The organism is Aestuariirhabdus litorea (genome assembly GCF_003864255.1).
Taxonomy (GTDB): Bacteria; Pseudomonadota; Gammaproteobacteria; order Pseudomonadales; family Aestuariirhabdaceae; genus Aestuariirhabdus; species Aestuariirhabdus litorea.
The window spans coordinates 795,921-907,301 of sequence record NZ_QWEZ01000002.1; the positions used below are offsets into that span (position 1 = coordinate 795,921).

The 111,381-nt window shown below is 61.7% G+C and carries 109 protein-coding genes and 1 other RNA gene (2 of these 110 running past the window's edge); 56 read left to right on the plus strand and 54 right to left on the minus strand.

Annotation, left to right across the window (positions count from 1 at the left end; genetic code table 11):
- From modA to D0544_RS13775, 5 genes are all read left to right on the plus strand, one after another.
- Positions 1–681, plus strand: partial view of a molybdate ABC transporter substrate-binding protein gene (modA, locus tag D0544_RS13755; RefSeq protein WP_125017100.1) — the 3' portion only. Its footprint begins 66 nt before the window's first position; 681 of the gene's 747 nt are visible here — the last part of the coding sequence; its start codon lies off the left edge, out of view; its stop codon occupies positions 679–681.
- A gap of 9 nt (positions 682–690) precedes the next feature.
- Positions 691–1,356, plus strand: a complete 666-nt coding sequence (gene modB / locus D0544_RS13760; RefSeq protein ID WP_125017102.1) for a molybdate ABC transporter permease subunit — start codon at positions 691–693, stop codon at positions 1,354–1,356.
- Positions 1,353–2,432 (plus strand): molybdenum ABC transporter ATP-binding protein, encoded by a 1,080-nt coding sequence (modC, locus tag D0544_RS13765; RefSeq protein WP_243647340.1) that lies wholly within the window; start codon positions 1,353–1,355, stop codon positions 2,430–2,432. Before modB ends, modC begins: the two co-directional genes overlap by 4 nt.
- Before the next feature lie 89 nt (positions 2,433–2,521).
- Positions 2,522–2,758, plus strand: coding sequence for a VF530 family protein (locus D0544_RS13770; RefSeq protein WP_125017104.1), 237 nt, complete (start codon positions 2,522–2,524; stop codon positions 2,756–2,758).
- Positions 2,759–2,838: 80 nt separating this feature from the next.
- Positions 2,839–3,054, plus strand: coding sequence for an RNA-binding S4 domain-containing protein (locus D0544_RS13775; protein ID WP_125017107.1), 216 nt, complete (start codon positions 2,839–2,841; stop codon positions 3,052–3,054).
- Positions 3,055–3,071: 17 nt separating this feature from the next.
- On the opposite strand, the gene D0544_RS13780 is transcribed toward D0544_RS13775, so the two are convergent.
- From D0544_RS13780 to nifE, 6 genes are all read right to left on the minus strand, one after another.
- Entirely contained in the window at positions 3,072–4,442 is a 1,371-nt protein-coding gene (locus tag D0544_RS13780) for a hypothetical protein (protein WP_125017109.1), read from the minus strand.
- Positions 4,443–4,635: 193 nt separating this feature from the next.
- The gene (gene fdxB / locus D0544_RS13785; RefSeq protein ID WP_125017111.1) at positions 4,636–4,938 is read right to left on the minus strand and encodes a ferredoxin III, nif-specific; all 303 of its coding nucleotides are present in this window, start codon (positions 4,936–4,938) and stop codon (positions 4,636–4,638) included.
- Between the two features lie 11 nt (positions 4,939–4,949).
- Positions 4,950–5,420, minus strand: coding sequence for a NifX-associated nitrogen fixation protein (locus tag D0544_RS13790; protein WP_125017113.1), 471 nt, complete (start codon positions 5,418–5,420; stop codon positions 4,950–4,952).
- 41 nt (positions 5,421–5,461) lie between these two features.
- Positions 5,462–5,929, minus strand: a complete 468-nt coding sequence (locus tag D0544_RS13795) for a NifB/NifX family molybdenum-iron cluster-binding protein (RefSeq protein WP_125017115.1) — start codon at positions 5,927–5,929, stop codon at positions 5,462–5,464.
- The gene (gene nifN / locus D0544_RS13800; protein ID WP_125017117.1) at positions 5,926–7,317 is read right to left on the minus strand and encodes a nitrogenase iron-molybdenum cofactor biosynthesis protein NifN; all 1,392 of its coding nucleotides are present in this window, start codon (positions 7,315–7,317) and stop codon (positions 5,926–5,928) included. Before nifN ends, D0544_RS13795 begins: the two co-directional genes overlap by 4 nt.
- A 3-nt stretch (positions 7,318–7,320) precedes the next feature.
- A complete protein-coding gene (gene nifE, locus D0544_RS13805; protein ID WP_125017119.1) occupies positions 7,321–8,727 on the minus strand; it encodes a nitrogenase iron-molybdenum cofactor biosynthesis protein NifE in 1,407 nt (468 codons plus the stop codon).
- Between the two features lie 226 nt (positions 8,728–8,953).
- On the opposite strand from nifE, the gene D0544_RS13810 reads away from it, so the two are divergent.
- From D0544_RS13810 to D0544_RS13820, 3 genes are all read left to right on the plus strand, one after another.
- Positions 8,954–9,703 (plus strand): substrate-binding periplasmic protein, encoded by a 750-nt coding sequence (locus D0544_RS13810; protein WP_164880936.1) that lies wholly within the window; start codon positions 8,954–8,956, stop codon positions 9,701–9,703.
- A gap of 152 nt (positions 9,704–9,855) precedes the next feature.
- Positions 9,856–10,764: a dienelactone hydrolase family protein gene (locus tag D0544_RS13815; protein WP_125017122.1), complete on the plus strand. Its 909-nt coding sequence runs from the start codon at positions 9,856–9,858 to the stop codon at positions 10,762–10,764.
- A 3-nt stretch (positions 10,765–10,767) separates the two neighbouring features.
- A complete protein-coding gene (locus tag D0544_RS13820; protein ID WP_125017124.1) occupies positions 10,768–11,241 on the plus strand; it encodes a GNAT family N-acetyltransferase in 474 nt (157 codons plus the stop codon).
- Positions 11,242–11,618: 377 nt separating this feature from the next.
- Here the strand turns inward: D0544_RS13820 and D0544_RS13825 are convergent, their stop codons facing one another.
- The 6 genes from D0544_RS13825 to nifH all read right to left on the minus strand — a co-directional run bounded on the left by D0544_RS13825 (position 11,619) and on the right by nifH (position 16,687).
- Positions 11,619–12,017 carry a NifB/NifX family molybdenum-iron cluster-binding protein gene (locus D0544_RS13825; protein ID WP_125017126.1) on the minus strand — a complete coding sequence of 133 codons (399 nt, stop codon included), beginning with the start codon at positions 12,015–12,017 and terminating at the stop codon, positions 11,619–11,621.
- Between the two features lie 67 nt (positions 12,018–12,084).
- Positions 12,085–12,279: a 4Fe-4S binding protein gene (locus D0544_RS13830; protein ID WP_125017128.1), complete on the minus strand. Its 195-nt coding sequence runs from the start codon at positions 12,277–12,279 to the stop codon at positions 12,085–12,087.
- A 35-nt stretch (positions 12,280–12,314) separates the two neighbouring features.
- Positions 12,315–12,521 (minus strand): putative nitrogen fixation protein NifT, encoded by a 207-nt coding sequence (gene nifT / locus D0544_RS13835; RefSeq protein WP_125017130.1) that lies wholly within the window; start codon positions 12,519–12,521, stop codon positions 12,315–12,317.
- A 53-nt stretch (positions 12,522–12,574) separates the two neighbouring features.
- Complete coding sequence (nifK, locus tag D0544_RS13840; protein ID WP_125017132.1) at positions 12,575–14,146, minus strand: nitrogenase molybdenum-iron protein subunit beta; 1,572 nt, start codon at positions 14,144–14,146, stop codon at positions 12,575–12,577.
- 104 nt (positions 14,147–14,250) lie between these two features.
- Complete coding sequence (gene nifD, locus D0544_RS13845; protein WP_125017134.1) at positions 14,251–15,690, minus strand: nitrogenase molybdenum-iron protein alpha chain; 1,440 nt, start codon at positions 15,688–15,690, stop codon at positions 14,251–14,253.
- A gap of 112 nt (positions 15,691–15,802) precedes the next feature.
- The gene (gene nifH, locus D0544_RS13850) at positions 15,803–16,687 is read right to left on the minus strand and encodes a nitrogenase iron protein (protein ID WP_125017136.1); all 885 of its coding nucleotides are present in this window, start codon (positions 16,685–16,687) and stop codon (positions 15,803–15,805) included.
- A gap of 242 nt (positions 16,688–16,929) precedes the next feature.
- Here nifH and D0544_RS13855 point away from each other — a divergent pair, with 242 nt between their 5' ends.
- Positions 16,930–17,793 carry an NAD(+)--dinitrogen-reductase ADP-D-ribosyltransferase gene (locus tag D0544_RS13855; protein ID WP_125017138.1) on the plus strand — a complete coding sequence of 288 codons (864 nt, stop codon included), beginning with the start codon at positions 16,930–16,932 and terminating at the stop codon, positions 17,791–17,793.
- A gap of 18 nt (positions 17,794–17,811) precedes the next feature.
- Here the strand turns inward: D0544_RS13855 and D0544_RS13860 are convergent, their stop codons facing one another.
- From D0544_RS13860 to D0544_RS13875, 4 genes are all read right to left on the minus strand, one after another.
- The gene (locus D0544_RS13860; protein WP_243647341.1) at positions 17,812–19,083 is read right to left on the minus strand and encodes a quaternary amine ABC transporter ATP-binding protein; all 1,272 of its coding nucleotides are present in this window, start codon (positions 19,081–19,083) and stop codon (positions 17,812–17,814) included.
- Positions 19,076–19,975 (minus strand): ABC transporter permease, encoded by a 900-nt coding sequence (locus tag D0544_RS13865; RefSeq protein WP_125017142.1) that lies wholly within the window; start codon positions 19,973–19,975, stop codon positions 19,076–19,078. Before D0544_RS13865 ends, D0544_RS13860 begins: the two co-directional genes overlap by 8 nt.
- Positions 19,976–20,053: 78 nt before the next feature.
- A complete protein-coding gene (locus tag D0544_RS13870) occupies positions 20,054–21,058 on the minus strand; it encodes an ABC transporter substrate-binding protein (RefSeq protein ID WP_125017145.1) in 1,005 nt (334 codons plus the stop codon).
- Between the two features lie 119 nt (positions 21,059–21,177).
- On the minus strand, positions 21,178–21,657 hold the full coding sequence (locus tag D0544_RS13875; RefSeq protein ID WP_125017147.1) for a MarR family winged helix-turn-helix transcriptional regulator: 480 nt from the start codon (positions 21,655–21,657) through the stop codon (positions 21,178–21,180).
- A 167-nt stretch (positions 21,658–21,824) separates the two neighbouring features.
- Between D0544_RS13875 and D0544_RS13880 the strand changes: the two genes are divergently transcribed.
- From D0544_RS13880 to D0544_RS13890, 3 genes are read left to right on the plus strand one after another with little or no spacing between them, the layout of a single operon-like run.
- Complete coding sequence (locus tag D0544_RS13880; protein ID WP_125017149.1) at positions 21,825–23,594, plus strand: N-acetylglutaminylglutamine amidotransferase; 1,770 nt, start codon at positions 21,825–21,827, stop codon at positions 23,592–23,594.
- A gap of 12 nt (positions 23,595–23,606) precedes the next feature.
- Positions 23,607–25,349 (plus strand): N-acetylglutaminylglutamine synthetase, encoded by a 1,743-nt coding sequence (ngg, locus tag D0544_RS13885; RefSeq protein ID WP_125017151.1) that lies wholly within the window; start codon positions 23,607–23,609, stop codon positions 25,347–25,349.
- Positions 25,350–25,367: 18 nt separating this feature from the next.
- Positions 25,368–26,510: an osmoprotectant NAGGN system M42 family peptidase gene (locus D0544_RS13890; RefSeq protein ID WP_125017153.1), complete on the plus strand. Its 1,143-nt coding sequence runs from the start codon at positions 25,368–25,370 to the stop codon at positions 26,508–26,510.
- A gap of 37 nt (positions 26,511–26,547) precedes the next feature.
- On the opposite strand, the gene D0544_RS17435 is transcribed toward D0544_RS13890, so the two are convergent.
- Positions 26,548–26,673 (minus strand): hypothetical protein, encoded by a 126-nt coding sequence (locus tag D0544_RS17435; RefSeq protein WP_279387276.1) that lies wholly within the window; start codon positions 26,671–26,673, stop codon positions 26,548–26,550.
- A 225-nt stretch (positions 26,674–26,898) separates the two neighbouring features.
- Between D0544_RS17435 and D0544_RS13895 the strand changes: the two genes are divergently transcribed.
- From D0544_RS13895 to D0544_RS13940, 10 genes are all read left to right on the plus strand, one after another.
- A complete protein-coding gene (locus D0544_RS13895; RefSeq protein ID WP_125017155.1) occupies positions 26,899–27,762 on the plus strand; it encodes an SIR2 family protein in 864 nt (287 codons plus the stop codon).
- A 181-nt stretch (positions 27,763–27,943) separates the two neighbouring features.
- Positions 27,944–28,270 carry a HesB/IscA family protein gene (locus D0544_RS13900; RefSeq protein ID WP_125017157.1) on the plus strand — a complete coding sequence of 109 codons (327 nt, stop codon included), beginning with the start codon at positions 27,944–27,946 and terminating at the stop codon, positions 28,268–28,270.
- Between the two features lie 70 nt (positions 28,271–28,340).
- Positions 28,341–29,225: a Fe-S cluster assembly protein NifU gene (nifU, locus tag D0544_RS13905; RefSeq protein WP_125017159.1), complete on the plus strand. Its 885-nt coding sequence runs from the start codon at positions 28,341–28,343 to the stop codon at positions 29,223–29,225.
- Position 29,226: 1 nt separating this feature from the next.
- Positions 29,227–30,447 (plus strand): cysteine desulfurase NifS, encoded by a 1,221-nt coding sequence (nifS, locus tag D0544_RS13910; protein WP_125017161.1) that lies wholly within the window; start codon positions 29,227–29,229, stop codon positions 30,445–30,447.
- Between the two features lie 46 nt (positions 30,448–30,493).
- Positions 30,494–31,621: a homocitrate synthase gene (nifV, locus tag D0544_RS13915; protein ID WP_125017163.1), complete on the plus strand. Its 1,128-nt coding sequence runs from the start codon at positions 30,494–30,496 to the stop codon at positions 31,619–31,621.
- Between the two features lie 9 nt (positions 31,622–31,630).
- Positions 31,631–31,987, plus strand: coding sequence for a nitrogenase-stabilizing/protective protein NifW (gene nifW / locus D0544_RS13920; protein WP_125017165.1), 357 nt, complete (start codon positions 31,631–31,633; stop codon positions 31,985–31,987).
- On the plus strand, positions 31,987–32,439 hold the full coding sequence (locus tag D0544_RS13925) for a nitrogen fixation protein NifZ (protein ID WP_125017167.1): 453 nt from the start codon (positions 31,987–31,989) through the stop codon (positions 32,437–32,439). Before nifW ends, D0544_RS13925 begins: the two co-directional genes overlap by 1 nt.
- Positions 32,436–33,281 (plus strand): nitrogen fixation protein NifM, encoded by an 846-nt coding sequence (gene nifM / locus D0544_RS13930; RefSeq protein ID WP_125017169.1) that lies wholly within the window; start codon positions 32,436–32,438, stop codon positions 33,279–33,281. Before D0544_RS13925 ends, nifM begins: the two co-directional genes overlap by 4 nt.
- Positions 33,282–33,357: 76 nt before the next feature.
- Positions 33,358–33,789: a secondary thiamine-phosphate synthase enzyme YjbQ gene (locus D0544_RS13935; protein WP_125017171.1), complete on the plus strand. Its 432-nt coding sequence runs from the start codon at positions 33,358–33,360 to the stop codon at positions 33,787–33,789.
- Positions 33,790–33,977: 188 nt separating this feature from the next.
- Positions 33,978–34,274, plus strand: a complete 297-nt coding sequence (locus D0544_RS13940) for a hypothetical protein (protein ID WP_125017173.1) — start codon at positions 33,978–33,980, stop codon at positions 34,272–34,274.
- A gap of 81 nt (positions 34,275–34,355) precedes the next feature.
- Here D0544_RS13940 and D0544_RS13945 read toward each other — a convergent pair whose 3' ends face one another.
- The 6 genes from D0544_RS13945 to lptM are packed head-to-tail and all read right to left on the minus strand — an operon-like array spanning position 34,356 to position 38,890.
- On the minus strand, positions 34,356–35,072 hold the full coding sequence (locus D0544_RS13945) for an HAD family hydrolase (RefSeq protein WP_125017175.1): 717 nt from the start codon (positions 35,070–35,072) through the stop codon (positions 34,356–34,358).
- A complete protein-coding gene (gene xerC / locus D0544_RS13950) occupies positions 35,069–35,977 on the minus strand; it encodes a tyrosine recombinase XerC (RefSeq protein WP_125017177.1) in 909 nt (302 codons plus the stop codon). Before xerC ends, D0544_RS13945 begins: the two co-directional genes overlap by 4 nt.
- Complete coding sequence (locus tag D0544_RS13955; protein ID WP_125017179.1) at positions 35,974–36,663, minus strand: DUF484 family protein; 690 nt, start codon at positions 36,661–36,663, stop codon at positions 35,974–35,976. The genes xerC and D0544_RS13955 overlap by 4 nt, the downstream gene beginning before the upstream one ends.
- A complete protein-coding gene (gene dapF, locus D0544_RS13960; protein WP_125017181.1) occupies positions 36,660–37,490 on the minus strand; it encodes a diaminopimelate epimerase in 831 nt (276 codons plus the stop codon). The genes D0544_RS13955 and dapF overlap by 4 nt, the downstream gene beginning before the upstream one ends.
- 5 nt (positions 37,491–37,495) lie before the next feature.
- A complete protein-coding gene (lysA, locus tag D0544_RS13965) occupies positions 37,496–38,746 on the minus strand; it encodes a diaminopimelate decarboxylase (RefSeq protein ID WP_125017183.1) in 1,251 nt (416 codons plus the stop codon).
- Between the two features lie 21 nt (positions 38,747–38,767).
- A complete protein-coding gene (lptM, locus tag D0544_RS13970) occupies positions 38,768–38,890 on the minus strand; it encodes an LPS translocon maturation chaperone LptM (RefSeq protein ID WP_207905932.1) in 123 nt (40 codons plus the stop codon).
- Positions 38,891–39,027: 137 nt separating this feature from the next.
- Here lptM and cyaY point away from each other — a divergent pair, with 137 nt between their 5' ends.
- On the plus strand, positions 39,028–39,348 hold the full coding sequence (gene cyaY / locus D0544_RS13975) for an iron donor protein CyaY (RefSeq protein WP_125017187.1): 321 nt from the start codon (positions 39,028–39,030) through the stop codon (positions 39,346–39,348).
- Positions 39,349–39,354: 6 nt separating this feature from the next.
- On the opposite strand, the gene D0544_RS13980 is transcribed toward cyaY, so the two are convergent.
- Positions 39,355–42,183 carry a class I adenylate cyclase gene (locus D0544_RS13980; protein ID WP_125017188.1) on the minus strand — a complete coding sequence of 943 codons (2,829 nt, stop codon included), beginning with the start codon at positions 42,181–42,183 and terminating at the stop codon, positions 39,355–39,357.
- Between the two features lie 53 nt (positions 42,184–42,236).
- Positions 42,237–43,640 (minus strand): argininosuccinate lyase, encoded by a 1,404-nt coding sequence (gene argH, locus D0544_RS13985; RefSeq protein WP_125017190.1) that lies wholly within the window; start codon positions 43,638–43,640, stop codon positions 42,237–42,239.
- A 140-nt stretch (positions 43,641–43,780) separates the two neighbouring features.
- Between argH and D0544_RS13990 the strand changes: the two genes are divergently transcribed.
- The 6 genes from D0544_RS13990 to D0544_RS14015 all read left to right on the plus strand — a co-directional run bounded on the left by D0544_RS13990 (position 43,781) and on the right by D0544_RS14015 (position 49,953).
- Complete coding sequence (locus tag D0544_RS13990) at positions 43,781–44,875, plus strand: sensor histidine kinase (protein ID WP_125017192.1); 1,095 nt, start codon at positions 43,781–43,783, stop codon at positions 44,873–44,875.
- Positions 44,872–45,609, plus strand: coding sequence for a LytR/AlgR family response regulator transcription factor (locus tag D0544_RS13995; RefSeq protein WP_125017195.1), 738 nt, complete (start codon positions 44,872–44,874; stop codon positions 45,607–45,609). The genes D0544_RS13990 and D0544_RS13995 overlap by 4 nt, the downstream gene beginning before the upstream one ends.
- A gap of 133 nt (positions 45,610–45,742) precedes the next feature.
- On the plus strand, positions 45,743–46,666 hold the full coding sequence (hemC, locus tag D0544_RS14000; RefSeq protein WP_207905888.1) for a hydroxymethylbilane synthase: 924 nt from the start codon (positions 45,743–45,745) through the stop codon (positions 46,664–46,666).
- Entirely contained in the window at positions 46,644–47,444 is an 801-nt protein-coding gene (locus tag D0544_RS14005; RefSeq protein WP_164880937.1) for a uroporphyrinogen-III synthase, read from the plus strand. The genes hemC and D0544_RS14005 overlap by 23 nt, the downstream gene beginning before the upstream one ends.
- Positions 47,445–47,455: 11 nt before the next feature.
- A complete protein-coding gene (locus tag D0544_RS14010; protein ID WP_125017199.1) occupies positions 47,456–48,745 on the plus strand; it encodes a uroporphyrinogen-III C-methyltransferase in 1,290 nt (429 codons plus the stop codon).
- A complete protein-coding gene (locus D0544_RS14015; protein ID WP_125017202.1) occupies positions 48,742–49,953 on the plus strand; it encodes a heme biosynthesis HemY N-terminal domain-containing protein in 1,212 nt (403 codons plus the stop codon). Before D0544_RS14010 ends, D0544_RS14015 begins: the two co-directional genes overlap by 4 nt.
- 26 nt (positions 49,954–49,979) lie before the next feature.
- Here the strand turns inward: D0544_RS14015 and D0544_RS14020 are convergent, their stop codons facing one another.
- The 4 genes from D0544_RS14020 to trxA all read right to left on the minus strand — a co-directional run bounded on the left by D0544_RS14020 (position 49,980) and on the right by trxA (position 54,332).
- Positions 49,980–51,002, minus strand: a complete 1,023-nt coding sequence (locus D0544_RS14020; RefSeq protein ID WP_125017204.1) for a 2Fe-2S iron-sulfur cluster-binding protein — start codon at positions 51,000–51,002, stop codon at positions 49,980–49,982.
- Positions 50,999–52,468, minus strand: a complete 1,470-nt coding sequence (gene ubiD, locus D0544_RS14025; protein WP_125017206.1) for a 4-hydroxy-3-polyprenylbenzoate decarboxylase — start codon at positions 52,466–52,468, stop codon at positions 50,999–51,001. The genes D0544_RS14020 and ubiD overlap by 4 nt, the downstream gene beginning before the upstream one ends.
- Positions 52,469–52,503: 35 nt before the next feature.
- Positions 52,504–53,763 (minus strand): transcription termination factor Rho, encoded by a 1,260-nt coding sequence (gene rho, locus D0544_RS14030; protein ID WP_125017208.1) that lies wholly within the window; start codon positions 53,761–53,763, stop codon positions 52,504–52,506.
- Positions 53,764–54,005: 242 nt separating this feature from the next.
- Positions 54,006–54,332: a thioredoxin TrxA gene (gene trxA, locus D0544_RS14035; RefSeq protein WP_125017210.1), complete on the minus strand. Its 327-nt coding sequence runs from the start codon at positions 54,330–54,332 to the stop codon at positions 54,006–54,008.
- 191 nt (positions 54,333–54,523) lie between these two features.
- On the opposite strand from trxA, the gene ppx reads away from it, so the two are divergent.
- Positions 54,524–56,056 carry an exopolyphosphatase gene (ppx, locus tag D0544_RS14040; protein ID WP_243647342.1) on the plus strand — a complete coding sequence of 511 codons (1,533 nt, stop codon included), beginning with the start codon at positions 54,524–54,526 and terminating at the stop codon, positions 56,054–56,056.
- A gap of 340 nt (positions 56,057–56,396) precedes the next feature.
- On the opposite strand, the gene D0544_RS17195 is transcribed toward ppx, so the two are convergent.
- The 6 genes from D0544_RS17195 to D0544_RS14065 all read right to left on the minus strand — a co-directional run bounded on the left by D0544_RS17195 (position 56,397) and on the right by D0544_RS14065 (position 62,338).
- Positions 56,397–56,564: a hypothetical protein gene (locus tag D0544_RS17195; RefSeq protein ID WP_164880938.1), complete on the minus strand. Its 168-nt coding sequence runs from the start codon at positions 56,562–56,564 to the stop codon at positions 56,397–56,399.
- Positions 56,565–56,893: 329 nt separating this feature from the next.
- A complete protein-coding gene (locus D0544_RS14045) occupies positions 56,894–58,927 on the minus strand; it encodes an MtrB/PioB family decaheme-associated outer membrane protein (protein ID WP_125017212.1) in 2,034 nt (677 codons plus the stop codon).
- Positions 58,928–58,941: 14 nt separating this feature from the next.
- Positions 58,942–59,883, minus strand: coding sequence for a DmsE family decaheme c-type cytochrome (locus D0544_RS14050; protein WP_125017214.1), 942 nt, complete (start codon positions 59,881–59,883; stop codon positions 58,942–58,944).
- Between the two features lie 312 nt (positions 59,884–60,195).
- Entirely contained in the window at positions 60,196–60,759 is a 564-nt protein-coding gene (locus D0544_RS14055; protein ID WP_125017216.1) for a NapC/NirT family cytochrome c, read from the minus strand.
- Positions 60,760–60,847: 88 nt separating this feature from the next.
- Positions 60,848–61,171, minus strand: coding sequence for a c-type cytochrome (locus tag D0544_RS14060; protein WP_125017218.1), 324 nt, complete (start codon positions 61,169–61,171; stop codon positions 60,848–60,850).
- A gap of 504 nt (positions 61,172–61,675) precedes the next feature.
- The gene (locus D0544_RS14065; RefSeq protein WP_125017220.1) at positions 61,676–62,338 is read right to left on the minus strand and encodes a nitroreductase; all 663 of its coding nucleotides are present in this window, start codon (positions 62,336–62,338) and stop codon (positions 61,676–61,678) included.
- 267 nt (positions 62,339–62,605) lie between these two features.
- Here D0544_RS14065 and D0544_RS14070 point away from each other — a divergent pair, with 267 nt between their 5' ends.
- Positions 62,606–62,998, plus strand: a complete 393-nt coding sequence (locus D0544_RS14070) for an MAPEG family protein (protein ID WP_125017222.1) — start codon at positions 62,606–62,608, stop codon at positions 62,996–62,998.
- Positions 62,999–63,027: 29 nt separating this feature from the next.
- On the opposite strand, the gene D0544_RS14075 is transcribed toward D0544_RS14070, so the two are convergent.
- The gene (locus tag D0544_RS14075) at positions 63,028–63,336 is read right to left on the minus strand and encodes a c-type cytochrome (protein WP_125017224.1); all 309 of its coding nucleotides are present in this window, start codon (positions 63,334–63,336) and stop codon (positions 63,028–63,030) included.
- 171 nt (positions 63,337–63,507) lie between these two features.
- On the opposite strand from D0544_RS14075, the gene hemB reads away from it, so the two are divergent.
- Both hemB and ppk1 read left to right on the plus strand, forming a co-directional pair.
- Complete coding sequence (gene hemB / locus D0544_RS14080; protein WP_125017226.1) at positions 63,508–64,521, plus strand: porphobilinogen synthase; 1,014 nt, start codon at positions 63,508–63,510, stop codon at positions 64,519–64,521.
- A 55-nt stretch (positions 64,522–64,576) separates the two neighbouring features.
- A complete protein-coding gene (gene ppk1 / locus D0544_RS14085) occupies positions 64,577–66,748 on the plus strand; it encodes a polyphosphate kinase 1 (RefSeq protein ID WP_125017228.1) in 2,172 nt (723 codons plus the stop codon).
- Between the two features lie 42 nt (positions 66,749–66,790).
- Here the strand turns inward: ppk1 and hemH are convergent, their stop codons facing one another.
- Positions 66,791–67,795, minus strand: coding sequence for a ferrochelatase (hemH, locus tag D0544_RS14090; protein ID WP_125017230.1), 1,005 nt, complete (start codon positions 67,793–67,795; stop codon positions 66,791–66,793).
- Positions 67,796–68,004: 209 nt separating this feature from the next.
- Between hemH and D0544_RS14095 the strand changes: the two genes are divergently transcribed.
- Positions 68,005–70,128, plus strand: coding sequence for an FAD-dependent oxidoreductase (locus D0544_RS14095; RefSeq protein ID WP_125017232.1), 2,124 nt, complete (start codon positions 68,005–68,007; stop codon positions 70,126–70,128).
- On the opposite strand, the gene hisC is transcribed toward D0544_RS14095, so the two are convergent.
- Both hisC and pdxH read right to left on the minus strand, forming a co-directional pair.
- A complete protein-coding gene (gene hisC / locus D0544_RS14100) occupies positions 70,125–71,189 on the minus strand; it encodes a histidinol-phosphate transaminase (protein ID WP_125017234.1) in 1,065 nt (354 codons plus the stop codon). The genes D0544_RS14095 and hisC overlap by 4 nt on opposite strands.
- A gap of 111 nt (positions 71,190–71,300) precedes the next feature.
- Positions 71,301–71,939, minus strand: coding sequence for a pyridoxamine 5'-phosphate oxidase (gene pdxH, locus D0544_RS14105; RefSeq protein WP_125017236.1), 639 nt, complete (start codon positions 71,937–71,939; stop codon positions 71,301–71,303).
- A 136-nt stretch (positions 71,940–72,075) separates the two neighbouring features.
- On the opposite strand from pdxH, the gene D0544_RS14110 reads away from it, so the two are divergent.
- Positions 72,076–72,987 (plus strand): diguanylate cyclase domain-containing protein, encoded by a 912-nt coding sequence (locus D0544_RS14110; protein WP_125017237.1) that lies wholly within the window; start codon positions 72,076–72,078, stop codon positions 72,985–72,987.
- A 142-nt stretch (positions 72,988–73,129) separates the two neighbouring features.
- Entirely contained in the window at positions 73,130–74,167 is a 1,038-nt protein-coding gene (locus tag D0544_RS14115; protein WP_125017239.1) for a GMP reductase, read from the plus strand.
- A gap of 59 nt (positions 74,168–74,226) precedes the next feature.
- Here the strand turns inward: D0544_RS14115 and D0544_RS14120 are convergent, their stop codons facing one another.
- The 3 genes from D0544_RS14120 to rpiA are packed head-to-tail and all read right to left on the minus strand — an operon-like array spanning position 74,227 to position 77,250.
- Complete coding sequence (locus D0544_RS14120; protein ID WP_125017241.1) at positions 74,227–74,922, minus strand: sensor histidine kinase; 696 nt, start codon at positions 74,920–74,922, stop codon at positions 74,227–74,229.
- A 7-nt stretch (positions 74,923–74,929) separates the two neighbouring features.
- A complete protein-coding gene (locus D0544_RS14125) occupies positions 74,930–76,561 on the minus strand; it encodes a tetratricopeptide repeat-containing response regulator (RefSeq protein ID WP_125017243.1) in 1,632 nt (543 codons plus the stop codon).
- Between the two features lie 17 nt (positions 76,562–76,578).
- Positions 76,579–77,250 (minus strand): ribose-5-phosphate isomerase RpiA, encoded by a 672-nt coding sequence (gene rpiA / locus D0544_RS14130; protein ID WP_125017245.1) that lies wholly within the window; start codon positions 77,248–77,250, stop codon positions 76,579–76,581.
- Positions 77,251–77,427: 177 nt separating this feature from the next.
- On the opposite strand from rpiA, the gene ilvA reads away from it, so the two are divergent.
- The 3 genes from ilvA to D0544_RS17200 all read left to right on the plus strand — a co-directional run bounded on the left by ilvA (position 77,428) and on the right by D0544_RS17200 (position 80,495).
- A complete protein-coding gene (ilvA, locus tag D0544_RS14135) occupies positions 77,428–78,942 on the plus strand; it encodes a threonine ammonia-lyase, biosynthetic (RefSeq protein ID WP_125018327.1) in 1,515 nt (504 codons plus the stop codon).
- A 151-nt stretch (positions 78,943–79,093) separates the two neighbouring features.
- Positions 79,094–80,071 carry a helix-turn-helix transcriptional regulator gene (locus D0544_RS14140; protein WP_125017247.1) on the plus strand — a complete coding sequence of 326 codons (978 nt, stop codon included), beginning with the start codon at positions 79,094–79,096 and terminating at the stop codon, positions 80,069–80,071.
- Positions 80,072–80,339: 268 nt separating this feature from the next.
- Entirely contained in the window at positions 80,340–80,495 is a 156-nt protein-coding gene (locus D0544_RS17200; RefSeq protein WP_164880939.1) for a hypothetical protein, read from the plus strand.
- Here D0544_RS17200 and D0544_RS14145 read toward each other — a convergent pair.
- The 4 genes from D0544_RS14145 to D0544_RS14160 form a co-directional block, all read right to left on the minus strand.
- Positions 80,456–81,076 carry a 5-formyltetrahydrofolate cyclo-ligase gene (locus D0544_RS14145; protein ID WP_125017249.1) on the minus strand — a complete coding sequence of 207 codons (621 nt, stop codon included), beginning with the start codon at positions 81,074–81,076 and terminating at the stop codon, positions 80,456–80,458. The genes D0544_RS17200 and D0544_RS14145 overlap by 40 nt on opposite strands.
- A gap of 11 nt (positions 81,077–81,087) precedes the next feature.
- Positions 81,088–81,267, minus strand: a non-coding RNA gene (gene ssrS, locus D0544_RS14150) — 6S RNA.
- A gap of 112 nt (positions 81,268–81,379) precedes the next feature.
- Positions 81,380–81,694, minus strand: a complete 315-nt coding sequence (locus D0544_RS14155) for a cell division protein ZapA (protein ID WP_125017251.1) — start codon at positions 81,692–81,694, stop codon at positions 81,380–81,382.
- Positions 81,691–81,900, minus strand: coding sequence for a TIGR02449 family protein (locus D0544_RS14160; RefSeq protein ID WP_125017253.1), 210 nt, complete (start codon positions 81,898–81,900; stop codon positions 81,691–81,693). The genes D0544_RS14155 and D0544_RS14160 overlap by 4 nt, the downstream gene beginning before the upstream one ends.
- Before the next feature lie 137 nt (positions 81,901–82,037).
- Here D0544_RS14160 and D0544_RS14165 point away from each other — a divergent pair, with 137 nt between their 5' ends.
- The 9 genes from D0544_RS14165 to arfB all read left to right on the plus strand — a co-directional run bounded on the left by D0544_RS14165 (position 82,038) and on the right by arfB (position 93,268).
- Positions 82,038–82,625 carry a UPF0149 family protein gene (locus D0544_RS14165; protein WP_164880940.1) on the plus strand — a complete coding sequence of 196 codons (588 nt, stop codon included), beginning with the start codon at positions 82,038–82,040 and terminating at the stop codon, positions 82,623–82,625.
- Positions 82,626–82,657: 32 nt separating this feature from the next.
- A complete protein-coding gene (gene pepP, locus D0544_RS14170; RefSeq protein WP_207905933.1) occupies positions 82,658–83,998 on the plus strand; it encodes a Xaa-Pro aminopeptidase in 1,341 nt (446 codons plus the stop codon).
- A complete protein-coding gene (ubiH, locus tag D0544_RS14175; protein ID WP_125017259.1) occupies positions 83,995–85,227 on the plus strand; it encodes a 2-octaprenyl-6-methoxyphenyl hydroxylase in 1,233 nt (410 codons plus the stop codon). The genes pepP and ubiH overlap by 4 nt, the downstream gene beginning before the upstream one ends.
- A gap of 27 nt (positions 85,228–85,254) precedes the next feature.
- Positions 85,255–86,487 (plus strand): FAD-dependent monooxygenase, encoded by a 1,233-nt coding sequence (locus tag D0544_RS14180; RefSeq protein ID WP_125017261.1) that lies wholly within the window; start codon positions 85,255–85,257, stop codon positions 86,485–86,487.
- 41 nt (positions 86,488–86,528) lie between these two features.
- Positions 86,529–88,022 (plus strand): Wadjet anti-phage system protein JetA family protein, encoded by a 1,494-nt coding sequence (locus D0544_RS14185; protein WP_125017263.1) that lies wholly within the window; start codon positions 86,529–86,531, stop codon positions 88,020–88,022.
- A complete protein-coding gene (locus tag D0544_RS14190) occupies positions 88,019–88,819 on the plus strand; it encodes a DUF4194 domain-containing protein (protein ID WP_243647344.1) in 801 nt (266 codons plus the stop codon). Before D0544_RS14185 ends, D0544_RS14190 begins: the two co-directional genes overlap by 4 nt.
- Before the next feature lie 3 nt (positions 88,820–88,822).
- Entirely contained in the window at positions 88,823–92,452 is a 3,630-nt protein-coding gene (locus D0544_RS14195) for an ATP-binding protein (RefSeq protein WP_125017265.1), read from the plus strand.
- Positions 92,453–92,614: 162 nt separating this feature from the next.
- Positions 92,615–92,845 (plus strand): DUF1289 domain-containing protein, encoded by a 231-nt coding sequence (locus D0544_RS14200; RefSeq protein WP_125017267.1) that lies wholly within the window; start codon positions 92,615–92,617, stop codon positions 92,843–92,845.
- A 6-nt stretch (positions 92,846–92,851) separates the two neighbouring features.
- Positions 92,852–93,268 (plus strand): alternative ribosome rescue aminoacyl-tRNA hydrolase ArfB, encoded by a 417-nt coding sequence (gene arfB / locus D0544_RS14205; protein WP_207905889.1) that lies wholly within the window; start codon positions 92,852–92,854, stop codon positions 93,266–93,268.
- A 112-nt stretch (positions 93,269–93,380) separates the two neighbouring features.
- Here arfB and D0544_RS14210 read toward each other — a convergent pair whose 3' ends face one another.
- The gene (locus D0544_RS14210) at positions 93,381–93,590 is read right to left on the minus strand and encodes a hypothetical protein (protein ID WP_125017269.1); all 210 of its coding nucleotides are present in this window, start codon (positions 93,588–93,590) and stop codon (positions 93,381–93,383) included.
- An 818-nt stretch (positions 93,591–94,408) separates the two neighbouring features.
- On the opposite strand from D0544_RS14210, the gene D0544_RS14215 reads away from it, so the two are divergent.
- Positions 94,409–95,644 (plus strand): RidA family protein, encoded by a 1,236-nt coding sequence (locus D0544_RS14215; RefSeq protein ID WP_125017271.1) that lies wholly within the window; start codon positions 94,409–94,411, stop codon positions 95,642–95,644.
- A gap of 235 nt (positions 95,645–95,879) precedes the next feature.
- Here the strand turns inward: D0544_RS14215 and dbpA are convergent, their stop codons facing one another.
- A complete protein-coding gene (gene dbpA / locus D0544_RS14220; RefSeq protein WP_125017273.1) occupies positions 95,880–97,259 on the minus strand; it encodes an ATP-dependent RNA helicase DbpA in 1,380 nt (459 codons plus the stop codon).
- Between the two features lie 117 nt (positions 97,260–97,376).
- Here dbpA and D0544_RS14225 point away from each other — a divergent pair, with 117 nt between their 5' ends.
- Together D0544_RS14225 and D0544_RS14230 are read left to right on the plus strand one after the other, a co-directional pair.
- A complete protein-coding gene (locus D0544_RS14225) occupies positions 97,377–97,787 on the plus strand; it encodes a putative signal transducing protein (RefSeq protein WP_125017275.1) in 411 nt (136 codons plus the stop codon).
- 109 nt (positions 97,788–97,896) lie between these two features.
- Positions 97,897–98,619 (plus strand): polyamine aminopropyltransferase, encoded by a 723-nt coding sequence (locus D0544_RS14230; protein WP_125017277.1) that lies wholly within the window; start codon positions 97,897–97,899, stop codon positions 98,617–98,619.
- Positions 98,620–98,630: 11 nt separating this feature from the next.
- On the opposite strand, the gene D0544_RS14235 is transcribed toward D0544_RS14230, so the two are convergent.
- Positions 98,631–99,284: a helix-turn-helix domain-containing protein gene (locus D0544_RS14235; RefSeq protein WP_125017279.1), complete on the minus strand. Its 654-nt coding sequence runs from the start codon at positions 99,282–99,284 to the stop codon at positions 98,631–98,633.
- A 258-nt stretch (positions 99,285–99,542) separates the two neighbouring features.
- On the opposite strand from D0544_RS14235, the gene D0544_RS14240 reads away from it, so the two are divergent.
- The 3 genes from D0544_RS14240 to gcvP all read left to right on the plus strand — a co-directional run bounded on the left by D0544_RS14240 (position 99,543) and on the right by gcvP (position 104,413).
- Positions 99,543–100,922 (plus strand): L-serine ammonia-lyase, encoded by a 1,380-nt coding sequence (locus tag D0544_RS14240; RefSeq protein ID WP_125018332.1) that lies wholly within the window; start codon positions 99,543–99,545, stop codon positions 100,920–100,922.
- 90 nt (positions 100,923–101,012) lie between these two features.
- Complete coding sequence (gcvH, locus tag D0544_RS14245; protein WP_125017281.1) at positions 101,013–101,405, plus strand: glycine cleavage system protein GcvH; 393 nt, start codon at positions 101,013–101,015, stop codon at positions 101,403–101,405.
- 107 nt (positions 101,406–101,512) lie between these two features.
- Positions 101,513–104,413: an aminomethyl-transferring glycine dehydrogenase gene (gcvP, locus tag D0544_RS14250; protein ID WP_125017283.1), complete on the plus strand. Its 2,901-nt coding sequence runs from the start codon at positions 101,513–101,515 to the stop codon at positions 104,411–104,413.
- A 115-nt stretch (positions 104,414–104,528) separates the two neighbouring features.
- Here the strand turns inward: gcvP and efp are convergent, their stop codons facing one another.
- The 4 genes from efp to D0544_RS14270 all read right to left on the minus strand — a co-directional run bounded on the left by efp (position 104,529) and on the right by D0544_RS14270 (position 108,511).
- Positions 104,529–105,101: an elongation factor P gene (gene efp / locus D0544_RS14255; RefSeq protein ID WP_125017285.1), complete on the minus strand. Its 573-nt coding sequence runs from the start codon at positions 105,099–105,101 to the stop codon at positions 104,529–104,531.
- Between the two features lies 1 nt (position 105,102).
- On the minus strand, positions 105,103–106,278 hold the full coding sequence (gene earP / locus D0544_RS14260) for an elongation factor P maturation arginine rhamnosyltransferase EarP (protein ID WP_125017287.1): 1,176 nt from the start codon (positions 106,276–106,278) through the stop codon (positions 105,103–105,105).
- 125 nt (positions 106,279–106,403) lie between these two features.
- Complete coding sequence (locus D0544_RS14265; protein WP_243647345.1) at positions 106,404–107,057, minus strand: vWA domain-containing protein; 654 nt, start codon at positions 107,055–107,057, stop codon at positions 106,404–106,406.
- Positions 107,054–108,511, minus strand: a complete 1,458-nt coding sequence (locus D0544_RS14270; protein ID WP_125017289.1) for a hypothetical protein — start codon at positions 108,509–108,511, stop codon at positions 107,054–107,056. The genes D0544_RS14265 and D0544_RS14270 overlap by 4 nt, the downstream gene beginning before the upstream one ends.
- A gap of 146 nt (positions 108,512–108,657) precedes the next feature.
- Between D0544_RS14270 and D0544_RS14275 the strand changes: the two genes are divergently transcribed.
- Together D0544_RS14275 and D0544_RS14280 are read left to right on the plus strand one after the other, a co-directional pair.
- Complete coding sequence (locus tag D0544_RS14275; protein WP_125017291.1) at positions 108,658–109,440, plus strand: response regulator; 783 nt, start codon at positions 108,658–108,660, stop codon at positions 109,438–109,440.
- 52 nt (positions 109,441–109,492) lie between these two features.
- Positions 109,493–111,130 (plus strand): ATP-binding protein, encoded by a 1,638-nt coding sequence (locus D0544_RS14280; protein WP_125017292.1) that lies wholly within the window; start codon positions 109,493–109,495, stop codon positions 111,128–111,130.
- 17 nt (positions 111,131–111,147) lie between these two features.
- Here the strand turns inward: D0544_RS14280 and D0544_RS14285 are convergent, their stop codons facing one another.
- Positions 111,148–111,381: the 3' portion of a class I SAM-dependent methyltransferase gene (locus D0544_RS14285; protein WP_125017294.1), read on the minus strand. Its footprint extends 420 nt past the window's final position; only the last 234 of its 654 coding nucleotides appear in the window; its start codon lies off the right edge, out of view — the gene reads right to left on this strand; the stop codon is at positions 111,148–111,150.

Below are 111,381 nucleotides of genomic sequence, written 5' to 3' on the forward strand. Positions count from 1 at the left end.
TCCGCCGCCGAGGTGCGGGTGGCGGTGGCCTCCAACTTTATGGGCACCGCCCAGCGCCTGGCGGAGGATTTTGAGCGCCACAGTGGCCATCGGTTGCTGATCAGCTACGGCTCCACCGGCAAGCTCTACACCCAGATCTACCACGGTGCCCCCTTCGACCTCTTTCTCGCCGCCGATGCCGAGCGCCCGCGCCGTGCTGAGCTGGAGGGGCTGGCGGTCTCCGGGAGTCGCATCACCTATGCCACCGGCCAGCTGGCCCTGTGGAGCCCCCGCGGCAACCCTTTTGAGCGGCTGACCCGGGGCGAGTTCCGGCGCCTGGCGATCGCCAACCCCGACACCGCCCCCTACGGTTTCGCCGCCCGTGAGGTGATCGGCCGGCTTGTTGCCAGCGGTGTACAGCAAAAACTGGTTTATGGTGAGAATATTTCACAAACCCACCAGTTCGTGGCCAGCGGCAACGCAGAGCTGGGGTTTGTCGCGCTCTCCCAGTTACAGCAGGAACGGCCCGAACACCTGTGGCTGGTGCCGGCCAACAGCTATCCACCCATCGAACAACAGGCGGTTTTACTGACCCGGGGACAGGGCTCGGAAGCGGCACGAGATTTTCTCACCTATTTGCAGGGTGAGCGGGCCACAGCCATTATCATTGCCGGGGGCTATCTTGGCCCCGGCGAGCCGTAGTGCTGCGCCATGTGGGATGCGGTTGTCCTCACCCTGCAGCTTGCGCTGGTTACCACCCTGATCCTGCTGCTGATTGGCACCCCCCTGGCCTGGTGGCTGGCGCGCTCGCACCATCTGTTGAGTCAGCTGGTGGCCACCCTGGTGGCACTGCCCCTGGTATTACCGCCGACGGTGCTGGGGTTTTATCTGCTGATTCTGGTGGGCCCCCACAGTCCCCTGGGGCGAACGCTGGATCAGTGGTTTGACCTGCGTCTGGCCTTCAGCTTCGAGGGGTTGGTGCTGGGCTCGGTGATCTACTCGCTGCCCTTTGTGGTGCAGCCGATCCGCAACGCCTTCGAGCTGATGGGTGAGCGTCCGCTGGAGGTGGCCGCCACCCTGCGCGCCTCCCCCTTCGACCGCTTCTGGCACGTCGCACTGCCGTTGGCGCGGCCTGGGTTGCTGTGCGGCGCGGTGCTGGGGTTTGCCCACACCCTCGGCGAATTCGGGGTGGTGCTGATGATCGGCGGCAATATCCCCGGCGAAACCCGGGTCGTGTCGGTGGCGATCTACGACTACGTCGAGACCCTGCAGTGGGGGGCAGCCCATCGCCTGTCGGCAGGGCTGCTGCTGTTCTCCTTTGTCTGCATTCTGGCAATGAACCTGCTGGACAAGCGCCTGCGCCGGGGGCCGCTGTGAGCGGCTGGCTGCGGGGAAGCTTCCACAGCCGCCTCGGCGAGTTTGATCTCGACCTCTCACTGAGCCTGCCGGAGCGGGGGGTGACCGCGCTGTTCGGTCGCTCCGGCAGTGGCAAGACCAGCCTGCTGCGCTGTATTGCCGGTCTGCATCGCGCCGAGCGGGGGGAGTTGTGGGTGGACGGGGAGTGTTGGCAGCAGGGGCGTCGCTTTCTGCCGGTTCACCGCCGCCCCATCGGCTATGTGTTTCAGGAGGCGAGCCTGCTGCCCCACCTGTCGATCGAGGCTAACCTCCGGTTCGGCCTCAGCCGCAGCCGCAGCGAGCCGGGCATCGCCCCGGAGCAGGTGGTTGAGCTGCTGGGGCTGGAGGGGTTGCTGGGGCGGATGCCCGAACGCCTCTCCGGCGGCGAGCGCCAGCGGGTGGCGATCGGCCGCGCGCTGCTCAGCCAGCCGCGCCTGTTGCTGATGGATGAACCCCTGAGTGCGCTCGACAGCGAGGGCAAACAGCAGATCCTGCCCTACCTGCAGAACCTGACCCGCCAGCTGGGGATACCGACCCTCTACGTTAGCCACAGCCTGGAGGAGGTGAGCCGGCTGGCGGACCGCATGCTCTATATCGAGCAGGGGCAGTTGCTGGACCAGGGAGCGCTGGTGGAGGTGGTGCCGCGGCTGCCGGCCGGCAAGCTGGGGGGGGAGGAGTCGGTGGTAGTGGAGGCCCGCCTGCTGGCCCAGGACCCCGGGCATGGGCTCAGTTACCTCGACCTGGAGGGCTACCGTTTAAGCGTGAATCAGGTCGATGCCGAGCTGCGGCAGCGGGTACGGGTGCGTATACCAGCGCGGGATGTGGCCATCTCGCTGCGCCCTATCGAGGGCTCGAGCATGCTTAACGGCCTGCCGGCCACCGTCTGCGGCCTGCGCGACGGCGCCGACGGCATCCGCGTGCTGGTGGAGCTGCGGGTGCGCAACAGCCTGCTGCTGGCCAAGATCACCCGCAAATCCTTTGAGCTGCTGGGGCTGCGCGAGGGGCTGGGGGTGTACGCCCAGATCAAGAGCGTGGCCCTGCTGCAGGAGCTGGGCTAGCGGGCCCCGGTTGCTGGAGCCCTGCGAACCATTAGGGCACAATGGGCTCAGCGTTTTGCCTGTTTCCCTTTCCCTACTAATGGACCACCATGACCGACAGCCAACCCAACAACCCGTTGCACGGGGTGACCCTGGAGCAGATCGTCACCGAGCTGGAGGCGCACTACGGCTGGGAGGAGCTGGGGCGTCGCATCGCCATCCGCTGCTTCACCCACGACCCCTCGGTGAAGTCGAGCCTCAAGTTCCTGCGCAAAACCCCCTGGGCCCGGAGCAAGGTGGAGGCGCTCTACATCGCTACCCAGAACAGTGTTTATAAAAGAGGTTAGCTTCGACCAATGATGGCTTGCCTCGGGGGACGATTGCGCTATGCTGCGCGCTTTCCCCAACCGAGGCTCCAAGGGCTCCCATGAAAACCATTATCATCAACCGCGAACCGGTTGAACTGTTCAAGATTCTCAAGTTTGAAGGCATGGTCGCCAGCGGCGCCGACGCCAAGGGAGCGGTGGCCGAGGGGCAGGTACGGGTCAACGGCGAGGTGGAAACCCGCAAGCGCCGCAAGATGATGGCGGGTGACCTGCTCGAGTTCCACGGCGAGCAGTTTCGCCTTAGCCTCGGCGACTAGCCCTCCTTCTCAGGGGCTCAGGGGGGCGGCGCGATCAACTGCCACAGCAGGACCCCGTGTTCGGGGCGGTAGATGTCGCTGTGGGCACCGCCACCGGAGAGATAGGCGTTCTGGTAGATCAGCTCGCTGGCGTCGATGTAACTGATCGGGCTGCCGTTGACCGCCTGCGACTCCAGCTCCCCCGAAGCCCGCGCCCGCAGGCAGTTGAAGGGGGGCGTGGTCTGCTCACAAAAACGGCGATAGCTCTTGTCGTTGCCCGCATAGACCCCCCAGAAAGCGGTGTCCATCGCCTGGTCGTGGACCGAGGCGGTTAGGAAGATGCGACTGTCGCCCTGACTGGCGTTAGCGCAGCGCCCGGGGAAGATGATCTTGCGGTCCCCGCCACTCCCCAGCAGGCGTTCGATCTGGAAGGCCCCCTGCAGGTTGATCAGGGTCAGGTGCGGGAACGGTTTGGGCGTGATCGCCTCGCCTCCCGGCGGGTGGATGGCGGGACCCACGCAGGTGGCCATGCTGGCGGCACGGCTGCCGAAGCTGTGGCCGATCACCACCACCGGCAGGCGATTGTCGGCCCGTGGCAGGGTATCGTGCAGCAGCACCCCGAGCCAGCTCAGCCCCAGCTCATCGGCATCCCGTGCCTTAACCGGAAAACTCACCAGCTTGTAGAGCGGCCCCAGCCAGTCGCTTTGCCACTGGCTGGGCCAGGTGACGCCGATCACCAGGGGGTTAAACGCCTTTCCCCCGGCCAGGCGGATGTTCTTGATGATCGAGTTGAAATTTCTGAGCGCTTCCTCCTGCACCGTATTCCAGCCCATGGTGAGCACCAGGATATGGCTAAAGGGGGTGCCGTCACGGCGGGCAGCGGCAATGCGGGCGCGCAGGCTGATGGCGAGCCGGTTGAGAGCGGCCCAGCTGGCGTGGTAGGCCCGGTTCGGTGCCACCGGGGCGGGGCTGATGCCGGGGCAGGGGGGCACCAGCTGGCGGGTGTCGGCATCGTCCGGCTGCACATAGGCGTTGTGCAGGCTGCAGTTGCCCTCACCGAAGGGGCGGTTGCGGTTGTCGATGATGTGGGAGAGATAGAGAATCTTGATGTCCATCAGCTCGTTACGGGCGGCCTCGGCACTGAGTCCGGCGGCGGGGTGGTCGCTGGTCTGAAGGTCGCCGTCGAGGGTGATGGTACGTACCGGGCTCTTCTCCACCCCCAGGATATAACCGGGGGCGTTAAGGCTGATCTCGGCGGGGTAGTAGAGCACCGAGTGGAACAGCATGGTGGTGGCGTTGTTGGTCTCCAGTACCCGCTCGGGGGCGTCGAGGGCGCGTTTGGGGGCGGCGCTACAGGCGCTCAGCAGGGCGCACAGCAGCAGGGTGGCACAGCGGTGTGGACGTCCCATGGCGGATCTCCCCGGAGAGCGGTGGGCAGTCACCGAACAGCGGTCGCGGTGGATAGCGGCTGGAAAAGAGCCGCCGATCGCCCGGGTGGCATGCTGCCTGTGGTCTCAAGGGGACCCTCGGTGGGCGATCAGGGCTCTATCAAGGGTAGTCCAGATTGAGTCACCTGGGAGGCGCGTGGCCACAGGCAGGAGCTCAGAGGGCTTTGGGGGCGTGGCTGATGCAGTTTTTGGAGCAGACCCTGGCGCAGGCTTCGCAGCCGATGCAGTCGCCGGGGCTGGCGACCGACATCACCATGCGCTGTTCATCGTCGTCAAAGTCGTTGTAGTCATCATCGTAGTCGTCATCGTTGGTTTCGAATTCAACGAGGTCGAGCACCGTTCGCGAACAGACCTTGTAGCAGCGGCCGCAGCCGATGCACTTGGCGGAGTCGATGGAGCTGATGTACTGGGGGACCCAGTCACTGCCATCCTGGGTGGTTGCGAGGTAATGGGACACGGTGGGGGCTCCTAAATAGCGGCCACGGCGGGATAGCGGCTAACCATCGCCTGGGCCTGGTTGAGTATCTTGTCGCTCTCGGTCTTGAGGGCCTCGAGGCTGCGAAAGCCAAACAGGTGGGCGTCGCGCAGTACCCGGTCCATCACCACCAGCTTGCCAACGGTGATCAGCACCCGTCCGAATCCCTCATGGCTGAGGCTGATGAGCGGGCTGCAGAGGTGGCCGCACTCCCTCTCGATGGTCAGCGCCAGGGCGTTGTAGTAGGCGCGAATATTGGAAAGGGTCACGTCGTCGGGGTCGGCGATCAGCGGCATCTCCTTTTTACGTTCGCGGGTCATGATCAGCGGGTCGAGGATGCGGGCATCGCTCCACTTCTCATAGGCGCCATAACTGTCCAGCGCCCGCAGGTGGCGGACCAGCTCGATAATGAACTCGCTTTCCAGCAGGGGGTCCGTGTCACTAATCACCATCTCGTCGTACATGGGTATTACTCCTGTAGGGCACCGGTCAGGGTGCCGAAAAGTTATTCATCCCAGCCCTCGGCTTCCATGGCATCGAAGCGGCGCTCTCCCTGACCCGGTTGGGTATGCTGGCGCAGCCAATGGGGGGGATTCTCGTACCAGAGGGTTTGCAGTTGCCTGATCTCGCGCGCGATGGGGGTGCCGGGCAGGGCGCGCAGGGGCTGGACACCGAGGCTGAGGAGCTGGCGGACGGCGGCGGCACCGATGGCGTTGCAAAAGACCGCCTGGCACCCCTGCAGCAGTTCCAGTTTGGTGAGCAGCTTGCTGTGGTTCCTGTCCTGCTCGGTTTCGGTGAACTCGGCGACCTCCAGCAGGTCGCAGTTGTCGGGGGTGATGCGGTAGATCATAAAGCTGCAGGCGCTGCCAAAATGCTGGTCGATGCGCTTGCGGTCGCGGGTGGCGAAGGCGACCCGGACCTGCTGCGCGCCGGGCTCGGGGTTGGACAGTTTGAGGTGACGTTCCAGTTTCATGGGCATCCTCCTGTGCACGCGTGGGGCTCGGCGTTGTCCCGCTTCTGGCTTAATGGCGAGTGGTAGACCGATATGCGGTGAGGGTCGGCGTGCAGCCGTGCCGTGGCGATTTCGAACAGGGTCTGGGCGCTGCCGCCGTAGCCGACCCAGCAGCGCCGGTGGGCGCCGTAGATGTCGTGCTGGGGGAAGCCGGCGCGGATCAGGGGCAGCCGGAGCTGGTCGGCGGCGCTGGCCAGGTGGCTGTTGCCGATCAGCAGTTCGGCCCCCTGCTCTTGTGCCATCTCCACCAGGTCGGCCAGGTCACCCTGCTGGATGCGGGTGCAGGGCAGGCGTTCGAGGGCGCGCTGCGCCACCGGGGTGACCGCTGCCACCAGGGTGGCGCCCATCTGGCTGAGCCAGTCGCCAAAGGCCAGCAGCAGGTCGGGATCGCCGGCGATGGCCACCGGGGCCAGGCCCAGCTGGAAATGGGTATCAACCATGGCATCCTGCAGCTGTGCGCGCTGGCGCTCGATAGTATCGGGTACCGGCTGGCCGCTGAGGGTTTGCAGGCAGTGGATAAAACGGTCGCAGGCTTCCAGCCCCATCAGGTGGTCGAAACGGTAGCTGGGCACCGCGGTGCGCTCCTCGAGTCGCTTCGCGGCGCGCGCCAGGGAGCGCCCCACCACCAGGGTGGCGGCGCTGGCGCCGAGCTGGTCGAAGGCGGAGACCGGAGTGCCGCCCAGGGTCAGGGGGCTGAAATCCTGCTCCACCAGGTGGCCGAGGGAGTCGCTGATATCGGGCAGCACCAGCGGCGTGAGGCCGAAGGCTGCTATCCATTCCTTGATCTGCTCGATATCCGCCGGGGTGTGGTTGGCACCCACCAGCAGATTGACCTGGCGGGGCTGGCTGGCGACCCGCCCAGGGCCGTTGGCCGGCACCAGGTGCTGGATCATCGCCTCCAGGGCGAGGGCAAAACCGCTCTCCAGACAGCCTTTGAAGTCGGGGCTATTGAGGGGCACGATACGGGTCGCCTGGTGTTCGGGATGATGCTGGCGAAACTGGCGGATCACCCGCTCGATATCGCTGCCCTGGGCCTCGGTGAGGCCGGTGGTGGCCACCAGGATCAGCGCCGGGCAGCTCTTGCTGCAGAGGGTAAGCAGCGCTTCGGCGAGGTTCTCGTCCCCCCCCATCACGGTGCTGACCTGGTCCATGGCAGTGGTCTGCAGGGGGATCGGTTCGCGGAAGTGCTGGACCAGAAATACCTTGGCGAAGGCGGAGCAGCCCTGGGAGCTGTGCAGCAGGGGGATCGCCTGGCGGATGCCGAGGCAGGCCAGGGTGGCACCCAGTGGCTGGCTGGATTTGATCGGGTTGACCGCCAGTGGCCGCTTACGGGGTTCGATCTGGGGCATGGATTACTCCTTGGGCTCCGGGGTGGGCAGTGATGGCTGGCTGCTCGCCCAGGGAGCGGGTCGGCGCACCTGCGGCCACACCGGATTGCCGAGGCTGATGCAGAGCTGGCGGGCCAGCTCCTTCATACCTCGGTAGCCGGCGTAGCCGAATTCGCGCTCCTGGTTGATGTCGAGGAAGGGCAGTCGTGCCTTGAGAGCGGTGTAGAGGTTGCGTCCTCCCGCGATCAGCATGTCGGCCCGGTATTCGGCGACCCGGTCGAGCAGGGCGCGGGCATTGCCGCTCTCGATCATCACCGCCTCCTCCCCCATCAGCTCGCGGATGCGCGCCTTGTCCTCCTCGGTGGATTTCTTGGTACCGGTGGCGACCACCGTCATTCCCAGGTCCTGCAGAGCTGACACCACCGACCAGGATTTGACCCCGCCGGTGTAGAGCAACACCCGCTTACCCCTGAGCTGCTCGCGCCAGGGCTCAAGTTCGGCGTCGATGCGCGCCTCCTCGCGGGCGATCAGCAGCTCGGTGCGGCGGCTCAGGTCGGGGTCGCCGATCAGGCGGGCGAAATCCCGCAACGCCTGGGAGGTGTCGCGTACTCCGTAGAAACTGCCCTCGAACCAGGGGGTGCCGTAGCTGGCCTTGAGTTTGCGAGCAACGTTCACCATCGCCTTGGAACAGACCATCATATTGACCTCAGCCTGGTGCATGCTCTGCACTTCGTGAAAGCGGGCATCCCCCGACAGGGTGCAGAGCACCCGCAGCCCCAGCTCGTCGAGCAGCGGCAGCACATTCCACAGCTCACCGGCGATGTTGTACTCGCCGATCAGGTTGATGTCGTAGACCGGAATGCCCGCCGGATGGTGGGGCTTGGGGGCTTTGTCGGCGGTGCCGATCACGTGCTTGAGCATGGCTTCACCCGCGATGCGGTTACCAAGGTTTTTGGAGCCGTAAAAGCCGGCACAGTCCACCGGCACCACCGGGGTATGCCAGCGTTCGCTGGCGGCACGGCAGACCGCCTCCAGATCGTCGCCGATCATCGCCGGCAGGCAGGTGTTATAGACCAGAACCGCCGCCGGCTGGTGGCTGTCGATCGCCTGCTTGATACTGTGGAACAGGCGCTTTTCGCTGCGCCCCATGATCACATCCTGTTCGGTCAGGTCGGTTGTCAGGCCGAGACGGTAGAGGTCGGGACCGCTGGAGCGGGTGCCGCGGTTGTCCCAGGAGTTGCCAGCGCAGGCGATAGGGCCGTGGACAATGTGAGCAACGTCGGCGATCGGCAGTAGGGCAATCTGGGCGCCGTCAAAAGCACAGCCGCCGGCGGAGGCGCCAGGGGCGGGACGCGCGCATCCGGATTTGGCCTTATCGTTATGGTCGCAGGCGGGCTCGTCGAGGAGTTCGGCTATGTCGCGGGCTTTCATGGTGGTGTATCCCTTCCGGTCCAGGCCCCAGAGGGGCTTTGCAGATCACAGAGCAACTGTTGTGCCAGCGCTAAGTGGTTGATTTTTAATAGGGTTGGGTTGGGGGTAAGGGCGATTTTGTGGGCTATGCGACAGTGCCGCCGCGTTTTTTGGTGGGATCTCGACAATGGGCGAGCGCGAGAGGCTGTTGTTATACTGCGAGCAGATACGAGCCGGGAGCCAGGTCATGCCATTGAGTCTTCGCTGTTGCCTGCTGTTGCTGGTCGCCTGCCTGAGTGGGCCGGCCTGGGCCGAGAGCAGACTGCTGTTTGCTTACGGCAAGCACGATGGCCCTCCCCATGCCTTTATGAGCGAGCGGGCTCCGCGGGAGTTACAGGGGGGCATTCTCTTCGATATCGGGATGGAGATCGGGCGCCGCCTTGAGGTCAGGGTGGGCTTTGTCGAGGTGCCCCGCCCACGACTGCCGAGCTGGCTGGAGGAGGGCAAGGTACATGCCCATTGCCAGCTGAACCCTGAATGGGTAGATGTCCCCCAGCAGCTGCTCTGGAGCCATGAGCTGTTCAGCACCGCCGACCGCTTCTACCTGGCGGGCAGTCGCAGTGAAAACGTTCACCGTCATGAGGACCTAAAGGGGATGCGACTCGGGGCCATACGAGGCTATACCTACTCCGAGCCCCTGACCCGGCTCGTCAATAGCGGTGCGGTGCAGCGGGAGGATGCTTCGTCTACGCAGCAGCTGGTGCAGATGCTGGTGCGGGGGCGAATCGAAGCCCTGTTAACGGATGAGATCGTCGCCGACTATCTGCTCTCCCTACAGCCCTATGATATAGCGGGCGCGCCCCTGGAAGATGCCCGCCAGGGACGGTTTTGCGCCTACTCGGCCAAGGCCCCGATCCCCTTCGAGCGCTTCAATGAGGTGGTACGGGCGATGATCGATGAGGGACGAGTGCGGGAGATCATCAACCAGTACCGTTGACCCCGCGCAGCTTTGCCGCAGGGGAATATTGGCAGCCTGTATGCGCCTCCTCTATTCTTGATTGAACGATACGTGACCAGCTGTTCGATACCCCTGATCTACGCACGGCTATCTGGCGGAGTCATTTAGTCAACACAAAATGTGAGGTTGTTATGTCTAATGCCCAGGCGCAGAACCTGACCCCCTTGCAACCCATTCCCCAGGAAGCCTTCGACTGGTATGACGAGTACGCCCATGGGGTGATCGACCGGCGAACCTTTATGGCGCGCCTCTCGACCCTGGTCACCGCCACCCTTACCCTCAGTATGTTGTCCTCGGCGCTGCTACCCAACTACGCGCTGGCCGAGCAGGTCTCCTTCAATGATCCGGCGATCCGGGCCGAGTACGTCACCTTCGACTCCCCCCTGGGGCACGGCGAGGGACGCGGCTACCTGGTGCTACCAACCGCACTGGCCGCCAGGGGGCCGGTGGTGTTGGTGGTACATGAAAACCGGGGCCTTAATCCCTATATCGAGGACGTGGCAAGGCGCCTCGCGAAAGCTGGCCTCATCGCCTTTGCCCCGGACGCCCTCTACCCTCTGGGGGGCTACCCCGGTAACGATGACGAGGGTCGCACGCTGCAGAAGTCGATGGACCGGGGCAGGATCGAACAGGATTTCATCGCCGCTGCCCACTTCCTCAAGGGCCATGAGCGCAGCAGTGGCAAGTTGGGCGTGGTGGGGTTTTGCTTCGGCGGTTACATCACCAATATGCTGGCTGCGACCATGGGAGACGATCTTAATGCCGGAGTACCCTTCTATGGCACTCCGGCAGCGGCCGAGTTGCGCAGCAACATCAAGGCCCCCTTGTTGATCCAGCTGGCGGGGTTGGATGAGCGGGTCAACGCCACCTGGCCGGACTATGAAAGCGATCTCAAACGCTACCAGGTGGACTACCAGGTGCATATCTATCCCGATGTGAGTCACGGTTTCCACAACGACTCCACCGGGCGCTACAACGAAGCGGCGGCCGAGCTCGCCTGGGAGCGGACCCTGGCCTTCTTTAACCAGCACCTGGGGTGATCCATGGCGGGTGAAGGGGTTGATTGGCAGTGGAGTCCCTGGACGGGGCTGGAGCGGGAATCGCTCTACGCCATCTTGCGGCTGCGGCAGGCGGTGTTTGTGGTGGAACAGAACTGCCCCTATCAGGATGCCGATGGCCTCGACGCGACAGCCTGGCATCTCGGTGGCTGGCGAGGAGAGGGGGATGCCCGTGAGTTGGTGGCCTATCTGCGGGTGGTTTTTCCTGGCGTTAATTATGAGGAACCCTCAGTTGGGCGAGTGGTGACGGCTGCTTCTGTGCGTGGCCAGGGGGTGGGGCGGGCACTGACCGCCGAAGGAGTTGCCCGCGTTGAGGCCCAGTACCCGGGGGCGGCGATTCGTATCTCGGCCCAGCTCTACCTGAAGGGGTTCTACCGCGGCTTTGGTTTCGAGGTGGTGGGCGAGCCCTACGAGGAGGATGGTATCCCCCACATCGAGATGCTGCGCCCGGGCCGGTAGGCGTATTGACCGGCCAGACGCTTCCGGGGAGTGCCGATTGCGCAGGAGCGCAGCTATCGGCCCGTTCATCCTGCGGCGCTGTTGCCGTCCCTGGCTCTCGCGCAATACCGCCCGTCCCTGGGCATAAGGCGTTGCCGCCATTAAAGGCGAACACCCAGCAGGCTGGGCCAACACCGCTTTTGGCCATCCATGGCCACGCGGCGTACGACCCACAAGGAGGTGGGGAGTGGCGATTGCGCAGGAGCGCAGCTATCGGCCCGATCCTCCTGCGGCGCTGTCGCCATCCCTGGCTCTCGCGCCATACCTCCCGTCCCTGGGCATAAAAAGGGGGCCGGAGGCCCCAAGTGCTTACGCAGAGAACATCCATGAAGGGGTTATCACGCGCAGGCCTCGGCCCGGGGGTGTAGCCCCATCTGTTTGGCCATCCAGGGTGGCGGGTTGGTCGCGACCACGGCCTGCAGGCTCAGTAGCGCCTGGTCGATGGGTGTTTGTTGGCTGTCCCTGAGGGGGTGGATACCCTGGCGGATCACCTTGGCGGCGGCGGGTCCGCCGATGGAGGCGACGTATAACAGCTGGCAGTCGTCCAGCTGATCGGCCCGCACCTTGTTCTTTTCCACACCCCCGACCGATAGCGCCGGGCGGCTCTCAACAAACTCGATCCGCGTGCTGTCGAAGCGGTAGATATCAAACTGTGTGCAGCTACCGAAGTGCCCATCGATCAGGTCGCCACCATTGGTGGCAAAGGCGATGGTGAACTGGAAGGTATCGCGGGTCATCGGTCGTCTCCTCTGGTCCCCGCCATGGTGCCGGAGGGCGGATCCATGGCGGTAGGGTTGGTGTTTCTCAAGCGGCGATGATGCAGTCGTCGATCGGGCAGATAAGCACGCACTTGGGCTTATCCGATTCTCCCTCACATTCTGTGCAGCTGTCGGCCTTGATCTTGAAGGCCACCAGGCTTTCGGTGATGGACTCCGTGGGGCACTCCGGTACGCAGTCGCCACAGGAGATGCATTCGTCTTCAATGATTTTCAGTGCCATGATTTTCTCCTCGTCGGTAGAGTGGATGGCCGGCCCTAGGCCCGGCGCACCCGTACGGTTTTAGGCAGTTTGGGTTTGTCCATCGGATCGAGGTACCAGGCGCTGCCGTCGTCCAGTTCGATCCGTCCTCCCCAGTGGTCACTGCTGTCGTGTTCCAGTGAAACCACCATCGCCTCGAGATCTTTCTTGGCGATATAGAGGGAGAGTTGGCCTTCATTTTCCCTGAGCATTACGCTGGGCATGGGCTTCTCCTTGTGATGCCCCTCTCCCGCGAAGGAGAGAGGGGCACAGACGCCTAGCGGACCAGGTCGAAGTTGTAGTCAGTAACACCGATCTCCATGGTTTCGGCGTCAAGCTTTTCGAGCACCGAATTGACCAGGGTGGTCAATACCTGCATGGCGCCTTCATACCCGAGGGTGGTCTGGCGGTGCAGGTGGTGACGATCAAAGATCGGGAAGCCGAGGCGGATCAGTGGTACTTCGAACTCCTTGCCCTTGGCGAGGGTGTCGCGCTGCAGGAACTTGCCGTAGGAGTTGCCGATAACGAAGTCCGGCTTGTTGGTGAACAGCAGCGAGCGCAGGTGCCACAGGTCTTTGCCAATGTGGATCTCGCACTGGGCGCCAAAGGGGGAGGCGTCTAGTACGCTCTGCAAGGCCTTGGCAAAACGCTTGTTGCCGTTCTGGCAGAGGATGATGGAAGGCTCTGCCCCCAGCTCCAGCAGGAACCTGGCCAGCCCCATCACGAAGTCGGGGTCACCGTAGATCGCGAACTTCTTGCCGTGCAGCCAGGTGTGGGAGTCCTGCATCATGTCCACCAGGCGGCCCCGCTCCAGTGCCAGGCTTTCCGGGATCTCTTTGCCGGTCAGTTCGGAGACGGTCATCAGGAAGCGGTCGGTGGCCGCCAGCCCCATCGGGTAGTCGATGGCGGTAGCGGGCTGCTTCCAGGTGGTCTGCACGAACTTCTTGGTTTTGGTCAGCGCCCAGGGCTGCAGCAACAGGCTGTCGATGGCGTTGGGTGCCTCCTTGATTTCGGCCTGGGTGGTGCCCCCCTCGTACATGCGGTACTTGCCATCGGCCGGGGTGTCGAGCACTTCGCTGGGGTCACTCAGCAGGCTGGCCTCTACCCCCATATCGGCCATCATGCGCTTGAGCACACGGTAGTTGCCGAGGTAGGTTTCGAAACCGGGTACCAGGTTGAGCTTGCCGCTACTGCCGACCTCCTTGCCCTCCATATCGTTGAGGGTAAAGGTGCGGGCGAAGCCTTCAAACATGCCATCCCAGCCATTGGTGTGGCTGCCCACGAAGCTTGGGGTATGGGCGAAAGGGGTGGGCATATCGACGGGGATATGGCCCTCCTTCTTGGCGTTGCCGATGAAAGCGTTAAGGTCGTCGCCGATCACTTCCGCCATGCAGGTGGTGGAGACGGCAATGATCTCCGGCTTGTAGAGCGCGTTGGCGTTTTCGAGACCATCCTTCATGTTTTGCTGGCCGCCGAACACCGCCGAATCCTCGGTCATGGAGTCGGATACGGTCATCACCGGCTCTTTGAAGTGACGGTTGAAGTAGGTGCGGAAGTAGGCCACGCAGCCCTGGGAACCGTGCACGTAGGGCAGGGTCTTTTCAAAGCCCAGGGCGCAGAGGACCGCCCCCAGGGGTTGGCAGGCCTTGGCCGGGTCGATGGTGAGCGCCTTGCGGGCGAAGTTGATCTCCTGGTACTCCTCGCTGGTGGTCCAGTCGAAGATCTCCTTCACCTTAGCATCGGCGGCGGGGTCTTCCATGCTGGCTTTCTTGCGGGCCAGCAGCTCCTGATACTCCGGCTGTTGGAACAGCGGATAGCAGGGTTTTACGTTGTCTGCAGTTTGACTCATGTTAACCTCCCCATCGCGCCACTCTGATGTGGACGGACGACGGTAGTGAAAATGCGGCAGATATTTCTGCCTCCAGGGGCAGTCGCGTTAGTGGTGCTCACCGATCAGGCGCTCTTTTTCCAGGGCGCAGTCAGCTCCTTCCAGCAGGGGTTGTTGAGGGTCATGTCCATATCGCGGGCGAAGATGGCGAAGCCGTCGTAGCCGTGATAGGGGCCGGAATAATCCCAGGAGTGCATCTGGCGGAAGGGGATACCCATCTTCTGGAAGATGTACTTCTCCTTGATACCACCGCCGATCAGGTCGGGCTTGATCGCCTTGACGAACTCCTCGAACTCGAAGCCGGTGACATCGTCGTACAGCAGGGTGGCGTTGCTGAGGTCTTCCAGGGTGCGCTCGTAATCGTCGTTATGACCGAACTCGTAGCCGGTACCCACCACCTCCATCCCCAGGTCCTGGTAAGCACCGATGGTGTGACGGGGACGCAGGCCGCCGACATAGAGCATCACCCGCTTGCCTTCGAGGCGGGGACGGTACTTGTCGATGATGGCCTGGGTCTGGGCCTTGTACTTGGCGATCACCTGCTCGGCGTTGGCCTGGATGGTCTCGTCGAAGAAGCTGGCGATCTTGCGCAGGCTCTCCTCGGTTTTGGTGGGGCCGAAGAAGTTGAACTCCACCCAGGGGATGTCGTACTTCTCCTCCATGTGGCGCGCCAGGTAGTTCATGGAGCGGTAGCAGTGCAGCAGGTTCAGCTTGACGTTGACGTTGTTCTGCACCTCGTTGAGGGTGCCATCCCCGGACCACTGGGTGACCACGTTGAGGCCCATCTCTTCCAGCAGGATACGGGAGGACCAGGCATCCCCGCCGATGTTGTAGTCGGCGATGAGGGCGACATCGTAGGGACCGACTTCGCGCTTGTGATCTTCCGACAGTACCCAGTCACGGACCGCATCGTTGGCGATGTGGTGTCCAAGGGACTGGGAAACACCGCGGAAGCCTTCGCAGCGCACCGGTACCACCGGTTTGCCAAGCTCGGCGGATTTGCTTTTGGCGACCGCCTCGATATCGTCACCGATAAGACCGATCGGGCACTCCGACTGTACCGAGATCCCCTTGTTGAGGGGAAACAGCTGCTCGATTTCGTCGATCAGCGTGGCCAGTTTCTTGTCACCGCCGAAGACGATGTCCTTCTCCTGGAAATCGGAGGTGAAGTTCATGGTGCCGTAGCTGTCCACGCCGGTGGTACCAACGTAGTAGTTACGACGCCCGGCGCGGGAATATTGGCCACAACCCACCGGTCCGTGGGAGATGTGGATCATGTCCTTGATGGGACCCCACACTACCCCCTTGGAGCCGGCGTAGGCACAGCCCCGGTTGGTGAGGACACCGGGCAAAGCCTTGCGGTTGGAGGTGATGCAGCCCTTGGTCTCCTGGCCGGGCTCTGCCACGGCCAGGTGTTTGGCACGGTCCTTCCGCGCCTTTTCAGGGTAGACCTCAAGCACCTCTTCGATCAGCGCTTTGGTCTCTTCAACATGTAAACTCGACATAATAGCGTACCTTCGTTTAAACCTGTGTTCGCAAATAACCCTTGATGTGAGGCATTCTCGTAACCTGTGGATCCGGTTACGAGGTCACACCATCAATAGGCCATGGAGGCGCTTAACCCTCGGCAGCCAGCTCGGCGGCGGTCTTGCCAACGATCGACTCGTCCTCGACTTCCATGATGCCGAACTCCATCAGCAGGTCCTCGAGCTCGTCCATGGTGCAGGGGTTGGGAACCACAAACAGGGTGTTGTCGATCACCTTGCGGGCCAGGGCCCGGTACTCATCCGCCTGGTTACAGTTGGGGTCGTACTCGATCACGGTCATGCGACGGATCTCGGCGTGCTGGACCACGTTGTCGCGGGGCACGAAGTGGATCATCTGGGTGCCGATCTTGGCGGCCAGCGCTTCGATCAGCTCATCCTCGCGGTCGGTGTTACGGGAGTTACAGATCAGGCCCGCCAGGCGCACGCTACCGGAGCTGGCGTACTTGACGATGCCTTTGGAGATGTTGTTGGCGGCGTACATCGCCATCATCTCGCCGGAGCAGACGATGTAGATCTCCTGCGCCTTGTTTTCTCGGATCGGCATGGCAAAACCACCGCAGACCACGTCACCCAGCACGTCGTAGAAGACAAAATCCAGGTCCTCTTCGTAGGCGCCCTCCTCCTCGAGGAAGTTGATCGCGGTAATCACCCCGCGACCCGCGCAGCCAACACCCGGTTCAGGACCGCCGGACTCGACACACTTAACATCGCCGTAGCCAACCGAGAGCACATCTTCAAGCTCCAGGTCTTCCACGGTGCCCAGCTCGGCGGCCTTCTCCATCACGGTGGTTTGGGCCTTGGAGTGGAGGATCAGGCGGGTGGAGTCCGCCTTGGGGTCGCAACCGACGATCATTACTTTCTTGCCCGCCTCCGCCAACGCAGCGACGAGGTTTTGTGTGGTGGTGGATTTACCGATACCACCCTTACCGTAAATTGCACATTGACGCAGTGTCATGTTCAGTCTCCTTTAAGCAACGGGTTTCCTATAAGGTCCGATAGTGCTAGGGCAACGCCTGTGCCAAGTCGCTTAAAATAGTTTTAAGTTGTTGATGTAAAAGTAGAAAAAAAGTTTTTGTAAGGAAGGCTCTGGCCTCTTTTGTTCTGGTGGGTATGCGACAAAGCTGGAAATCCTGTAGGGTTAATGACGACAAAACCGGGGCCGGATCGGGCGATAATCTGCAGCAGGGAGGGGAATAGATGAGTGGGCAGCGGGAGCAACGGTCGCCCGGGGGGGCACCGACGGGCGCGGGACAGAGCCTGTGTCGGTTACCCGCCAATGCCTACCTGCCGATCAACCGTTGTAACCTGCCGGCGGTGATTCTCGGCGGGCTCGGTTTCCAGCAGCAGCCGGCACCGCTCTATCTGGACGGCGTGCAGGCGCTGCACAGGGATCTCTTTGAGCGCTTGCAGCGATTGACTGATCCGCTCCAGCGCCAGCAGCAGTTTATCGATTACCTGGATGTGCATTTCTGCCTCGACGACCCCGAAGCAGCGGGCTATGTGGCGGGGGCGTCCGGACGTCCCAAGGCCACCTGGCGACGGACCCTCCGGGGTTGGCTGTTCGATACCGACAGCCGGGAGGGGGCGGTGATGAAGGCCTGGGTGGAATCCCGCTTTGGCCTGCTGCCGCGTTACCACCGTGGGAGCATCCGCGATTTCAGCGGCGACACTTATCGGGGCTATCTGGAGGCGCGGGCACGGGGCCTCTACAACACCAACGCGCTTGAGGCGCAGCTTGATCTGCTCTACAGCTTTTGCCAGTACGAGTTGGCGCAGTCGGGTGCGGAGCCTCTGTACCTCTATCGAGGCATTAACCGCGCCGAGGCCCTCGAGCAGGTGGGGGTCAACGGGGCGGGGCAGCCGGTGGTGCTGCTGACTAACCTCAACTCCTTTTCCCGCGAGCTGGAGCGGGCCTCGGAGTTTGGTGACCGGGTGATGCGGGTACAGGTACCGCGGCAGAAGCTGGTTTGCCACGATAGCCTGTTTCCCGGTCTGCTGAAGGGGGAGGGGGAGCACCTGGTGATCGGTGGCCTGTACGCCATCGAAGACTGGGTGCTCTAGAGAGGGCGGGACTCTGCCTCAGGCGCTCCTGGCGTCTTCCTGATCCTTGTCCCGGGGCTTGCGCTCCTCCTCCGGATTCTCCTCCACGCTACTGTTGCTGCCGTCGCTCAGCACCTCCACCAGGTCGGAGCGGGAGAGTTCGCCCATCAGCTCTCCCTCCTCGTCCACCACCGGCAATGGGTAGTCGTTGTCGAGGGTGTCGGGAATGACCGCCTCAAGGAGTGAGTCCGGGGAGATGTGCGGTACCTCCTCGTAGTGCTCCTCGTCGATCGGCTGCTGGCTGTTCTCGCGGGCCGCCTGCTCCAGGGTCTCCTGGGTGATGATTCCCTGGTACCCCTCATCGCTGACGTAGTAGCCGAAGTCGTGGGGGAGCTTCTTCATCTGCTTGAGCGCCTCACCAATGGTGTTGGCCGTAATGCGGTAGGCGGGCGGTTGCATGACCGTCTCAACCGTCAGCGCGCGGGCGCGGTTGACATCCTTGACGAAGGCCTCGACGTAGTCGGTTGCGGGGTGCAGCAGGATATCCACCGGCGTCCCCTCCTGCACCAGCTCGCCATCCTTGAGGATGGCAATACGATCCCCCAGGCGCAGGGCTTCATCGAGGTCGTGGGTGATGAAGATGATGGTCTTGTGCAGGCTCTCCTGCAGCTCGATCAACTGGTCCTGCATCTCACTGCGGATCAATGGATCGAGGGCCGAGAAGGCCTCGTCCATCAGCAGGATCTCGGCATCGGTACAGAGCGCGCGCGCCAGGCCTACCCGCTGCTGCTGACCACCGGAAAGCTGCGACGGATATTGCTCCTCGTAGCCTCCCAGCCCTACGGTGTCGAGCCACTGGGCCGCCTTCTGCAGGCGCTCCTTTTTATCGATACCCTGCACTTTGAGGCCGTAGGCCACGTTATCGATCACACTGTTATGGGGCATGAGGCCGAAGCGCTGAAACACCATCGACATCTTGTGACGCCGAAATTGCTCAAGCTCTTTGATGGAGAGGCGCATGACATCAGTGCCCTCCACCAGGATCTGCCCCTCGGTGGGGTCGATCAGGCGGTTGAAATGGCGGATAAGGGTCGACTTGCCGGAGCCGGAAAGGCCCATGATGACAAAGATCTCCCCCTTGTTGATCGACAGGTTGATGTCTCTCAGGCCAACGGTATGGCCGGTTTGCGATAAAATGTCATCTTTGCTGAGCCCTTCACGAACCTTATTCATCACCTCATGGGAGCGTTCGCCGAACACCTTGTAAAGGCCTTTTATCTCGATCAGGGTTTGAGGGTTGGTATCAGACACTGTGGGCCCCTCCCAAATGTTTCTGCGCGCGCTTGGCGTAGGCCTGGGATACGCGATCGAAGATGATCGCCAGGGCGACGATTGCCAGTCCATTAAAGAGACCCAGGGTAAAGTACTGGTTGGTGATGGACTTGAGGACCGGTTGCCCCAACCCCTTGACACCGATCATGGAGGCGATCACTACCATCGCCAGCGCCATCATGATGGTCTGGTTGATGCCGGCCATGATGGTTGGCATGGCCAGCGGCAGCTGTACCCCGAACAGGCGTTGGCGGGGGCTGGCGCCGTAAGCGGTGGCCGCTTCCAGTACCTCCTTGTCCACCAGGCGGATACCGAGGTTGGTGAGGCGGATGACGGGAGGAATGGCGTAGATCACGACCGCGATCACGCCGGGAATTTTACCGATGCCCAACAGCATCACTACCGGAATCAGGTAAACGAAGGCGGGCATGGTTTGCATGATATCGAGGGCCGGAGTGACGGCCGATTGCACCCGGTCCGAGCGCGCCATCGAGATACCGATAGGGATACCCAGCACAATCGCCAGCAGGGTACAGACGGTAATGATGCTGAGGGTACGCATGGTGTTTTCCCACATGCCGAAGTAACCGATCAGCAACAGGGAGACCACTACCCCGAGGCAGAGCTTCCAGGAGCGGCTGGCGGCGTAGCTGAGGCCGACAATAGCGGCAATCACCAGCAGCCAGGGGGCGTCCAGCAGGAGGCGTTCAAACCAGACCAGGAAACTCAGCAGGGGGTCGAAAAAGGATTCGATCAGGTCGCCGTATTCCCGTGAAAAGTCACGGTAGGCGCCGTCGAGGGATTTGCGGATAGCGACCAGGTCGCTCCGCTCCATTTCTGGAAATTTGGAGAGCCAGGAGGTCTCAGCCATAACAATAACCTTTATTGATAGGGTAAAAAGGCCGGAGGGATAGAACGGCGCCCGCCGGGAGGGGCGCCGTGTCAGGTGTTACAGGGCTGCGAGGGCGTCCTGAACACGCTTGGCGGCGTCAGCGGGGAGCCACTGTTGCCACATATCGGGGTAGCTGGTGAGGAAATGCTCCATGGCAATCTCTCCGTCCGCCTGGTTGTCTTCCATCCACGCCAGCAACTGGTTCATGCGCGCGTTGGTGAAGGAGCGCTTGGTCAGGTAGTCGTAACCACCGGAGGCCTTGCTGGCAAACTCCTCGGTGGTCACAGTGTGCACCGGAGAGGGTGGCCACATGGTGACCTGCGGGTTTTCGCAATCGGCCTTGGAGATGCAGTCGAGGAAATGCTGCTCTTTAACGCCAGAGCCGAAATCCACCTTCACCATCTCGTACTTACCAAGGATCGCCGTCGGCGCCCAGTAGTAACCTACCCAGGGTTGCTCACGCTCGTAGGCGCGGGCGATGGCACCGGCCAGACCGGCACCTGAACCCGGATCGATCAGCTCAAAGCCGGCATCGGCCAGCTTCAGCGCCCGGAATTCATTGCCCGAGGTGATCTGGCAGTTCCAGCCCGCGGGGCAGCCGTAGAGGGCGGAGAGACTGGGGTCTTCCGGGTGCTTGAACAGCTTGGCGTTGGCGATGACCCCCTGGATGGTCGCCAGGCTGGGGTCCTTGTCCACCATGTACTTGGGTACCCAGAAGCCCTCTTCTCCCCCATCGGTGAGGGATTTGCCGGCGATCCGCAGGCGTTGCTCCGAGACCCCTTTCTCCAGGGCCGCCTTCATGGAGTTGCTCCAGAGTTCCGGCGCGATATCGGGTTGTCCCTTTTCGATCATGGAGGTGCCGGTGGGCATGGTGTCGCCCGGTACCAGCTCGGCATCACAGCCGAACCCGTGTTCGAGGATGAAACGATCGACGTTGGCGATCAGGGAGGCCGAGTTCCAGTTCATGTCGGCGATGGTAACCCTGCCGCACTCGGCAGCCAGGGCCGAGCTGCTGGCCAGGCTGGCACAGATGATGCCGGCCGCAAGTGAAAATCTCTTCATAGATGCTTCCTGAGTTAATGAATAACGGATTATGGATCGCAAATAGTTTAATGCTGTAAACATTTGAGATCAAATCAATCGACGCTATTACAGTGGTGGCTCAGGAGCCAGGTGGGGTCTCAGAAGGCTTGCGGGGCGATGTCGAGTAGAGGGGCGGCATCGATCGACTCCGCGTCCATCATGGTGGCAACCCGTTGCAACGAGGAGAGGATCTGGGTCTTTTCCCAGGTGTCGAGACCCTCGAAGCGCTCGATAAACTTCTCGTGCAGCAGGGGGGGAGCCTTATGGAGGAGTTCGGCACCTGCCTCGGTGAGGCGTGCATTGACGATTCGCTTGTCGCTCTGGGCACGGATGCGAGCTACCAGTTTGCGGTCCTCAAGGCGGTTGAGGATGGTGGTTACCGTGGCCTGGCTAAGGAACACATCGTCCGAGATGCGCTTGACCGTGACATCGCCCAGGGTGTGGATGGCCCGCAGTACCATCACCTGCGGGATTGTCAGTCCGCACTCTTTGGACATGCGCTTCGATTGCAGGTCGGTTGCACGGATGATGCGGCGCAGAGAGATCAGTACCTCCGGCCAGTATTGGGCTTCGAGCATGGATTGGTCATCCTTGGGAAATGTTGAAAGGGAATTATATCGGGGTTGCATACGCTGAGCCATTGTATAATTAATTTGAGGTCTAATGATTAGAAGTGTAATAATATGCGCCCCACTAGGCAAGGCCATGCCCTGCCAAACAGGATTCATTAGATGGAGGAGTTGTTATGTGTGGTATTGCCGGGATTTTCTCCCCGCACCAGAGTATCGATCTAGCCAGCGTCGAGCGGATGGTTCGCACCCTTGAACCCCGCGGGCCCGATGGGCAGGGGGTGCTGCAACGCAACGGCCTGGCGATGGGGCATAGGCGCCTGAAGGTGATCGACCTCAGTGAGCATGCACAGCAGCCGATGGTGGATGCCGAGTTGGGCCTGGACCTGGTGTTCAACGGCTGCATCTACAACTACCGCGAGTTGCGGGGTGAGCTGGAGGCCCTCGGCTATCGATTCTTCTCCGATGGCGACTCCGAAGTGATTCTAAAGGCCTACCACGCCTGGAATACGGACTGTGTGCAGCGCTTTAACGGTATGTTCGCCTTTGTGATCCATGAGCGCGACAGCGGCCGTCTGGTGATGGCGCGGGATCGTCTGGGTATCAAGCCGCTTTACCTGGCAGAGTCCCCCGGGCGGGTGGCCTTTGCATCGACCCTTCCGGCCCTGCTGGCGGGGGGGGAGGTCGACACCCGCATCGACCCGGTAGCGCTTAACCATTACCTGAGTTTTCACGCCGTGGTGCCGGCCCCCAGGACCCTGATGCAGGGTGTGCGCAAGCTGGAACCGGGAACCCTCAGGGTCTACCAGCCGGACGGTGAATTCGAAACCCACCGCTACTGGTCGCTGCGGGTGGGGGCGCGCGAGGATGATCGGGGCATTGAGGCCGGCGAGTGGCAGGAGCGTGTGCTGACCGCCTTGCGCAAAGCGGTGAAGCGCCGCATGGTGGCTGATGTGCCGGTGGGGGTTCTGCTGTCGGGCGGACTCGACTCCAGCCTGATCGTAGGACTGCTCGCGGAGGCAGGGCAGCAGGGGCTGGCCACCTACTCGGTCGGTTTTGAGAGCGCCGGTGGCGAGAAGGGGGATGAGTTCCAGTACTCCGACCTGATCGCTCAGCACTTCGGTACCGATCACCACCGGATCGAGATCCCCTCCAGCCGTCTGCTGGAAAACCTGCCGGCCACCATCGCTGCCATGTCGGAACCGATGGTCAGCTACGACAACATCGGCTTTTACCTGCTGTCACAGGAGGTCGTGAAGTCCCACAAGGTGGTGCAATCGGGGCAGGGGGCCGACGAGGTATTCGGCGGCTACCACTGGTACCCGCCCCTGTGCGACAGCCAGAACCCAGTGCAGGATTACTGCCGTCTCTTCATGGATCGTGATTACGAAGAGTATTCACAAACAGTGAACCGTGAATTCCTTCGTTCCGACCATGCCACCGATTTTGTTGCCAAGCGCTTTATGCAGCCCGACGGAGAGCGGGCGATCGACAAGGCGTTGCACCTGGATACCACCGTGATGCTGGTTGAGGACCCGGTCAAGCGGGTTGATAACATGACCATGGCCTGGGGGCTGGAGGCTAGGGTCCCCTTCCTTGACCACGAGCTGGTGGAGCTGGCGGCGCGGGTTCCGGCCGACCTCAAGGTGCGTGACGGGGGGAAGTGGGTGTTGAAGGAGGCGGCGCGCCAGGTGATCCCCTCCGCCGTGATCGACCGTCCCAAAGGCTACTTCCCGGTGCCTGCGCTGAAATACATTCAGGGCCCCTACCTCGACTACGTCAAGGATGCCCTCAACTCTCAGCGCTGTCGTGAACGGGGAATCTACCAGCGGGACTATCTGGACACCCTGTTACAGGATCCCAGTCGACATATTACGCCGCTGCGCGGATCCAAGTTATGGCAGGTGGCATTGCTGGAGCTTTGGTTGCAGGCCCAGGGTCTGTAGGAGGAAAGGAAAATGGTGTCTGACAAGCTATTTGAAAAACGAATCGAGCAGATGTCTTCACTCAAAAGCTGGGGAAAGCTTCCCTCCGGCACCGCCGAGGCGTTGCGTCAGGAGTGCGTTGTAAACTGCGGTTGGGGGCGGCTTATCTTCGGCCAAACCTTTGACTCCAACAAGCGCATTGCCAAGGAGCTTAAGAGGGAGACGACAGGCACGCGAGATGTAGCACTCTATGTGAGGGACCCGCATGTAGTGGTGTCAAAAGAGCCGAGAAAACTCTTTATTGACCCCTCCCTGACCTATCGCCTGAACCTCAACCAGAAGGGGTGGAGGGTGACCATGGCTCCGGGCATCAGTATTGAGCCGGTGCGGGCGGAGGAGGAGTTGCAGGCGATCAACCGCATCTATCGTGCCCGCTCGATGGTGCCCCTGTCGGAGGGCTATTTCGATCAGCTTCGTGAGCTGGATGCGGTGCACCTGCTGGTGGCCCGCGACCAGAACAGTGGCCAAATTGTCGGTTGCGTGACCGGGGTTGACCACTACCGGGCGTTTTCGGATCCCGATAATGGGTGCAGCCTCTGGGCCCTGGCGGTTGACCCCCAAACCCCGCTGCCCGGGGTAGGGGCCTCCCTGGTAGTGGCCCTGGCGGACCGCTTCGCACAGGACGGTCGCGCCCTGATGGATCTCTCGGTGATGCACGATAACAGCGAGGCGATCGAGCTTTACAGCAAACTGGGCTTCTATCAGGTGCCGGTCTACTGCATCAAAAACAAGAACGCCATTAACGAGGTGCTCTATGTGGGCCCCCGTCATCCGCGCCCCCTCAACGTCTACGCACAGATCCTGGTGGATGAGGCCTATCGACGGGGTATTGGGGTCGAAATTATCGATGCCGAGGCGGGTATGTTTGACCTCAGCCTGGGAGGCAGGACCATCAGCTGTCGCGAATCCCTGACCGACCTGACCAGCGCAGTCGCCCTCAGCCGCTGCGACGATAAGCAGTTGACTCACCGTTTGCTCAGTCGTGCCGGAATCTCGGTTCCCCCGCAGAGCGAAATCGACAGTGAGGAGGCGGCCCTAACCTTTTTTGAGCAGCATTCGCGCATGGTGATCAAGCCGGCCCGGGGGGAGCAGGGGAGCGGTGTTTTTGTCGATCTCAGGCAGCCCGACGAGGTGCGCCGAGCCTACAGCGCCGCCGCGGCGCTGGGCGAGCGGGTGCTGGCCGAGGGGTTTGTGGAGGGCAAGGATCTGCGGGTGGTAGTGATTGACAATGAGGTGGTGGCCGCCGCGGTGCGCGAGCCGGCGGTGATTCGCGGCGATGGGCAGCATCGGGTGGAGCAGCTGATCGCCAAGCTGAGCCGGCGGCGGCGAGCGGCGACCCAGGGCGAGAGCTTTATCCCCCTCGATGAGGAGACCCTGCGCTGTATCGAGCAGGCGGGCAAAAGCCTCACCTCAATCCTGCCCAAGGGGGAACTCTTGCAGGTGCGCAAGACCGCCAACCTGCATACCGGGGGGACCCTGCACGATGTTACCGAACAGCTCCACCCTGAGCTGCGCCGGGTGGCGGTAGAAGCGGCCCGCCTGTTACAGATGCCGGTGGTGGGGTTTGACCTGCTGGTGCCCCGTATAGATGGCCCGGATTATGTGTTTATCGAGGCCAATGAGCGCCCCGGACTGGCTAACCATGAGCCCCAGCCCACGGCCCAGAAATTTATCGACCTTTTATTTCCGCAAACCAAAGCCTATCCGGAAAGTTAGGCGAGCGAGGAGAGTTAGATGCGCAACCTACCGATTGATCTTGATTACCTGCAGTCGACCCTGCTTGAGCTGCTGAACACGCCAAGCCCGACCGGGATGACCGACGGGGTGGTGCAGCGGGTCTGTCACCACCTGGATGCCCTGGGGGTCGAGTATGAACTTACCCGGCGCGGTGCGATTCGAGCCAACCTGCCGGGTCAGGTGCACACGCCGGACCGGGCGATTGCCGCCCACCTGGATACCCTGGGTGCGATGGTCAAAGGGCTGAAGGCCAATGGCCGCCTTGAAGTGGCGCCGGTGGGGACATGGCCCGCACGCTCGGCCGAAGGGGCGCGGGTGACCCTATATGGTGACGAGGGAACGCCGCGTTTCCGGGGCACCCTGCTGCCACTCAAGGCTTCGGGCCATGTGTTTGGCCGTGAGGTGGATACCCAGGAATCCGTCTGGCAGAAGCTCGAACTGCGACTCGACGAGGCGGTCCATAACCAACAGGATTTGGAGGCGCTGGGGATCCGTTGCGGCGATATGCTGGCGGTGGATCCCGCCCCGGAGTTTATGGATAACGGCTACTGGGTCTCCCGTTTTCTCGACGATAAGGCAGGGGTGGCGGCGGTGCTGGCCGCCGTCAAGGCGGTGGTGGATCACCGGCTGACGTTACCGATGGATTGCCACCTGCTGTTTACCATCTCCGAGGAGACCGGGGCCGGGGCCTCACACATCCTGCACGGAGATGTGGCCGAGCTGGTGGCGGTGGACAACGGCACCCTCGCTCCGGGACAGAACACCAGCGAGTTTGGAGCCACCATCGCCATGCAGGACTCAACCGGCCCCTTTGACTGGTACCTGACCCGCAGCCTGACGGGCCTGTGTGAACATTACGGTGTGGAGCACAGCCGCGATCTGTTTCGCTATTATCGCAGCGATGCCGCCTCGGCGCTGGAGGCCGGTAACGATATTCGTACGGCGCTGGTCTGTTTTGCCCTCGATGCCTCCCATGGCTACGAGCGCACCCACCGGGACTCCGTGGCGGCGGTCGCGAAACTGCTGATGCTCTATATGCAAAGCGGCCCACTGTTCAAACGCGATCGCCATGCCATCGGTCCCCTGGAGGACTTTGCCGAACCCTCGGGAGATCCCTCCAGGGACCCGCTGGAGGAGTGATTTCCGGCCCGGCGTCCAACCGCGACCGGAAGAGGGTCTAGTAGGAGATCTTCACCTCCTCATCCCGCAGGGTCGGCTGGCAGGCAAGCGGTAGGGCCGGGTCGTCCCAGGCCTTTTTCTCGATCTCGAAGCCATTGTTGGCAGTAAATGTGATGGTTGGCATGGAATGCCTCCTTAGTAGGGTGAATGCGGGGCACCTTCGTGCCCACCCCCTGGGTCGGGCACGGGTTGCGACACCCTAACGTATTGATTTCATAAGCCAGAGAGCGGGAAATAATGCCGTGCAGATAACGATGCGGCGGCCATTGTCGGACCGCTGACCGCCGGGTGGCGGACAGTTGGATGGGTTCTTGCATTACCGGGGAAGGTTTTCTCAAGGAGCACGACCATGACCGACTACGATTTCCTGCGCGATGGCCTCACGGCGGGCCGCCTGGTTCCCCTGCTGGGACCCGGAGCCCTGGCGGGGGCCCGCGACCCCCAAACCGGAGACGCCCTGCCCGCCGACAACCGCAGCCTGATTCTGGCGATGAACCAGGGGCGGGAGATGATGCCCCGCCTGATGGTGGAGTTCTCCCGTGCGGCCCAGCACCTGGAGCAACGGCGGGGGCAGGCGGCGGTGACCCGCTTCCTGACGGGACTCTACAGCCGGCCCTGGACCCGGGCGCCCCTGCACGATGTCCTGGCACAGCTGGCCCCGCCCTGGGTGGTGGACCTCAACCGCGACCACCAGCTGTTGGACAGCTATGGGGGACAGGAGCACCTGCTGGTGAAAGGCTGTGCGCGCACCATGGGCAGTGGCCTGCGCTACCGGCTCTACCGCGGCCATTGCGGGCAGTACGAGGAGATCGACGACAGCAGCGCGATCGACCCCGCCTGGCCGGTGCTCTTCAAGCCCCTCGGCTGCTCACTGCCCGAGCCCTCCTTTATTGCATCCGATGCCGATTACGTGGATTACCTGACCGAGTTGATGGGGGGATTCGCCCTTCCTCCCGCCCTCAAAACCTATCGCCAGCAGAAGCAGTACCTGCTGATGGGGGTTCCCCTGGGGCGGGATACCGAGCGTATGCTGGTGACCGAGATCAGTTACGGCGCCGCACAGCCGAGGGGTTGGGTCTTTCTCGAGCAGCCCAGCCCCAAGGAGCGCCGTTACTGCGCGCGGATGTCGCTGGAGATCATCGAACAGCCCCTCAACAGCTTCACCCGTTTCCTGCAGGCAAACCCGGGTTCGGCCAGGGCCTGCTTGTCGTAAAAACGACAGACCGCCCCCCCGAGCGCCCGCCGCTCTGTCGCAAAGCCGACAAGCGGGCGCTGCCTGTCCCGTCTTCTCGATTAAAAACCCTTCAAAAACAACGTGCTGAGCCAGTCTTGAAGTGCTGGCATAGGCCTTGCTCCTGCCTTTATGACATCAATCCAACCCCGAGAGGGTCGTCATGTTGCACTTTACCGAACACGCCCTGAGCACCATCCGCGCCGCCCTGGCGGCCCGACCCAATCCCGCCGCGGGTCTGCGCGTCGGGGTGGTGGGAAGTCCCTGCTCCGGTCTGCGCTACCTGATCCGGCTCGAGGATCAGCCCGCCCAGGATGATCAGGTGGTGGAGAGTCATGGTCTGTCACTCTTTATTGATAACGAGAGTGTTCCACGTTTGCAGGGAGTGCGGGTGGACTTTGTGGAGCAGGATGGCCGCAAAGGGTTCACCTTCGACAATCCCAACCAGGATCCGGCCTGTGCCGGGTGCAATAAATCATCCGCTGCCTGACGCCAGTGTTCGCAGCCAGCTATTAGCCCAGAGGCCCGCCCAGCGGGATTACAGAAAAGGGGAGAACCTTATGTGGGAATACTCCGAGAAAGTGAAAGAGCTGTTTTTTGAACCCAAAAATGCCAAGGCCGTGGTCGATGCCAACGCGGTGGGTGACGTGGGTTCCATCAGCTGTGGTGATGCGTTGCGCTTGACCCTGCGGGTGAACCCCGAGACCGAGGTGATCGAGGACGCGGGCTTCCAGACTTTTGGTTGTGGTTCCGCCATCGCCTCCTCATCGGCACTGACCGAGCTGATCAAGGGCAAGACCCTGGCCGAGGCTCTTAAGGTAAGTAACCAGGATATCGCCGACTACCTCGATGGCCTGCCGCCGGAGAAGATGCACTGTTCGGTGATGGGACAGGAGGCGCTACAGGCGGCGGTGGCCAACTACCGCGGAGAGCAGTGGCAGGATGACCACGAGGAGGGGGCGCTGGTGTGCAAGTGCTACGCCGTCGACGCGGTGCTGATTGAAAACGTGGTACGCCAGCATGACCTCAAGACCGTCGAGCAGGTCACCCATTACACCAAGGCCGGGGGCAGTTGCGCCGCCTGTCACGAAGGCATCGAGGAGATCATCGGTAAGGTGATGCTGGAAAAGGGGGAGACTCCGGTAATGGATTCGACACCCGCCAAACAAGTGAAGGGCTCACAAACCCTGGTGCAGCGGGTACAACAGATCCTCAAGGTGTTAGAGGAAGTGCGACCGCAGCTGAAATCCGATGGGGGTGATATCGAGCTGGTGGAGGTGAAGGACGAAAAGATCTTTGTGCGCATGCAGGGAGCCTGCGGCGGCTGCCAGATGGCGGGGGCCACCCTGGGCTGGGTCCAGCAGCGGCTGGTGGAGAGGCTGGGCGAGTTTGTGCGCCTGATCCCGGTCAACAACCCTGGCCAGCGTGTCAGTGGGGAGGTGTAGCATGAGTACCCCAGTCAAGCCGGTTTATCTGGACAACAATGCCACCACACGGGTTGATCCTCGGGTGGTGGAGACCATGCTGCCCTTTTTCAGCGAGCAGTTTGGAAACCCCTCCTCCATGCACAGCTTTGCCGACGGGGTCGGGCGAGCGGTACAGCGGGCTCGTGAGCAGGTGCAGTCGCTGCTGGGAGCCGCCTACGACACCGAGATCATCTTCACCTCTTGCGGCACCGAGTCCGACAGCACCGCCATTCTATCGGCCCTGCGGGCCCAACCGGACCGCAACGAGATCATCACCACTGTAGTGGAGCACCCGGCGATCCTGGCGTTGTGCGACCAGCTGGAGAAGGAGGGGTATTGTGTCCATCGCCTGGGCGTTGACCGCCTCGGTCGCCTCGACCTGGCCGAGTACGCCCGCCTGCTCTCGCCAAGGGTGGCGATCGTCTCGGTGATGTGGGCCAACAACGAGACCGGCACCCTGTTCCCGGTGGAACAGATGGCGCGCATGGCACGGGAGGCGGGGGTACTGTTCCATACCGACGCCGTGCAGGCAGTGGGTAAGGTTCCGATCGACCTCAAACAGACGGCGATCGATATGCTGTCGCTGTCGGGCCACAAGCTGCACGCTCCCAAGGGGATCGGGGTGCTCTACCTGCGCCGAGGTACCCGTTTCCGGCCGCTGCTGCGCGGTGGTCACCAGGAGCGGGGTCGTCGTGCCGGCACCGAAAACTGCGCCGCCATTGTGGCGCTGGGGGCGGCGGCGGAGCTGGCCCAGCACTGCATGGAGGAGGAGAACACCCGGGTACGGGCGCTGCGAGATCGCCTGGAAGAGGGGATTCTGGCGGCGATACCCCACGCCTTCGTGACCGGACATCCCGATAACCGCTTGCCCAATACCGCCAACATCGCCTTCGAATATGTGGAGGGGGAGGCGATCCTGATGCTGCTCAACCGCGAGGGGATTGCGGCCTCCAGTGGTTCGGCCTGCACCTCCGGCTCGCTGGAGCCCTCCCACGTGATGCGGGCGATGGATATCCCCTACACCGCAGCCCACGGAAGCATCCGCTTCTCGCTGTCGCGGGAGACCAGCACCGAGGAGATCGAACGTGTGATCGCGGTAACCCCCGGCATTATTGCGCGATTGCGGGAGCTCTCTCCCTACTGGAGCGAAGGGGCCCCGGTGACCGATCCCGGCCAGGCCTTCGCGCCGGTGTACGCCTGACCCATTAGCCGTCCGGTGCAGGAACACCGGCAACAGGAGCTCGACTATGTCTGCTTTTGACAAGATTGTGATCGATGACACCACGCTCAGGGATGGCGAGCAATCGGCCGGAGTGGCCTTCCGGGTAGAGGAAAAGCTGGAGATCGCCTGCCGCCTGGATAGCCTGGGGGTGCAGGAGCTGGAGGTGGGGATTCCCGCCATGGGCGAGGCAGAGCGGGCGGCGATCCGTGCCCTCAGTGCGTTGCGCCTTGACGCCCGCCTGCTGGTCTGGAGCCGCATGCGCGAGGATGACCTGGCGCTCTGCGCCAACCTCGGGGTGGAGATGGTGGACCTGTCGATCCCGGTCTCGAACCAGCAGATGAGCCATAAGCTGGGGCTGAGTGGTGAGCAGGTGCTGGCCAGTATCCGTCACCACGTCGAACGGGCCCGGGGAATGGGGCTGGAGGTGTGCATCGGTGCCGAGGACGCCTCCCGCGCCGACCCCGAGTTCCTGCTGCGGGTGGCCGATACCGCCCAGCGTGCGGGAGCCCTGCGGCTGCGCTTCGCCGATACCCTCGGGGTGATGGAACCCTTCGGGGTGCGCCGCAGCTTCCGGCGCCTGCGCCAGCGCTTCGACCTGCAGCTGGAGATGCACGCCCACGACGACCTGGGACTGGCAACGGCCAACTCACTGGCGGCCGTACAGGGGGGGGCGACCCACCTCAATACCACGGTGAACGGCCTCGGTGAACGGGCCGGCAATGCGCCTCTGGAGGAGGTGGTGATGGGGCTCGAGAAGTTGCACGGCCACCAGTTGGGCATCAATCTCAAGAGTTTTGGCGCGCTCAGTGCGTTGGTCAGTGCCGCCTCGGGGCGTCCCGTTGGCTGGCAAAAAAGCCTGGTGGGGGAGGGGGTCTTCACCCACGAGTCGGGCATCCATGTCGATGGTTTGCTGAAAGATCCCCATAACTATCAGTCCATCGACCCCGCAGAGGTAGGACGCGAGCATCGTCTGGTGCTCGGCAAACACTCCGGTGTCAGCGGCCTGATGCTGGCCTATCGTGAGCTGGGGCTGCCCCTTGAGCGTGAACAGGCAGCGCGCATCTTGCCATGGGTGCGCCGCTTCAGCGAGCGTCGCAAGCGTGCCCCGGGCAGCCATCAGCTGCGCAGTTACTACCGTCAATTGAGTGCCTAGGAGGGTGTCATGAGCCGACCCGAAACGGATCTACCCCGGAGTGGGGATAGTGAACAGGCGTTGCAGGAGACGCTGGCGGAGCTGGGCAGTGCGGAGGCGTTTCTTGACTATTTTGGGGTCGAGTATGAACCCCGCTGCGTACAGGTAAACCGCTTGCACATACTGCAGCGCTACCATGACTACCTGGCCTCCAACCCGCTGGCCGAGGGGGCGAGTGCCGCTGAGCATTACGGGTACTGGCTCAAGCGCGCCTACCTTGATTTTGTCAGCTCCAGCGCACGTGAGCAGAAGGCGCTCAGGGTCTATCGTCGGCATGAGCCCGGCTTTGTCAGCCTGGATCAGTTTGAGGCGGGAGGTGAGAACTGATGCGCGCACAGTACGATTATGGCGACCCGGTGCGGGTGATCCGCACCCTGCGTGACGATGGCACCTATCCCGGTAAACACCGAGGCGAGCGGTTGGTCAAGCGTGGCAGCATCGGCCATGTGGTGGATGTGGGTACCTTTTTGCAGGACCAGCTTATCTACCGCGTTCACTTCCTGGACGACAATATCCAGGTGGGCTGCCGGGAGGAGGAGCTGATCGCCGCCAGCGCCCCCTGGGTCGAAAGCCGTTTTGAATTTCTTCAACCGGTGCAGGCCGTTGTGGACCTCGCCGTCGACGGGGCGGTGGTGGTGGAGCGTGGCGACCATGGCCAGGTGCTCAAGGTGCTGCGTAGCGGTGAGGCGGGTGCCGCCCCCACGGCCTGTTACCAGGTGCGTTTTACGGGGCGTACCCTGCAGGTGCCGGAGCGGGTACTGCAGGAGTGTTCGCAATGAGCGAGGCCGGGGAGCTCAACTACTACCGTTTGCGCTCGGCGCAGCACCATTTTGACTGCACGCCGGAGCAGCTCGATGAACCCCGGCGGCGCTGGCTGGAGGGCGCTGTGAGCCGGCAACGGGCCCTGGAGCAGCGCCTGTTGTCGCGTCCCGAGGCGGCCGCGTTGGTGCTGCCCGCCCCGGCAGTGGAGCAGGCTCTGGCGAACCTTAGGGAGCAGTATGGCGATGAGGAGGAATTTCTCGATGACCTCTGCGCACTGGGCCTGACCCTGGCGGGGCTGCAGACACTGCTGGAGCGGCAGATCCGGGTCGAGCAACTGATCGAGCAGGGCACTCCCGCCATCACACCGGCCACCAATGCCGAAGCCCGCGCGTTGTACCAGCAGTACCCCGAACGTTTTACACGGCCGCCCCGACGGCGAGTGGAGCACCTGTTGATCACTCTCAACGGGGAGTACGAAGAGAACCAGCCCGACCGGGTGCGGGCGCGAATGGAGCAGATTCGCGAGACGGTGCTGGTGGAACCCGGCGCTTTTGTCGAATGCATCAAACGCTATTCGGAATGTCCTTCGGTGCTGCAGGAGGGGGATCTGGGCTGGGTGCCGGCCGGGCACCTCTATCCGCAGATTGACCGGGTGCTGTTCGACGAGGATGGGGGGCTACGGGTGGGGCAGTTGAGCCCGCCGATCGAGACCGAAGTCGGCTTGCACCTGATCCGCTGTAACGGGCTCGACGCCGGTGGACCGGTGCCCTTCGAGACCGTATCCGCGCGTATCTGCCAGCGCCTGGATGAACAGTCGCGGGCGCGGGCCCGCCGTGAGTGGCTGGCCTCGCTGGCCTGAACCGACGGCGAGGCGGGCGCTGGTGACCGATGCCATCCGTTGATAGGCTGTTGGCAGTCGTCAACGGGAGACACTTATGTGGCTGCAGCGCGAAATAACCCTTAAGCCCCGGTCGCGGGGCTTTCACCTGGTCACCGCCGAAGTGGTGGCCCAGATACCTGAGCTGGAGACGCTGGAGGTGGGGCTCATGCACCTGCTGCTTCAGCACACCTCCGCCTCCCTGACCCTTAACGAAAATGCCGACCCCAGCGTACGGATCGATTTCGAGGGGCACTTCAACCGCGTGGTGCCGGAGAATGAGCCCTGGTACCGGCACCGGGATGAGGGGCCGGATGACCTGCCGGCCCACATCAAAAGCAGCCTGCTGGGGGCCACTCTGACTCTGCCGGTGGGCGGGGGGAGGTTGCGGCTGGGGACCTGGCAGGGGATCTATTTGTGCGAGCACCGGGACTACGGCGGATCCCGCCGCCTGGTGGTCACCCTGCAGGGCCAGCCAGCCCCAATTTAGTGCGCTGCCCCGCATCCGGGAGCCGCTTTGGACTCGTTATAATTTTTGATTATTGGGGCACCAATTTTCTCGGTTTTTAATAAGAAAATAATATTAAAAAAGGGATGCTCATAATCTGGACTCCGGCAAAAAAATCGCTATAAATTGTCGTTAGCGATTCTTCCGTCAACGTAGATTTGGGGTGCACCATGGCCCAGGATTTTAGCGAGAGCAGTCATATGGAATCGGATAACACAGACGACCAGGATCTGGATATGGACATGGATATGGACAACGATCTTGACCTGGGCATGGAGGCCCTGGGCCGGAATCAACGCAGTGCCGAAAGTCGAACCCTAGAGTCGCAGCGTAAGCTGCACGAGGTGCTCGACCAACAGATTGCCGAGTTTCTCGCCCGGGGTGGCACCATCACCCAGGTGGAATCAACCCTCTCGGCCGATCGTCCAAAAAAAGCCGGCGGGGACTACGGTAGCCGGCCGATCTAGCCCTCTTCATTCGGTGATACCCGCTGCCGTGACGCCTATGCTGGCGTCACGGCAGTTTTTTTGTGGGAAGGGTCCTGCTCCTCAGCGCTCGCGTTGGGCGAGCCAGTCTTCGACGGCCGCCGGGATCTGCTGCAGGCGGTTGACCTCGATATGGGCCTCCGTTTCAGGCGTGGCGGGGGCCGGCTCGGCATCGGGGTTAAACCAGAGGGTGAACAGGCCCGCCTGGCGCGCGGCCCGTACGTCGTTGTCGAGGTCGTCGCCGATATGCAGGGTACGCTCCGGCAGCGTTCCCAGGCGTTGCAACGCCACCCGGTAAAACTCGGGGTCGGGTTTGGCAAGGTCGATCTGTTCGGCGCGCACGCTGTGGTCGAAGTAGCGGCCCAGGGGCAGGCGATGGATGTCGGCGTTGCCGTTGGTAAGGGCGATCAGGCGGTAGCGGCCGGCCAGCTGCTCAAGCAGCGGTTCGCTCTCCTCGAAGGGGGTGACCCTGTGGCGGGCCTCCAGAAAGAGCGCAAACCCCTCCGCTGCCAGCACGCGGCTCTCCTCCTCGGGGTAGCCGCTGTGGCGCAGGGCGCGGTAAAGAATCAGCTCCCGCAGTTCGCTGATGCGGTGGCGCAGTTGGGGGCGATGAGCCAGGATGTCGTGGCGGAACTGCAGCAGGGTCTCCAGCCGGTAGTGGGGCAGGAGTTCAGGCACCCGCTGCGCGACCCAGTCCGCGAGGGCGCTCTCAGCGGCCTTGATCACCGGTGCGTTGTCCCACAGGGTGTCGTCAAGGTCAAAACTGATCGCTTCGATCATCGTCCTTTACGCCGTTGTGCTCGAGGGTGCGCCTTGTCGTAGGTGTCGGCGAGGTGCTGGAAGTCGAGGTGGGTGTAGATCTGGGTGGTGGAGATGTCGCTGTGCCCCAGCAGCTCCTGCACGGCCCGCAGGTCGCCACTCGACTCCAACAGGTGGCTGGCAAAGGAGTGGCGCAGCTTGTGGGGGTGCAGGTTATCGGGCAGCTGCTGTTTAATACCCCACTGCTTGAGGCGGGTCTGTACTTGGCGCTGGCTGATGCGCTGGCCGCGGCTGGAGACAAAGAGCGCGGGGCAATCGGCACTGGCCAGCTGCGGGCGAACTTTGAGCCAGCGCTCAAGGGCGCTGAGCGCGAGGCGCCCGATGGGCAGTTGACGGCTCTTGTTGCCCTTACCGGTGGCCACCAGTTGCCCCGCCTTGAGGTCGATGGCATCGAGGTCGAGGCCGACCAGCTCGCTGAGGCGCAGCCCCGAGGAGTAGAACAGTTCCATGATGCTGTGGTCACGCACTGCGAGGGGATCGTTGTCGTCGATCGCCAGCAACTGGTGCATCTGGTCCACATCCAGGGTGTGGGGCAGGCGTCGCTCGCTCTTGGGGGCACGGATGCCCGCAGCGGGGTTGGTGGTCAAGCGCTGTTCCCGGTTGAGAAAGCGGAAGTAGCTGCGTACCGCCGACAGCCTGCGCTGCAGGCTTTTCCCGCCAAGCCCCTGCTGGTGGCAGGCGGCGACGAAGCGGCGAATGTGGTGACTGTCGAGCTGCTGCCAGTGGTCAAGGCGCTGGCGGGTGCGGAACTGGTCCAGTGCCTCCAGGTCGCGCCGGTAGTTGCTGAGGGTGTGGGGTGAGAGCTGCCGTTCGGCACGCAGGTAGTGCAGAAAATCTTCGATCCAGGGGTCGAGGTTCCCGTTCATCCCTGGGTGTCTATATGGCCGGGCAGGAGGCGGCTCAGCACATCCCCCACGTAGCTCAGGAAGAGGGTGCCGACGCTGCTGCGGTACTGCTGTTCATCGGGGCTGGCAATCGCCAGCACCCCCAGCACCCGACCGGAAAATTGCAGGGGAACCACCGCTGAAGAGCCGATCTCCTTGCGCTGGCCGGGGAAGAGGAAGTTAAGCTCGCTGTCTCGCAGCAGGCCGCTGACGGCCCGGTTGTTACGCAGCAGTTCCGCCAGCTTCTGGCTGGCATCGGCGACCGAAGTTACGCGGCCATGGGTGTTGAGTGCCTTGTCGCTGAACAGGATCAGCTCGCAATAGGGCACCTGGAAATCGTTGCGCAGGCTCTCCTCGGTGGCGCTGACCACGTCATCGAGATGGCGCGCCTCAAGCAGGGCCAGCACCAGGCGCCGGGTCTTGTCGAACAGGCGATCGTTGTCGCGGGCTACATCGAGCAGGTGATTGAGACGCTGGCGCATCTCCAGGTTGCGTTCACGCAATACATTGACCTGGCGCTCGACCAGGGAGATCGCCTCACCGCGCTGGTGCGGGATCTGCATCTTCAGCAACAGGTCATCCCGCTGGTGAAAGAAATCGGGGTGGGTGCGCAGGTAATCCCCCACCTGGTCTTCGCTGATCTCGATGGCGTTGTCGTATTCGCTCATAGCCTGATCTGTCCCTCGTAGACCCGGGTTGCCGGGCCGGTCATGATCACCGGTTGATTGTCGCCCTTCCATGCCAGTTTCAGGGTGCCACCCGGCAGCTGCATTGTCACCTCCTCGTCGAGCAAACCGCGCAAACGACCGGCCACCAGGGCGGCGCAGGCGCCGGTGCCGCAGGCGAGGGTTTCCCCGACGCCGCGCTCGAACACCCGCAGGCGGGCCTCCCGACGGTTGATGATCTGCAGGAATCCGACATTACAGCGCTGGGGGAAGCGGGGGTGGTGCTCAAGCCTGGGCCCCAGCTCCAGTACCGGCGCGCTGTCCACATCCTCGACCAGAAGAACGGCGTGGGGGTTCCCCATGGAGACGGCGCTGAGGGTCAGGGCCTGCCTCTCCAGATCCAGCTCGTAGGTGGCCTGGCGGGCATCGGCCTGAAAGGGGATGGCGGCGGGTTCCAGCATCGGTACCCCCATATTGACGCGGACCTCCTTGTTGCCCACCAGCTGCAGCTCAATCACGCCACTGCTGGTCTCGACACGGATACGGTCCTTGTGGGTGAGCTTCTTGTCCCGCACAAAACGGGCAAAGCAGCGGGCGCCATTCCCGCACTGCTCTACCTCGCTGCCATCGGCATTGAAAATGCGATAGCGGAAATCAACCTCCGGGTTTTGTGGCGGCTCGACGATCAGCATCTGGTCAAAACCGATGCCAAAGTGGCGGTCGGCCAGCCGGCGCACCTGTTCGGCACTGATGCGGGCGTGCTGGGTCACCAGGTCGATCACGGCAAAGTCATTGCCCAGGCCGTGCATCTTGGTAAATCGCAGTAACATGGGCCTCAGTCCGGTAACAGGGATTCGTTGGCGATCTGCTGGGCAAAGGTTTCCCGATGACGCACCAGGTGCAGCTGATCACCGTCCACCATCACTTCGGCGGCGCGATTACGACTGTTGTAGTTGGAGCTCATGGTAAATCCGTAGGCCCCGGCACTGCGTACCGCCAGCAGGTCGCCGGGTGACAGCACCAGCTCGCGCTCCTTGCCGATAAAGTCGCCGGTCTCGCAAATAGGACCCACCAGGTCATAGCTGCGGGGCTCCCCGTCCGAGCGGGGTTTGACCGCAATAATCTCCTGCCAGGCGCGGTAGAGTGCGGGGCGGATAAGGTCGTTCATGGCGGCATCGACGATGGCGAAGTGCTTGCCGCTGTTCTCCTTGAGGTACTCGACCCGGGTCAGCAGGATGCCGGCGTTGGCGGCAATGGAACGGCCCGGTTCGAGAATCAGCTGCAGGTCGCGCTGGCCCAGGCGCGCCAGCACGGCACTGGCGTAATCGGCCGGTTGCGGGGGCTGCTCGCCCTGGTAGCTGACCCCGAGGCCTCCCCCCAGGTCGAGGTGCTTGATCTGGATGCCGTCCTGCTTGAGCTCGTCGATCAATGCCAGCAGGCGATCCAGGGCGTCGAGGAAGGGGTCGAGTTCGGTGAGCTGGGAGCCGATGTGGCAATCGACCCCGCAGATCTCGATATTGGCCAGGGTTGCGGCGTGACGGTAAACCCGGGGGGCGACCTTGAAGTCGATACCGAACTTGTTCTCCTTGAGGCCGGTGGAGATATAGGGGTGGGTATGGGCGTCCACATCGGGGTTAACCCGCAGGGAGATTGGCGCCCGGACTCCCATCTCGGCGGCCACCTGCTGTAGGCGCTCCAGCTCCGCCTCGGACTCGATATTGAAGCAGTGGATGCCCACCTCCAGCGCACGGCGCATCTCGTGAGCCTGCTTGCCGACACCGGAGAAGATGATGCGCGAAGGCTCGCCCCCCGCCGCCAATACCCGCTCCAGCTCGCCGATGGAGACGATATCAAAGCCGGCTCCCAGGCGGGCCAGGACATTGAGCACGCCAAGGTTGCTGTTGGCCTTGACCGCGTAGCAGATCAGGTGAGGATGGTTGGCCAGGGCCTCGTCGTAGGCCTTGTAGTGGCGCTCAAGGGTAGCCCGTGAGTAAACGTAGCAAGGGGTATCGAACTGGGCAGCGATCTCGCTGGCGGCGACCTGTTCGGCGAACAGTTCCCCGTCTCGGTAGGTGAAGTGATCCATTAAGGTGTCAGGCCTTGGCAGTTACTGTTGAACGGAGGGGGCAGGCGTATACGCAGCCGGCGCTTCGGGCAGGTAGAGGGGGCCTTTCTGGCCGCAGCCGGTCAGAAGCCCGATTGCCAGTAGCAGGGGCACAAACGTACGCATCATGGTCGATCTCATCCAACAGTGAATAAAGGGTTTGGTGCCACAGTATACCCGCAGTCGGTTACCTTGCCTACGCTGCCTGGGGGCGTGTTAAACTCGCTCCAGCGCAGGCCAAACCAGGATCGGAGTCCAGGCTAATGAGTGAAAGCAGCACAAACCAATTGCTTGATGAGTTGATGATGGCGATCGAGGATGCGATCGAAGAGGCGGGGCTGGATATCGACTACGAGACCGCCGCCGGTATCCTTACCCTGACCTGCGAGGAGGGTAGTCAGGTGATCCTCAGTCGCCAGGCCGCCAGTGGCCAGTTGTGGATGGCGGCCCGCAGCGGCGGCTTCCACTTCGAGCGTGACGAACAGGGGGAGTGGCGCTGTACCCGCAGCGGGGAACCCTTCAGGGCGATGCTCAACCGCTGCCTCAGTGAGCAGTCGGGAGAGCCGGTCGATCTGAGCTGGTGAGCTTCTTCAGCGACCCTGCTGCTGGGCCTGGTCCAGCAGTGCCTCAATCTCCCACTTGCGCTGCAGGTAGTGGATCGATTGCAGGGGTTGCTCCCCCGCCTGCAGGGGAAGGTCCACGTCGGTGATGTAACAGGGGTAGCGCTCGCGCCCCTGGCGCTGCTGCACAATGTACTCAGCAGCGGCTTCCAGCTGCTGCTCGTCATAGGCAAAGGGGCTGAATTCGCGTTCATCGCAAAAGATGCTCAGCCGTTCCGCCTCCTCGCTATCGAGTTCAATAATCACCTGCACCTCCAGATAGGGGCGGTCACTCTGCTGGGGGGGGGTTACCCGACGTAACTGGCGTGCAACGAAGTCGCTGCGGGCATCAATTTCGTAGAACTCGATCGAGTCGCTGGTCAAGACCCCCTCGGGGTGCTCTGGATGGGCGTTGAGGCGGAAGATGACCCGCTGCAGGAAGCGGTAGATCTGCACCAGTACCGGCTGCAGGTCGTGGTGGTGAATGGTCTGGTGCAGCAGGGAGCCGCGCTCGTCGAGGAGGTAGAGCTGGATCGGGTTGCGGTCGCTGGGAGGCTGGTAGAACAGCTGGATACGGCCTGCCTCGTTACGTCCCAACAGGAGCGAGAGGAGGCTGTCCCTGAGGGCGTAGCGATCCACCAGGATGGGGCTGAACAGCGGTTGCGGCTGTCCCAAAAACTCAATCAGCGCGGCCTCATTCTCGAGGCTGCGGAGGGTGGTCTGCGGAAGCTGCTGCAGCACGTGGAAGTGGTGTTCGACCTGCAGTATATAGCGGGAGGGGGCGCTCTGGTTGCCCAGCAGGTGACGGCCAATGTCGGCAAACAGTTCGTTGACCCGATCCTGGATCTGCTGCGCGCGATTACGGCAGTAGCAGCGGATCACCAGCTCCGGGGGTTCGGTGCTGTCGCACTGGCTGAGGTACTCGCGCAGGCAATGGAGCAGGGCTTCGGGGCCCTCAAAGCGGGTAGTGGTCCACTCATTCCAGCTGTTGACGGACAGCTGGTCGATGGTCAGGACGTGGTTGGCACGCAGGGCACTGAAGCCGAGTGAATCGGTACGGTTGCTGAGCAGGTGGAAATTGCGCCGGCTGCTGTCGGCCATCGGGTCGGTGCCGACATTGACCAGCATCAGCACGCGGCTCGGCCGGCTGGGCTGCAGGTAGGTGTCGTCGTCCATGGGCGCATAGAAGACCGGCAGGTGTTTCTTGAGCGCCTGCAGTAGCAGTTGCAGCTCGTGTTCGGTGAGCGCGCTGTTGCCAGGGAACAGCGACAGGTGGGTGCTGCTGTCGATCACCTTGTTGAAGTGGCACCAGCCCAGCAGGCTGACCAGCGAGGGGGCCTGTTTGAGAGGGGGTTGAAGATCCAGTTCATGGTGCTTGAGGGCACCCCGAAACAGTTGCCACTCCGCAATCTGCCCCTCACGGTAGACCAGGGTGAGGTTGGACTCGGCCATGTCCCCCGAGATGCCCGGGTTGATGCGCGGAAGCTTATTGGCGCGGCGCTCGAAAGCGGCGTATAGGCGTCGCCCCAGCAGCTGCATATCCCGTTGTGAAATCAGGGTGCCACTGTCCGCATCGCGGCTGTACTGGCTGAGAAAGCGGTAGCTGTGCATCAGCTGTGAGACCAGTATGGCGCGCTCGTTGGCAACCCGGTCGACCTTCCACTGGTGATGGCGGTCCAGGTCAGCGAGCGTATCCGGGTCCCATTGCCAGTCCTGAGTGAGCTGCTCCATCACCCCCCGCTGCCAGGAGCGGGAGCGGCGTGGGCGCTGGCTAAGCCGTTTACCAACCTTGAAGTAGAGGGCCTTGCGCACCAGCTCAAGCCGTTGCCACTGCGCCTTGTTGCTGAGGTAGGTTTCCAGCTTCCGGTAGAGCAGGATGTAGGGGTCGAGGGCATCGAGCGACTCCTCGCCCTGATAGACCCGGCGCTTGAAGGTCATGCTGATCAGTTCATCGCTGCGGCTGGCGTAGAGCTCAGTCAGCATCAGTTTGAGCACCGATTTGAAGGGGGACTCAAGTCCTTTGAACATCTGCCAGAGACCGGCGCCGACAAACTCCCCGGCCGGGATTTCGGTAATGCCGCCAAAGTCGACCGTCTCATCAGCGGCGATGTAGCGCTGCTCCCGCAGCCGCCCGGCAAAGTGGTCGTACTGGGCCTCGTCGCCGGGGGGGATCAGCCACCAGATCGGGTAACGCCCCGCCAGTAGCAGGGCGGTACGGTAGAACTCATCGAGGAGCAGGCTATGTTGTGAGCTGCCGCAGTCGTCCCCCGACAGCTCCGATTGGTGCTGGCGGTTGCGGAACTTCTCATCGTCCATCAGGAAGAAGTGGACTTCAAGATTGAAGGGCTGGGCCCACTTCTCAAGCAGCGTGCATTTGTGCTGTAGCTCAACACGTTCACGCTCGCTGAGATCGGGGGCGTGGCAGACCCAGATATCGAGGTCGCTGCGGCCGCTGTGGGCCAGGCTGCCGCAGCTGCCCATCAGGAACAGACTGTAGATGCGGCAGGGGCGTCCGGGCTTGCGACGGTAGCGGAAGCTGCGGGTCAGGCGGTGCGCCTCGTCCAGCACCGACTTGTCGGGCTCGTAACGGGAGATCCCGGCCGGGGTCTGGTAGGAGACAAAACCCGGCAGTAGCGGGTGGTTCTCCATAAACAGCAGCGGCAGAAGGTCGAGGAACAGCTGTTGGCGCGTCGCAAGCGCAGCGCGCGCGCGCAGCAGGCGTCCCTGGTTGATCTCCATAAACCGCTGCTGGATGCGTTTGAGGGTCTTGCGATCGACGCCGCCCTCGAGGCTATGGATCAGCGCTTGGTGTTGGCTCATGGCAACAGTATAGGTGGCACCGCCCCGAGTCTGTGGCGGGGCGGCGCTCAGGCCTAGGCGCGGGCCGCGAGTTGCGCGCGGGCGGTGGCAACCGCGCTGCGAACCTGGGCCGGGGCGGTGCCGCCGATATGGTCGCGGGCGTTGACCGAGCCCTCCAGGGTCAGTACGTCGAACACGTCACTGGTGATGGTGTCGGAGAACTGCTGCAGTTGCGCCAGCTCCATCTCGGCCAGGTCGAGACCGGTTTTGACCCCCAGGGCGACCGCCTTGCCCACCACCTCGTGGGCGTCGCGGAAGGGCATCCCCTTGCGCACCAGGTAGTCGGCCAGGTCGGTGGCGGTAGAGAAACCGCGACGAGCGGCTTCGCGCATCTGCTCGCCCTTGGACTGGATCGCGGGCACCATGTCAGCGTAAGCCCGCAAGCAGCCCTTGAGGGTGTCCACGGTATCGAACAGCGGCTCCTTGTCCTCCTGGTTGTCCTTGTTGTAGGCCAGGGGCTGGGATTTCATCAGAGTGAGCAGGGCGATCAGGTGGCCATTGACGCGTCCGCTTTTGCCCCGAACCAGCTCCGGCACATCGGGGTTCTTCTTCTGCGGCATGATGCTGGAACCGGTGCAGAAACGGTCTGGCAGGTCGATGAAGTCGAACTGGGCGGAGGTCCAGAGCACCAGCTCCTCCGACATGCGCGACAGGTGGGTCATGATGAGGCTGGCGGCGGCGCAGAACTCGATGGCGAAATCACGGTCGCTGACCGAGTCCAGGGAGTTGGCGGTGGGGGCACTGAACTCCAGCAGCTCAGCACTGTAGGCGCGGTCAATCGGGTAGGTGGTGCCGGCCAGGGCCGCCGCTCCCAGTGGAGAGTAGTTGAGGCGAGCACGGCAGTCGCTGAGGCGGCCGTAGTCCCTTGAAAGCATCTCGAACCAGGCCATCAGGTGGTGACCGAAGGTGACCGGCTGGGCGGTCTGCAGGTGGGTGAAGCCGGGCATGATGGTGTCGGCTTCGCGCTCGGCCACCTCCAGCAAACCCTGTTGCAGGCGGGTGATTTCAGCCAGCAGGAGGTCGATCTCGTCGCGCAGGTAGAGGCGGATGTCGGTGGCGACCTGGTCGTTACGGGAGCGACCCGTATGCAGCTTCTTGCCGGTGATGCCGATGCGGTCGGTGAGGCGAGCTTCGATATTCATGTGGATATCTTCCAGCTCGATCGACCAGTCGATCTCGCCGCGTTCGATCTCGCCACGAATCTGGTCGAGGCCCTCGATGATCGCCTTGAGCTCTTCGTCGGAGAGGACACCGACCTTGTTGAGCATGCGGGCGTGGGCCTGGGAGCCCCGGATATCCTGGGCATAGAGGCGCTTGTCGAAGTCGATCGAAGCGGTGAATCGGGCTACAAAGGCGTCGGTGGGTTCGTTAAACCGGCCGCCCCATTGCTGGTTGGTCTTCTGCTCGTCGCTGCTCATGCTGCTTCCTTGGTCTTGAGGGCTCCGCTTGGCCCCGCAGGGTGAAAAAATCCGGACAATTATATCAGTTTTGCGCATTGGGTGATGGGTATTGGTAGGGAGGCTTTGCATTGCACCCCCCGGCCTGTAATCTGCCGGATATGGAAGGGAATAACCGCCATCGCCAAGGAGCCGAACAGCAGGATTTTTTCCTGCCCGATCTCTGTCGCACCCCCGTTGTTCTGGCGCTGATCCTGATCACCGAGCTTCTGGTGCTGGTGGAGGTGCTGGCGGCCTCCTCCAGCCAGGGAATCGACTGGGATTACTTGGCGATCTCGTCGCTTTTCGTGCAGTGGATCATGCTCAGCAGCACGGCCCTGTTGTGTCTGTTGCGGGACTGGCTCAGTCGCCGGCCGCTGTCCCAGGCGGTGATGGTGTGCCTGCTGCTGGTGAGCCTGGTGACCCTCTGTTTTTCCCTCGCTTCGCGCTGGTTGGTGCTGCCCCTGCCGCTGAACGCCTTCTGGTTCAACCTCGAACTCTGGCCGCTGCTGCGTAACCTCCTGATTGCCCTTATCATCACCGGCATGGTGCTGCGCTACCTGTACGTGCAGCACGAGCTGCACCGCCAGCAGAAGGCTGAGTTGCAGGCGCGTTTGCAGTCGTTGCAGTCGCGTATACATCCTCACTTTCTGTTCAATAGCATGAACAGCATCGCCAGCCTGATTGCGGTTGACCCCGATAAGGCGGAGCAGGCGGTGATCGACCTGTCGGAGCTGTTCCGGGCCAGTTTGCAGCAAGGCATTAGCGAGGTGACGCTGGGGCGTGAGCTGGAGTTGTGCCGCCAATATCTCAGAATCGAGCGACTGCGGCTGGGGGAGCGCTTGCGGGTGGAGTGGAAACTGGCTCCGGAGTGCGAAAGGATGCCGGTACCGCCCCTGACCCTGCAGCCGTTGCTGGAGAATGCGATCCTCCACGGGGTGCAACCGCTCACGGAGGGGGGCACGGTCACCGTTGCCGGTGAGTACCGCCGGGGTGTGCTCAACCTGAGGGTGAGCAATCCGATGCCAGCAGGTAGCGCAGCCGGGGGGGCGAGTGGAAACCGGATCGCCCTCGCCAATATTGAGGATCGCCTGCGGGCGCTGTATGGGCAGGGCGCTAAGATGACCCGGATCAAGGAGCATCAGCAGTACACGGTGTGGTTAAGTTATGCCTGCCAGCCCCTGGAGGAGCGGGTCGGTGAAGGAGGAGCCCGGTGAAGGTACTGTTGGTCGACGATGAACACCTGGCCCGTGACCGCCTGCGCCGCATGGTGGAGCAGTGCGATGGTTACGAAGTGCTGGACGAGGCGGCCTGCAACGGTGAGCAGGCGATCACACTGGTGCAGCGTTACCATCCCGATGTGGTGTTGATGGATATTCGTATGCCCGGCATGGATGGCATGGAGGCTGCGCGTCATCTCTGTGCCCTGCAGGCGCCCCCGGCGGTGATCTTCTGTACCGCCTATGGCGAATACGCCATCGAGGCCTTCGAGGTGCAGGCGGTGGGTTATCTGCTCAAGCCGGTGAGGCAGGAGGCGTTGCAGAAGGCGCTTGAAAGCGCCCGCCGTGCCAACCGGGTGCAGCTGGCGGCCCTCTCCCAGCAGCAGGAAGGGACAGGGCAGCGCTGCCATATCAGCGCGCGTACCCACAAGGGGATCGAGCTGATTCCCCTCGCCGATGTGATCTGCTTTGTCGCCGACAACAAGTATGTGACGGTGCGCCACAAAGGGGGAGAGTTGCTGATCGACGACACCCTCAAGGAGCTGGAGTCGGAGTTTGGTGAGCGCTTTGTGCGCATCCATCGCAACGCCCTGGTGGCCTGCGGGGCCATTGACCGGCTGGAGCGGACTCCCCAGGGACACTACCAGCTCTACCTTGAGGGGCAGGAGGAGCCCCTGCAGGTGAGCCGGCGCCATGTGGCGGCGACCCGGCGCCTGATGCAGCGCCTCTAGCGCCGGACGGCCACCTGAAACAGAACCTGGGTCAACGATTGCAGCTTTGCGCCCCCGCCAAGGGTGCGTAATGGCGGACCCTGCCGTATCATAGGGCGCTTCTTGTCAGAGTGATTAATTGTTGGAATCAAACGTGAAAAAGATCCGTATTGCGACCCGAAAGAGTGCACTGGCGTTGTGGCAGGCCGAGCACGTCAAAAGCCGTCTGATGGCCGCCCACCCCGGGCTGGAAGTGGAGCTGGTGGCAATGACCAGCCGTGGTGACCGCATCCTCGATGCTCCCCTGGCCAAGATTGGCGGCAAGGGGTTGTTCGTCAAGGAGCTGGAAACGGCGATGCTGGAGGGGCGTGCGGATATCGCGGTGCACTCCATGAAGGATGTGCCGATGGACTTCCCCGAGGGGCTTGGCCTGGCAGTAATCTGCGAGCGTGAGGACCCCCGTGATGCGTTCGTCTCCAACACCTACGCCTCCCTCGATGAGCTTCCCCAGGGCGCGGTGGTGGGCACCTCCAGCCTGCGCCGCCAGTGCCAGCTGCTGAAGCTGCGTCCCGACCTCACCATTAACTTCCTGCGCGGCAACGTCAACACCCGCCTGGCTAAACTCGATGCGGGTGAATACGACGCCATCATCCTGGCGGCAGCCGGCCTGATCCGCCTGGAGTTCAAGGATCGCATCAGGGACTTTATCGATATCGAGCAGAGCCTGCCCGCCGGAGGCCAGGGGGCCGTCGGTATCGAGTGCCGCATGGACGACAGCGCAACCCTTGAGCTGATCAAGCCCCTCCACCACCAGCTGACTGCCAACTGCGTTTTGGCCGAGCGCGCCATGAACAAGCACCTGCAGGGGGGCTGTCAGGTGCCGATCGCCAGCTTTGCCCTGCAGCAGGGTGAGGAGATCTACCTGCGTGGGCTGGTCGCCCGTCCCGATGCCAGCACCGTGCTGACCAGCGAGCTGCGCGGTCCGGTGGCGGAGTGCGAGCGGGTTGGTGTGGATGTGGCTGAGGACCTGCTCAGCCAGGGGGCCGGTGAGATCCTTGCCGAGCTCTATCACGACTGAGATGGCCGCGCTGCAGGGGCTGCGGGTGCTGGTCACCCGTCCCGCTGAGCAGGCAGAGCGTCTGGGCAAGCGGTTGTGCGCTGCCGGGGCCCGCACTCTTCTGCGTCCCCTGATTGAGCCGCGGGCGCTGGCCGAGAGCGACGCCGTGCGGGGCACAATCCTCGATCTCGACCGCTTCCAGAAACTGATCTTTATCAGTCGCCCTGCTGCCCGCTTTGGGGGTGAGCTGATCGACCGCTACTGGCCGCAACTGCCGATGGCCATTGACTGGTTTGCCATCGGCGGAGGAACCGCCGAGGAGCTGGCTCGATTTGGGGTCGATGCCGGCTTTGCACAGGCGGGAACCGACAGCGAGGCCCTGTTGAGCCTGCCGGAGTTCGCCAACCTGTGGGGGCAGCGTATCCTGCTGGTCAAGGGGGTGGGGGGGCGTGAACACCTGGCCGAGCAGATGAGCGCCCGCGGTGCCGAGGTGATTGAGCTGCCGGTCTATGAGCGTTACCCGATCGACTACGACCCGCAGGTGTTCTCCCACGAGTTGGCGGCACAAGGGATCAATCTGGCGATCGCCACCAGTGGCGGTATCGCCGAACGGCTGCTGGAGCTGGTGGACAGGGAGCGGCGCGCTTCAATCCACTTGCTGGTACCGAGCCTGCGGGTGGCCCAGTTAATGGCGGATCGGGGCTTTGCGTCGGTATCGGTCAGTGACGGAGCGGGAGATTCAGCCATAATGGAATCAGTGCAGCACCTGGCATTACAGGTGAAGGCAGGACAAAGCTAACAGGGGATACCATGAGCAAGAAGCGTGGACAGCAGGATAGCGAGCAGCCCTCGGAGCAGGAGAACACCGAGCGATCGACCGGCGAATCAATCGAATCATCCCGGCCTGCGGTGGGGGCAGGGGATGCGCCGAGTGCCTCCCCCCAAACTACCGCGGCGGTAGCCGAGCCTGAACCGGCCGCGTCCGAGCCCTTATCCGCACAGCCCTCAGCCATGGCCGGGGAAAAGGTTGCGCCTGTCAGTCACCGCCTCTGGCTAGCCCTGCTGGCTCTCCTGCTGGCGCTGGTCGCCTGTGGAGGGGTGGTGGCGCTGGTCTATATGGATCGCAATATCCAGTATTACCTCGAGCACCGTACCTATCCTGCCAGCGGTGAGCAGCTCAATGAGGGGCTGAAAAACCTCCAGTCACGCATTGATGCGGACAGCCGCGCCCTGCGCCAGGAGTTGTCGACCCTGTCGTTGCGTGCCGATGAGCAGGGCCGCTTTGAGCAGCGACTGCAGGCGGCCATCGATGCCTTTGCCCAGGATAGCCAGCGGCTACAGAACCAGCTCAACGAGTTGCAGCGGACCAGCCGCGAGGACTGGCAGTTGGCCGAGGTGGAGTATCTGCTGCGACTGGCGAACCAGCGCCTCTTAACCGAGGGGGATGTCACCGGTGTAGAGGCCCTGCTCAGCAGCGCCGATCGCATTGTGCGCGAGCTGGATAATGTCTCCCTCTTCCCCGTGCGCGAAGCGCTGGCGGCGGACCTGGTGGCGATTCGAGCGGTACCCCGGGTGGATCGCGAGGGGGTCTATCTGCAACTGGCCGCACTGTCTCAACAGTCGATGTCCCTGCCGCTGCTGCCAGTGGGTGGTTACCAGCGTACACAGCCTCCCGCCCCGGAGACGGTCATCGATGGGGATGCCCCCCTGTGGCAGCGTTTGATGGTACGGGCGCAGGCGAGTTTTGAGCGGTTCAGTGGTTATTTCCGCCTTAATACCCAGCGCAGCGAACCCCTGCAGGAGCTGCTGACCCCGGATGAAGAGGTCTACCTGCGACAAAACCTGCGGCTGATGATGGAGCAGGCTCAGCTGGCGCTGCTAAAAGGCCAGCAGCGAGTGTTTGATAGCAGCCTGAGCGCCAGCCTGGAGTGGCTCGAGCGTTATTTCTCCCACAATACCCAGGCCGCCCTCTCCATGGTGCAGCAGATTGAGCAGTTGCAGCGCTTGCAACTGGATCCCGAGCGGCCCGATATCAGCGGTTCGCTTAAGGCGATCAAGGCGTTTAACGAGCAGCTCCATCGTCGCGGGGGTGCCCAATGAAATGGTTCCTGATGCTGCTGCTGGCGCTGTTTGTAACGGCGCTGGTGGCCAACGGTATGGTGCTGGACAACGGCTACATTCTGATCGCTTACGGGGACACTACCTTCGAAACCACCCTCTGGATGGGGTTGGTACTGGTGCTGGTGTTGTTCGCAGCCCTGTGGGTAATCCGTGCGCTACTGTGGGTGGTCCTCGGATCTTTTAACCTGGTGGTGCCGGTAACGGCGGGCAGTCGCCGGCGCCGGGCCCGAATCAACGCCTCCCGTGGCCTGCTTAACCTGATCAAGGGTAACTGGCGCACCGCGCATCGGCAGCTGGGAAAAGCGGCGGCGGAAGGGGAGTCTCCTCTGGTGAACTACCTGGCGGCGGCCCGCGCCGCCCACCTGATGGGGGATGAGCCCCTGACCGGTGAGTATCTGCGCCGTGCCGATGCCGAGGTGCCGGGGGCCACTGTAGCGGTAGGCATTACCCAGGCCCAGCTGCACCTCTCCAGCGGTCAGCTCGAGCAGGCGTTGGCGGCCCTTAACGAGCTGCGGCGCAAGGTGCCGAGACACCCCTATATGCTGAAGCTACTGGTGCGGGTTTACTACCGCCTGCATGAGTGGGAGAGCCTGCAGCGGCTGCTGCCCATCCTGGAGCGCCACCGGGTGCTGCCCGCGGAGGAGATATCGAAGCTGCAGGGGGAGGCGTACGAGCAACTGTTTTCCCAGGCCTGCGAGCGGGGGTTACGGGCCGGCAAGGATGAAAACCGCCTGCAGCCAGTGGATGCACTCTGGGATAGCCTGAGCCGTAAGCAGAAGCAGGATGAACGGCTGGTTGAGCACTGCGCCCACTGCCTGATCCGACTGCAAGCATGGGACCGGGCCGAGCAGCTGCTGTCGAGTGTGCTGCGCCGCCGCTACAGTGATCGCCTGATGGCGCTTTACGGGCGGGTACGTAGCAGCGATGCTGCCGCCCAGTTGATCAAAACCGAGGGGCTGTTGAAGGAGCACCCCGATAACCCGGTGCTGCTGATTGCCCACGGCCGGATCTGTTGCGCCAATGAGCTGTGGGGTAAGGCTCGTGAGAGCTTCGAGCGCAGCCTGAAACTGTCCCGCAGCACCGTTGCCTGCAATGAGCTGGGACAGTTGCTGGCCCAGCTCGGCGAGCACGAAGCCAGTACTCGCTATTTTCGAGAGGGGTTGGAGCTGGCGACGCGCCAGCCCTGACAGCAGAGTACCCTGACCGGGTTTGCCTAACCCTGGCGGGGGGCGTAGTCAAACACATCAGAGTGGATGCGGGAGGGTTCAACGCCCGCCTCCACCAGATCGTCAAAACTGGCGTAGACCATCTGCGGAGATCCACAGATATAGAAATGGGCGTCTCCAAGCTGCTGCAGGTCCTCGACCACCGCATGGTGCAGTGCCCCGCAGCGTCCCTCCCAGTCGGCGTCTACCTCATCGCTGATCACCGGGTGAAAGGTCACCCTGTGCTGCTGGGACTGCTGGGACCAGCGGTAGGGTAGCTCCGCCATATAGAGGTGCTCAACCTTGCGCACACCCCAGTAGAGGTGAAGCGGCAACAGGTGCTGCTGTTCAAGGCAGTGTTCGATCATCCCCTTCATTTGGGCAAATCCGGTGCCGGCGGCGAGGAACACGAGAGGGGTTGGGGGGATCGCCTGCAGGTGGCAGTTACCCTGTGGCAGCAGCACCCGTACGACCGGATTGTGCTGCACCTTTTGCAGGATGCGGTCCGATACCTCGCTGCCCGGCGCGTGCTGGATATGCAGCTCGATCTCCCGCTGGTGGGAGAGGCGCTCGGGGGCGCTGGCGATGGAGAAGGGGCACTGTTGGCCATCCTCCAGCTCCAGCATCAGGTACTGTCCGGCGTGAAAAACGGGAAGGTTTCCCGCTGGCGCCTTCAGCAGTACGCGGTAGACATTGTGGCTCAGTCGGTCGATGGATTGCACCTGGCAGGCCAGTGGGGTCATGCTTGATTCTCCTGGCCGCCTCAATCCTGGGGCGGCTATTTCAAGGTCGCTACGGGGGTAGCTGATACAGCTGTAGATGATCTGTGGACCTTCACTGGCTGAGCTGCGCTGGCCCTGACGGGATTCAACTTCGCCACGCAGCAGTGTGGTCTCACAAATATAGCAGTTGCCGTTACGGCAGCTTGAGGGCAGTTGGTAGCCCTGTTGTCGCAGGTTTTCCAACAGGCTCAAGGCGTCATCGAGGAGGATGCTCTCCGACGAAGGGGCAATGCTCAGGCGATAACTCACGACTCGATGCCAAGCTCATCCCAGATTGCGTCAACCCGATCCTTGATCGCATCGCTCATGCGGATCGGTTCCCCCCACTCGCGCTCGGTTTCCCCCGGCCATTTGTTGGTGGCATCGAAGCCCACCTTGGAGCCGAGGCCCGACACGGGGGACGCGAAGTCGAGGTAGTCAATGGGGGTATTATCGACAAATACGCTGTCGCGGCGAGGGTCCATGCGGGTGGTCATGGCCCAGATCACGTCGTTCCAGTCGCGGGCATTAACGTCCTCATCGCAGACAATAATGAATTTGGTGTACATGAACTGGCGCAGGAAGGACCAGACTCCCAGCATCACCCGTTTGGCGTGCCCCGGGTATTGTTTACGCAGGGTCACCACCGCCAGGCGATAGGAGCATCCCTCCGGAGGCAGGTAGAAGTCGACAATCTCCGGGAACTGCTTCTGCAGGATGGGGACAAAGACCTCGTTCAGAGCTACCCCAAGCACCGCCGGTTCATCGGGTGGACGGCCGGTATAGGTGCTGTGGTAAATCGGGTCGCGACGGTGGGTGATGCGCTCTACGGTAAAGACCGGGAAGCGATCCACCTCGTTGTAGTAGCCGGTGTGGTCGCCAAAGGGGCCTTCATCGGCCATCTCGTCGGGGTAGATATGCCCCTCCAGCACGAACTCGGCGCTGGCAGGTACCTGCAGGTTATTGCCGAGGCACTTCACCAGTTCGGTCTTGCTGCCTCGCAGCAGGCCGGCAAAGGCGTACTCCGACAGGCTGTCGGGAACCGGCGTTACCGCCCCCAGGATGGTGGCTGGGTCGGCACCCAGTGCCACGCTCACCGGGAAGGGTTCGCCCGGGTGCTGCTGTTGCCAGTCACGGAAGTCGAGGGCGCCGCCACGGTGGGAGAGCCAGCGCATGATCAGCTTGTTGCGGCCAATCAGCTGCTGGCGATAGATTCCCAGGTTCTGCCGCTCCTTGAGGGGACCGCGGGTGATCACCAGGGGCCAGGTGACCAGCGGGGCGGCGTCGCCGGGCCAGCAGGTCTGGATCGGCAGCCTGTGCAGGTCAACCGCATCGCCCTCGATCACCACCTCCTGGCAGGCCGCCTTGCGGACCACCTTGGGGCTCATGCTCAGGACTTTCTTGAACAGGGGCATCTTTTCGAGGGCGTCGCGCACCCCTTTGGGGGGCTCCGGCTCCTTGAGGTAGGCCAGTAGCTTGCCGATCTCGCGCAGCGCATCAACCGACTCCGCCCCCATGCCCAGGGCCACCCGCTCGGGGGTGCCAAACAGGTTGGCCAGCACCGGTGTGTCAAACCCCTTGGGGTTTTCAAACAGCAGGGCGGGCCCTTTCTGGCGCAGGGTCCGATCGGCGATTTCGGTCATCTCGAGGTAGGGGTCCACCTCAAGCTGGATCCGCTTGAGTTGGCCCCGCTCCTCGAGCTGGCGCAGGAAGTCACGCAGGTCGCGATAGTTCATCGGTCAGTGCCGTGCCGGAAGGTCTCCTGTCCGCGCTATTTGCGCTTCATGGACAGGAAGAACTCCTCGTTGGTCTTGCTGTCTTTCATGCGGTCCAGCAGGAACTCGATGGCGGCAATCTCATCCATCGGATGCAGGATCTTACGCAGGATCCAGATTCGCTGCAGCTCCTCTTCGGGCACCAGCAGGTCCTCGCGGCGGGTACCGGACTTGTTGATGTTGATGGCCGGGAACACGCGCTTTTCGGCGATGCGGCGGTCGAGGTTAAGCTCCATATTACCGGTGCCCTTGAACTCCTCGAAGATCACGTCGTCCATCTTGGAGCCGGTCTCCACCAGGGCGGTGGCAATGATGGTCAGGCTGCCGCCCTCCTCGATGTTACGGGCCGCACCAAAGAAGCGCTTGGGGCGCTCGAGGGCGTGGGCATCGACACCACCGGTCAGTACCTTGCCGGAGGAGGGAATAACGGTGTTGTAGGCACGGGCGAGACGGGTGATGGAGTCGAGCAGGATCACCACGTCCTTCTTGTGTTCCACCAGGCGCTTGGCTTTCTCGATCACCATGTCGGCCACCTGCACGTGGCGTGCGGGGGGCTCGTCGAAGGTGCTGGCTACCACCTCGCCGCGCACGGAGCGGGACATCTCGGTCACCTCCTCCGGACGCTCGTCGATCAGCAGTACGATCAGGTGGCAATCGGGGTTGTTGCGAACGATATTGGCAGCAATGTTCTGCAGCATCAGGGTCTTACCCGCTTTGGGCGGGGAGACGATCAGGCCGCGCTGGCCCTTGCCGAAGGGTGCGACCAGGTCGATGGTTCGCGCGGTCAGGTCTTCGGTGGAGCCGTTACCGGCCTCCATTACCAGTCGCTCGTTGGGGAACAGGGGCGTCAGGTTTTCGAACAGGATCTTGTTCTTGGCGTTTTCCGGCTTATCGAAATTAATCTCGCTGACCTTCAACAGGGCGAAGTAGCGTTCGCCATCCTTGGGGGGGCGGATCTTGCCAGAGATGGTGTCGCCGGTACGCAGGTTGAAGCGTCGAATCTGGCTGGGAGAAACGTAGATATCGTCGGGACCGGCCAGGTAGGAGCTGTCGGCAGAACGGAGAAAGCCGAAGCCATCCTGCAGGATCTCCAGTACGCCATCCCCATAGATGTCCTCACCGCTGCGCGCGTGGCGCTTCAGAATGGTAAAGATGACATCTTGTTTGCGGGAGCGGGCGAGGTTGTCGAGGCCCATTTCGGTAGCGATATCGAGCAGTGCCTGGACGGGTTTTTTCTTAAGTTCGGTAAGATTCATAGTGGGTACAAAGAGAGTGTTATGGAGCTGTGCGGAGATCCGGCAGCAGCGGAGAGTTCCTGAGGTCAGGTGGAGTCTGCAGGAGTGGTTGGTGTTTTTATGTGTTTCTTATGAAGGTGCCGCAGGAGCGGCGGAAGGTGTAGCGGCAATCTACCACTGAAAAGGGGTGGAGTCCAGTACCGGGCCCTATTTGTGGCCTGCGTGAAGTTGCCCCGAACCCAGAGGGAACGGGGCCTGCGTCCTCAGATATTGCTGTCGAGGAAAGCGGTCAGCTGGGACTTGGAGAGGGCGCCTACTTTGGTGGCCTCAACATTGCCCGCCTTGAACAGCATCAGGGTCGGGATGCCGCGCACGCCGTACTTGGGCGCGGTCGCTTCGTTTTCGTCGATGTTGATTTTGCAAACCTTGAGCTTGCCTTCGTACTCTTTGGCAACCTCGTCGAGTACCGGCGCGATCATTTTGCAGGGGCCACACCACTCGGCCCAGTAGTCGACCAGTACGGGGCCTTCGGCTTTAAGGACTTCATCATCAAAAGACGCATCGCTCACGTTGACGATATGTTCGCTCATCTATTCATCTCCGGTTTGCAGGTTTAAATTTTATCCATGATAGCATCGCTCCTTTGGCGGGCATAGGGCGCCCAGGTTTCTGATGCAAAGAGGTTTTACTCTGTTAAGCTAATATGGCTCCGTTTGTGGCTATTTCAAGTCCGTAGGGGCTGGCGACAGGGTCTGTGTGGTGACGGGAGAGCGGTGTATTGATGGGAAATCAACAAGCGATGGAAACTCAGGCAGTAAGGCAGGATGACAAGACGCCTGGCCTGATCGCTGCCATAGACCTGGGCTCCAATAGCTTTCACCTGATTGTGGCCCGTTATGAGGAGGGTGAGATTCGCCCCATTGAGCGGATCGGTGAAAAGATACAGCTGGCGGCGGGTATCGATGAAGAGGGCAACCTGGACCAGCGCGCCATGCGCCGGGGATGGGCCTGCCTGCGGCGTTTTTCCCAGTACATCGAGGGGATGAAGCCCGACCTGATCCGAATCGTGGGTACCAAGGCGTTGCGGATGGCCAGGAACCGCCGGGTGTTTACCCGTACCGCCGAGTCCATCCTGAAATGCCCGGTCGAGGTGATCAGCGGCCGGGAAGAGGCACGACTGATCTATTTGGGGGCCTCCCATACCCAGTCGGACGACCATGGCCAGCGGTTGGTGGTGGACATTGGCGGGGGGAGCACCGAGCTGATTATCGGTGAGCGCTTTGAGCCCAAGCTGCTGGAAAGCCTGCATATGGGCTGTGTGGTCTACAGCGCGCGCTTTTTCCCTGACGGAGTGATCACGGCGGAGCGTTTCGACCAGGCCTACTATGCGGCGCGTCTGGAGGTGCTCAATGTGCTGAAGAACTACCGTCGCATGGGCTGGGACGAGGTGCTGGGCTCATCCGGCACCATTAAATCCGTCGAGCAGGTGCTGGTGGCGGGCGGTGTGACCCAGCAGGGGATCACCCGCGCCGGCATGGAGACCCTGCGCCAGCGGGTGATCGAGATCGGCCACGTGGACCAGATTCAGCTGGAAGGGCTGAAGCCGGACCGCGCCAATATCTTTCCCGCCGGGCTCGCCATACTGACGGCTGTGTTCGATGCCCTGCGGCTTAAGCGGATGCAGTATTCCGATGGTGCCCTGCGAGAGGGGCTGCTCTACGACATGGTGGGCAGCCAGCAGCACGAGTATGTGCGTGAGCGGACGCTCAACGCCCTGATGCGACGGTACCGGGTGGACAAGAAGCACGCGCGCCGGGTGCGAAAACAGGCGCTGGTCTGTTTTCGGCAGGTGGCGGAAAGCTGGCGCCTGGGGGCCTACGAGCGAGAGATACTGAGTACCGCGGCCTGGTTGCACGAGCTGGGGATGGCGGTCTCCCATACCCGTTATCACAAGCACGGTGACTACCTGGTTCGTCACTCCGATATGCTCGGATTTACCAGCTACGAACAGCGCGCCATTGCACTGCTGATTCGGGGTCACCGGCGCTCGTTGCCGATGCATCTTTATGAAAATATGTCGCCCTACTACCGTGAGCGTGTGGTGCGGCTGACGATCCTGCTGCGGCTGTCGATTGTGCTGAACCATATCCGCAGTGAGGACACGCTACCCGAATACCAGCTCAGTGTAGAGGGGACCCGGCTCACCCTTGACCTGGGCAGCGGCTGGTTGCATGAACACCCCTTGATCCGCGCCGATTTTGCGCGCGAGGTGGAGCGGCTGGCGGTGGCGGGGTATAGCCTGCTGGTGCAGTAGGGGTTACCTGTTTCCTTTCCCCATTTAAGGCGAGGGTCCAGTGTAGGAAGCGGCTTGGTGGGGTGTTGGCCTGCAGGCCGTCCTGCACTCCTAGTCTGGCGACTGGCATTTTGTCGGGATGCACCCCGACGGGTGCCTTAAGGGGGCGACCAGCGCCCCCTTAAGAATCCCCGCTGGGCCCCACCAACCCGGCCTGCGGCTGCGCTGCGCTATGGGCAAAGGGGGCGGGCGTTTCGAGGGGGCTCCTGCCCCCACGAAACGGCTCGACATCCTTGTCTCGCCCCTGCGGGCCTAATCGCCCCCTTTCCCCATTGCTCGCCGGCTTGCAGGGTAAAATCCGTTAAGCCTCTAAACTCAACTGTTGCACCAGAATCTCCCTACAGACCGGCATGGTACGAGCGGCTGAAAAATCCGCAAAAGCCGGTCTGCGCCGGTGGGTGAGGGTGGTGATGAAATAATCGCGACCGGTTTGGGAAACACGGCCGATACGTAGTTGGTTGTAAGACATCCTTGTCTCCAGCCCTTTGGCATCTCAAAACAGTTTAGGTTATCGGTTGCAGGTCGGGTGGGATGGGCTGTAGGTCGGGCTTCAGCCCGACAGTCCCATGGCTCGACTATCGCTTGAATTAGCCCATTGTCGGCCTGAAGGCCGACCTACAGGTGGATAATCCGAGCGCTTATCTAGGTCTGGCAGGGAGGTGTAGGTCGTTGTAGGTTGCTGTAGGTCGGGCTTTAGCCCGACAATCCCATGAACCCGCCCAATGTCGGCCTGAAGGCCAACCTACAGGCAATAAAAAAGGCGCACCGGGGTGCGCCTTAAGTGAACATCCTTAACCGTTACTGATAGCTGTAGCGGTAAGATGCGCCGATAAAGTGGACAATTTCGTTGTCGTCCTGATCAACGGTATTGCCTTTATCGTAGACCCAACCATCATAGTTCCAGTCGTCATTCTTCAGCTTGTTGTAGCTGTAGCTGAGGCCAAGGCTGGATTGCTGATCAATTTGATAATCACCAAACAACCTCACTTTCTGCTGCTTGTATTCGACAGAATCGAAGTCTTCCACCGTGGTGTTGAGTATATTGGTTTGATCGTACTCATTTTTATCCTTCTGGTAGTTGTATTCAATACCTACCTTCAGGTCCTCGGTGATCGCCCCTTTGGCGCCAACTCCAAAAGCAACCCCTTTCTGCTTGAGTTCGGCTTTAAAGTCCTGTCTATCAGCAGGTGTGGGGTTTGGTAAGCCTCGAGGGTAACCACCGTTGTACTGCTTCTGCTTGATCTGGTCGGTCGATACCCAGCCATTGAGCTCCCAGTCATCGTTGAGGGCATAGTTGGCATCGAGGGAAACCAGGTAGCCCTCGATCTCATCCACACCCAACTGATTCCTGAGGTCAAAGTCATCATTGTAGGCCTTCAGCAGGAACTGAGTGGACAGAGTCTCAACAGGAGACCAGTCAACCAGTAGCTTGCCCTCGTTGCGGGTGCGCTTAGCAGTGTAGATAGGGTCGAAATCGTCAACCTGGGCGCTGGACTTCTCGAGGCCTGAGTTATCGCGATCCTTGTATTCATACTGCAAGCTCGCACTCAGGTTGTCGAGAAAACGCTTGTTGACGCGAGCGCCAAAGCTGTTTTCTTCCGTTTCTTTGTACTTATCGATATTACCGGTGACATCATCAGGGCGCTTGATCTTTTCATACCCAGCCATGCCGGTCAGCTTCCAGTTCATCGGTAACCGATAGCTGGCCTCTGTCTCCAGGGTATGGGTTGTCAGGTCACGCTGAACGTACTTATCGTCCGCGTCGGCGGGTGAGCCGCCTTTGTATTGACGTTCAGGTGTTTCGTCGTCCTTGTCGCGATAACGATAGGTAGCTCGCAGAGTCAGCTTGTTAATCGGACGAGAGACAATGCCCAGTTTAACGTTGGTCTCGGCAACCTCACCATCCAGATCTCCATAGTTACCAACCTCGGTTGGCATATAGAAGGAGTCGTCCTGGGTGGTCTTGGCGTAGGCGATACGGAAATCACCCCGTGTAGTAGTGGTGAAGTTGTAGCCGCCGTTTACGTAGCCCTGCCAGGAAGTGCTATCCAGAGGCAGAGCGTTTACGTAGTCGTCAACATTGGGTGGCCCAAATCCTGGCAGGTCATAAGGAACCCCCCCATCCATCAGGTAAACAGCCTTCTTCTTGTTATCGAAGTGCAGCATGTAAGCACCCGCCTGTACCTGGAGCTTTTCGCCGGTGAACATTACAGAGGCATCAAATTCCTGGGTGTTGGCATCAACCGGCTCGGTAAAAAACACCGGGGGAGCAGCAAAGTAGCCGGCCCCCATGGGGCGAGCACCTTTCTTCTTCTCGCTGCGGAATTTGGCGTTTACTGACCAGTTTTCGTCGATCCACTTGGTAGCACCAAAGCGGATATTATCGCGAGTCACCTTGTAGTCTTTATCCCGTAGACCGGTGCCGGAAACATCTTGGGTTTCCTTGGTGGAACCTTTGAGCGTCGTATTGTAGTTATACGGGTAGTTACGGCGCATCGTATCGACACCAATGGAGTACTTCCAATCCCCTTGGCGGTTATGCTCGAAACTCAGGCTTCCGGTATTGGCCCTTAAGCGCATCCAGGTGCCGGTGTCGTCGTCACGGTGGTTGATATCGGCGCCAAACAGGGGGTAGAAGCCCTTGTCGTCGGCGCGGCTGTACTGGCTGAAGTAGTAGTTATCATCGCTGACCCAGCCGGCACCGAGCGAGAAGCTGCTGTCGGGCTCGGTGTAGGGCTTGAGCTCTTCCTCTTCGGCCCAGGCCATTCCGCTGATGGCCACGCCAACAGCGGCGCACAGCGGAAGAAGCTTAAATCCATTATAAGTGTTCATGATTCTTCTCCCTGTTATTGCCTGAAGGTGCGAGATTTGCTGCTATCAATCGGGCTGTTTCCACCATGAATGGCGGTGTGACAGTTAACACAGCCTCTAGCCGCGGTATACACATCATCCTGGGCTGGTGCATGGCCACGGTGGGTGCTTTCACCGCCGTGACATTCCTGGCACAGGTATGGAGCCCGCACGGTTAGCATGTTGGGGATGTTTGAGCCGTGGGGGTTGTGGCAAAGGGCACAGTTTTCCTGCACAGGCTCGTGGTTCCAGATAAAGGGACCGCGCTTCTCGGCGTGACACTGGTAGCAGGTATCGGTCACGGTATCCTTGACCAGCTGCTTGGGTCCGGTGCCGCCGTGGGTGTTGTGGCAGCTGGAGCAGGTGACGAGCCCCTCTTCGATCGGGTGACGAGAGAACTTGGTGTAGGCCATGCGCTGCTCCTTGTGGCAGCTGAAGCAGACCTCCGCCTGGGTGGTTTTCTCGCGCACCTTGTCGTGCTGGGCGTGGACCTGGTGGCAGGAGCTACAGGCTACGTCGTTGGCCTTGTGGGTACTGCTGGCCCAGTGGATGCGGTTGCCGCCGGAGTGGCAGCTTTCGCAGGAGGCGCTTTGCTCAGCCGCCGTGCTCTTCGAGTTTTTACCGAACATTACATCCGGTAGTGGGCGGTCGGGCTGGTCGTCAGCGCCGCCGAGGTGGTCCTTGCTCTCTCCGTGGCAGTTGGTACAGCTTGGGGTGCGGCCGTCGGCCATGGTGCCGTGCTTGGTCTTGCCGATCGACAGCACCGGGTAGAGCTCATATTCATCGTGACAGCGGGTACACTGGGCATCGCCCGTCAGTACCAGGTCACCCCTTTCATCTTCCGCGGCGACCGCAGGCTGAACCGCTGCCATTGCTGACACCAGCACCGCCCCCAGGCCAAGCCCCTTCAGAACCCGAAGTGGTATGTACCTATCCATAGTTTTCTCCCTCTATTTATCAAGCAAAAACATTCGAAACCTTTTTGGTGGGTTTCTGAACGTTCGAATCACGGTCCGTCAGGTTACCGTTCCTTAGTGAAGCCTTGGGCTCCCGACCCTGGGCTTCAAACCCTGTGCTCTTTTTGTCCCCTGTAGGTCGGCCTTTAGGCCGACATTTACCGGGGTCATTGTGTGTCGTTGTTTGTCGGGCTAAAGCCCGACCTACAATCTGTCTCTTTTTAATCCCACTATTTTAGTGGGTTTTATCGTTTCCAATAACGCAAAAGGCGCGGGGTAAGCCGCGCCGATTGTTTAAAGATCCTCCGGGCTTAACTCGCCGTCGGGTTCAAAGTGAGCTATTGCAAAGTGGCAGTCGATACAGGTTTTGCCCTCTGCAAAGCCGCGTTTATGCCTATCCTGAGCCTCTTCCGTCTGCCGTTCCGGGTCCATCGCATTGACATCGTGGCAGTAGCGGCACTCGGCCGAGTCGTTGGCCTTCAAGCGGCGCCACTCGTTAAGGGCCAGCTCGTAGCGGTGCTCTTCAAACTTCTCCGGCGTGTCGATCTTGCCGGTCATTTTGTAGTAGAGCTCCTTGGTCGCTTTAATCTTGCGGATCATCTTGGGGATGAATTCGTGGGGCACATGGCAGTCGGCACAGATGGCCCGCTTGCCGGTGCGGTTGCGATCGTGGATGGTGTCCTGGTACTCGGCGTAAACGGTATCACGCATCTCGTGGCACGAGATGCAGAAGGCTTCTGTGTTGGTGTAACTGATAACGGCCTGGGAACCGATGGTAACGCCAGCACCAATCACAAACGCAGCGATGATCGGCAGGGTGCACCACTTTTTAACGAAGGCGAGCAGGTTTTTCCACATAGCCTTGTACCTCTTGCTTGAAGGAGCCCGGATGGCCGGGCTCCATGAATTGCCTTACTTCAAATCAAACAGATCAGTAGTGGGGCTATTAACGGGTCAGAATCCAGGTCAATACCTCATCCAGGTCGGCACCTTCAAGCTCCAGCTTTTTGTGGGTTTCCTTCTTGCCGTTGACTTCGATTTCGGGGCTGGAAGAGGCGTGCTCCTTGAGCTTGGCCATTGCCTCGGAGTCATCCTTGTACTTTGCGGCGATCTCCTTCAGGGAGGGACCATCCTTTTTGCGGGACACCGCGTGGCACTTGAGGCAGCCCTGCTTTTGAAGTTCGCGTTGAGCGTTAATGGCGTGGGCCTCAATAGAGGTGAGGGCCAGCAAGGCAGCGATGGAGGTAGCGGCTATAGCAGAAACTTTCATTTTGACTCCTTGGGGTGTCTGGGGAAAACAGTTACCACAAACAATATCAAGCTAATGTCCATATCACGATAAGTAGTTGCCGATAATTTTAGGCGGCAATCCGTACACAAGGTAGACCTTAAGGTACGCTTGTTCAAGCGATCTGAAAATCTGTGATGCTGTCGCTCATTTCAAGACGAGAAGATATCGTGTTCTTGCTATTTAGGCGATCTGATTTTGACAGTTGATAGCTAATCGCTCGTAAAAATAACTATTTCTCCTACATAAGTGAATAAGCGAACTTGAGGGTTGTTCACAGGTGTGCTCTCTCCGGCAGTATCTTTTGATCTGGGTCAGTTTTCAGGGGTGGGTGTTGGCACGCCGATGATTGTATTGAGTGGCTTTGGCTTGGGTTGACCCGTGCCCCATAGCCTTGGGATCGGCTATTTCGAGGGCGGGTTGTTAGGTTGGTAGGGTGCCCGCCAGAGGGTCCAGGATGCCCCTCTCGGCCGACCGGGTTGCGGGTTAATCAAGAAATCGGGTGTTTTCGTCCAGCGGAGCGCGATCGGTTCGGGTTTTGTTGGCGGGATGTTCGCTGTCTTCGTAGCCGAAAGAGATGCCCAGTAGCAGCCCCACCTCCGGGTCGATCCCCAGCTCCCGACGCACCAGCTCGGGGTAGTAAGCCAGTGCGCCCTGTGGGCAGCTGGCTATGCCCTGCTCGGTCATCAGCAACATCAGGGTTTGCGCGTAGATGCCGATGTCGACCGCATTGACCGTGTGGTAGCTGCGGGGCATACCAATAAAAGCAACATGGGGGGCGCCAAAGAAGCGGTAGTTGTCCAGCAGCGCCTGCATCCGGCCCGCCTTGTCCTCTCTGGCGATACCCAGGTTGCGATAAAGCGCCTGGGCGCAGGCCACCTGGCGCTCGCGGAAGACCCCCTCATAACTGGCCATAAACCCAAAGTCCGGCTGCGGTGGGTGGCCGCTACAGACGTGGGCGTAAAGCTGCTCGGCCAGCTGTCGGCAGCGCTGTCCGCTGACCACATAGGTGTGCCAGGGCTGGGTATTGCAATTGGAGGGGGATTGCCTGGCCTGGTCGAATAGTTGTCGCAACAGCTGCGGCTCGATCAGGCGCTCGGTAAAGCCCCTCACGGTGCGCCTGGATTGGATAAGGTCGTATAGCGGCATAGTTGGTTACACGCATTGGAATGGCTTTTAGCCTATTACAGGGTGACGGGACGGCTCAATCGCTATTCGGCGAAGGGCGTTTTTTTGTTGCTTATGGCAAGGGGAGTTGACTGTTTTGGCCAATAGGCCGCTCTGTCGGGGGGTGGCTTGTGCCTGACAGGGGGAGTCGTTAAGGTGGATCAGGCGTTGGTTGGAGCACCCAGCCGATGCAGTGGTCAGCAGGTAAGGAATAACGACTCAATATTTGACGATGAGGTAAAAGGCAACATGAGTGTGGCTCTGTACTGTTTGGTGGCGGCAGCGCTGCTGATTATCGTTAGCAAGGTTCCGGTGGCGTTGGCAATGCATCAGCTACAGGGGTATGACAACCTCGAGCCGAGGCGGCAGCAGGCTCGACTGGAAGGCTGGGGTTTCAGGGCGCTGTCGGCGCACCAAAACAGCATTGAAGCCTTCCCCCTGTTCGCGGCGGGGGTGTTGGTTGCGGTGCAGGCCGGCGCCAGCCCGGGGGCGGTGGATGCTCTGGCGGTCACTTTTGTTGTGGCCCGCCTGATCTACAACGCCCTCTATCTGTTAAACCTGGGCACCCTGCGTTCATTGAGCTGGGGGGTTGGCCTGGGGTGCAGCCTGGCTCTGATGTTAAGCCCGCTCTGGGGGCTTTAGCGCCGAGGGTGGTGGCGGCCGCCTGTACTCTAGAGACCTGAAAAATAGGCGGCCAGGTTAGCGATATCCTCTGCGGAAAGCTTGGCCGCCTGCGCCTGCATAATGGCGGCCTGGCCCCCGGAGCGTGCCCCGCTTTTATAGGCGTTAAGGGCATAGACGATGTAGTCGTAGTTCTGCCCCGCCAGATTGGGGTAGGTGGCGATGGTGGCTTTGCCGTTGGCGCCGTGGCAGGCCGCACAAATGGCTGATTTTGCCTTTCCGGCCGCCGCATCCCCCTGGGCGCTCGCGAGCTCGGGGAGCAGCAGTAGGGTGGCTGCGAAGATCAGGGTGCATCTCATGGGTATCTCCTTTCGACGGGTCTAGGGAAAGGGGCACCGTCGGGTGCGAGAGATTGTAGGGCAAGGGGCGCTCACCTCAAAGCGGCTTGATGTAACGCATTGAAGCGGCCGTTCAATGGGTTATGATGCCCGCTTAACCGGTCGAACCGTTCACCATTAGGGAGTGATGCAGTGTCTTTTTCCGATTCTCAGCGCCAATACCCATTAACCCGCCCTCGTCGCATGCGGTTTGACGAGTTTTCCCGTCGCCTGATGCGGGAAAACCGGCTCAGCTGCGACGACCTGATCTACCCGGTCTTTGTGCTGGAGGGAGAGAACCAGCGGGAGGCGGTGCCCTCCATGCCGGGGGTGGAGCGCCTGAGTATCGATCTGCTGCTCAAACAGTCCGACGAGATGGTCGCATTGGGGATTCCCGCCGTTGCCCTGTTCCCGGTAACCCCTTTGTCCGCCAAAAGCCTGGACGCGAAGGAGGCCTTTAATCCGGATGGGCTGGCGCAGCGTGCGGTCAAGGCACTCAAGGATCGTCACCCTGAGCTGGGGGTGATGACCGATGTGGCACTGGATCCGTTCACGACCCACGGGCAGGACGGCATCATCGACGCCAGCGGTTATGTGCTTAACCAGGAAACGATCGATGTGCTGATCCGCCAGGCGCTCTCCCATGCCGAGGCGGGGGCCGATATTGTCGCTCCTTCGGACATGATGGATGGGCGGGTCGGCGCCATTCGCCAGCTGCTGGAGGCGGAGGGGCATACCAACACCCGTATCATGGCCTACTCGGCTAAATACGCCTCCGCCTATTATGGCCCCTTCCGCGACGCAGTCGGCTCGGCCGGAAACCTGGGCAAGGGCAACAAGTACAGTTACCAGATGGATCCGGCCAACAGCGATGAGGCTCTGCATGAGGTGGCCCTGGACCTGGCCGAGGGGGCCGATATGGTGATGGTCAAGCCGGGCATGCCCTACCTGGACATTGTGCGCCGGGTCAAGGATGAGCTAAAAGTGCCCACCTTTGTCTATCAGGTGAGTGGTGAGTACGCCATGCACAAAGCCGCCTTCGCCAACGGCTGGCTGGACGAAAACAGCGTTATGCTGGAGTCCCTGCTGGCCTTCAAGCGGGCGGGTGCCGATGGCATTTTGACCTACTTCGCGATGGATGCAGCCCGCTTGCTGCAAAACCGCTAGCCCAATATTCGGGTAAAGCAGGCGCTTTACCCTCAACCCTATCAGGGAGAGAGCCATGAACCCGCAGGCTAAAGCCGATAGTACCCTCGAAGTCGAGGGCACGAAGTTGACAGCAGACACTGAGGCGCTTGAGGTCCAGGAGGAGGCGAGCCCGCCGGTGGTCGAAAAGTTGACGGACTACAGCAACTCCGATTACTACATCAACCGCGAGCTGAGTAACCTCCAGTTTAACCTGCGGGTACTGGAGCAGGCGGCAAACGAAGAGCATCCGCTCCTGGAGCGGCTACGCTACCTGTTGATCTTCAGTAGCAACATGGATGAGTTTTTTGAGATCCGGGTGGCCGGGCTCAAGCAGCAGATCGACTTTTCCCGCGAGCAGGTGGGACTCGACGGCATGCAGCCCCAGCAGGTGCTGAACGAAATCAGTCGCATCACCCATGAGAGTGTGGCGCGCCAGTACGAGATGCTGCAAGAGCAACTGCTGCCTGCCCTGCAGGAGCAAAATATACGCATCCTGCGCCGCAGCGAGTGGAGTGAGGAGCAGGTGCAGTGGGTGAGCGATTACTTCTACTCCGAGGTGATGCCCGTGATCAGCCCCATCGGGCTGGACCCGGCGCACCCCTTTCCCCGATTGGCCAATAAAAACCTCAACTTTATTGTCTCGCTGGAGGGTAAGGATGCGTTCGGGCGGGAAACCGGTATGGCGATTATCCCGGCCCCCCGCTCGCTGCCGCGCGTGATCCGCTTTCCGCCCGAGCTCAGTGGCGAGGGAATCTGCTTCACGCTGTTGTCGGCAATGATTCACCAGCACGCCGAAGACCTGTTTCCCGGCATGACCATCAAGGGCTGTTACCAGTTCCGTCTCACCCGTAACAGCGACCTGATTCTCGATGACGAGGTTGAGGATCTGGCGACGGCGCTGCAGGGGGAGCTGCAATCACGGCGCTGGGGCAAGGCGGTGAGACTGGAAGTGGCCGACAATTGCACCCCGGAGCTGGCCAACTTCCTGCTCAAGGAGTTTGGGTTGACCCAGGATGAGCTCTATGAGGTCAACGGCCCGGTTAATCTGGCGCGCCTGATGGACCTGTGTAACCTGCCTAACCTCCCTGAGTTGCAGTACCAGCCCTTTACGCCGAGTTTTCCCAAGGGGCTGATGCCCAAGGAAAACCTGTTCGACGCCATCACCAGTAACGATATCCTGCTGCTGCACCCCTTCCAGTCCTTTACACCGGTGGTGGACCTGCTGCGCCAGTCGGCGAAGGACCCCCATGTGCTGGCCATCAAACAGACCCTCTATCGCACCGGAGCCCAGTCGGAGATTGTCGACGCGCTGGTGGATGCGGCCCGCAACGGCAAGGAGGTGATCGTTGTCATCGAACTGCGTGCCCGCTTCGATGAGGAGGAGAACCTGACCCTGGCGAGACGGCTACAGGAGGCGGGTGCCATCGTGGTGTACGGCGTAGTGGGGTACAAAACCCACGCCAAGCTGATGATGGTGGTGCGGCGTGAAGATGGAAAGATCGTTCGCTATGCGCACCTGGGTACCGGTAACTACCACGCCGGAAACGCGCGCCTTTACACCGACTACAGCCTGCTGACACGGGACAAGGACCTGACCAACGATGTGTCCAAGATCTTCCAGCAGTTGACAGGCATGGGTAAAGCGGTGCGGGTGAAGAAACTGCTGCACGCCCCCTTTACCCTGAAAAAGGGGTTGCTCGACCATATCCAGCAGGAGATCCAGCACGTGGAGGCCGGCGGCAAGGGGCACATTATCGTCAAATGCAATTCCCTGACCGAGGCCAAGGTGATCAAAGAGCTCTACAAGGCGTCTCAGGCCGGGGTCAAGATCGATCTCATTATTCGCGGCATCTGTTGCCTGCGCCCTGGTGTGCCCGGGCTGTCCGACAACATTCGAGTGCGCTCCATTGTCGGTCGCTTCCTTGAGCATTCGCGGACTTTCTACTTCGCCAATAACGGCGAGCCCAGGGTATACGCCTCCAGCGCCGACTGGATGGTGCGCAATCTGGATCACCGGATCGAGACCTGCTATCCGATTGAACACCCGAAACTGGCCCAGCGGGTGAAAAAGGAGTTGGATGCCTATCTACAGGACAACTGCATGAGCTGGCAGCTGCAAAGTGACGGCAGTTATCGCCAGAACCAGCCGCGCGCCAACCAGCCGCGCCGGGACGCCCAGATGCAGCTGTTGATAAAGTTGACCTGAAGCAGGGCTCTCCGTAGCACCCGCTGATGGGTCACTGGGGGGCTATGGGTCCAGCCATCCCCCCAGCTGCTTGACGGCGGTGTCGGCCAGCAGCTGGATATGGGCGCTGCTGGCGTTAAGGGCCGGTATGTACTGGTAATCGCTACCGCCCGCCTCCTCAAACAGCTCCTTATTGGTGATCGCCACCTCCTCCAGGGTTTCCAGGCAGTCGGCGCTGAAACCGGGGCAGATCACATCGACACCGCTGCGCCCCTCTTTAGCCCACTCGATGAGGGTTTCATCGGTGTAGGGCTGGAGCCAGGGAGCGATCCCCACCCGTGATTGGTAGCACAGGGTCCACTCCTGCTCGGACAGCCCCAGCTGCCGGACCACCGCCTCCACGGTGGCTTCACACTGTCGGGGGTAGGGATCCCCCTTTTCTACGTAGCTGAGCGGCAAACCGTGGAAAGAGAACATCAGGTGTCCCTGCCGGCCCTGCTGCTGCCAGTGCTCCCTTACCGAGTTAGCCAGGGCCTCGATGTAGGCAGGCTGTTCGTGGTACTGGCGAATGAATCGCAGCTCGGGAATGTTGCGACGCCCAGCCAGGGCGCGTGCAATGGCGTCGAAGCAGGCGGCGGTCGTGGTTGCGCTGTACTGGGGGAAGAGGGGCAGCACCAGCACCCGCTCAACACCCGCCTGCTCAAGGCGCTCAAACGCAGCGGTGATGGAGGGGTTGCCGTAGGTCATGGCCAACTCTACCTGCACCTGGCCATCGCCCAGCCGGCGGTTGAGTTCGCTCTGAAGCGCGTGCTGCTGTTGCAGGCTGATGGTCCGGATAGGTGAACCTTGCTCAGTCCAGATGTTGCCGTAGGCGTGCATCAGCTTGCGAGGCCGGAAGGGCAAAATCACGCCATTGAGCACGAACCACCAGACCAGGCGCGGCGCTTCGATCACGCGGCGGTCGGACAGGAACTCACGCAGATAACGTCGCAGTGCGGCAGGGGACAGCTCATCGGGCGATCCGAGGTTTAGCAGTAGCAGGGCGGTCTTGGGCGCGGGGGTGCTCATCGGGCTCCTTTAAAGTCGGCTGGACTCTCTGTTGATCTTTGGATGCCATGGGCTGGCAGATCTAGTGTATCGCGCTGCTGGCCGACGCGCACCCACTGGTGTGATTCGGGTACGTTGCAATGAAACAATTACCCCGATACCCCTTTCTCATCCTTGGGGCGACACACTATGATGGTGACAGCGCAGTTTCTGGACAGGGTGGTTAATCAATGAGTCGATCGAAGTGGGGGGTGTTGGTACTACTGGGGGTGGCTTTGGCGCTGTTTTTTGCGTTGGACCTGCGCCAATACCTGACGCTGGATCTCTTTGCCGATCTGTATCGGGAAAATCCGGGCACCACGAGGCTGCTCTACTTTCTGGTGTATGTTGCGGTGACCGCCTTTTCTCTCCCGGGAGCCGCCGTGATGACCATCGTAGGTGGGGCGGTATTCGGGTTGTGGGAGGGGGTGGTACTGGTTTCGTTTGCCAGCACCATTGGCGCGACCCTGGCCTTCCTGATCTCCCGTACGCTGCTGAGAGACTGGGTTCAGCAGCGCTTTGGCACTTATCTGGAGAGCATCAATCAGGGCATAAAACGTGAGGGTTCATTTTATCTTTTTACCCTGCGGCTGATCCCGGCGGTGCCCTTCTTTGTGATTAACCTGGTGATGGGCCTAACCCCCATGAAGGTCTGGCGCTTCTTCTGGGTCAGCCAGCTGGGGATGCTGGCGGGCACCCTGGTTTATGTCAACGCCGGAGCGCAGTTGGGGCAGGTCGAGGAGCTCAGTGTGCAGGGGGTGATGACCCCTGGCCTGCTCGCCTCCTTTTTGGTGCTGGCTTTTTTTCCCTGGATGGCTCGCGCCCTGTTGGGCAGGGTCCGGCAGCGGGCCCTCTACAGGAGTTACCCAAGGCCGGAGCGCTTCGATACGAACCTGGTGGTGATCGGTGCCGGCTCGGCGGGGCTGGTCTCCTCTTACATTGCTGCGGCAGTGAAGGCGCGGGTGTCTCTGGTGGAAAAGGAGCGCATGGGGGGTGACTGCCTCAACACCGGTTGTGTACCCAGCAAAGCGCTGATTCGCAGTGCGCGTATAAAGCACTACGCAGACAATGCCGCCCACTACGGACTCAAGGTGAACTCGGTGGCGGTGGACTTTCCCGCCGTGATGGAGCGGGTGCAGCGAGTCATTAGCAAGATCGAGCCGCACGACTCGATCGAGCGATACAGCGCGCTGGGGGTCGACTGTGTGAGCGGTCAGGCGACCATCAAGAGCCCCTGGCAGGTAGAGGTCAATGGCACCACCATCAACACCCGTAACATTGTGATCGCGACCGGAGCCCGCCCCTTTGTGCCGCCGATTCCAGGGCTTGATACCGTGGGGTATCTCACCTCCGATACGATCTGGGGGCTGCGGGAGCAGCCCGGTCGTTTGCTGGTGATCGGAGGGGGGCCTATTGGTTGCGAGCTGGCCCAGGCTTTCTCCCGTTTGGGGAGCTGCGTGATTCAGCTGGATATGGCCTCCCGTATCATGCCCAGGGAAGATGAAGATGTCTCGGCACTGGTGGCGGAGCGGTTTGTTGCCGAGGGGGTTGATCTGCGGGTTGACCACAAGCCGCTCTCCTTTGGTTGTGATGAGCGGGGTAAGTGGCTGGTGGCCGAACACCGGGGTGAAGAGGTGCGTATCGAGTTTGACCAGCTCCTGATGGCGGTGGGCCGCAAGGCCAATACCAGCGGGTTCGGGCTGGAGAATCTGGATATCCCCCTCACCCGACAGGGCACCCTCGAGGTGAATGAGTACCTCCAGACCCGCTACCCCAATATCTTTGCCTGTGGCGATGTGGCCGGTCCCTATCAGTTTACCCACGCCGCCAGCCATCAGGCCTGGTACGCCACGGTGAATGCGCTGTTTGGTCGCTGGTGGAAGTTCAAGGTGGATTACTCGGTGATTCCCTGGGCCACCTTCTGCGACCCGGAGGTGGCGCGGGTGGGGTTGAATGAGCAGGAGGCACGGGAACGGGGGGTTTCCTATGAGGTCACCCGCTACGATATCTCCGACCTGGACCGGGCGATTGCCGACGAGGCCGCCTACGGCTTTATCAAGGTGCTTACGGTTCCCGGGCGAGACCGTATCCTGGGGGTCACCATCGTTGGTTACCACGCTGCCGAGCTGATCACCGAGTACGTGAGCGCGATGAAGCAGCGGATCGGCCTCAATAAAATCCTCGGCACGATCCACATCTATCCGACACTTTCGGAAAGCAACAAGTTTGTTGCCGGGGAGTGGAAGCGGGCCCACGCTCCCCAGCGTTTACTCGAGTGGGTTGAGCGCTATCACCGTCGCCAGCGGGGTGGCTAGGCATTGCCCAGCAGCGCCTCAAGACGGGTAATCAACTGCTGCATCTCCGAATCGGTGCCGATGGTAATGCGCAGGTGGTTGTTGATGCGGGCTTTATTGAAGTAGCGCACGAGGATGCCACCCTCTTTCAGCTGCTGGTAGAGTTCGGCTGCGCTGTGCCGGGGGTGGCTGGCGAAGACAAAGTTGGCTTTGGAGGGGATTACTTCAAAACCCATCTGGCTGAGCGCCGTTGAACACCACTCGCGGGTGGCGATCACCTTGCGGCAGCTGGACTCGAAATGCTCCCGGTCCTCGATAGCCGCGGTCGCGCCCGCCAGGGCAGGTCGATCCAGGGGATAGGAGTTGAAGGAGTTTTTGATGCGTTCAAGCCCCTCGATCAACTCCCGGTTGCCCAGGGCGAAGCCCACCCGAATGCCTGCCAGTGCGCGCGACTTGGAGAGGGTCTGGATCACCAGCAGGTTGTCAAAGCGGGGGATCAGGGACGCGGCACTGTCTCCGCCGAAGTCGATATAGGCCTCATCCACCACCACCACCGAATCGCGGTTGCGCTCCAGCAGGGCAGCGATGGCGTCCAGCGACAGCGCCCGCCCGGTGGGGGCGTTGGGGTTGGGAAAGATGATGCCGCCGTTCTCCTGCGGGTACTGGTCCAGGTCGATAGCAAACTCGCTGTCCAGGGGAAGGGTGCGCGCTTCAATGTCGTAGAGCTCGCAGTAGACCGGGTAGAAGCTGTAGCTGATATCCGGGAACAGCAGCGGCTTATCCTGCTTAAAGAATCCCTGGAAGCTGAAGGCCAGCACCTCATCGGAGCCGTTGCCAACGAAGACCTGGTCGCTGGAGAGTCCATAGAGCCTGGCAATGCTCTCTTTCAGCGCCAGCCCCTGCGGGTCGGGGTAGAGCCGTAGCCGGTCATCACAGGCGGCCTGCATGGCGCTAATGGCTTTGGGCGACGGGCCGTAGGGGCTCTCGTTGGTGTTGAGCTTGATATACACTTGATCCTGCGGCTGCTCGCCCGGGACATAGGGGGTGAGGTCGTGGACCTTGGCGCTCCAGAATCGGCTCATTGGACAGGCTCTTGCGGGTAAAGTGGATGATGAGGCGGCCATTATAGCCATCCGTTGGTGATGGCAACAGATAGCCGCCTGGAAAAGCCGGCAGCGGCTCAAGGCCTCGCTTTAGGGGGCAAGGCGCTCAATCGCCCATTCGTTGCTTTCGCCGCGTGTATAGAGAAAGCGGTCGTGAAGGCGGTGGGCTCCCCCCTGCCAGAACTCGATGCGACGCGGATCGACCCTGAAGCCTCCCCAGAAGGAAGGGAGCGGGATCTCGCCGCTGGAAAACTTGTGCTTCATCTCCGCAAACTTCTGTTCCAGCAGGGTGCGTGAGGAGATAGGGTGGCTCTGGCGCGAAGCCCAGGCAGCGAGTTGGCTCTCCTTGGGGCGGCTCAGGAAATAGCCCAGCACCTCGCGGTGGCTGAGGCGGCTGGCGTGGCCGCTGATGATCACCTGCCGGTCCAGCTCCAGCCAGGCGAAGTGAAGGCTGACCCTGGGATTCCCCTCGATCTGCTGTGCCTTGGTACTGCCGAGGTTGGTAAAGAAGACAAAGCCCCGCGGGTCCAGCTGCTTAAGCAGGACGATGCGTTGTGAGGGGTAACCATCCGCCGACACGGTGGCCACGCTCATGGCGGTGGGGTCGGGCAGTTTGGCGTCGATCGCCTGCTGCAGCCAGAGCTCAAACTGGGCGATGGGGTCCGCCTTGAGGTCTTTGCGGTGCAGTCCGCCGTGCAGGTACTCGCGTCGCAGCTTTTCTATCTCCACGCTCTCTCTCCAGCGTTATGTGGCTGGCGCCATTATCCTGTGACGGCAGGGCCTTGACCAGCCCTGTGATCATCTCCACTAACCAACCTGTGGCGCTGATCTATACTCTCTGGAGACCTGTTCAGAGGTGTAGCAGATGGTTAAGGAGAAACAGTCGGTACTGATCATTGAGGATGAGGAGGTAAATATCCGCGTTCTGGGTCAGATATTGAGCCGGGAGTTCAACATAGATGTGGCCACCTGTGGACGGGACGCCCTGGTAAGGGCCGAGCAGGACGAGATGCCGGACCTGATTCTGCTGGATGTCACGATGCCGGACATTGATGGCTATGAACTCTGCAGGCAGCTCTCCGACAATGAAAAGACGCGCCATATCCCCATTATCCTGATCACTTCCGAAGATCAGGAGAAGCAGGAGGCCTACGGCCTGTCACTGGGGGCGGTGGACTATATCGTCAAGCCCTTTTCGGTGCCGGTGCTGGTTGCGCGGGTACGCACCCATCTGCAACTGAAGCGGCAGCGGGACATGCTCTCGGACCTGTCGGTCCACGATAGCCTGACCGGGCTCTATAATCGACGCAAGTTCGATGGCTATATCGAGGCCGAATGGCGTCGCGCGTGCCGTAACCAGACCTCCCTGGCGCTGGTGATGCTGGATGTCGACCTGTTCAAGGCCTATAACGATCACTACGGCCATATGGCCGGAGACCGCTGCCTGCAGCGTATTGCCGACTGCCTGCTGGCCAATATCCAGCGCTCCGGAGATCTGTTGGCCCGCTACGGGGGTGAGGAGTTTGTCGCGGTGTTGCCCGAGCTGGATCGTCATGATGCCACGGTGTTGGCCCAGAAACTGTGCGATGCGGTGGCCGCCCTGACGGTCCCCCATGCGGCGTCGACGGTGGCGGATCATGTCACCCTCAGTGGAGGTGTGGCGGCCATGGTGCCGGATATCGATATGCCCAGCAGCCAACTGATAGAGGCGGCAGACTCCGCCCTGTATGCGGCCAAAAAGGCCGGTCGTGACTGTGTGCAGGTCTATGTTGGCTAGGGGGAGATAGGTTTACATTTGTGGGGCAATGACCCAGAATCGGTCTGTATAAGCTCTCAGGGGGTGCCGTTCGGCGACCCCTTTTTTATCGCCCCTCGCTTGTACATGACTTCTGGATACAACCCTCTATTGTGGAGTGATTATGCGCATAGAAACCGACATTAAACTGGGTTTCAAAGATGTCCTGATCAGGCCCAAGCGATCGACTCTCAAGAGTCGCTCCCAAGTTGCACTGGATAGAACCTACACCTTCCTGCACAGCGGAATCCGCTGGAGCGGTGTCCCCGTGGTTGCCGCCAATATGGATACCGTAGGCACCTTTGAGATAGCGGCCGAACTGGCCAGCCATGGCATGCTGACGGCCATTCACAAGCACTACAGCCTGGAGCAGTGGAAGGGTTTCCTCGATGGCCAGGAGCCATCGATCTACCAGCACATCATGGTCAGCACCGGCACCTCGAGCGAGGATTTCGAGCGCCTGCAGGCGATTATCAAGCAGCACCCGGGGTTGCAGTTTATCTGCATCGATGTTGCCAATGGCTACTCCGAGACGTTTGTCTCCTATCTGCGTAAGGTGCGCAAGGCGTTTCCGAACAAGGTAATCATTGCCGGTAACGTGGTTACTGGTGAGATGGTGGAGGAGCTGATCCTGTCCGGAGCCGATGTGGTCAAGGTCGGTATTGGGCCGGGTTCCGTCTGTACTACCCGCGTCAAGACCGGCGTTGGCTACCCTCAGCTGTCCGCGGTGATGGAGTGTGCCGATGCGGCCCACGGCCTCGGCGGCCTGATCATCTCCGACGGTGGTTGTAGCTGTGCCGGTGATGTCGCCAAAGCCTTCGGCGGAGGGGCGGATATGGTGATGATCGGCGGGCTGTTTGCGGGTCACGACGAGAGTGGCGGTGAGCTGGTAGAGCGCGATGGCAAGCGTTACAAGCTGTTCTACGGAATGAGTTCCGAGACGGCGATGGATAAACACGCCGGGGGCGTTGCCGAGTACCGTGCCTCCGAAGGCAAGACGGTCGAGGTGCCCTACCGGGGACCGGTCGTGGAGCGGGTGCGGGATATTATGGGGGGCGTGCGCTCCGCTTGCACCTATGTGGGGGCTGCTTCCCTCAAGGAGTTGTCCAAGCGCACCACCTTTATCCGGGTGATGGAGCAGGAGAACCAGGTCTTCTCCTGAGGCTAACCCGTGGGTGTAACAAGGGAAGGGGCTGGGCGCTCCCTCCCCGGTGCCCGCTTTTAGGGCAGGTACAGGCGAAAAATACCTCCGCCCAGAGAGCCGCCGTTGCTGAGATCGATATAGCCGAAGCGTCCATCCTGCTGATGCAGGCGTGCGATCTCCCGGCAAAAGTAGAGACCCAGCTGGGTGCTGCCGCTGCTGAAATCGACCGGTCCCGGCTGCGTTCCCCCCTGCTGGCACATCTCTTGCGGGTACCCCGAGCCGTTATCGGCGACCTCAATGACCAGGTACTCTCCCTGCTGGTAGGCGCTGATCTTTAGCCGGTCGCGGGTATAGCGGGTGCTGTTGAGAATCACATTGTTGAGGGTGCCTGCCACCAGGGACTGGTCAAAATAGCCGACCAGCTCGGGGTCGCACTCCAGCTCCGGAGTGATGCGCCGCGCCTGCAACAGGGGATCATTCAGTGCCAGCTGCTCCTCCAGCAGGTCGCTGACATACTGCTCCGAGATCGACAGGGGGAGCTGGTTCTGCTGCAAGCGGTAGATACTCAGCAGCTGGATCAGGTTGCTGTTAACCCGGGAGGCCTCGTAGTTTAACAGCGAGTAGCGGGCATACTCCTCCGGCGTACTCGGGGGCTGGGCGGCGCACAGGTTGTCGATCGAGTTGAGCAGCAGCCCCAGCGAGTTTTTCATGTCGTGCACGGAGGATGCCAGCACGGTGGCGAAGTCGATCTGGGTGTCGGGTGGTTGGCTCATGGGCGTGTCAGTTGCTGGATGAGGGGGCCAGATGGGAGGCGACCTGTTGTTTGAGGTGCTGGTAGCGCTCCCACTGGTGATGGGTGGGTTTAAGGTGCGCGATGCGTTCAAGGGCTGCCTGGCACTGGCGGTAGTGTTGATCCCGTTTGCCATCGATGGGGGCCTGTTTGAGCGCCGCTTGTACCAGGTTGAGGTTGACGCCGGGGTGGCGGCTGGAGTGCTCCTGGGCCTGGATAAAAAACTCGATCGCCTCTTCGTAGCGGTTGTCCTTGAACGCCTCTATGCCCTGCTTGTTAAACTCGGCAGCGCGTTTGCGGCGGATGGCACTCACCGGCTCATCCAAAACGGCGGCAACTTGTGAGCTAATATCGCTTTTGTCCGGATGGGCAGCGGCCAGCTCATTAAGGAGCTGCTCACCCTGCTCCTGGCGGCCGGCCTGCAGCAGGGTTTTTCCCAGCTCCAGCTGTAAAGAATCCCTGGAGGCGGGATCAACCTCGGCGAAAAGGGTTTCGGCCTGGGCCAGTGCCTTTTCGGCGGCCGCGGTATTGTTCTGGCTCATGTGTACCTGAGCCTCCACCAGGGTACTCTCAAGCTCGAGGGTCTCGTGGTCGCTGAAGCGCTGCTTGGCACGATCCAGCATCTGCAGGGCCTCACGCGCCAGCTTGGCTCCCTGCTCCTCGTTCTCGCTCGCGCTTTCTCCCAGGCATCGTGCCAGGTTCAGGTATTGGTCGGGGGCCTCCAGGCAGGAGTGTTGGCTCAGCTCGACGGTTGAGCGCCAGGCGTGGGTAGCGGTCTCTATATCGTCGTTTTCCTGGCTCTGGCTGGCCAGTGCCTGCTGCCGGTTAAGGTAGTGGGGTGAGATGCTGGTGGCTCGTTCGAGGGACTGCTGGGCTTTGCGCGGTTGCCCCATCGCTTTATAGCATTCGGCGATCAGGTCGCAGGCGCGGGCAAAGTTGGGATTATGTTTCAGCACCTCCTCCAGCCTCTGGATCGCCTCCTCAAACCGGCCTTCGGCCAGGGCGATGCGTCCCAGCAGCAGGTGGGGGAGATCTTGTTGACGCCCGCTGAGCAGCAGTTCGCAGGTGGCTTTTGCCCCTTCGTAGTCTCCGGTCTTGATCTGCAGTTCCGCCAGTTGCTGTTGGCACCAGGTTCGGTAACGACCCGGTTGGGCTGCTTTCTGCTGGCACAACCGTAAGGCCTCGGCATCGTTGTTTTTATCCAGCGCCCTGATGATCGGCTCGATCGCCTCCTGGCGGGCGAAAAAGGTCTCCAGGCGTTTGTGGAGCAGCGCCTGGGTGAAGGGCTTTGAGATGTAACCGTCCGGGCTGTATTCCAGCGCGCCGAGCACCATTTCGCGACCGGTTTCGGCGCTGATCATGATAAACAGGGTGCGATGTTTGAGGATCTTGCTGTGTTGCAGCTCCTCCAGCACCTGCTGCCCATTCTTGCCCTGGCCCAGGTTATAGTCGCAGAGAATGGCGTCGTAGGCGTTCTCGCGGCACAGGCGGATCGCATCGCGGCCGTTGCCGGTGATGTCGACCTCGTTGATACCAATGCTGTTGAGCATGCGCCGCAGGGAGAGACGAAAACTCTCAAAGTCGTCGACGATCAGCAGGCGCTTGTTGGCAAAATTAACCATGATCGGTCCTGTCGCCCCTAGTTACGGTATTCCTTGACGCCCTGTTGTGTACCCAGCAGCAGGAGATTAGCCGGACGCACCGCAAACAGCCCGTTGGTCACCACACCGGTGATGTTGTTGATCTGCTCTTCAAGCGTGGTGGCCACGTTGATCTGCAGGTTGTGGACATCAAGGATAAGGTTGCCGTTGTCGGTCACAAAACCGCTGCGGTAGACCGGGTCCCCCCCCAGCTTCACCAGCTCACGGGCCACGTAACTGCGGGCCATGGGGATCACCTCAACCGGCAGCGGGAAGGTGCCCAGCAGGGGGACCAGCTTGCTCTCGTCGGCGATGCAGATGAACTGGTCGGCCACGGCGGCGACGATCTTTTCGCGGGTCAGGGCGCCGCCGCCGCCCTTGATCAGCTCCAGGCGCTCGTTACTCTCGTCGGCACCGTCGATGTAGAACTGGATCTCGTTGACCGAGTTCAGGTCATAGACCGGAATACCGTGGGATTTGAGGCGCTCGGCGCTGGCTTCGGAGCTGGCCACGGCACCGTCAAACAGCTGCTTGACCTGGGCCAGGGCGTCGATAAAGCAGTTGGCGGTGGAGCCTGTCCCTATACCGATAATCGATTCGCGTTCTAGTTTGGGGCGAATCGTCTCCAGAGCGGCGAGGGCAACGGCTTGCTTGAGTTCATCCTGGTTCATGGGGGTACCTGTGGTGAGGGGCGCTTAAAAGCATAGAGTATACTCCCGCCGTGGATAGGGAAAAACCGTGAACGCTGTCCGCAACCGGCTTCACCGGAGGCTTGGCCTGAATCAGCGTGGCTGCCCGCCGGTCAATAGTCTAGAATGGGGCGTTTTTTACCACGTGAAGCCGACGCCATGCCGCAGAACTATATTAGAAAGATCCTCGAAGCCCGGGTGTACGATGTGGCGGTGGAAACCCCCATCCATGAGGCTCCTTTCCTTTCCGAGCGGCTGCAGAACAAGGTGTTGCTCAAGCGGGAAGACCTGCAGCCGGTGTTTTCATTCAAGATTCGCGGCGCTTACAACAAGGTTTCCCAGCTCACTGAAGCAGAGCGCGCGCGAGGGGTGATCGCCGCCTCGGCGGGTAACCATGCCCAGGGGCTGGCGCTGGCGGCCAAACATCTGGGTATCAAGGCGGTGATCGTGATGCCCAAGACCACGCCCGAGATCAAGGTACAGGCGGTACGTGCGCGCGGTGCCAGGGTGGTCCTGCACGGCGACGCCTTCGACGAAGCGCTGGCCTACTCCCAAAAGCTGGTCGAGGAGAAGGGCTACGTCTATATCCACCCCTACGATGACGTCGACACCATTGCCGGCCAGGGGACCATCGCGATGGAGATCCTTCGTCAGTACAGCGATCCCATCGATGCCATCTTTGTTCCCGTGGGTGGGGGCGGACTGATTGCGGGCATCGGCGCCTATATCAAATACCTGCGGCCAGAGATCCGGATCATCGGGGTTGAGTATGAGGAGTCCGCCTGCCTGAAGGTGGCGCTTGAGAAGAACCGGAGGGTGGTGCTCTCGCAGGTGGGTATTTTTGCCGATGGTGTTGCTGTCGCCCAGATCGGCAAGGAGACCTTCCGGGTCTGCAAACAGGTGGTGGATGAGGTGATCACTGTGACTGCCGATGAGATCTGCGCGGCGGTCAAGGATATCTACGATGACACCCGCTCCATTGCCGAGCCGTCGGGTGCGCTGGCGGTTGCCGGTATCAAGCGTTATGTGGAGCGGGAGGGTATTGAAGGACAGTCGCTGGTCGCCATCGACAGCGGTGCTAATGTGAATTTTGATCGTTTGCGCTATATCTCCGAGCGAGCCGAGCTGGGTGAGAAGCGTGAAGCCATCGTCGCGGTCACCATTCCCGAGCAACCGGGCAGCTTCCGCAAGTTCTGCCAGACCCTGGGTAAGCGGGCGATCACCGAGTTTAACTATCGCTACCATGATGCCAGCCAGGCGCGCATTTTTGTGGGGGTCCAGACCAAGCCCGACAGCGATACCCGCGAGGACCTGGTGGCCCTGCTGGAACAGAAGGGGTATCCGGTCGAAGACCTGACCGACAACGAGATCGCCAAGCTGCATATACGGCATATGGGAGGCGGGCACGCCCCCAACGGGGAGCATGAGATTGTCTACCGTTTCGAGTTCCCGGAGCGTCCGGGTGCTCTGCTCAACTTCCTCAACAAACTGGGGGAGCGCTGGAATATCTCCATGTTCCATTACCGTAATCATGGTGCGGCTTACGGGCGGGTGCTGATTGGCATGCAGGTGCCCAAGGGGGAGAAGGCTGAGGTTGAAAGCTTCCTCGACCTGATCGGCTACCATTACTGGGAAGAGACCAATAACCGCGCCTACCAGTTATTTCTCGGCTAGCCCACCCGGCTGTGACAGTGCGCTCCGGGCCCTGGAGCGCTATTTGCCCGCTTCTTAGACTATGGTCTATGGTTGATTCGTAAGAGGTTGTGAGATAGATTTTTAACGGATAATCAATAATAAAAACAACAACGAGAATAGATGACCGCTCATGAACCGGGTTCCCCCAAGCTATCTGTCCGCACTGGTTGAACTCGCCCGCCAGCAGGGTGTCGATCAACGGGATCTGTTCCATCCCGATGACCTGGACCAGGGTCAGCTGTCGGTGGCGGACGCGGCCATCGACGAGATCAGCTTCAACCAGGCCCTCAATGGCCTCAAAGTTCACAGTAGTCGCTTCCCGCTGATGCTGGAGTACGGCAAGCTGTTGGCCCACCAGCTGAGTGAACCCTATCTGCGCGCTGAGGTGGAGGGGGTATACAGCTTGCGCGATGCGGTCGAGCGTGAGTTTTGTGGTCATAATCCCCATCTCGACTTTACCCTGCAGGAGCGGGGAGATCGTACGCGCTTGGTGTTGTTGGCGCCGCGGATGGTGGATGCTGAGGTGGTTGAGTTTAAGCTGCGTACCCTGTACCGCTTTCTCCTCTGTCTCTGTGAGCTGGAGCGCGATGAGATCTCGGTCGAGTTTAGCCACACCGTGCCGGTGTATGGCGCGGACACCCAGTCGGCTTTTGCGTCGGACCTGCGATTTTCCCGCACCTACAATGCGTTGGTGGTTGCCAGTGAGCAGCTCTCCCGTCCACTGCCGGGGCAGCCGGTGCGGCACGATCATAACGGTGATCCGGTGATCGACCGCCTGCGCCAGGATCATCCGCTGATACGGGATACGCTGGATTATATCGAGCTTAACATCGCCAAGGTGCCACTCAAGATAGAGGACGCGGCGGGTGAGTTGAATATGAGCGCACGCACCCTGCAGCGTCACCTGAAGCGCTATGAGGTGACTTTTGTGCAGCTTCGTGACTGCGTGAAAAAACACCATTCCCTGCGGATGCTAAAGGATCACCGCCTGAACCTGGCATCGATCTCCGACCAGCTCGGTTTCGCCGATGTCAGCGGCTTTCACCACGCCTTCAAGCGTTGGACAGGCCATTCCCCCAAAGAGTATCGCCAGCGCTATTGCGGTTAAGCGTTCAAGGTTTTTTCTAGCATAATGTGAGCCTATTCGCAGAACTTGTCGCGATTATCGTTGATCTCCTAATAATAATTGGTTTTACTATCCCGCGGTTAAGTTGACATTGGGCCCGGTGTCACAGCCTGGGAAAAGAGGCTTGGGTAAAATAGCCTCTTTTCTTTGGTTGCAGGAGTAGGCGGGTGGCTGTTCAACTGGATAGACGGTGTCTCGGGAGGGGGCGCGGTGAGAAGCCAATGAAGGCGCAATCGCTGGGTAACAAAAAATGAAGAAGAAAAAACCCGACTTTTTGCTGGTGGTTCTGCTGGTGTTTGGACTGGGCGTCCTCAGCACCGGTTTTGCCAGTGTGGCTCAATCCCTTTCTACAGGCGCTCCACTGTCTCAGTCGGCGGTCTCCGCTGAGCTGCGCTCCGCGCAGTAACGATTGCGGTCAGTAATGATTTCACTGAGCGGGATGTCCCAGCTATCGCAGGGCAGTTCATCCACTCGCTGACACTCATGTGCAAGTCCAATGAGCCGGGGCTGGTGTACTGGTCTCGGCCGGCGTAAAAAGGCGAAGCTGCGGTCGTAGTAGCCGCCCCCCATGCCCAATCGATTCCCCTCTGTGTCAAAACCTACCAGTGGCATCAGTACCAGGTCCAGGCTCCAGGCCGGCGGGTGCTGGCCGTGGTGGAGGCGGGGCTCCTCTATTCCGTAGCGGTTGGGAGTCAGTAGGGTGCCGGCTTCAAAGGGAGCAAACCACAGCTCGTTCCAGCTGCCAGGCTTGAGTACCGGGAGGAAGCACTGCTTGCCCATAGACCAGGCGCGTTGTAACAGGGGGGTGGCATCGATCTCACCGTCGTTGGCAAGGTAGAGGGCAATGCGCTGGCTACGAACGAAGGTGGGGTGGTTGGCCAGCCGGGCACAGAGTCGGGCGCTGGCTTCGCGCTGCTCCCGGGCTGAAAGGGCGTTGCGGCGCTGGCGGAGTTGCTGTCGGAGTTGCTGGCGGGATAGCTGCATCATGGGTCGGTAAAAGACTCCCCGGTTTGCCGCGGCCATAGAGGCCCTTGAACCCATGGCTCAAGGTGGAGACTGCTGTAATACATTGGGCTTTCCACTACGGGGTGGACCTGCACGCCAGTATTAACGAGGAGCCGCCGATGCTTCAATTATCGGCTCAGGGACGTTGTGGCTCGCAAACAGACCAGGGAGCGTAGGCCAATTATAACGGTTGCTCGCTAAGGGTGGCCACCGTTTTTCGATGAAATTGCACCGGTTGTGCGGTCTATCCGTCGACTGGGGTGGCTGGCGGGGTAGTGGGCCGGGTTAAAATTCGAGCTGGCGGCTGGTGTCCAGGGCGGAGTCCAGCTTTTTAATCAGTTGCTCGATGCGCTCGCGGCTCTGGGGGGAGCCTTTCTCTCCGCTGTCGTCGTGCAGCAGTTCGTAGGTGATGTTGAGCGCAGCCATGACGGCGATCCGCTCGAGTCCGATGGTTTTGCCGTTACGGCGGATCTCGCGCATTTTGCTGTCGAGGTAACGGGCGGCGCTGATCAGGGCATCACGCTCCTCGTCGGGGCAGGCAACCCGGTACTCCTTGTCGAGTATCAACACGCTCGCTGTGTTAGGAGGGTTTTGGGTCATATTTCGGTATCCAGTGCCTTGAGGCGTGTGATCATCGCCTCTACCTTGCTGCGGGCGAGTTCGTTTTTCTCGATCAATACCGCGCGCTCTTCGCGCAGGCCGTGCTCGCTGGTGCGGAGCAGGCGGTTCTCCTGCTTCAGCTCTTCGCAAAGCGCGATCAGCTCATCCACCTTGGCGGAAAGGTTGTCGATCTGACTGTCGTCCATCGGGGGTCATTCACCACTTTATTTGATGGAATACTATAGGGCGCGGCCTGCTGGGGGTCAATCATCGGTACAGTGTCGCACGCTGAAATGGTAGCATTGAGAGCTTAAGCACATTCGTGATGGAAAGCCTCGATCCAATGACCACCCGAACCCTCAGTGGGCACAACAGTGCCGATGATTTTGACGAACTCTGCAACCTCTTTGTGGAGCTGGAGAGCTGCAATGCGCCGGCGGAGCTGCACGGCATGATCTGTGGCCAGCTGGCGGCCGGAAAGCGCCTGAGCGCTAACGACTGGATCGCCCTCGCGGTCGAGCAGATGCAGCTCAGCGAGCTGCCCGACGATGCCCGCGCCCTGCTGCAGGCCCTCTATGACCAGACCCTCAAGCAGTTGTTGGCGGGGGAGTATGGCCTGCGCCTGCTGCTGCCCGACGAGGAGGAGGAACTGCAGGTTCGCGCCGAAGCCCTGGGGCAGTGGTGTCACGGTTTCCTGAGCGGGTTTGGCCTCGCTGGTCAGGGGGTGGAGAGCCTCTCCGAAGCGGTGGTTGAGATTCTCCGTGACCTGGCCGAGATCGCCCAGGTGCAGCTCGACCTGGAGGAGAGCGAGGAGAACGAGGTGAGCCTGATGGAGGTGAGTGAGTACGTACGCATGGGGGCGCTGGTGGTGTTCGCCGACTGCAACCCGAGTGTGCCAGTCAGCCAGCCTCCCACCCCCTCCCTTCATTAACACGACGTTCCCAGACTGCCAACCTGACCATGATGAAGATCAGCAAGAAAGAGTACGCCCGTCGGCGCCAGCACCTGATGGCGCAGATGGAGGAGAACAGCATCGCCATCCTGCCCTCGGCGCCGGTCCACATCCGCAACCGGGATGTTGAGCATCTGTTTCGCCAGGACAGTGATTTCTACTATCTGAGCGGTTTCCCCGAGCCCGAATCGGTATTGGCGCTGATTCCGGGGCGCGAACATGGAGAAACCGTGCTCTTCTGCCGCGAGCGAGATCCTGCGATGGAGCTCTGGCACGGCTATCGCTTCGGCCAGGAGGGGGCGATGGCAGAGTTCGGGGTGGATGATGCCTTCCCGATCGGCGATATCGACGAGATCCTGCCGGGGCTGATTGAAGGTCGCGACCGGGTCTACTACGCCATGGGCTGCAACCGCGACTTCGATAACCAGATCATGAGCTGGGTTAACACCATCAAGTCCAAGGCCAACCAGGGGGCCCATCCTCCCGGCGAGTTTCTTGCCCTTGACCACCTGCTCCACGACCTCCGGCTCTACAAGAGTGCCGGAGAGGTCAAGCTGATGCGCGAGGCGGGCGCTATCTCGGCCCGTGCCCATATCCGTGCCATGGAGATCTGCGAGCCGGGGCTCTACGAGTACCAGCTGGAGGCGGAGCTCAACCACGAATTCCAGCGCAGCGGTTCCCGCTGGCCCGCCTACCCCTCCATAGTGGGGGCGGGCAAAAACGGCTGCATCCTCCACTACACTGAAAACGATGCCCCGATTCGTAACAACGACCTGGTGTTGATCGATGCCGGTTGCGAACTCGACTATTACGCCTCCGATATCACCCGTACCTTTCCTGCCAATGGTCGCTTCACCCGCGAACAGCGGGCCCTCTATGAGCTGGTATTGAAATCCCAGCTGGCGGCGATTGAACAGGTGCAGCCGGGCAACCACTGGAACGACCCCCACGAGGTGGTGGTGCGGATCCTTACCGAGGGGCTGGTTGAGCTGGGCCTGCTTAAGGGGGAGGTGCAGGAGCTGATCGACACCGAGGCCTACAAGCCCTTCTTTATGCACCGCACCGGCCACTGGCTGGGGATGGATGTCCACGATGTGGGTGACTATAAGGTGGGGGGTGAATGGAGGGTGCTGGAGCCCGGTATGGTACTGACCATCGAACCGGGGCTCTATATCGCTCCCGACGAGGAGTCCGTGGCCAAGCGCTGGCGCGGCATCGGCATCCGTATTGAGGATGACGTGCTGGTAACCCGCAAGGGGCATGAGGTGTTGTCGGCGGGCGCTCCCAAGGGTATTGACGAGATCGAGGCCCTGATGGCCGCTGCCCGCGCCCGTCGAGAGGCCTGTGCATGAGCCATTTTGACCTGCTGATCATTGGCGGTGGAATGGTGGGGGCGAGTCTCGCCTGCGCCCTCCGCCCGCTGGTGGTTGAGCGGGGGCTGCGGCTGGGCATTATCGAATCCCAGCCACTGGCCGAGACCAGTGAGGCCCCCCAGCAGCCCAGCTACGATGCACGTTCTACTGCACTCTCCTGGGGCACCCGCCTGATCTACGAACGGCTGGGGCTGTGGTCCGGGTTGGCGGCCGGGGCCACCCCCATCCACTCGGTTGAGGTCTCCGACCGCGGACACTTCGGTACCAGTCGCCTGCACAGTCGGGAGATGGGGACCGAAGCCCTGGGCTACGTGGTAGAGAACCGCTGGCTCGGGAGTGTGCTTCACGCAGCGCTGCAGAACGATCCCTCCATTGAGTGGCTCTGTCCGGCGCAGGTGGAGCAGATCGTCGCCTGCGAAACGGGCATGCAACTCGGGGTACGGGATGGCGAGGGGCTACAGCAGCTGACCGCCGGACTTACCCTGCTCGCCGACGGAGGCCGCTCCGAGCTGGCCCGCCAGCTGGGCATTCGCCAGCACAGTAGCGACTACCAGCAGCGGGCACTGATCGCCAACGTGACCACCGGCAAACCCCACCGGGGTGTCGCCTACGAACGCTTCACCGATGAGGGGCCGATGGCGCTGTTGCCGCTCTCCGGAGGGCGCAGCGCGCTGGTGTGGACCCTGCCCGAAACCGAGGCAGGAAGGGTCATGGCGCTGGACGATGCTGCCTTTTTACAGCGTTTGCAGGCCCGTTTCGGCTATCGTCTCGGGCGCCTTGAGCGGGTCGGTGAGCGCTTCAGTTATCCCCTGAGCCTGAAGTGGGCAACCGAGCAGGTGCGGCCGGGGCTGGTGGTGATGGGCAATGCCGCCCACAGTCTGCACCCGGTGGCGGGGCAGGGGTACAATCTGGCGCTGCGTGACCTGATGACCCTGGTGCGGGTGCTGCAACAGGGGCTGGCCGAGGGGCGGGCAGCCGGCGAGCTGGCACTGCTGCGGCGCTACCTCGAGCTGCAGCAGCAGGACCAGTGGCGCACCGTAGGCTTCAGCGACTGGGTCGTTCGGCTCTTCTCCGGCCAGCGGTCGCTGCTCAGTCCTCTGCGGGGGCTGGGGCTGCTGGGCCTCGAGCTGACCCCGCCGGCCAAACACTGGTTTACCCGTCAGGCGATGGGGCTGGTAGGGGAGCCGGGGCACGCCGGGCGTGACTAATCGATTCAAGGTGGTGTAACGACAACTATGCAGACAAGCTTTGACCTGATTATCGTTGGGGGCGGCATGGTGGGCAGCGCGCTTGCCTGTGCGCTACGGGACTCTTCCCTCAGTATCGCCCTGGTCGACGGTGGCGACCTGCGCCCCGCTCCTGTCGAGCTGGACCCGCACCGCTTTGATCCCCGCGTCAGTGCACTTACGGTCTCCTCGGAGCGTTTTTTGAAGCATCTGGGGGTGTGGCCCTCAATGCTCGCGCGCCGGGTCAGCCCCTACCGTCATATGCAGGTATGGGATGGGGAGGGCACCGGCCGCATCGAGTTTCACGCCGATGAGATCCAGCACCCGGTGCTGGGTCATATCGTGGAAAACAGCGTGACCCAGAGCGCCCTGCTGGAACCCCTGCAGGCGGCCGATGGGGTCCGGCTGCTGCCCGGGGAACGGCTAAAGACCCTGCTCGACGATGGTAAGCAGGGGCCGCGCATACGCCTCGAATCCGGCCTCGAGCTGGAGGCGCGCCTGCTGGTGGCGGCCGATGGCGCCAACTCCCAGGTGCGCGCCGGGGCGGGCTTTGCACTGCGCGAGTGGGACTACCTGCACCACGGCATAGTGACGACCGTGGAAACCGAATTACCCCACCATCGGACCGCCTGGCAGAGCTTTCGCGAGAGCGGCCCGCTGGCCTTTCTGCCACTGCCCGACAGTGAGGACGGCCGCCATTTCTGCTCCATCGTCTGGTCCAATGTGCCGGAGGAGGCGCAGCGCCTGATGGAGCTGGAGGAGGGCGCATTCTGCCGCGAGCTGGAGCGAGCGATTGAGCAGCGTCTCGGGACCGTGCTGGGGTGCGATCGCCGCTACTGCCTGCCCTTTCGCCAGCGCCATGCCGTCGACTACGTGATGCCGGGCATCGCCCTGGTGGGGGATGCGGCCCACACCATCCACCCGCTGGCGGGGCAGGGGGTCAACCTGGGTTTGATGGATGCCGCCGCTCTGGCGGAGGTGATCCTGCACGCCTGCGCCCGTGGTGACGACTTTGCCCGCCTCGGGGTACTGCAACGCTACCAGCGCCAGCGCAAGGGGGCCAACCTGGCCATGATGGGGGCGATGGAGTTTTTCGAGCGCCTGTTTCATGCCCGCAATATGCCGCTGCGGCTGCTGCGTAACAGTGGCCTGCGGTGGGTGGATGGGACACCGCAACTGAAGCAACAGCTGGTGCGGCGCGCCATGGGGCTGGAGGGGGATATCCCCCGTTTTGCCCGCTAGGTCGAGTTCTCCCTTTTCCGGGTTTGCAGGTTTTTCGTCGTATGAGTCAATCCCTGTTTTTCGATGCCCAGCATCGACACTTCTTCAAACCCCTGACCGGCAAGTACCGGGAGGGGGTGGTACAGTGCGTACGCGCCCTCTACAGCCACGTTTACGGCAGCATGGCCGACTACGGCCATCACCTGGGGCGCAGCCAGATCATCGACCTGTTCACCGAGGCGCTGGCCCAGGCGCCGGCGCTGAATGATGACGACGCCAACGACGGCCGCACCGAGGAGGAGGCTGAGTTTGAGGCTTCGGGGCTTCGCGGAGAGCGCGAGCGCGCCGCCTGGGTGCTCAGCCGCCTGGTGGAGCAGGGTTGGATCGAGCAGCTGTTCGACGAGGTCAACCTGCAGGGCAGCTACCGCTTTACCCGCAATGGTCGCCTCTTTGCCCAACCGCTGGTGGATACCCAGCAACAGCGGTTTCGCACCCGCAATCGCAACACCCGCAACACCCGCAACGCACTGCGGGCCTTTACCGAGCGTGGCGAGATCCACGACCTGCTCGATGCCTGGGAGTTTTCCGAGCGCATCATCAGTGACTTTTCCGACCTGGTCACCGAGCTGGAGGATCGCAAGCGCCAGCTGGTGAGTGCTGTTGAGCAACAGCTGCTGGTGCAGCAGGCCAGCGACCAGTTTTTCGATTATATGGACACCCGCTTCGAACCCGATATCGCCGTGCGCCTTTCCGCCGACAGTGTGGAGAAGTACCGTGAGGAGATCGCCCGCCTGATCCGCGGTATCCGTCGCAAGGAGAGCGCCTTCAAGGCCGAGGCGGAAAAGCAGTTGCGCCAGTCGCTGCCCGACTACGTGGAGGATCGGCGCCAGTCGCTGCTGATCGCCGTGCTGGAGGGGATCGAGCAGCGGGTACGGGGTGCCTGTGAGGTGATGCTGCCCCAGGTTCGGCAGGCATTGCAGAGCTATACCCAGCGGGCGGATATCATCATCCGGCAGATGACCTACCTCGCCAGCCAGCAGCGCGCCGATATCCAGCAGGTGTGCGAAGCCCTGCAGCGGCAGTCGGCGGATACCTGCGAGCAACGGCTGCAGCGGGCGGCCGAGCAGCTGGCGGGGGTCTCCCTGAACTTTCTCGACCCGGTCTCGGTGCGCCTGCGCGAGAGGCGCAGCCTGCGCCGGGTGCAGACCACCCTGGAGGCGCAGCCCCACCAGGACGCCGACGCCCGCCGGGAAGCCTTCGTCAAGGAGGCGCTGGACAAGGCGTTCGTGGTCAACTCCCAGGATTCCCGCGCCTACCTGGCGCAGCAGCTGGCCAGTGGCCAGCGCATTTGCAGTGACCAATTGACCATTGAGGATGCGCGGCAGCTGTTATCCCGCGCCCACCTGATCGAGCTGGCCTCGATCAACGACCGCTCCAGCGAGCAACGCATTCGGGTGCGCTTTCTGGAGGAGGCACCGCCCAGCGCTGCCGAGCAGGAATTTTTTACGCGCGCCGACCGCTTTGAGATCTGGTGCGAGGAGACCCCCCCATCGTGATTATCGACCTATTGCAGCAACAGCTGGCCAAGCAGCAACTTGAGCTGGGCGCCTTCCAGCAGGTGGTGCAGCGCCTGCTCGACTACGGTGTGATCTGCCGAGACGAAAGCCAGACCGAGCAGGAACTCTACGATCGCTACCTGCGCATCAAGTCCCTCGTGGACGATTACCTGCGGGTAATCGGTGTACGGGTTCAGCACGACAACCTGTTTCAGTACGTGCGGCTCTATCCCCCGGGTGCCCAGGTGCCCGGTATGGATGACGAGGCGGGTGGCTTCTCCGGCTTCCGGAGCCGCCTGAGCCAGGGGGAGGTGGTATTGCTGCTGGTGCTGCGCAGTCTCTACGAGCAGCAGCTCCGGGAGGGGCAGATCGACGACGGCGGTTGCGCCATGGTCTCCCTGGAGGCGGTGAGTATCGCCATGAAGAGCCTGCTCAACCGTAGCCTGCCGCTGCAGAGCACCGAGCGACGGGCGCTGTTCCGTACCCTCAAGCGCATGCGGGTGATCCAGTTCGGGCAGGAGGAGGCCCTTGACAGCGGCGATGCCTGGCTGCGCATCCGCCCCATGATTACCTCGCTGGTCAGCCACGAGGTGTTGCAGGGGTTGATGGAGGCCGAGACGGACCCCGGGGAGCCTGGACTCATAGCCGACGACGACAGCCAGGCCAGCCGCTCCCGGGGGGTGGAACCTCCACGGGACCTCGAGCTAACCGGGGAGCCTGAGGAGTCCGGGGAGGCGATACTGCCGCCACCCGCGCCCAGGGCATCGGCACCCTCCCTGTTTGGTGAGGAGTCTTAAGTCATGTATCTCAAGCGTTTTGTGTTTATCAACTGGGGCAATGTGCCGGCCACCGAGTTCGAGATGGGACCGGTCAACCTGCTCTCCGGTGCCTCGGGCAGTGGCAAGACCACCGCCGCCGATGCCATCCAGACCATTATGACGGCGGCCAAGAACAACCTCTTCAACTATAACCCCGGGCAGGATGAGACTACCCAGAAGGGGCGTGGTGGCAAGCAGGTGCGGACCCTGGCCTCCTACGTGCTCGGTTGCGACGATGGCAGCTTCGCACGCCCCTGGCGCTGTGATGGGTTCCTGGCGGCGGTGTTTTACCCTACCCAGGGGGAGGAGGCGGCGCCCTTTACTGCCCTCATCGGGGTACGCGCCGATTACGATACCGCAGGCAAGCAGCCGGTAGCACGTGAGATAGAGTCACGTTATTTCATTGTTCCCAACGAGCAGCTGTGCAAGCAGGATTTTTTCCGTACCCCCGAGCAGCTGTTTACCCTCGACGAGCTGCCGGCCAGATTGCAGCAGCGTTTTGGCAAGCGCGCGGTTGAGGAGTTCAGTACTAAAAAATCCTACCTGGGTAGGCTGTACGGTGCCCTGCGCGGTCGCGACGGCTCCGTTAGTGAGCGTGAATCACATAATGCTGCGCGCGCTTTTTCCCGCTTCATGGCTTACAAGCCGGTGGGTTCCATTACCGACTTCGTCGCCCAGGAAATCCTCGAGCCGAGGGAGCTTGGAGAAGCGATTCGTTCGGTCTCCACCATGATGAAGACCATCAATGGCATGGAGGCGGATGCGCGGCGTATTCAGCAGGAGATCGGGCGCCTGGATGCCGCTGCCCTGCTCAGTGAGCGCTACCTCAGCGAATGGGTGCGCTGCAATACCCTGCGTTATACCGAAGCCAAAGTGGAGTACCTGCAGGTCCAGCAGCAGTACCTCAAGGAAAAGCAGCGTCAGCAGGCGTTGCGTGACGCCCTCGAGGAAAATGGCCAGCAGGCGGGCCGGGTGGAGGCGCAGCAGCAACGCCTCCAGCAGCAGCTGATCCGGCTGGAGGCGCGGCGTATGGGCAACCCCGAGTTGCAGCGCAAGGATGAGCTTCAGCAGGGTCGGGAGCAGGCACAGAAGCAGCTGGTCGCGGAGGCGCTGGAGTTGTTGAGCGAAGATAGCCTGCTCAATGCCAACCTGGATGCGGCGGTGCTGCAGCAACAGGTGCTGGCGGATAAGGTGCTGCGCGAACAGCTGGAGCTGGGGGGGTTATACGAACAGGCGCAGCAGTTGCTGGAGCTGGGGGGCAATGGCCTCGACTACACCCTCCTGCAACACCAGGACTGGGTCGATATGGCACCGCTGGAGAGCCAGCTGCAACAGGCCCGCCAGCTACAGCGGGTGCATGGCCAGCTGGCCGCGATGGTAACCGGTGAAGACTCCCCGTTGCCGCGCCTGCAGCGCTACAGTGGCCAGCGGGAGGAGCAGTGGCAGCGGCTCAACAATCAGCGCAAGCAGCTGGAGCGGGATATCAGCAACCTGCAACACACCCAGCAGGTGCGTTACCCACGGGCGGTGTCCGAGGCCCTGCAGGCGATTCGTGAACAGTGCCCCGAGGCCGATCCCAAGGTGCTGTGCGAGTTTGTCGAGGTGGTCGATGCCGACTGGCAGGCCGCTATTGAGGGTTACCTCGGGGGCAATCGTTTTGGCCTGATTGTGGAGCCCGACTACGAAGCGCGTGCCATCGAGATCGTGCGGGCCATGAAGGGGCGCAGCAGTGCCAAGGTGATCCAGGGCAGCAAGGCCCGAGAGGACGCCGCTCGCCAGCCATCGCCAGCGGCGGACTCGATCATCCAGCTGATGGAGTTCGGTCACCGGGTGGCGCAGGATTACCTTATGGCCAGTTACGGCAGCGTCCAGCAGGTGAGGAGTGCGGAGCAACTGCGCCACTGTCGTCGTGGCCTCACTGCGTCGGGGATGGCATCGGGTAACTACAGCCTGTGGCGTTGCGACCTGGATGATGGCGAACTGGTGTTCGGCAAGGCAGCCCGCCAGCGCGCCCTGGCGGCCAAGCAGCAGCAACTGCTGGAGCTGCAACAGCAGGTGGAGGTGGCGCGCCAGGCCAACGAGCGGCTGGAGCAGTTGCAGGGCTCCCTGGCGCGGATTCGCCCCTTGCGGGTAGCCGACCGGATCGAGGCGATGATCGCCCACCAAAACCGCGTTGTGCAGCTCGAAAGCCAGCTTGGCGGGCTCGATCTCAAGGATCATGAGGGCCTTGAGCAGGAGCTGGGAACGCTGCGTGAACGGGTGCGGGAGTGCGAACAGCAGCTGCTCAACCAGCGCGAGGGGCGTGGCCGAGACCAGCAGCAGCTGGAGCAGGTGGAACAGTCCCTGAAACGCTTTGCCGACCGCCAGGAACGCCTGCTCGAAGGGGTCGAGCAACGGGAAGCGGACCTGATGGAGGTGGCCAGCCACCTGCCTGGCTGCCACCCCGAACAGCTGCTCAGTGCCGCCGACCAGGAGGCCCAGGGGGCGAGTGTCGAACGCCTGCGGCAGGAGAGCGAAGGGGCCCTGCGGGAGCTGCGGCACCTGTGCAGTGAGCTGGTACAACAGGTGCGTGAGCACAACCAGCACTGCCTGCCGGGGGACGCGGTCTACCTCATGATCGAGGGTTCGGACGAGCCCGATGCGCGGTTGTTTGCCCGTATCAGCAAGATCCACCGCGAACTGGAGCTGGTGAGCAGCAAGCTCAAGGGCAATGTGCTGGTGGAAAAGCGTGATCGTATCAGCAGCCTCAAGCGCAAGTTCGACGACACCTTTATCGACCACCTGTGCGGGGCGATCCACCAGTCCATTGCCGACGGCAAGCAGGTGCTGGAAGATCTCAACGACGAGCTGCGTCATCACAGCTTCGGTCACGAGCAGGAGGTTTACGAGTTCCGCTGGCAGTGGATTCCGGAGTACCGCGAGTACTGGCGCTTCTTCGAGGAGGTGCGGCAGATCCCGGTGGGGGATGGCGGTAGCCTGTTTGCCAGCGAGCTGCCGGAGTCGCTGAAGCGGGTCCGGGATCGCCTGGTGGCGATGCTGCTGGATGAGGATGAGGGCAAGGCCCTGCGGGAGCTGGAGCGGATCGCGGATTACCGTAACTACCGCAGCTACGAGATCGTCAAGAAGATCGAGGGTAAGGCGGATATCCTCCTCAGCCAGTACGGCACCGGCAGCGGCGGGCAGCTGGAAACCCCGGCCTATGTGATTCGGGCGGCGGCCATCACCTCGGCGCTGCAGTTTAACCAGGGCACCAGCCACCTGCGCATGGTGTTGGTGGATGAGGCCTTCTCCAAAATGGATGAGGCGCGCTCGCGGGCGGTGCTTGAGTACCTGACCCAGAGCCTGGGTCTGCAGGTGATCTTTATCATGCCCTCCAAGGCGTCGGGCCCCTTTATGGACATGGTGAGCAACCAGTTTGTGTTTGCCAAGGCGCCCACCGACCAGCCCGCCCGGGGCAGCCAGCTCAACACTCGCGTGTTTGTGGACCGCAAGGAGTTGAACCGGGACCGGATCAAGGCGCTGTGGGAGAATCACCGGCGCACCATTCGCCACCAGGCCAGCCTCGATTTTATGGAGACGGTGCTGGCGGAGGAGGCGGCCGAACTGGCCTAGGCCCCCGGCATCTGAGACGGCCGCGATGCCGCTGGTGATGCGGTTGGGGTCCGGTATAATGGTGGCAAATTAACTGAGTAAAATGGTCGGCTGAAGCGGGTGCGTTCGCTACCCGCAAGGCCCAGGATCGGGCGTTTTGCCCCTTTGAGGTTGGAGTTGAGTATGAAGTTTTCCCCCTGCATCAGTGAGTGTGTCAAGGATGAGCCGGTGTGCAGCGGCTGCGGTCGCTCACGGGAAGAGATCAACGGCAGCAAGGCGCTGGTGCAGGAGCTGGTCGACTTTATGGAGCGCATGGAGTACGACAACCCGGAGGAGTTTCTGGAGGTGATCCGCACCAAGGCACTCAAGAAGTACAGCGCCCTGCAGGCGATCAAACAGTCCCGGAGCGCCTGAGTCGCTGTGCCTTTGGTGATCTCCAATACGGTCGTCCTCGCTGACAGCGAGTGGGAGGTTACTGCGGTGCGGGCTCAGGGGGCAGGCGGCCAAAACGTTAACAAGGTATCGACGGCGATCCACCTGCGCTTCGATATTAACGCCTCCTCGCTGCCTCCCTTCTACAAGGAGCGGTTGCTGGCGCTGAGCGACAGCCGTATCTCCCGGGAAGGGGTGATCGTGATCAAGGCGCAGCAGCACCGCACCCAGGAGCGCAACCGCGAGGATGCCCTCGAGCGGCTGCAGCAGCTGATCCAGAATGCAGTCAAAACTCCCAAGCGCCGCATCGCCACCAAGCCCACCCGCGGTTCCCAGCAGCGACGGCTGGAGCAGAAATCCCAGCGCTCGGCGATCAAGTCGGGGCGCAGTAAGAAGGAGTGGTAGCGGCGCTGGCGAGGTCGGGAGGGGTATCCGGGTGTACCGCTTAGCCGTTACCGGGGAGCGCATTGAACAGCGAGTGGGTGCCTGTGCATGGCAGCCCTTTAACTCCGGGGTATTAATCCATTAGCCGATACTGAACCAGCAGCCTGAGAATTTCGTGATCGCTGGTGGCATCCTGCAGCGATTGGTTAAAGTCTCTGCGCTGCGGCAGCAGAATATTAAACTGCTCTTTGAGCAAAGTGCTTACCTGCTTGTCGTCATCGGGGTTGATCGGCTGTTTGGCGTACGCACAGATGCGTTGAAGTAAAAACTCTTTACTGGACATGTTTTTCCATCGCAGAGATCCGGGATCTCTGGTTAAAGGGTTGAACCGGGCTCGGAACGGGACCGGCCAGGTGCTGAGTATGGGCAGGAGGTGTCGGGACTGAAAAACGATACCGCTGCGGGTGTGAAATGAACTCTCGATTTAGCGCTGGGCTATTTCGCTTCGATCGCCCCCGGCATTTTTTAATGCGCGGGGTTGAGCATGACAGGATGTTCCTCCTGCCCCAACCGAAATTTTTTCGCCCCTCCACGAAAACGCAGGCCGGGGTTTTGTCGACCCCCCCAAACCCTGGGCCTATAAGGGCTTTACCCCGCACTATGGCGCATCTGCGCAAGGGGCTAGGTACTATCCGGTATGCCGGATGAAAGCTTCTATGACGCACATCATTACTTGCTGATTCGGCCTGGAAAACCGGTTTGAATGTTGATCGACTCGATCTAATGTTTGCCCACTTAACGCGGTTCAATGGTTTACACCCTGAGTTTTACCTTGCCGTGATGGTCGCCCGGTTGCACCGGCCAGGTGTCGGTTTGTTGTTTTTTACTTCAAGCAAGCATCTCGATATTGCCCGTACATTTTTATATCTCCCCTGCCCGGATAGGGGTCCGGGGAGGCTGTATTGGTGATGCGGATAGAGCAACGCTATGTAAACAACCCAAATTGCCCCCAAGCAATTTAATTATGAACCCAGGCCCTGATCTGATCCTTTGCATGGAGGTTCGTAGAGCAGGGTTTTTGGGCCTCACCTGAGATTCATTGTAAACCCGGTCAACCGAAGGCCGCGTCAAAACAGGGTCTCAAATAGGAGAAATGCGGATATGAGTGCCAACATCATTAAAGTGTCCAGAAATACGGGGAATGCCCCCCTGAGTTCCGTATCCACTCAAACGGTGGCTTTTTCTCACTACAACAATATTTCAGCGCAACTCCCGCTTACCCCTGAAAAGGGTGAGCTGGTTGCCGGTGGTATAAAGGCGCAGGCAAAGCAGTGTCTGGAAAACATTAAAGCCATCGTCGAAAGCATCGACCATGTTATGGACGATGTGGTTAAAATCACGGTATTCGTTAAGAATATTTCAGATCTTGCTGCAGTCGACGAGGTTTATACAGGCTTCTTCAAGGAGGCTCTTCCTACCCGCACGGCCGTTGCCGTCGCTGCCCTGCCGCTGCAGGGTGCATTGGTACAAATGGATGCACTGATTTCAAACGGTGAGGGTACTGCACCCCAGGCACCCAGTCCGCTGGTAAAGGTTTCCCGCAATACGGATGCTGCCCCTATAAGTGCAGTATCGACCCAGACGGTTGCCTTCTCCCATTACAACAATCTCTCTTCGCAGCTGCCGATTGATCCCGCTACCGGCGAACTGGTTGCGGGTGGGGTAAAGGAGCAGACCGCTCAGTGCTTGAGCAACATTAAAGCGGTTCTGGAAAGTATCGGCCATGTCATGGGCGATATCGTTAAAACCACCCTATTTGTTAAAAATATCTCCGATATAGATGCGGTCAACGAAGTCTGTGCGAGCTTTTTTCCGAACTATGTTCCAGCCCGTTCCATCGTTAACGTTTCAGGGCTGGCTATGGATGCTTTGGTGCAAATTGATACCGTGGTGTCACACGGAGATGGTACGCCGCCTCAGCTGCCCGAAGACAGCCGTCTTATCGTCATAGAGGCCAGCAATACCCAAAATGCGCCCCAGGCACCCTGCTCGCACACGGTTGCTTTTTCTCATTACAACCATATTGCCGCTCAATTACCTGTGGACGCCGCAACGGGTGAAATGGTCGCGGGTGATATAAAGGCGCAGGCCCGGCAATGCCTTAACAATATCAAGGCGATCGTGGAAAGTGTCGATCACGTTATTGACGATACCGTTAAGGTCAATATCCAGCTTAAAAATATCGATGACCTGGATGCGGTCAACGAAGTCTATACCAGCTTCTTTAAGGGGGAGCTTCCCGCGAGAACGGTGGTCGGGGTTGCGGCCATTCCGATGAATGCTCTGGTACAAATGGACGCCGTTGTTTCCAACTGTGAAGGTACGCCGCCAGCCTAAGGCGGGTGATGCCAGTGCTATCAGGCGTTTTGATGGCATCGTGAAACTACGGGTGTTCAGGCCACCCGCCTGCGCCCGGATGCTTGAGGGCAGCGCGATACCTCGTCGGGTTTATCGCGCTGCCCTTTTAGTCAGGGGCAGGCGCTGCCGTCACAATGTGAGAAATGATCGCTAAGGGGGGTTGTGGCTCAGGTGGCTTGCGGCAGGCGCTTCAATCCATCCGCATCGGTGGCCGCTACTGGACGATGCGAACCTTGAAGCGACGGCCCTTGATCTTGCCGTTGATCAATCGACCCAGGGCGCGGTTGGCGCTGTTGCGGCGAATCGCCACGAAGGCCACTCGGTCGAGGATATTGATCTTGCCCACCTCTGAGCTGTCGATACCGGCTTCACCGGTCAGGGCGCCCAGGATATCGCCGGGACGCACCTTGTCCTTGCGGCCACCGGCGATGCAGAGGGTGACCATCTCCGCCACCAGGGGTGCCTCCTCTTCCTGCAACTCCTGCAGCTCTCCGAGGGGCAGCGGCTGTCCGAAATACTCCTCGATCGCCTTCACCCGGTGGCCCTCACGGTCGCCGTAGAGACTGAGGGCAAGCCCCTCCCTGCCGGCGCGGCCGGTACGCCCGATGCGGTGCACATAGGTTTCTGCGCTGTGGGGCAGGTCGAAGTTTACCACCGCTGCCAGGTTGCTGATGTCGAGTCCGCGGGCGGCCACATCGGTGGCAACCAGGATCGAGCAGCTGCCATTGGCGAACAGCACCAGTGCCTGGTCGCGCGCCTTCTGCTCCATGTCGCCGTGCAGGGGGGCCGCACTGTAACCGCTCTGGGTCAGGTAACTGCACACCTCCTCGCACTGCTGCTTGGTGTTGCAGAACACCACGCAGGAGGCGGGCCGGTAGTGACCCAACAGTTTGACCAGTAGCGGGTTCTTGTTGCGGTTATCCACCGGGAAGCGCCACTGCTGGATCTGGCTGTGGCTGTGCACCGACTCCACACTGACTTCGACCGGCTGCCGCTGGAAGCGAGTGCTCAGGGTGCGGATCTCATCTGGGTAGGTGGCGGAGAAGAGCAGGGTCTGGCGCTGCCCGGGGATCGCCTCGATGATCCCCTCGATCGCCTCGATAAAGCCCATGTCGAGCATACGGTCGGCTTCGTCCAGTACGAGAGTGGAGACGGCATCCAGCTGCAGGGTGCCTTTGCGCAGGTGGTCCGCGATACGCCCGGGCGTGCCTACCACCACATGGGCACCGTGCTCCAGCGAGCCGATCTGGGGGCCGATCGGCTGGCCGCCGCAGAGGGTGATGATCTTCAGGTTCGGCTGGAAGCGGGCCAGGCGCCGCAGCTCATTGGCGACCTGGGTGCTGAGTTCGCGGGTAGGACAGAGCACCAGCGCCTGCACCCGGAACATCGGTGGCTTGAGTCGCAGCAGCAGGCTGATGCCGAAGGCGGCGGTTTTGCCGCTGCCGGTTTTGGCCTGGGCGATCAGGTCTTTGCCCGCCAGGGCGTGGGGGATCGCCTGTGCCTGGATGGGGGTCATCTGCAGGTAGTCAAGCTGTTGCAGGGTGGTGAGCAGCGCTGGTGGCAGCGGCAGGCGGGAGAAGGCGGTATCGGACACGGGATGCTCTGGCAGGGTAGGGAAGGCGCCATTGTAGCAGAGTCGCGGCTAAAGCCTTATTGCGGATATCTGTAAAGGGGCAGGCAGCTGCTAAAATGGACGAAGGAGGATTTCACTATGCTGGTGACCGTTGCACGCTACTCCTTCCCCTACGAAGCCCAGATCGCCCGCGCCCGCCTGCAGGCCCAGGGCATTGAGGCTTACGTGGCCGACGAGCACACCATCAACATGCAATGGCTTTACTCGGACGCCCTCGGTGGGGTCAAGGTACAGGTGGTGGTGGAGGATCTGGAGCAGGCGCGCTCGATCCTCGCCGAGGACCTCTCCTGTGAGCTGGAAGCCGGGCTCGAACTTCCCGACCCACCCTCCCCCTGCTGCCAGGGCTGTGGTAGCCCGCACCTGGAGCCCTATGGCCATAAAACCTCGCTGTTTCTGGTGTTGTTGAGCTGGCGGATCGGCTGGTCCGCCCCCCACAGCCTGCGCTGCCGCGACTGCGGGGCGGTGGAGCCCTACCTGCCGCCGCGTTAGGGGTGGGTGACCGGCCCGCGATGCCCTCCGCGATCCAATGCCCCTGCCCGGGGTAAGGTAAAAACGTGGTAAAGTGGTGGCCCTCACCGGTTGCTAACGGACTCCCCCTATGAGCCTGATGTTTGAAGAGCTGGACTACCAGCACACCCCGTTGGGGGATATCAGCCTGCGCAAGCGCGTTGAGCCGCGACTCGATGGCATCACCCTCTACGAGGTTAAGCTGAACGATGAGTGGCTGATGTCGAGCCTGTTCACGGAGGCGGAGATCCAGCTCTCGCGCCTGGGGCTGGCGGCGCTGGAGGGCCGTGACCTGCAGGTGGTGGTCGGCGGGCTGGGGCTGGGCTACACCGCCGCCGCCGCGCTGGAGGATGAGCGGGTGCAGTCGCTGCTGGTGGTGGATGTGATGGCCCCGGTGATCGACTGGCACCGGCGTCACCTGGTGCCCCTGGGCAAGACCCTGACCGAGGACCCCCGCTGCCGCCTGGTGCTCGCCGATTTCTTCGCGGTGGCCACCGATCCCGGGCGGGGCTTCGACGGCAGCGACCGCTCCACCCCCGTGGACGCCATCCTGCTCGATATTGACCACGCTCCCAGCCACTGGCTCAACCCCGGTAACGGGGCCTTCTACTCATTAGAGGGGTTGCGGGCGATGGCCGCCAAACTCAATCCGGGGGGTGTTTTTGCCCTCTGGTCCAACGATCCCCCCGAGCCCGAGTTCGAGGCGCTACTGGGATCGGTGTTTGGCAACTGTGCCTCCCACATTGTGCGTTTCCCCAACCCCTACCGGGCCCAGGAATCCACCAACACGGTTTACGTAGCGACCCGGGCCTGAGGCGGTGCCGACTAGCTGGAAGTGACCCAGAGCACCTCGGCGTCTTCATCGCTGATGGAGATCAGGGCGTGGCCCATGCTGCCGTCGTAGTAGCTGCTGTCCCCTGCCTCCAGGTCGACCGGCTGGTAGTACTCGCTGAAAAATCGCACCTTGCCGCTCAGCACCAGCAGGAACTCCTCCCCCTCGTGGCGTACCCAGTTGGGGTAGTCATCAAAGGAGCGTGAGCGCACGATCGATTTGTAGGGCAGCATGCGCTTGTTGGTGAGGGCGCTGGCCAGGATCTCATGTTCGTAGGTGGGGGTGGGGTGGGTTCGCCCCTCGCCGGCGCGGGTGATATCGCGGCGCCCGGTGCTACGGCTCTCGTGGGTGGTGGCGAACAGCTGGGGGATATCGATGTTTAACCCCTTGGCCAGCTTCTGCACCGCCTGGAAGGTGGGAGAAAGCTGCTCGTTCTCGATCTTGGAGAGGGTGGAGCGGGCCAGGCCGGTGCGCTGGCTGGCCTCCTCGAGGGTGAGGTTGTGGCTGAGGCGGATTTCCCGCACCCTTTTGCCCAGCTGCAGCTCGGTGACCTGGCTCTCGGCCTGGGGGTGGCTGTCCCGCTGGTTTTCGCGCTCGATCTCGCGCTCCTGCTCCAGTATGGACGATGGGTTGTCGTGGTCCGGCATCGCCAGTATTCCCAGGTTTCCTAAAGTAAACGGATGTTCGATGGTGTTGGCCGTTGCATCGGCTGCACAAGGCTGGTTTATAGAATACACCAAGAGGGGAGGGCGACCAATTCGGGGTTTCCAGGGAAATATCTACTTTTTGGTTATATGTTTCCTATAGGAAATAAAAGTTGATAGGGTTTCTCTCAGGCGTATAATTCCCGCAGAGTCTGCAGCAACCCGCGTTTAGGCGATCCCGCCAACGCACGGAGCACGATGATGTCCCTAAGCCTGTTTGACCTGTTCAAGGTTGGTATTGGCCCCTCCAGTTCCCACACCGTTGGCCCGATGTGGGCGGCGCACCGCTTTCTGGCGTATGCCGAAGCCCTCGGCCTGCTGGCGCAGAGTGCGCGGGTGCGAGTGTCGCTGTACGGCTCCCTCGCCATGACGGGCAAGGGACACGGCACCGACACGGCGGTGTTGTTGGGGCTCAGTGGCGAGTGCCCCGACCGCATCGACCCCGATGCGGTGGCCCCCCTGCTGGAGCGTATCCGTGCCGAGCGCTCGCTGCGACTGGGAGGACAATGGCCGGTCGCCTTCGATGAGTCCCGTGACCTCTGCTTCCTGTTTGGGGAGAGCCTGCCCCAACACCCCAACGGCCTCTGCTTCGAGCTCTTTGATGGCGCCGGGATCCAGCAGCTGTTACGACGCTACTTTTCGGTGGGAGGGGGCTTTGTGCTGTGCGAGGATGAGATCGCCCAGCCCCGCTCAGCGATGCTCAACCATCCCATTCCCTACCCCTTTGAAACCGGTCTGGAGCTGCTCCAGCGTTGCCGCGAGTCCGGCCTCAGTATCGCCGGGGTGGTGCTGGCCAATGAGCGGGCGATGCGTTCCGCCGATGAGGTGGAGTCGCGTTTGCGGGAGATCTGGCAGGTGATGGAGGCCAGCATCGAGCGGGGTTGTCGTGAGCGGGGCGAGCTGCCCGGCGGGCTGGGGCTGCGACGGCGCGCCCACCGCCTGCGCGAGGAGCTGGTCGCGCGTCCCGAGGCCACCATGCGCGATCCCCTCAATGTGATGGACTGGATCAACCTCTACGCCATGGCGGTGAATGAAGAGAACGCCGCCGGAGGGCGGGTGGTGACCGCCCCCACCAACGGCGCCGCCGGGGTGATCCCTGCGGTACTGGCCTACTACAACCGCTTTATGAGTGGCGCCAACGAGCAGGGGATCTTTACCTTCCTCTGCACTGCCGCCGCCATCGGTATGCTGTACAAGAAAAACGCCTCCATCTCCGCTGCCGAAGTGGGCTGCCAGGGCGAAGTGGGGGTGGCCTGCTCGATGGCCGCTGCCGGCCTGGCCGCGGTCATGGGGGGTAGCAACGAGCAGATTGAAAACGCCGCCGAGATCGGCATGGAACACAATCTGGGGCTCACCTGCGACCCCATCGCCGGGCTGGTACAGGTGCCCTGCATCGAACGCAATACCATGGGCGCCGTCAAGGCGGTCAACGCTGCCCGCCTGGCCCTGCGCGGGGACGGTTCGCACCAGGTGCCACTGGACAGCGTGATCGAAACCATGCGCCAGACCGGCGCCGACATGCAGCAGAAGTACAAGGAGACCGCCGAGGGTGGACTGGCGGTCAATGTGGTCGCCTGCTGATGCTGTACCCCTTTTCGCTTTCAACGACCTCGCCCACTGTCGGGCGGGATCGACACTTCACTTTTACTGTTTAACTTCAGGAACTTAACCATGAGCAATACTCCCGACAATCTACGATTTACCAAAAGCCACGAGTGGGTACTCGATAACGGTGACGGCACCGTGACCATGGGGATCACCGACCATGCCCAGGAGCTGTTGGGCGATGTGGTGTTCGTGGAGCTGCCCGAGCTGGAGCGGCAGGTGGAAGCGGGGGAGGAATTCTCCCTGGTGGAGTCCGTCAAGGCGGCCTCCGATATCTACAGCCCGGTGAGCGGCGAGGTGATCGCGGTCAACGATGCCCTTGAGGATGCCCCCGAAACCGTCAACGAGGAACCCTATGGCGGCGGCTGGATCGCCAAACTGCGCCTCGCCGATGGCGTCGATCTGGCCGAGCTGCTGGACGCCGCCGCCTACGCCGACCTGGTGGCCGAAAGCCACTAAGCCCTGGTCGCGGTCACCCCGAGTGGCCGCCCCCACTGCCCCGATGGCACCCACCCTTAACGGCCCTGCATGCCCTTAATGGCCCCGGCCCCCTGAGAGGATCGCTTATGAATGCCCCTACGCCCGCCACCCTTGATTCGCTGACCCACCCCCAGGCCTTCAGCGAACGCCACCTTGGTCCCGATGCCCAGCAGATGCAGCATATGCTGCAGACGCTGGGTGAGGATTCCCTCGAGTCCCTGATCGATGGCACGGTGCCGGAGTCGATCCGCCTGCCGGCGCCCCTGGCGCTGCCTGCCGGGCTGAGCGAGGCCCAGGTGCTGGAGACCCTGAAAGGGATGGCCGCGCAAAACCGGGTCAATAAGTCCTACATCGGCATGGGGTACTACAACACCCTGGTACCCAACGTGATCCTGCGCAATGTGCTGGAAAACCCCGGTTGGTACACCGCCTACACCCCCTATCAGCCGGAGATCGCCCAGGGCCGCCTGGAGGCGCTGCTCAACTTCCAGCAGATGACCATGGATCTGACCGGCATGGACCTGGCCAACGCGTCCCTGCTCGACGAGGCAACCGCCGCTGCCGAGGCCATGACCCTGCTCAAGCGTGCCAACCGCAGCAAGAGCCAGCGCTTTGTGGTGGCCGATAACCTGCACCCCCAGACCATCGATGTGGTGAAAACCCGCGCCGAGTTCTTCGGCTTCGAGGTGGTGGTGGGCAATCCGGCCGAGTTGCTGGCCGGGGAGGAGGCGTTCGGGGTGTTGCTGCAGTACCCCGCTTCCACCGGTGCGGTGGAGGATATCGAACCCCTGATCCAGTTGGCCCACGAGCGCAAGGCGCTGGTGGCGGTGGCCGCCGACCTGCTGAGCCTGGTGCTGTTGAAGTCGCCGGGGGAGATGGGGGCCGATGTGGTGTTTGGCTCGGCCCAGCGCTTCGGCGTGCCCATGGGCTTCGGTGGCCCCCACGCCGCCTTCTTTGCTACCCGCGACAGCTACAAGCGCTCCACCGCAGGTCGCATCATCGGCCAGTCGATCGACGCCAATGGCGCCCCGGCCCTGCGCATGGCCATGCAGACCCGCGAGCAGCACATCCGCCGCGAGAAGGCCACTTCCAACATCTGTACTGCGCAGGCGTTGCTGGCCAATATGGCATCCTTCTACGCGGTTTACCACGGACCCGTGGGGCTCAAGCGCATCGCCGAACGGGTGCTGCGCCTGACCAGCATCCTCGCGCAGGGGATTCGCGCCTCGGCCAGCCTGAGCCTGGAGTCCGACCACTGGTTCGACACCCTCTGCGTGCGGGTGGGCGAGCAGCAGTCCGCGATCCTGGCGCGGGCCTATGAGCAGGGGGTCAACCTGCGCCCGGTCGGCGATGACCGCCTGGGGATCAGTCTCGACGAGACCACCCAGGCCGCTGATATCGAGCAGCTGTGGTCGATCCTGCTGGGGGCAGACCATGGCCTCAGCGTGGCGACCCTCGATGCCAGCATCAGTGCCGCCGCTGCAGCGGGGATCCCCGCCGAACTGCGTCGTCGTGACCCCATCCTGACCCACCCGGTGTTCAACCGTTACCACTCCGAGACCGAGATGCTGCGCTACCTCAAGCGTCTCGAGAACAAGGATTTCAGCCTTGCCCACGGTATGATCCCGCTCGGTTCCTGCACCATGAAGCTCAATGCCAGCGTACAGATGATGCCCCTGAGCTGGCCGGAGTTCGCCAATATCCACCCCTTCGCGCCCCGTGACCAGGTGGGCGGTTACCTGCAGCTGATCGACCAGCTGGAGGCGATGCTGGTGGAGATCACCGGCTACGACAAGGTGTCGATGCAGCCCAACTCCGGCGCCCAGGGCGAGTACGCCGGCCTGCTGGCGATTCGCAACTACCAGCAGAGCATCGGCGAGGGGCACCGCGATATCTGCCTGATCCCCAGCTCCGCCCACGGCACCAACCCCGCATCGGCGGCCATGGTGGCGATGAAGGTGGTGGTGGTGGAGTGCGATGAGCAGGGTAACGTCGATATCGACGACCTGCGCGCCAAGGCCGAGACCCACCGCGAGAATCTCTCCTGCCTGATGATCACCTACCCCTCCACCCATGGGGTGTTCGAGGAGGGGGTACGGGAGATCTGCGAGATCATCCACGCCAACGGTGGCCAGGTCTACATGGATGGCGCCAACATGAACGCCCAGGTGGGACTCTCCAAGCCGGGGCTGATCGGCTCCGATGTCTCCCACCTCAACCTGCACAAGACCTTCGCCATCCCCCATGGCGGTGGTGGCCCGGGCATGGGACCGATCGGCGTCAAGAGCCACCTCGCCCCCTTCCTGCCTAACCACGTGGTGAGCCCGATTGCCGGGCCCAGGGCGGAGATGGGTGCCATTTCGGCCAGCCCCTTCGGCAGCGCCTCCATCCTCACCATCTCCTGGGCCTACTGCGCCCTGCTGGGCGGCGAGGGGCTCAAGCGCGCCACCGAAGTGGCGATCCTCAACGCCAACTACCTGACGGAGCAGCTGTCGGCTCACTATCCGGTGCTCTACCGCGGTCGCAACCAGCGGGTGGCCCACGAATGCATCATCGACATTCGCCCCCTCAAGGAGCGCTCCGGCATCAGTGAGGAGGATATCGCCAAGCGCCTGATGGACTTCGGCTTCCACGCCCCCACCATGTCCTTCCCGGTACCGGGCACCCTCATGATCGAGCCCACCGAGTCGGAATCCAAGGTGGAGCTGGACCGCTTTATCGAGGCGATGGTCACCATCCGTGGCGAGATTGCGCGAGTGGAGAGCGGCGAGTGGAGCCTGGAGGATAACCCGCTGGTGCGGGCGCCTCATACCCAGGCCGACCTGGTGGGCGACTGGGATCGCGCTTACAGCCGCGAGCAGGCGGTGTTCCCGGTGCCGGGGCTGCGTGAAAGCAAGTTCTGGCCCAGCAGCAACCGCATCGACAACGTCTACGGCGACCGTAACTTTGTCTGCAGCTGCCCCTCAATCGACAGCTATCGGGACTGAGCCATGCACTGACCCGGCGCCACCCTTCGAGGTGGCGCCTGTCATGCGGGACACCCGTAACAAAAAAGCCCGGCTTTAAAAGGCCGGGCTTTTTTGTGGGCGCTGGGCTCGCCGATCAGGCGGGGGCCTTGGCGCGGGAGCGGTACTCGCCGGTGCGGGTATCGATCTCGATCCAGTCGCCGATTTCGCAAAAGTCGGCCACTTTCAGTTCGGTTCCGTTGCTCATTTTGGCGGGCTTCATCACCTTGCCGGAGGTATCGCCGCGGGCGGAGTCCTCAGTGTAGGCGATCTCGCGCACGATGGTGGTGGGCAGGTCTACTGAGATCACCTTGCCTTCGAAGAAGACGGAGGTGCAGATATCGGTCATGCCATCGACGATAAAGGGCAGCACCGCCTCCAGGTCCTCGGCGTTGAGCTCGTACTGGTTGAACTCCTCGTCCATGAATACGTAGAGGTTGTCGCTGGAGTAGGAGTAGGTCACCTCGATGCGGTCGAGGATGACGGGCTCCAGTTTGTCGTCAAACTTGTAGACGGTTTCGGTGGAGGAGCCTGACAGCAGGTTTTTCAGCTTCATCTTGACGATGGCGCTGTTACGACCGGATTTGGTGTAATCGGTCTTTTGAATCAGCCAGGGTTGCCCGTCGATCAGGGCAACGTTGCCTGACTTCATCTCTTGTGCGGTTTTCATATTAGGATCCGGAAAAGGGGGATGGGGTACTGCCGGGCGCGAATTTACTCCAGTTTTTGAAAAACTGCACTAGGGCCGCACAACTATTTTTTTGCCCCGCTATTTGCCGGCTCCATTGCTCTGCATGGCCCGCCAGTCGGGGGCTGTAGGGTTGCAGGGCCGACCAGGATTCGGCCATCGGTTGGCCCTGGTTCCAGGCCTGCCAGAGCGCTTCGAGGGCTCGGGCGGCGGCCGGGTCGAGGGCCTGGGTATAGCGCTGCAAAAAGGCCTCCAGCTTGACCAGGTGCGCCCCCTCCTGCTGGGGGTAGATCTGCCACAAAAAGGGCTTGCCGGCCCACTGGGCGCGGACGAAGGAGTCCTCCCCCCGCACCAGGTTGAGGTCGCAGCTCCACAGCAGGTGGTCGTAGTCCTCGGGGCTCAGGAAGGGGAGCAGCTGCAGGCTGAGGTTGCCCCGTGTAAGGCACTCACCCACCGCCGGGGCCAGCCTTCCAAGCCAGCACCCGATATCGGCCACCACCCGTCCCTCGGGAACCAGCAGCAGGCTGGGCTGGGGGTCTCTGGCGAGCTGGTCGAGCCAGCTGGCCAGGGCCGGATTTTCGTAGCAGAACAGGGAGATCAGGCGGGCGTCGGGGGCGGGTTGGATGCCCAGCCGGGCGAGGAAGGCGTCGCGCTCGCCGCTGCCCTGCTGGAAACGCTGTCGCGCCTCGATCAGGCCTGATTCGCGCAGCAGGCCGCCGGTCTGCTCGCTGAAACCGGGGAAGAAGAAGTACTTGTAGAGCCCCGGTCCCTGGGGAGAGGGCAGGCCGTGGCACCCCTCCACCCAGGACTCGGCGCTGAGGTACTCGAGGTTGATCCACAGCACCGGGGTGGGACGGAGTGCCATCGCCTTGATGTAGGCGCTGGGTAGGGTGCAGCCGAACGCCTCGATCACAAGGTCTGCCGGGGTAACCGGTACCCAGTCGGCTGTCCAGTGGTGGACCTGGACCCCCTGGATACGACGGGGAAGCGGCGCCTGTGCGGCCTCGGGACAGAGGCGGAAGAAAATTGCCGGCTCATCGACCCACAGGCGTACCTCCAACTCGTATTCCGCCGCCAGCTGGCGTGCCAGGCGCCAGCAGACCCCGATGTCACCAAAGTTGTCGATCACGCGGCAAAAGATATCCCAGCGGGGGTGCATAGCGTTCCTGCCTGAGGGCGGTAGATGGGCGCGATTATGGCGCAGGTGCGGGGGATTTGCCTCTGTTCTTTTCGCGGGCAAGACAAAGCGCCCCGACGGGGGCGCGTTAAGGGCCGGCGTCGGCATCAGCGCTCGGCGATCAGGCGGTCGAGGCGCTCGAGGTCGTTGATCACCTGCCAGTAACCACCACCGTCCACCACCCGCTTCTCCCAGTTCTGCAGGCGGTGGAGGTAGTCGCGGGGGTCGATGTTGTCGCTGCGTAGCTTGGTGACGTTGAGGGCCACCACCCGGATTCCGCCCAGCTCGATGGGGAAATCCCGAATATGGCCCTTGGCCAGGTCCTCCTCGAGGTCTGAGAAGATCAGCACGTAGCGCTCGCCGGCGGCGGTTTCGTTGAGAAACTCGGTCGCCTGCATCAGGCCGCCGGTGATGTCGGTGTGGCGGCTGCCGCGGCTGAGGCCGTTGACGTAGCGGTCGAGCTGCTGCTTGAACACCCGCTTCTGCTGGTTGGCGGTACTGGGGCGCTCGTCGAGGGTGGCTTTGGCGATGATATCCTTCTCGCTGAAGCTGCCGCTGTCGATGCGTGCCACGGCGATGGAGTCGCCGCTGTCGAGGGTGGCCAGCAGGTAGTTCATGATGCCCTGGGCCTTCTGCAGCTCACGGGTGTAGGTGCCGGAGGTGTCCATCAGCAGGTAGACCGCGCGGTGCTCGGGCCGCGGCTCGCCGCAGCCGCTAAGCAGCAGCACAAGAAGAGTAATGCTCATCAGTTTGCGGTTCATGATTCGGCTCCCTGTTGCTCGTGAAGTTCGATGGATTCTGCCTGGGCGGCGCCTTGGTGAGGGCCTCTGCGCGGTGGCTTGAGAAGCAGGCGTTCGATGCTCAGCGGTACCATGATCACCAGGTCGTAGAGGTGGATCAGCACCTTGCACAGGTGGCTGGCAAGGTTGCCCAGCAGGCGGGCCACCACCGCCAGGGCGCGCAGCAGCCCCTGGCCCGCCAGCCCCAGCACGGAGCGCAGCGAGTGAATAAAGGATTCCAGCGGGATTGCCACGAAGGCGAGGGCGAAGGGCAGGATAAAGCCCATTACCATCTGGCCGATTGAGGGGATCCAGCGGAAGTTGGCCTCCACCACCCCGGCGCCGGCCAGCGACTGCTTGAGGGCTTCGCGGTCCAGCGCCAGCAGGTCGCGCATGTAGGCCAGCGAGGCCTCAACCGAGGCGAGCAGGGTGAGAATCAGCAGGGTAATGAGGATCATGCGCCGGCGCAGGGTGTCGTCCAGTAAGCCGATCACCGGGAACAGGTGGGTGATACGCAGGGACTCAAGCAGGAACAGACCCATGGCGATCTCCACCATGATGATCACCAGGGCGGCGATGTCGGAGGTTTTCATGGCGCCGATGTAACTGGTGCCGCCCACCATCTCCGACATCGGCATGGCGATCAGCTGGAAGTTGATCAGCCCCCCCAGCACCGCGATGACCAGTACCAGTGCGGAGATGAAGAACTGGGTGAGGGAGGAGGTGGTAAGGCGCTGCAGGGCGGCCTCGCTGCCGCTGCGAATCTGCTCGTAGCGCTGCATCTGCTGGTCGACCGCCTCGGCGCGGGCCTCGAGTCCGTCGATGTTGCGCTTGACGCTATCGAGGTCGCTCAGGGCGCGGCGCCACAGCGGCTGCAGGCGGCTCAGCCGGGTATGGGACTGCTGGCTCTTCTTGCGGTAGGCCTCCAGGGTTTCCTCGTGGGCATCGCTGACGGTGTCGTGAATCTTGTCGAGGATTTTGGCCACCGCGGGGTCGCCGTTGCGGGGGATGGCCGCCACCGTGGCCACCACCTCCAGCCAGGCCGGAGGGGAGGGGGGCGCCTCGATGGTGCTGTTGTAGTCCTGCTCGATTTTGCTGACTGTATCGCTGATTTGGCGATGCAGGTTGGGATAATGGCTGAGATCGCGGGTGACGATGCCTTTGATGCGCACGAATTCGCGTTCGATGGCGCGCTGGCAATGGGCCTCGCCATCGGCCAGCAGAATGGCCCGATTGCGGGCCGCGAGGCTGGCCTGCCAGAGGTTGAGAGCGCGGGCACAGAGGCGCAGGCTGCGGTGCAGGCTACGGCCGCTGGTTTGCAGCAGTTGATGGGAGGGGTGACGTCCGAGGTACATCACCACAATGACAATGGCCATCCACACCGCCAGCGACAGGCTGGGCTGTTGGGGCCAGATAATCAGGGCGTCGGTTAGCATGGTGCTTCTCCACAAATTAAGGTGCATCCGAGGCTCGAGACTGCGACCGGGAAGGTCGGGCGAGCCGCCTGCAGAGAGTTATACCGGGCGCCGGTGAAAAATCGGTGAGAAGCCAAACAATAATAATCACAGAGTGAGTTGGGGCGATGGCGACACTTTTCTGGGTTGAAGACCAGAGCCACTGGATCGATAAGTTCACGCCGGTGTTGCAGGAGACCGATTTCGACGGCCGTGAGAATCGCCTGTTGCTGTTCCGCTTTGCCGAGGCGGCCAAACAGCGGATTGGCGAGATGACCGTCGAGCAGATGCCCGACATCGCCATTCTCGATGCTCGCATGAAGGGCAACGATCAGGCCGGCTTCCTGGTGTCGCGGGCGTTGCAGCGCAAGTGGCCGGAGCTGCCGATCATCTACCTGTCGGAACACAGCGGCACCGGTATTGAGGGGCAGGCATTCGAGCAGGCCAGCACCCAGGATTTTATCGCCAAGCACCAGCGCAACGTCGAGGCGGTACTCTGTTGGCGTATCAAGGCGATCCTGCGCCAGCGGGCCATGGCGGGACAGGGTCCGACCGATACCCTGGTCAGTGGCGAGCTCTCCCTCGACCTGATTCGCTGGGAGGTGTACTGGCGCCGTACCCGGCTCATGAACCCGGCCAACCCCAAGCGTCCCCTGCCCCCCATGCCCCGCAAGATCCTGCGCCAGCTGGTGCAGGCTTCGCCCCGTGGCATTGGCACCGAACGGATGGCAGAGCTGCTCAACGCCGACCCCGAACGCTTCTCCTATGCCAACTACCGCCAGCATATCAAGACCCTGCGCCATGCCTTTGACCTGGCGGAGGGGCAGCAGGGAAGTTTTATTGAACGCTGCAAGAGTGGTCGAGGCATCGTCACCTTTGGTGACCTGGGTGCCTACGGCTGGGTTCCCTGAACGCCCGTCTTTGCCTGGACGCGCTCACCAATTACCCCCTGGAATTCTCAATATGAAATATCCTCGTCTATCATTTCCCTGGCTGAGTGTGCTGCTGCTGATGGTGCTGTGTGGTTACCTCTATCTGCTGGCGCAACCGTCGCTCGCGAATTTTTATCGGCTACCCGAGGGGCTATTCGAGTGGCCTCTGCCGCTGGTGATGATGGCCTCGGTGTTTCTGCTGGTGTGGGTGGAGGTGCGGCGCTTCTGCGGGCGCCAGCAACGGTTGCTGCGGGCGATGGCGGCGATGGAGGAACAGGTGGCCGGCCTCAAGGAGAGTAAAAAGCAGCTGCAGAACAAGGCCCACAGCTACTCCAACCAGACCGAAAAGCTCAAGCTCTTTATCAGTGACCGGCTGTTGGAGTACATCGAATACGACGAGAAGTTCCTGCACTTCAAGGGCATCGCCGCCGAGGTGCGCCACAACGGGATCATCTGTTACGACCAGCTGGTGATGGCGCTGCAGCATGCCCGCGACCAGGCAGCGGAGCAGCCTCTTTACCCGCAGGCGCTGACCAGCCTCAACTACCTGTGGGACCTGCTGGACCTCTCCACCGCAGACAACATCGCGCTCCATATCAACAACCAGCTGTGCGAGTGCGAGGAGTACTACTACCAGGCCCAGCTGCAGCGAGAGCAGGCCGGGCCCGAAGCGGCGCAACAGGCGCCGTCGGAGCTGCCCTATCGACCCACCTTTATGGCGCAGGATGCAGTGCTGCGGGCGTTGCGCCCGCTGATGGCGGAAACGGAGTTAGACGCGATCATTGAGCGGGAGGACAGCCTCTGCTCGGGGGAGGCCGGCGGCGGCTTCCGTTACCAGCTGGAGAAGGGGTGTGAACTGCTGGGTAACGAGAACCATCTGGTGCTGGTGGTGGAGAACCTGGTGAAAAACGGCCTCTTCTACAGTGCCCGGGCGGTGGCCAGCAGCCCGGCGGCTAAACGCTACCAGCAGGTGGCGCTGCGGCTGTCGAGGCAGGAGGGGCGGATGCGGCTGTCGGTCTTTAATCCCGGCCCCCCGATTGATGAGGCGAAGGCGGAGCAGATCTACCAGCTTGGCTATACCACTCGCCGGGCCAGGGATCAGCATGGCAGGGGGCTGGGGCTCTACTTCGTGAAGGAGATCGTCAACGGTTACGAAGGGGCGCTGGGCCACCACAATGTCGAGCACCGGGACGACAGCTACTCTATCCGCATCGAGTTCGAGGGCAGTGGCTTCAGTGGTGCCGAGGTGGTCACCGAGCTGGTGGAGGTGGGCCTCGATGGGGATCACAAACTGAGTTGCCGGCTCTCCTCGGGCGAGGAGGAGTCCGTTACCCGCATCCTCGAGTGGAAGCGGGGCAGGGCGATCCGGAGCGTAGAGATCACGGCACGCTCCAGCGGACAGACCCACGCCTTCACCGATTTTTCCCTCAATGAAACGGTGCGGGGGCTGGACCCGGAGCACCCCCAGATACCCCGCTGGGCGCTGGAGGTGCAGGCGCGCAAACGTTCCAGCAAGATCAGCTTTATCCCTCTCGACAGCGAGGGGGTCTGTTTCGAGGTCAGCCTGCCGCTGGCGGATCGCCAGTTTGAGTACGACGAGGCGGAGGCTAGCCTCAGTGACACCTACCTCAGCCGCATCGAGGAGCGCTATCGTTCCATTGAGCGTTAGCGTGCCGCCGGCCCGTCTTAATGACGGCTATAGAGGGAGAGGGTGCCCTTGAACTGCTTCTCAAGGTAGCTGGTGTCCTCCAGCGGCTGGCGCTCGCAGGCGAACCCGCTCAACGCCATCTGTTTGCGGAACTTGTTGTGGTTGCCTCGACCCGGATCGACGAGGATCACACTGCAAGCCTGGGCGGCGTGCAGGTCGATGAACGCGGCCAGCAACCGGGCGTGCCCCTCTTCGTAGAGCAGGTCGCTGCC

Excerpts from the sequence above, each read along its gene's own strand:
- D0544_RS14265 (WP_243647345.1), bottom strand. The coding sequence starts at position 107,057 with ATGAACCGCAAACTGATGAGCATTACTCTTCTTGTGCTGCTGCTTAGC.
- D0544_RS14280 (WP_125017292.1), top strand. The coding sequence starts at position 109,493 with ATGAAATATCCTCGTCTATCATTTCCCTGGCTGAGTGTGCTGCTGCTG.
- D0544_RS14125 (WP_125017243.1), bottom strand. The coding sequence starts at position 76,561 with ATGGTTAATTTTGCCAACAAGCGCCTGCTGATCGTCGACGACTTTGAG.
- D0544_RS14215 (WP_125017271.1), top strand. The coding sequence starts at position 94,409 with ATGAGTGCCAACATCATTAAAGTGTCCAGAAATACGGGGAATGCCCCC.
- D0544_RS13775 (WP_125017107.1), top strand. The coding sequence starts at position 2,839 with ATGAAAACCATTATCATCAACCGCGAACCGGTTGAACTGTTCAAGATT.
- D0544_RS14110 (WP_125017237.1), top strand. The coding sequence starts at position 72,076 with ATGGTTAAGGAGAAACAGTCGGTACTGATCATTGAGGATGAGGAGGTA.
- D0544_RS14075 (WP_125017224.1), bottom strand. The coding sequence starts at position 63,336 with ATGAGATGCACCCTGATCTTCGCAGCCACCCTACTGCTGCTCCCCGAG.
- D0544_RS17435 (WP_279387276.1), bottom strand. The coding sequence starts at position 26,673 with ATGCCAACCATCACATTTACTGCCAACAATGGCTTCGAGATCGAGAAA.
- D0544_RS13980 (WP_125017188.1), bottom strand. The coding sequence starts at position 42,183 with ATGAGCCAACACCAAGCGCTGATCCATAGCCTCGAGGGCGGCGTCGAT.
- D0544_RS14145 (WP_125017249.1), bottom strand. The coding sequence starts at position 81,076 with ATGATGCAGCTATCCCGCCAGCAACTCCGACAGCAACTCCGCCAGCGC.
- D0544_RS13875 (WP_125017147.1), bottom strand. The coding sequence starts at position 21,657 with ATGCTCGAAGCCCAATACTGGCCGGAGGTACTGATCTCTCTGCGCCGC.
- D0544_RS13925 (WP_125017167.1), top strand. The coding sequence starts at position 31,987 with ATGCGCGCACAGTACGATTATGGCGACCCGGTGCGGGTGATCCGCACC.
- D0544_RS14185 (WP_125017263.1), top strand. The coding sequence starts at position 86,529 with ATGAGTCAATCCCTGTTTTTCGATGCCCAGCATCGACACTTCTTCAAA.
- D0544_RS14065 (WP_125017220.1), bottom strand. The coding sequence starts at position 62,338 with ATGCCGCTATACGACCTTATCCAATCCAGGCGCACCGTGAGGGGCTTT.
- D0544_RS13935 (WP_125017171.1), top strand. The coding sequence starts at position 33,358 with ATGTGGCTGCAGCGCGAAATAACCCTTAAGCCCCGGTCGCGGGGCTTT.
- pepP (WP_207905933.1), top strand. The coding sequence starts at position 82,658 with ATGAAGATCAGCAAGAAAGAGTACGCCCGTCGGCGCCAGCACCTGATG.
- nifD (WP_125017134.1), bottom strand. The coding sequence starts at position 15,690 with ATGTCGAGTTTACATGTTGAAGAGACCAAAGCGCTGATCGAAGAGGTG.
- D0544_RS14270 (WP_125017289.1), bottom strand. The coding sequence starts at position 108,511 with ATGCTAACCGACGCCCTGATTATCTGGCCCCAACAGCCCAGCCTGTCG.
- D0544_RS13865 (WP_125017142.1), bottom strand. The coding sequence starts at position 19,975 with ATGGCTGAGACCTCCTGGCTCTCCAAATTTCCAGAAATGGAGCGGAGC.
- D0544_RS13880 (WP_125017149.1), top strand. The coding sequence starts at position 21,825 with ATGTGTGGTATTGCCGGGATTTTCTCCCCGCACCAGAGTATCGATCTA.
- D0544_RS13900 (WP_125017157.1), top strand. The coding sequence starts at position 27,944 with ATGTTGCACTTTACCGAACACGCCCTGAGCACCATCCGCGCCGCCCTG.
- ppx (WP_243647342.1), top strand. The coding sequence starts at position 54,524 with ATGGGAAATCAACAAGCGATGGAAACTCAGGCAGTAAGGCAGGATGAC.
- hisC (WP_125017234.1), bottom strand. The coding sequence starts at position 71,189 with ATGAGCCGATTCTGGAGCGCCAAGGTCCACGACCTCACCCCCTATGTC.
- D0544_RS14070 (WP_125017222.1), top strand. The coding sequence starts at position 62,606 with ATGAGTGTGGCTCTGTACTGTTTGGTGGCGGCAGCGCTGCTGATTATC.
- D0544_RS13815 (WP_125017122.1), top strand. The coding sequence starts at position 9,856 with ATGTCTAATGCCCAGGCGCAGAACCTGACCCCCTTGCAACCCATTCCC.
- D0544_RS14180 (WP_125017261.1), top strand. The coding sequence starts at position 85,255 with ATGCAGACAAGCTTTGACCTGATTATCGTTGGGGGCGGCATGGTGGGC.
- D0544_RS14055 (WP_125017216.1), bottom strand. The coding sequence starts at position 60,759 with ATGTGGAAAAACCTGCTCGCCTTCGTTAAAAAGTGGTGCACCCTGCCG.
- nifN (WP_125017117.1), bottom strand. The coding sequence starts at position 7,317 with ATGCCCCAGATCGAACCCCGTAAGCGGCCACTGGCGGTCAACCCGATC.
- D0544_RS14140 (WP_125017247.1), top strand. The coding sequence starts at position 79,094 with ATGAACCGGGTTCCCCCAAGCTATCTGTCCGCACTGGTTGAACTCGCC.
- D0544_RS13820 (WP_125017124.1), top strand. The coding sequence starts at position 10,768 with ATGGCGGGTGAAGGGGTTGATTGGCAGTGGAGTCCCTGGACGGGGCTG.
- D0544_RS13940 (WP_125017173.1), top strand. The coding sequence starts at position 33,978 with ATGGCCCAGGATTTTAGCGAGAGCAGTCATATGGAATCGGATAACACA.
- earP (WP_125017287.1), bottom strand. The coding sequence starts at position 106,278 with ATGCACCCCCGCTGGGATATCTTTTGCCGCGTGATCGACAACTTTGGT.
- ngg (WP_125017151.1), top strand. The coding sequence starts at position 23,607 with ATGGTGTCTGACAAGCTATTTGAAAAACGAATCGAGCAGATGTCTTCA.
- rho (WP_125017208.1), bottom strand. The coding sequence starts at position 53,763 with ATGAATCTTACCGAACTTAAGAAAAAACCCGTCCAGGCACTGCTCGAT.
- D0544_RS13770 (WP_125017104.1), top strand. The coding sequence starts at position 2,522 with ATGACCGACAGCCAACCCAACAACCCGTTGCACGGGGTGACCCTGGAG.
- D0544_RS14195 (WP_125017265.1), top strand. The coding sequence starts at position 88,823 with ATGTATCTCAAGCGTTTTGTGTTTATCAACTGGGGCAATGTGCCGGCC.
- D0544_RS13795 (WP_125017115.1), bottom strand. The coding sequence starts at position 5,929 with ATGAAACTGGAACGTCACCTCAAACTGTCCAACCCCGAGCCCGGCGCG.
- nifV (WP_125017163.1), top strand. The coding sequence starts at position 30,494 with ATGTCTGCTTTTGACAAGATTGTGATCGATGACACCACGCTCAGGGAT.
- ubiD (WP_125017206.1), bottom strand. The coding sequence starts at position 52,468 with ATGAACTATCGCGACCTGCGTGACTTCCTGCGCCAGCTCGAGGAGCGG.
- argH (WP_125017190.1), bottom strand. The coding sequence starts at position 43,640 with ATGAGCAGCGACGAGCAGAAGACCAACCAGCAATGGGGCGGCCGGTTT.
- D0544_RS13790 (WP_125017113.1), bottom strand. The coding sequence starts at position 5,420 with ATGTACGACGAGATGGTGATTAGTGACACGGACCCCCTGCTGGAAAGC.
- rpiA (WP_125017245.1), bottom strand. The coding sequence starts at position 77,250 with ATGAACCAGGATGAACTCAAGCAAGCCGTTGCCCTCGCCGCTCTGGAG.
- nifK (WP_125017132.1), bottom strand. The coding sequence starts at position 14,146 with ATGAGTCAAACTGCAGACAACGTAAAACCCTGCTATCCGCTGTTCCAA.
- ubiH (WP_125017259.1), top strand. The coding sequence starts at position 83,995 with ATGAGCCATTTTGACCTGCTGATCATTGGCGGTGGAATGGTGGGGGCG.
- nifW (WP_125017165.1), top strand. The coding sequence starts at position 31,631 with ATGAGCCGACCCGAAACGGATCTACCCCGGAGTGGGGATAGTGAACAG.
- D0544_RS13810 (WP_164880936.1), top strand. The coding sequence starts at position 8,954 with ATGCCATTGAGTCTTCGCTGTTGCCTGCTGTTGCTGGTCGCCTGCCTG.
- D0544_RS13895 (WP_125017155.1), top strand. The coding sequence starts at position 26,899 with ATGACCGACTACGATTTCCTGCGCGATGGCCTCACGGCGGGCCGCCTG.
- D0544_RS14275 (WP_125017291.1), top strand. The coding sequence starts at position 108,658 with ATGGCGACACTTTTCTGGGTTGAAGACCAGAGCCACTGGATCGATAAG.
- D0544_RS13870 (WP_125017145.1), bottom strand. The coding sequence starts at position 21,058 with ATGAAGAGATTTTCACTTGCGGCCGGCATCATCTGTGCCAGCCTGGCC.
- D0544_RS14115 (WP_125017239.1), top strand. The coding sequence starts at position 73,130 with ATGCGCATAGAAACCGACATTAAACTGGGTTTCAAAGATGTCCTGATC.
- D0544_RS13780 (WP_125017109.1), bottom strand. The coding sequence starts at position 4,442 with ATGGGACGTCCACACCGCTGTGCCACCCTGCTGCTGTGCGCCCTGCTG.
- nifS (WP_125017161.1), top strand. The coding sequence starts at position 29,227 with ATGAGTACCCCAGTCAAGCCGGTTTATCTGGACAACAATGCCACCACA.
- D0544_RS13855 (WP_125017138.1), top strand. The coding sequence starts at position 16,930 with ATGAGTGGGCAGCGGGAGCAACGGTCGCCCGGGGGGGCACCGACGGGC.
- ppk1 (WP_125017228.1), top strand. The coding sequence starts at position 64,577 with ATGAACCCGCAGGCTAAAGCCGATAGTACCCTCGAAGTCGAGGGCACG.
- nifM (WP_125017169.1), top strand. The coding sequence starts at position 32,436 with ATGAGCGAGGCCGGGGAGCTCAACTACTACCGTTTGCGCTCGGCGCAG.
- D0544_RS14165 (WP_164880940.1), top strand. The coding sequence starts at position 82,038 with ATGACCACCCGAACCCTCAGTGGGCACAACAGTGCCGATGATTTTGAC.
- hemH (WP_125017230.1), bottom strand. The coding sequence starts at position 67,795 with ATGAGCACCCCCGCGCCCAAGACCGCCCTGCTACTGCTAAACCTCGGA.
- lptM (WP_207905932.1), bottom strand. The coding sequence starts at position 38,890 with ATGCGTACGTTTGTGCCCCTGCTACTGGCAATCGGGCTTCTGACCGGC.
- ilvA (WP_125018327.1), top strand. The coding sequence starts at position 77,428 with ATGCCGCAGAACTATATTAGAAAGATCCTCGAAGCCCGGGTGTACGAT.
- nifT (WP_125017130.1), bottom strand. The coding sequence starts at position 12,521 with ATGCCCAGCGTAATGCTCAGGGAAAATGAAGGCCAACTCTCCCTCTAT.
- D0544_RS14120 (WP_125017241.1), bottom strand. The coding sequence starts at position 74,922 with ATGAGCCAACCACCCGACACCCAGATCGACTTCGCCACCGTGCTGGCA.
- nifE (WP_125017119.1), bottom strand. The coding sequence starts at position 8,727 with ATGAAAGCCCGCGACATAGCCGAACTCCTCGACGAGCCCGCCTGCGAC.
- lysA (WP_125017183.1), bottom strand. The coding sequence starts at position 38,746 with ATGGATCACTTCACCTACCGAGACGGGGAACTGTTCGCCGAACAGGTC.
- D0544_RS13990 (WP_125017192.1), top strand. The coding sequence starts at position 43,781 with ATGGAAGGGAATAACCGCCATCGCCAAGGAGCCGAACAGCAGGATTTT.
- D0544_RS14200 (WP_125017267.1), top strand. The coding sequence starts at position 92,615 with ATGAAGTTTTCCCCCTGCATCAGTGAGTGTGTCAAGGATGAGCCGGTG.
- D0544_RS14050 (WP_125017214.1), bottom strand. The coding sequence starts at position 59,883 with ATGGATAGGTACATACCACTTCGGGTTCTGAAGGGGCTTGGCCTGGGG.
- D0544_RS14155 (WP_125017251.1), bottom strand. The coding sequence starts at position 81,694 with ATGACCCAAAACCCTCCTAACACAGCGAGCGTGTTGATACTCGACAAG.
- trxA (WP_125017210.1), bottom strand. The coding sequence starts at position 54,332 with ATGAGCGAACATATCGTCAACGTGAGCGATGCGTCTTTTGATGATGAA.
- D0544_RS14235 (WP_125017279.1), bottom strand. The coding sequence starts at position 99,284 with ATGCCGGACCACGACAACCCATCGTCCATACTGGAGCAGGAGCGCGAG.
- gcvH (WP_125017281.1), top strand. The coding sequence starts at position 101,013 with ATGAGCAATACTCCCGACAATCTACGATTTACCAAAAGCCACGAGTGG.
- modB (WP_125017102.1), top strand. The coding sequence starts at position 691 with ATGTGGGATGCGGTTGTCCTCACCCTGCAGCTTGCGCTGGTTACCACC.
- D0544_RS14210 (WP_125017269.1), bottom strand. The coding sequence starts at position 93,590 with ATGTCCAGTAAAGAGTTTTTACTTCAACGCATCTGTGCGTACGCCAAA.
- xerC (WP_125017177.1), bottom strand. The coding sequence starts at position 35,977 with ATGAACGGGAACCTCGACCCCTGGATCGAAGATTTTCTGCACTACCTG.
- D0544_RS14045 (WP_125017212.1), bottom strand. The coding sequence starts at position 58,927 with ATGAACACTTATAATGGATTTAAGCTTCTTCCGCTGTGCGCCGCTGTT.
- efp (WP_125017285.1), bottom strand. The coding sequence starts at position 105,101 with ATGAAAACCGCACAAGAGATGAAGTCAGGCAACGTTGCCCTGATCGAC.
- nifU (WP_125017159.1), top strand. The coding sequence starts at position 28,341 with ATGTGGGAATACTCCGAGAAAGTGAAAGAGCTGTTTTTTGAACCCAAA.
- D0544_RS13825 (WP_125017126.1), bottom strand. The coding sequence starts at position 12,017 with ATGACCCGCGATACCTTCCAGTTCACCATCGCCTTTGCCACCAATGGT.
- D0544_RS14095 (WP_125017232.1), top strand. The coding sequence starts at position 68,005 with ATGAGTCGATCGAAGTGGGGGGTGTTGGTACTACTGGGGGTGGCTTTG.
- D0544_RS17195 (WP_164880938.1), bottom strand. The coding sequence starts at position 56,564 with ATGTCTTACAACCAACTACGTATCGGCCGTGTTTCCCAAACCGGTCGC.
- D0544_RS14230 (WP_125017277.1), top strand. The coding sequence starts at position 97,897 with ATGAGCCTGATGTTTGAAGAGCTGGACTACCAGCACACCCCGTTGGGG.
- D0544_RS13830 (WP_125017128.1), bottom strand. The coding sequence starts at position 12,279 with ATGGCACTGAAAATCATTGAAGACGAATGCATCTCCTGTGGCGACTGC.
- D0544_RS13955 (WP_125017179.1), bottom strand. The coding sequence starts at position 36,663 with ATGAGCGAATACGACAACGCCATCGAGATCAGCGAAGACCAGGTGGGG.
- D0544_RS14015 (WP_125017202.1), top strand. The coding sequence starts at position 48,742 with ATGAAATGGTTCCTGATGCTGCTGCTGGCGCTGTTTGTAACGGCGCTG.
- D0544_RS14240 (WP_125018332.1), top strand. The coding sequence starts at position 99,543 with ATGTCCCTAAGCCTGTTTGACCTGTTCAAGGTTGGTATTGGCCCCTCC.
- D0544_RS14010 (WP_125017199.1), top strand. The coding sequence starts at position 47,456 with ATGAGCAAGAAGCGTGGACAGCAGGATAGCGAGCAGCCCTCGGAGCAG.
- gcvP (WP_125017283.1), top strand. The coding sequence starts at position 101,513 with ATGAATGCCCCTACGCCCGCCACCCTTGATTCGCTGACCCACCCCCAG.
- D0544_RS14225 (WP_125017275.1), top strand. The coding sequence starts at position 97,377 with ATGCTGGTGACCGTTGCACGCTACTCCTTCCCCTACGAAGCCCAGATC.
- D0544_RS14060 (WP_125017218.1), bottom strand. The coding sequence starts at position 61,171 with ATGAAAGTTTCTGCTATAGCCGCTACCTCCATCGCTGCCTTGCTGGCC.
- D0544_RS13890 (WP_125017153.1), top strand. The coding sequence starts at position 25,368 with ATGCGCAACCTACCGATTGATCTTGATTACCTGCAGTCGACCCTGCTT.
- dapF (WP_125017181.1), bottom strand. The coding sequence starts at position 37,490 with ATGTTACTGCGATTTACCAAGATGCACGGCCTGGGCAATGACTTTGCC.
- nifH (WP_125017136.1), bottom strand. The coding sequence starts at position 16,687 with ATGACACTGCGTCAATGTGCAATTTACGGTAAGGGTGGTATCGGTAAA.
- cyaY (WP_125017187.1), top strand. The coding sequence starts at position 39,028 with ATGAGTGAAAGCAGCACAAACCAATTGCTTGATGAGTTGATGATGGCG.
- D0544_RS14160 (WP_125017253.1), bottom strand. The coding sequence starts at position 81,900 with ATGGACGACAGTCAGATCGACAACCTTTCCGCCAAGGTGGATGAGCTG.
- D0544_RS13945 (WP_125017175.1), bottom strand. The coding sequence starts at position 35,072 with ATGATCGAAGCGATCAGTTTTGACCTTGACGACACCCTGTGGGACAAC.
- D0544_RS17200 (WP_164880939.1), top strand. The coding sequence starts at position 80,340 with ATGAAGAAGAAAAAACCCGACTTTTTGCTGGTGGTTCTGCTGGTGTTT.